Genomic DNA, 115,343 nt, shown 5'->3' with positions numbered 1-115,343 from the left:
TCTCAAGGTTTTCATGTTTGTGAATGCGATGTCCCAGTTCAATCACTGCTTGTAATTCAATGGCCTTAATCCGTCCAATACCAGACAGACTCTGCAATTCCTGCAGGGTCATTTTTTTCAAATCAGTTAGACTAGTCAAACTATTCAAGACTTTTTGGGCAATTTCAAAGACATTAGCCTGACGCGTTCCCGTTCTGAGCAAAATAGCTAACAACTCTTGATTGCTCAGAGCCTCTACTCCTTCTTTAACTAGTCTTTCTCTAGGCAAGAGTGAATCTTCTTGGAATGAAATACTGTACATAAAAATCCTCCTCACTTTATTATTCGTGAGAAGGATGGAAAATTAGATTTTTTTCTCAATTGGGGCAACACTGGCTAAGAGTTTTTTCAGCCCCACTTCTGGGAAATTGATTTTCAATTCCTGAGTATCACCACTACCCGAAACTTCTAGGACCGTTCCCTCTCCCCATTTCTTGTGAAGAGCAATATCCCCAATGGACCAACTTGTATCAGTCGAATCTTTTTTATTTCCAGCTGCAAATTGTCCAAATGGGAGACCACTTGACTGGATAGAGCTTGGGGCAGCACTGCGTTTACGGTCTTGAAGTGCCTGAGCCAAACTCATTCCTTGACCGAAGGCAACGCCACCACTGCTATATGAAGCCTTGAAACTGGTATTAGCTGGTCGAGCCAAACCTTGATACTCAAGCAAGTCCGAACTGATTTCATTGATGAAACGTGTTGGGCGGTTGTAGCTAGTACGACCGAAAAGCAAGCGTGAGTTGGCATTGGTCAGATAGAGGATTTTCTCAGCGCGTGTGATACCTACATAGGCCAAACGGCGCTCTTCCTCTAGCTCATCAGGATCCTCAGCTGCACGGCTAAGCGGAAAGACATTCTCTTCCATCCCGATGATAAAGACAACTGGGAACTCCAGTCCTTTCGCTGCATGGAGTGTCATCAAGGTTACTTCCGATGTTTCCTGACTGCCAGAGTCTGTGTCTGCAATCAAGGCCAAGTCATTCAAGAAACGACTGAGTTTATCCAAGCCAGTTTCCTCTTCTTGACTATCGGGATTGTCGTCAAAATTCTTAGTAACTGATAGAAACTCTTCGATGTTTTCAACCCGAGCCTTACTTTCCAAGGTTGCTTGGGCATTTAGAATCTCGACGTAACCTGTTTTTTCTAGGACGGCCTCAACCAACTCTGTAATGCTTAATTGGTCCAGTTGCTCTCGCAAATCCAAAATCATATTGGCAAAGTCCCAAATTGACTGGGCTGCTTTTCCTTTGATGCCAGACAACATGATGTTTGCAGAAGCATCTAGCATGGACATGTCCTGCATATTCGCAAAATCACGGATTTTCTCAACCGTTCCTGGCCCAATTCCACGTTTTGGTTCGTTGATAATCCGCTCAAAACTGATATTGTCACTCAGATTAGCAATGAGGTTGAGGTAGGCGATAATGTCACGAATTTCCTTACGGCTGTAGAACTTGGTTCCACCAACCATAGTGTAAGGAATATTGGACTTGAGCAAGGTTTCCTCAATAGTACGAGATTGCGCATTAGTCCGATAGAGAACTGCAAAATCCTTGTGAAGGAAATTTTGACTGCGACTAAGTTCATCAATGGTTTTGGCTACAAATACAGCCTCATCTTGTTCGTCATTGGCACGATAGTAAATAATCTGCTCCCCATCAGCATTCTGAGTCCAGAGATTCTTAGGATGACGATTTTTATTGTTTTTAATAACATCATTGGCAGCTTGCAGAATGGTTTTGGTTGAACGATAATTTTCTTCTAACAAGACAACCTTAGCTTGAGGATAATCCTTTTCGAAATCCAAGATATTCTGCATATCCGCACCGCGCCAACCGTAGATAGACTGGTCTGCATCCCCAACTACACAGATATTTTTAAAGCGAGATGCCAATAGTTTGACTAGTTGGTACTGGGCATGGTTGGTATCTTGGTACTCATCAACGTGGATGTATTGGAACTTCTGCTGGTAGTAGGTCAAGACATCAGGATTTTGATCAAAGAGACGCAGGGTCAACATGATTAAATCATCAAAGTCAACGGACTCAGACTGACGAAGCTCTTTCTGATAGGCTGTGTAACATTGAGCCACGATTTGCGTGTACATATCTCCAGCTTGATCTGCATAAGCCACATCATCAATCAAGTCATTCTTAGCATTGGAAATGGAACCCAAGATTGTCCGTTCATTCCATTTTTTCGGATCCAAGTTTAACTGCTTGAGAATGCGTTTCATAAGGGTTCGTTGTTCACCAGGATCTACAATGGTGAAATTACGATTGTAGCCGATATGATCCGCATCGCGACGCAGAATACGAACACACATGGAGTGAAAAGTCGCAATCAGACAGTCCTGAGTAGCTGGATTAAGACCATAAGCACGCTCTTTCATCTCACGCGCAGCCTTGTTGGTAAAGGTAATGGCCAAGATATTCCAAGGATTGACCATCTTTTCATCAATCAGATAGGCAATGCGGTGGGTCAAAACACGGGTCTTTCCTGACCCGGCACCCGCCATAATTAACAAGGGGCCTTCTGTCGCTTGCACCGCCTCAGCCTGACGGTCATTCATTCCATTCAATAATGCGTTCATTTTCTCTTCCTTACTCTTGAAGTCAATATTTCTATTATATCAGAATTCAAGGAAAATATCTTTACCTAGACTGGTTGCGTGTGGAATTCTACTCTTTCATATCATCAGGAGGAGTCAATGACTTTTGCATCCAAACAATATCATGCCATTTTCCAAACTTATAGCCTATCTTAGGGAAATGAGCTACTTGTTCATAGCCTCTCTTTTGGTGAAGAGAAATGCTTCTATCATTCGGTAAAGCAATACAAGCTAAGAAGCGTAAGTAACCTCTAGACTCTAGTTCTTCCTCCAGACAGTCATAGAGTAGACTCCCTAACCCTTGACCTTTGGCTTCTTGATTCAAGTAAATTGAGACTTCGACTGACCAATCATAGGCTCTCCTATCATAATAGGTGGAAGCATAGGCATATCCCAAAATTTTGCCTTCTTCCACTAGCACTAGATAAGGATATTTAAGCAAGGTCTTTTGAACTCTTCTTTGAAATTCCTCAACACTTGGCACCTCGTATTCAAATGTAATGGCTGTATTAAGGACATAGGGAGCATAAATAGCAAGTAGGTCTGGAATATCAGACTCCCTTACTGTTCGAATCGTTGACATATATTTCTCTTTCTAAAATCGAAAATGAGCTTGGATAGCTTTTCCAAACTCATTTGAAATCAATTGCAATATACTAGAACAAGCCTAGAACTGTTCCATCGCTTTCAACATCCATGTTCAGAGCGGCTGGACGTTTTGGAAGTCCTGGCATGGTCATAACATCACCAGTTAAGGCTACGATGAAGCCTGCACCTAATTTTGGTACCAATTCACGAATGGTAATTTCAAAGTTTTCTGGTGCTCCAAGTGCATTCGGATTGTCAGAAAAACTGTACTGAGTTTTAGCCATACAGATTGGCAATTTGTCCCATCCATTCTGAACGATTTGGGCAATTTGAGTTTGAGCTTTCTTCTCAAAGTTCACTTTGCTACCACGGTAGATTTCAGTAACAATCTTTTCAATCTTTTCTTGGACAGAAAGGTCATTGTCATAAAGACGAGTGTAGTTGGCCGGATTTTCAGAGATAGTCTTGACAAGTGTTTCGGCAAGTGCTACACCACCTTCTGCGCCATCAGCCCAGACACTAGCCAACTCAACTGGCACATCAATAGAAGCACAAAGTTCCTTCAAGGCTGCGATTTCAGCTTCTGTATCAGAGACAAATTCGTTAATCGCGACAACTGCAGGCACTCCAAATTTACGGATATTTTCAACGTGGCGTTTTAAGTTAGCAAAACCTGCTCGAACTGCTTCTACGTTTTCTTCTGTCAAAGCATCTTTAGCAACGCCACCATTCATCTTGAGGGCACGAAGGGTTGCGACGATGACTACCGCATCTGGAGAAGTTGGCAAGTTTGGGGTCTTGATATCAAGGAATTTCTCAGCACCGAGGTCTGCACCAAAACCAGCTTCAGTAACCGTATAATCAGCCAAGCGTAGGGCTGTGCTTGTCGCCAAAACAGAGTTACAACCGTGAGCGATATTGGCAAATGGACCACCATGTACAAAGGCAGGTGTACCGTAAATTGTCTGAACAAGGTTTGGTTTAATGGCATCCTTCAAGATCAGAGCCAAAGCACCTTCAACCTGCAAATCACCTACAGAAACAGGAGTACGGTCATAGCGGTATCCAATAACGATATTGGCCAAACGACGTTTCAAGTCCTCGATATCCGTTGCCAAGCAAAGAATAGCCATGATTTCAGAAGCAACTGTGATATCAAATCCATCCTCACGTGGAATACCATTTAGAGGACCACCAAGACCAACGGTTACATGGCGCAGCGCACGGTCGTTCAAGTCCACGACACGCTTCCAGAGAATACGACGTTGGTCAATTCCCAGCTCATTTCCTTGGTGCAAGTGGTTGTCAATCAAGGCAGAAAGGGCATTATTAGCAGTTGTAATGGCATGCATGTCTCCAGTAAAGTGGAGATTGATGTCCTCCATTGGCAACACTTGGGCATAACCACCACCGGCTGCACCACCCTTAATCCCCATTACTGGACCAAGTGACGGTTCGCGAATGGCAATCATGGTTTTCTTACCAATCTTGTTTAAGGAATCCGCAAGACCAATGGTAATAGTTGATTTTCCTTCACCTGCTGGTGTTGGGTTGATAGCTGTCACCAAAATCAACTTACCAACTGGATTGCTCTCAACTGCACGAATTTTATCAAAGGTGAGCTTAGCCTTGTACTTTCCATACAACTCCAAATCATCGTAAGAAATACCAAGTTTCTCCACAACATCAACGATTGGCTTCAACTCAATACTCTGTGCGATCTCAATATCTGTTTTCATTCAAAACTCCTCTAACCTCTTATATGATAATTCATTATAACACAAAAAAAGGTTTTTCACATACAAAAAGCTTAGTAAAGTTTATAAACATCAAGTTTTAAGGCCGATTTTAGTCATCTTTTTTACTTTTTATAAGTTTTTATAGCCAAAAACTATAATCTTTCTGGAAAATTAGATGAAAAAAACAAACGCTTTCTTTTGATTCTATTTTATTTTTTGGTACAATAGTCCTATGAAAATTTTAGTTACGTCAGGCGGTACCAGTGAAGCTATCGATAGCGTCCGCGCTATCACTAACCATTCTACAGGTCGCCTGGGGAAAATCATCACTGAAACTTTGCTTGCTGCAGGACATGAAGTTTGTTTGATAACGACAAAACGATCTCTGAAGCCAGAATCCCATCCCAACCTAAGTATTCGAGAAATTACCAATACCCACGAGCTTCTACTAGAAATGCAAGAACGGGTCAAGGATTATCAGGTCTTGATCCACTCAATGGCTGTGTCCGACTACACTCCTGTTTATATGACAGGGCTTGAGGAAGTTCAGGCTAGCTCCAATCTAGAAGAATTTTTAAGCAAGCAAAATCATCAAACTAAGATTTCTTCAACTGATGAGGTTCAGGTTTTATTCCTGAAAAAAACACCCAAAATCATCTCTCTAGTCAAGGAATGGAATCCTGCTATTCATCTGATTGGTTTCAAACTGCTAGTTGATGTTAACGAATATCATCTGGTTGACATTGCTAGAAAAAGTCTTATCAAGAACCAAGCAGACTTAATCATTGCAAATGATCTGACTCAAATTTCAGCAAACCAACATCGTGCAATCTTTGTTGAGAAAGATCATCTTCAAACGGTTCATACTAAAGAAGAAATTGCAGAACTCCTCCTTGAAAAGATTCAATCCTATCATTCATAGAAAGGAAAGCTATGGCAAACATTCTCTTGGCTGTAACTGGGTCAATCGCCTCTTACAAGTCGGCAGATTTAGTCAGTTCTCTAAAAAAACAAGGCCATCAAGTCACTGTCTTAATGACTCAGGCTGCTACAGAGTTTATCCCACCTTTGACACTACAGGTCTTATCACAGAATCCTGTCCACTTGGATGTCATGAAGGAACCCTATCCTGATCAGGTCAATCATATCCAACTTGGTAAAGAAACGGATTTATTTATCGTGGCCCCTGCCACAGCTAACACCATTGCAAAACTAGCACATGGCTTTGCGGACAACATGGTGACTAGTACAGCGTTATCTTTACCCCAAAACATTCCTAAACTACTTGCTCCTGCTATGAATACAAAAATGTATGACCATCCGGCAACTCAAACAAACCTTAAAACTTTAGAAACATATGGTTACAAGCTTATCTCTCCAAAAGAATCCTTACTTGCTTGTGGAGACTACGGAAGGGGAGCTTTGGCAGACCTTGATATTATTTTAGAAAGAATAAAGGAAACTCTCAATGAAAAAACGATCTAATATTGCCCCAATTGCTATCTTTTTTGCGACCATGTTGGTCATTCACTTTCTAAGCTCTCTCTTATTTAATCTATTCCCATTCCCAATTAAACCAACTATCGTGCATGTTCCTGTTATTATTGCAAGTATTATTTACGGTCCACGCGTTGGGGTTACACTTGGATTTTTAATGGGACTACTTAGCTTGACGGTTAACACGATTACGATTCTACCGACAAGTTACCTCTTCTCCCCATTTGTACCAAACGGAAACATCTACTCAGCTATCATAGCTATCGTCCCACGTATTTTGATTGGTTTAACTCCTTATCTAGTTTATAAACTGATGAAAAATAAAACTGGTCTGATTCTAGCTGGTGCCCTTGGTTCCCTTACCAACACCGTCTTTGTCCTTGGTGGAATCTTCTTCCTTTTTGGAAATGTCTTCGATGGCAATATCCAAAAACTCCTAGCAACTGTTATCTCTACAAACTCAATCGCCGAATTGGTTATCTCAGCCATCTTGACTGTAATGATTGTCCCACGTCTCGAAACCTTGAAGAAATAAAAAAAACAACTCCACTTTCGTCCTGAAGGTGGAGTTTAGTAGTTAAAACATAAGAATTAAGTTCCCAGTATTCTTTCTTTACCACATTTAATCAAATATCCATTAAAAATCACTAATGCTTCTTGACTTAACTGATTATTTATTGTACCATACTTGTGTATATACAGATAAATGGAGGTTCTTATGGATATACGGAAAAAAACGCAGTTTATGACCATGACTGCACTGCTCACAGCAATCGCGATTTTGATTCCAATCATTATGCCTTTTAAAATCGTCATCCCACCAGCTTCTTACACTTTAGGAAGCCATATCGCCATCTTTATCGCCATGTTCCTATCACCTTTGATGGCTGCTTTTGTGATTATTGCTTCGAGTCTCGGTTTCCTGATGGCAGGCTACCCTATGGTTATCGTTCTGCGCGCCTTTTCTCACATCGTTTTTGGTATTTTGGGAGCATTTTACTTAAAAAAATTCCCTGAAACCTTGGATAAACCAAAGGCATCTTGGATTTTTAACTTTGTTTTGGGTGTTGTTCACGCTATCGCTGAAGTACTAGCTTGTATCATCTTTTATGCTACTTCAGGGACAAACGTTGAAAATATGTTTTATGTTCTCTTTGTCCTAGTTGGTTTTGGCACAATCGTTCATAGTATGGTAGACTATACATTAGCACTAGCTGTCTATAAAGTGCTTCGAAAACGTCGCTAAAAGGAAAAACTATGACAAAGGATCGCAAACAAGCTCTTCTCAAACTGTTAAAAGAGGCACCAAAAGCTCTCAATGGTCAAACCTTGGCTGAGCACTTTCATGTTACGCGCCAAGTCATTGTACAGGATATCGCTATTCTCCGAGCAGATGGGGCTCCTATCCTATCCACCAATCGTGGCTATATCTATAAAGAAAACAATGTCAGCCCCTACGTTCACAAACTCTTTAAAGTGAAACATGAACTGGAAGAAATCGGGCAGGAACTTCTAGCTATTGTAGATAATGGCGGACGCGTTCAAAATATCTTAATCGATCATCCCGTTTATGGCGAAATTGAAACCCTACTCAAACTCACTTGCCGCCGAGATGTCCAGCACTTTCTGGAACAAGTCGAGAATTCAGACTTTAGACCCCTTTCTGAATTGACAGATGGCATTCATTACCACCTTGTTGAAGCCGAAACGCAACAAGACCTCCACTATATCGATGAGGCCTTGGATCAGTTAGGTTATTTAGTAAAAGACTAGAAAATTTCTTTCTCCCAGCCGTCCTCTGTACGGTGGCGATAGAAGAACTCAGACTTGTCAGGTGCTTCCATCATTTCCATCAAAGGCAACATATCATAGGCCAGTTCCAAGTTTGGAATCTGGTCTTTTTGCACCCAAGATACTTCTCCTTCTTCTGAGGATTGGAGATTTCCACTAAACTCTGTCGCCTTATAGCAAACGACAATGTAGCGTCCACCTGTATCTAAGGGCCAATTTTTAATGCCGACCAGTTGGGGATTCTGAATGGTCAGGCCAGTTTCTTCGTATATTTCACGAATGACAGACTCGGCAAAGGCCTCGCCATTCTCAACATGACCTCCTGGAAAGGCATAGCCAGACCAGCGATTGTTTTCAGGAGATCGATATTGCATGACTACTCGCTTATTTTCTAAATCTTCGATTAGACAGATGTTGGTTAAAATGGTTGCTTGGGAACGGGACATAGGTTTGCTCGCTTTCTAAATTATTAAATTTTCAGACTTGGTACCAGAGCCATTAGCTTTTACTTTTTAAAATTATTTAGAATAGAATACCATCCGTTTTTCCTTTATAGGTTTTCCAAGGTCAAGCATCTTTTCTTGTCCATCAAAAGTAAAACCCATTTTTTGATAGAAAGCAATGGCACGCTTATTATCTTTCAATACCCATAAGAAAATTTCAGAAAAATGATCAAGAGCATTCAAAGCTGCTTTCACTAACTTTTGTGCGATACCTTTTCCATAATAGTCTTTTAAAATATATAAAGCCATAATTTCACCAGCTTGAATAGTCTCATCACGAAAGTTCCCATAACTGATAAAACCAACTACCTTCATGCCATCTATCGCAATCAATGTATTTTCTGGATACTTTTGACTAAAGAATCGACATCTTTCTAATGTTATTGTCTCCTGAAATTCTGCAGGCAAAAGGTCGTCATAAGCCTCTCTCCACGTTTGCCAGTGAACGAGGGATTTACCTTCTATCTCTTCAGGAGTTTTCATCTTTTTGATAGTAAGATTCATTTATTTTTCTCCTTTCTCTACCCCAACGCCTTCACTTCCTCAGCAACTTTTTGCAGATATTTTTGTCTTGTAGAATTTGTATTCACCTCACGCCCTAACTCACCCAAAATTGAAACTTTCTTTGTTTTAATACCGCAGTGATTTAGGACAGCATTCTTTAATACTGATATTCCATAACTGTCTGGGATATTGATAGGACCTGAAAATACTTTGTACCACCATGTTGGTGCCATTGATGTTGCGTAAATACTGGCCGTTTTTCCTTTTAGTAACTTTTTAAACTGCTGACTTCTTAAGTAGTTCCAAATAAAACTTCCTTTATTATTGGTAGAGTAAGCAATTCCTGGCGTGAAAACACGATCGATCCAACCCTTCAATAAACTAGGCATACTACTCCACCAAATTGGATAGACAAAAATGAAATGATCTGCCCACTGGATTAATTCCTGAGAGCGAAGTATGAAGGAGTCCTCTTCCATACGTTTTCGATAACCATAACGTAATACGGGATCAAAATCTATCTCATTTAGATTAATAGATTCAAGCTCATGATGATTTGAGTCAATATTTTCTACAATCGTTCGAAAAATTTCTTGACAGAAACTTCCCTTGTCAGGATGTCCATTGATGACTAAAATTTTCATTCGTTTTCTCCTATCTACCCCAACGCCTTCACTTCCAACATCATATCACGTATCTGAGCTGCCAGTTCAAAGTCAAGCACTTCGACGGCTTCTTGCATTTGTTTTTCTAGTTTCTTGACGAGTTCTTTACGCTCTTGTTTGTTGAGGCTGTTGATATCGACTTCCTTGTCCTCTTCTTTAGCAACTGCCTTGGTCACGGCAATCAAGTCACGAATTTCTTTCTTGATTGTCTGAGGTACAATACCATGTTCTTCATTATAGGCCATCTGGATTTTCCGACGACGAGCCGTCTCATCAATGGCACGTTTCATAGACTGAGTCATGGTATCAGCGTACATGATAACATGTCCTTCGCTATTACGGGCAGCACGTCCAATGGTCTGGATGAGGCCACGTTCGTTACGAAGAAAACCTTCCTTGTCAGCATCTAGAATAGCTACAAGACTCACTTCCGGAACATCAATCCCTTCACGGAGGAGGTTGATTCCGACCAAAACATCAAAGACACCCAAGCGCAGGTCACGGATAATCTCCGTCCGTTCCAAGGTCTTGATATCCGAGTGCATGTACTTGACCTTGATACCCATTTCCTTGAAGTAGTCGGTTAAGTCCTCGGCCATTTTCTTGGTCAAGGTGGTGATAAAGGTTCGTTCATTTTTTTCAACACGGGCATTGATTTCACCTAGGAGGTCATCAATCTGTCCCATAGTCGGACGGACTTCCACCTCTGGGTCTAGAAGTCCTGTCGGACGAATGATTTGCTCAATCACTGTCTCGGTCTGTTCATTTTCATAGTCACCTGGTGTCGCTGAAACATATACAATCTGATGAACATGACTCTCAAACTCCTCACGGCGTAAAGGACGATTGTCCAGGGCTGACGGTAAACGAAAACCATAATTAACCAGCATTTCCTTACGAGAACGGTCACCATTGTACATGCCCTTTATTTGCCCCATGGTCATGTGACTTTCATCAATCATAATCAAGAAATCATCTGGGAAGAAGTCAAGAAGCGTATAAGGAGGCTCTCCTTCGCTACGACCATCCATGTGGCGTGAGTAGTTTTCAACACCATTGGTATAGCCCATCTCACGTAACATCTCAATATCATACTCTGTTCGCTGTTTCAAACGCTGGGCTTCTAGCAGTTTGCCTTCCTTCTCAAAGACAGCTAACTGCTCTTCTAATTCTGCTTGAATTTTCGCAATCGCAACTTCCATGTGGTCATCATTGGTCACAAAGTGAGTGGCAGGGAAAATCGCCAAATGATCCACTTCTCCCAATACCTGACCTGTCAAAGCCTCAACTTCACGGATACGATCAATTTCATCCCCGAAAAACTCTACTCGAAAAGCGTGTTCATCTCGGGAAGCTGGGAAAATCTCCACCACATCCCCACGAACACGAAATCTTCCCCGTTGGAAATCAATATCGTTACGTTCAAACTGAATATCGACCAAGTCATTCAAAAGTTTATCACGAGAAATCTCAAGACCTGGACGCAGACTAACCACGCTATCAGCGTATTCCTTGGGCGAACCCAAACCATAGATACAAGAGACTGAAGCCACAACGATGACATCATTGCGCTCCAGAAGGGCTGAAGTCGCTGAGTGACGGAGCTTATCAATCTCGTCATTGACCGAGCTATCCTTCTCAATGTAGGTATCACTAGAAGGCACATAGGCCTCGGGTTGATAATAATCATAGTAGGATACGAAGTACTCAACAGCATTCTCAGGGAAAAATTCCTTAAACTCTCCGTAGAGCTGACCAGCTAGGGTTTTGTTATGGGCAATGACCAAAGTAGGTTTATTGACTTTGGAAATGACCTGACTCATGGTGTAGGTCTTCCCTGTACCCGTCGCCCCCATCAAAATCTGAGCCTTTTCTCCACCCTCGATATTGTCAACCAACTGCTCAATCGCTTGTGGTTGATCTCCTGAAGGTTGGTATTTTGATACTAGTTTAAATTTATTATCTGTAATTCGATTTATCATGATTGCCTCATCTGCTTTTTTCTATCCTTCTATTTTACCATAAATTTGCTTTTCAGACTCTTCTCCAAACTGATAAGAATGTGCAGTTCATGTTATATTTCCTTACATAAAATTCATAAAATTTGCCTTTTCACTTTTTTTCTGGTATAATGGAAAAATATTCGGAAAAGGAGACTAAAAATGAAGAAAAAAATACTAGCATGTTTGCTCATTTTATTTCCCATTTTCTCACTAGGTATGGCAAAAGCTGATACTGTTAAGATTGTGTCTGATACAGCTTACGCACCTTTTGAGTTTAAAGATTCAGATCAAACCTACAAAGGGATTGATGTTGATATTATCAATAAAGTCGCAGAAATCAAAGGATGGAACATCCAAATGTCTTATCCCGGCTTTGACGCAGCCGTAAATGCAGTACAGTCAGGTCAAGCAGATGCTATTATGGCAGGTATGACAAAAACAAAAGAACGTGAAAATGTCTTTACCATGTCTGATACCTATTATGATACAAAAGTTGTCATTGCTACGACAAAGGCAAATAAAATCACCAAATATGAGGAACTTAGCGGAAAAACAGTTGGAGTTAAGAACGGAACTGCCGCTCAACGTTTCCTAGAAAGTATCAAAGATAAATACGGTTTCTCTATTAAAACCTTTGATACAGGTGATTTGATGAATAACAGTCTAAGTGCTGGTGCTGTAAATGCCATCATGGATGACAAACCTGTTATTGAGTATGCGATTAACCAAGGACAAGATCTCAGCATCAATATGGATGGCGAGGCTGTTGGAAGCTTTGCTTTTGGTGTCAAGAAAGGGAGCAAGTGTGAACACTTGGTTACCGAGTTTAACGAAGCCCTAGCCCAAATGAAGAAGGATGGTAGCTTGGAGCAAATCATCCAAAAATGGACAGCTTCTACAACTACGGCAAGCCCAACGACAACTACTGCTGCTGGACAAAAAGCTACTCCAGTGAAAAGCAAGTACATTATTGCTAGTGACTCATCTTTTGCCCCATTCGTCTTTCAAAATTCAAGCAATCAATACACCGGTATTGATATGGACCTCATCAAGGCCATTGCCAAAGACCAAGGTTTTGAAATTGAAATTACTAACCCAGGATTTGATGCAGCCATCAGTGCTGTTCAAGCAGGACAAGCAGATGGTATCATCGCTGGTATGTCTGTAACAGATGCCCGTAAGGAAACCTTTGACTTCTCAGAATCATACTACACAGCAAATACGATTCTCGGTGTGAAAGAATCAAGCACCATTACTTCTTATGAAGACCTCAAAGATAAAACTGTCGGTGTTAAAAACGGAACTGCTTCTCAGACGTTCCTTACTGAGAACCAAAGCAAATACGGCTATAAGATTAAAACCTTCGCAGATGGCGCATCAATGTATGACAGTCTGAATACTGGCTCTATTGATGCTGTGATGGATGATGAGCCAGTTCTCAAATATTCTATCAGCCAAGGACAAAAATTGAAAACTCCAATCCCTGGAACACCAATCGGTGAAACAGCCTTTGCCGTTAAAAAAGGTACAAATCCAGAATTGATCCAGATGTTTAATAATGGACTTGCGAACCTCAAAGCTAACGGAGAATTCCAAAAGATTCTTGACAAGTACCTAGCTAGCGAAACTTCAACTGACTCTACAAGTACGGTTGACGAAACAACTATTTGGGGCTTGCTTCAAAACAACTACAAACAACTTCTTAGTGGACTTGGAATCACTCTTGCCTTAGCACTTATTTCATTTGCAATCGCCATTGTCATTGGTATTATCTTTGGTATGTTTAGCGTTAGCCCATACAAATCTCTTCGTCTGATCTCTGAGATTTTCGTTGACGTTATCCGTGGTATTCCCTTGATGATTCTTGCAGCCTTCATTTTCTGGGGTATTCCAAACTTCATCGAGTCCATCACAGGCCATCAAAGTCCAATTAACGACTTTGTAGCTGGTACCATAGCCCTCTCACTCAATGCTGCTGCTTATATCGCTGAAATTGTTCGTGGTGGGATCCAAGCTGTTCCAGTTGGGCAAATGGAAGCCAGCCGCAGTCTTGGTATCTCTTATGGAAAGACCATGCGAAAGATTATCTTGCCACAAGCGACTAAATTGATGTTGCCAAACTTCGTCAACCAATTCGTTATCGCTCTTAAAGATACAACCATCGTATCTGCTATTGGTTTGGTGGAACTCTTCCAAACTGGTAAGATCATCATCGCCCGTAACTACCAAAGTTTCAAGATGTATGCAATCCTTGCTATCTTCTATCTTGTAATTATCACACTTTTGACTAGACTAGCGAAACGCTTAGAAAAGAGGATTCGTTAATGGCAAAACTAAAAATTGATGTAAATGATTTGCATAAGTATTATGGAAAAAACGAAGTTTTAAAAGGCATTACGACTAAGTTCTATGAAGGAGATGTTGTTTGTATCATCGGTCCTTCGGGTTCTGGTAAATCCACTTTCCTCCGTAGCCTTAACCTTCTCGAGGAGGTAACGAGTGGTCACATCACTGTGAATGGTTATGATTTGACTGACAAATCAACCAATGTCGACCATGTTCGCGAGAACGTCGGAATGGTCTTCCAACATTTCAACCTCTTTCCTCACATGTCCGTCCTAGAAAATATCACTTTTGCTCCTATCGAACACAAACGGATGACCAAAGAAGAAGCTGAAAAATTGGGGATGGAGTTGCTTGAAAAAGTTGGACTAGCAGATAAAGCTAATGCCAATCCAGATAGCCTTTCAGGTGGTCAGAAACAGCGTGTAGCCATCGCTCGTGGACTTGCCATGAATCCTGATATCATGCTCTTTGACGAGCCAACTTCCGCTCTTGACCCTGAGATGGTCGGAGATGTACTGAATGTTATGAAGGAATTGGCGGAACAAGGCATGACCATGATTATCGTAACCCATGAGATGGGATTTGCTCGTCAGGTGGCCAACCGTGTTATCTTTACGGCTGATGGCGAATTCCTGGAAGATGGAACTCCAGATCAAATCTTCGATAACCCGCAACACCCTCGTCTAAAAGAGTTCTTGGATAAGGTCTTAAATGTATAAAACAAAACTGTAAGGTTCTCCTTACAGTTTTTTAATTGCGTATTGGATTTTTGATTTTTTTGAAAATTATGATAAAATATAGACTATGAAAATGAGAAAATCTCATCCCTAGTCCAACTAGGAAAAAATATAGAAATTAGGTAGCTAGATGTCATCAAAGGTTATTGTTACAATTTTCGGTGCGAGTGGAGATTTAGCTAAACGCAAACTCTACCCTTCCCTTTTCAGACTCTATAAATCAGGTAATTTGTCTGATCATTTTGCTGTTATCGGAACGGCTCGTAGACCTTGGAGTAAGGAATATTTTGAGTCTGTTGTAGTCGAATCCATTCTTGATTTGGCAGATAGCGTAGAAGAAGCTCAATCTTTTGCTAGTCATTTTTACTATCAAAGTCATGATGTCAATGATACCGAACACTACATCGAATTACGCAAACTTCAGGCTGAGTTAAACGAAAAATACCAAACCGAGCACAACAAGCTCTTCTTCCTCTCTATGGCTCCACAATTCTTTGGGACTATCGCCAAACACCTCAAGTCAGAGCAAATCGTAGACGGAAAAGGCTTTGAACGTTTGATTGTCGAGAAACCTTTCGGTACAGACTATGCTACTGCTAAACAACTCAATGAAGAACTTCTTGCTACCTTCGACGAGGAGCAAATTTACCGTATTGACCACTACCTAGGTAAAGAGATGATTCAGAGTATTTTTGCAGTCCGCTTTGCCAATATGATTTTTGAAAATGTTTGGAATCGCGATCATATTGATAATGTTCAGATTACATTTGCTGAGCGTCTAGGTGTTGAAGAACGTGGTGGCTACTATGATGAATCAGGTGCCCTTCGTGATATGGTGCAAAACCATACCCTCCAACTTTTGTCACTCCTAGCTATGGATAAACCTGCAAGCTTTACAAAAGATGATATTCGAGCTGAAAAAATCAAGGTTTTTAAAAATCTCTATCAGCCTTCAGATGAAGAACTAAAAGAACACTTTATTCGAGGTCAATACCGTTCAGGTAAAATTGATGGAATGAAGTACATTTCTTATCGTAGCGAACCCAATGTCAACCCTGAATCTATGACAGAAACCTTTGCTTCAGGTGCCTTCTTTGTCAACACTGACCGTTTCCGCGATGTACCTTTCTTCTTCCGTACAGGTAAACGCCTAACTGAAAAAGGAACTCACGTTAACATTGTCTTCAAACAAATGGATTCTATTTTTGGAGAACCTCTAGCACCCAATATTTTGACAATCTACATCCAACCAACAGAAGGATTCTCTCTTAGCTTAAATGGGAAACAAGTCGGTGAAGAATTCAATCTGGCACCAAGCTCTCTAGATTACCGTACTGACGCTACTGCTACTGGAGCTTCACCAGATCCATACGAGAAATTAATCTACGATGTCTTGAACAACAACTCAACCAATTTTAGCCACTGGGATGAGGTAAGTGCTTCTTGGAAATTGATTGACCGTATCGAAGAGCTCTGGGCTGAAAATGGGGCTCCACTCTACGATTATAAATCTGGGAGCATGGGACCACAAGCTAGCTTTGACTTACTTGAGAAGTATGGAGCCAAATGGACCTGGCAACCAGATATCGCCTATCGTGAAGATGGACGTTTAGAATAGCAAAAATATCCTGCAAGATTAACTTGCAGGATATTTATTTTGTATTAAATCAAGCCCTCTAAAAGACCCTTCATAAAGTTTTCTGAGTTAAATTCCCCGATATCATCGATTTTTTCACCGAAACCAATCAATTTTACAGGGATATTGAGTTCTTCGCGGATAGCCAGTACAACACCACCTCGGGCAGTTCCATCAATTTTTGTCAAAACAATTCCTGTCAATGGTGTTATCTTAGAAAATTCCTTAGCTTGTACCAAGGCATTCTGTCCAGTTGACGCATCAAGGGCCAGAAAGGTTTCATGGGGTGCCTCTGGCACGACACGTTTGATAATGCGGCCAATCTTTTCCAACTCGGCCATAAGGTTGTCCTTATTTTGCAAACGACCAGCAGTATCAATCATGAGAATATCAATCCCTTCAGCTACAGCACGTTCCATCCCATCAAATACCACACTTGCTGGATCAGCCTTTTCAGGTCCCGTCACAACAGGAACATCCACACGTCGACCCCATTCTGCTAGCTGAGCAACGGCTCCAGCGCGGAAGGTATCTGCCGCAACCAACATGACTTTCTTGCCAGCTTGTTTGTAGCGATGAGCCAATTTCCCGATAGAAGTTGTTTTCCCAACACCATTAACACCAACAAAGAGCATGACTGTCAAACCATCTTGGAAGTGGATACTTTCATCGTAGTTGCCATCCTTCTCATAGAGTTCAACCAATTTCTCGATAATGACACGACGGAGTGCGTCTGGCTTCTTAGCGTTTTCTAATTTGGCTTCATAACGTAGTTCTTCTGTTAAGTTTGAAGCGACTTGCACACCGACATCGCTCATGATGAGCAGTTCTTCCAATTCCTCGAAGAATTCTTCATCGACAGAACGGAAGTTGGCAAAGAAGGCATTCAAACGAGCACCGAATCCCGTACGGGTTTTCTTGAGACTGCGGTCATATTTTTCCTGAACGGTTTCTTCAACCTGAGGAAGTTCATCTTCTACTACTTCAGATGCAGGCTCTTCTACAGTTTCTTGGTTCTCTTCTTCTAGAATTTTTTCTGACTCTTGGAATCGTTCCAGTTCATCAGATTCTAGCTCAAGCTCTTCCTGAGCAGTTTCCTCGACTGCTTCTGGTTCAATAACTTCTTCTGTCGAGACCTGAGGAAGTTCTTCTTGAGCAGGTGTTTCTTCCACTTTGTCCGTCGCTGTTTCTTCGACTACCGTTTGGTTTTCTTCAACCTCTTCTGACAAATCAAGATTTTCCAGTGCTTCTTTTACAACATCTTCGATTTTTGGCTCTTCTTTTTTTCCGAATAAACGGTCAAATAATCCCATTTTTTAACTCTCCTTTAGCACATATTCTTCGATAGCCCAGGCAACAGCTTCCTCGTCGTTGGTCATCGGGGTAATCACATTGGCAACTGCTTTAACTGCTGGAACTGCATTTTGCATGGCAACTCCTAGACCCGCCCACTCAATCATGGAAAGGTCATTGGCCTCGTCCCCACAAGCCATGACTTGACTTTGGTCGATTCCCAAGTGTTTAATTAATTTCGCTAAACCTGTTGCCTTGTGGACGTTTTTCGGTGACCATTCCAATAAGAGTTCACGCGATTTGAAGATTTCATATTGGTCAAACAATTCTGGAGAAATCTGTTGAATCGCTGCATCCAAAGGTTCTTGGGCAAAGGCAGTCACACATTTATTATACGTCATCTGACTAGATAGATCTTCAAAAGCGACAGGCACAAAAGTCAGGGCTGGGTTGAACTTGGCATAGAGACTTTCTTGGTCCGACTGGATTTGATAGACTGTTCCTTCTGAGATGGCATCTAACGGTAATCCGAGTTTTTCAGTTTCCTCGTACAAGCGTGCCACATCGTCGATTGAAAAAACCGTTTTATCGAGAATCTCTCCTGTATTTTTCTGTACCAGACCACCATTAAAGGTGATGGTGTACTCATCCTCCTGACCGTCAGTCCCTAGCTCATGGAGAAAGAAATCCATAGCCTTCAGAGGACGACCTGTTGTCAGAACGACCTTGATGCCACGATCACGCGCAGCTTTTAGCACCGCCTTAGTACGATCTGTTAGCTTTTTATCCGTTGTCAGCAAAGTACCGTCCAAATCAAGTGCAATCAATTTAATATCTGCCATTATAAGCCCTCCATATAAGCCATCACTGACTGGTCCTTATGGTGGCCAATCACTGCTTCTGCTAATTCTAAAATCTCTGGTCGCGCATTTTCAGGAGCGATTGGGTGTCCCACAACCTGCATCATGTGAAGGTCATTGAGATTATCTCCAAACGCCATAACCTGATCCATGGTTAGACCCAGTTTTTTTGCTAGCTCAACAATAGCCACACCCTTATCAACATAGTCTAAGACAATATCGATGGATTCAAAACCTGTGGTCATGGCTTTCACACCAGGAACATTTTCGTTGACCCATGCCTCTCCAGCTTCTATCGTTTCTTCAGTAAAGTTCGTGGTAAATTTAAAAATCTCATCCGTGATATCTTCCAAACTCGCTACTTTTTGAATGTTTTCATTGTAGTGACGGCTAAACATGAGATAGGTCTCATCCACTGTATCCAATACATAACAAGCTTTTTTCCCAGTCAGGAGCATTTTTCTTTCATCAAAATAGGGCGATTTCTTTAAAGCTTCAAAAGTGCTCAAGTAAAAGTCCCGAGACATAGTAGCCTCGTACATATCCTCACCATGAAACTCAACATAGCTCCCATTTTCAGCTATAAAAATCACTTCATCACGCACATCCGCAAACAACTTTTTCAGGGACAGAATACCACGACCTGAAGCCACTGCAAAATAAATCCCCTTTTCCTTGTAGGAAACAAGTACGTTTTTGAGGCGTTCCATATCAAACCGACCCTCTCCATCTAGAAAGGTTCCATCCATATCGGTTGCTACAAGTTTAATCATAAAATTCTTCATTCTCCAATTGATAAATCTATCTTCTATTATACCATAGATAAGTTTAAAAAGGTCCAGTACGGTAGGATAGCAGTACTTTTTCGGAGAAACTTCAAAAGGCCTAAAAATTAGAATCGTAGAACTTTTTTCAGATAGTTTAAAAAGTTTGTATTCCCCTTCTCTTTTCTCTATAATGGAGAGAAAGGAGATGACTATGACAGAAATAAAACATGAAATTGATGCAAACTTTGCAGGCCGACTCAATATCCTGCGCGCGGGTGTTCTCGGTGCCAATGATGGGATTATTTCCATCGCTGGAGTCGTTATTGGGGTTGCCAGTGCGACAAGCAATATCTGGATTATCTTTTTATCAGGATTGGCTGCTATCCTCGCTGGCGCTTTTTCAATGGCCGGTGGCGAATATGTCTCTGTATCCACTCAGAAAGACACGGAAGAAGCCGCTGTTGCCAGAGAACAGTTGCTCTTGGATAAGGACATCGAATCTGCAAAACAATCCCTCTATGCTGCCTACCTTCAAAATGGTGAGTGTGAAACGTCCGCCCAACTCTTGACCAACAAAGCCTTTTTAAAAAATCCCCTTAAAGCCTTGGTCGAAGAAAAGTATGGAATCGAGTACGAAGAGTTTACCAACCCTTGGCATGCTGCCATTTCTAGCTTTATCGCCTTTGTACTGGGAAGTCTTCCTCCTATGCTTTCGATCACTGTCTTTCCAAGTGACTATCGCATTCCTGCTACTGTTTTTATCGTGGCCCTTTCCCTTCTCGTCACTGGCTATACCAGTGCTAAATTAGGAAAAGCTCCTACGAAAACTGCTATGATCCGCAACCTCTGTATCGGACTTCTCACCATGGGAGTAACCTTTCTCTTAGGACAACTCTTTAGTATCTAAGATAAAAGAAATACCTCGATAAATATCGAGGTATCTTTTTTTACATTTGCACAATCTTGCGATAGCTTCTTGAGGTAATCATAAAGATTAAAACATAGACGATGAGGAAGATGGCACAAATGGACAATGTAACGGTCAACATCATGGTCGCATCTAGTACCCCAATGACTTTTAGGATGAGGCTAAGCATATGATAGGCAAAGGCAAGGTGTAGGAAAGCAAAGAGCAATGGGAGGAAGAAAACAGTTAGGACCTGTTTGTTGATGGTTTGCTTGATTTGCTTTTGATCGAGACCGACTTTTTGCAAAATGATGAAGCGTTCACGATCTTCATAGCCTTCAGAGATTTGTTTGTAGTAGATGACAAGAACCGTTCCCACCATAAAGATGATAGAGAGGAAAATACCGATAAAGAAAACTCCACCAAAGAGAGCACTCACCTGCGCACTGCTATCAGCCAGATTACTTCCGTAAACATAGCTTCCTTCTTTGTTTAATTCTCTATTAAAGTTGTTGACGAATTTTGAATAGTCATCTGCAATTTTAAGCTGCTCTTCCTCGCTATCCGTTACGTTCATACCACCGTAGTATTGATTAAAGATGGAAGAATTAGGATACTGGTCAAGAAAGGCTTTCAAGTCAGGAACAACCAGATAGTTATAGTCCGAAGTTAGAATATTGTACTGATTTGGGACATGTTCAAGAATAAAATCTTTTTTGATTTCTTCTTTGATCGTGTAGGTCTGGTCATTTAGAGTCAGTTCTTTCTGTCCTTGAAGTTCTTTGTTTTTAGTAAACAATCCAACTTCCTTTCCTGAAAGTGCGAGTTTCTGACCCGTCATATTCTCGTAGTCTTTTTGGTCAAAGACCATAAAAACAGTTTTTGGTTGAACACGATTTTGACCTTTATCAAAAATGGTCAATTTCGTACCTTCTTGGTTTGCTACACCAAAGCTACTGTATGTAAGAACTTCTTTCTTTGTAACAGTCAATCCCTCATCACTAGCATACTGGTCTAGGAGTTTATTTATGTCTTCTTTTTCAACATTCTGTCCTGTAATTCCAAAATCATGTGGATTCATGACTTTCTTGAAAGTTTCAGAGCCCTTAAAGATACTCGTTGCAGCAGACATAGTCACCAAGACCATGGTTGAGAGAATAGCAATCGTTGCCAGACCAACCGCATTTTTCTTCATACGGAAAATGAGATTGGATACGGAAATCATGTTGTTGGGTTGGTAATAATAACGCTTGTTTTTCTTTAAGATTTGTAGGAAAACTGTGATTCCTGCATTGAAGAGAAGATAAGTTCCCAAAATTACTAACAAAACTGCTACGAAGAAAATCAGAACAGCAGAAAGTGGATTTTCAACTGTAACTGCTAGGTAATAACCAGCTCCCAAACTGATTAGACCTAGAATAGTTTGAAGGCCTAAGAAACGTCCTTTTTTCTCACCACTGGCCTTTTCACGAGAGAGTTGAAGGGCATTCATGCGTGCAATCCGAAAGGCATTGATAAAAATCAAACCTAGGAAGATAGCTCCAAAGACGATGAGAACTAGGATGAAGACAATTGGTTGGAAAGTCGAAACGAGCTCAACCTTCATTTTCATTAACTTCAGGAGAAGGGCAAAGATTAGCTTATCAAAGAGAGCTCCTAGGCCGAGACCAGCTGTCAAGGTTAAGGAACCAAAAATAAGAAGCTCCTTAAAAACCATACTGATCAAATGGCGCTTTTCAAGCCCCAGCATACCATATACACCTAGCTCCTTGGAGCGGTTCTTCATGACAAAACTATTGGCATAAAGGACAATAATTCCAGAAGCGATGGTAACAACCACCATACCGAGAGCAAGGGTCATAGAGATAGTTTCTCCCCCTCGGATCTTGCCAATGTTAGGATTAAGTGACAGTGAGTAAAAGAGATAGGTGATGGTCACTGCTAAGAGAACAGCAAGGGCAAAGGGATAGTAGAGTTTGCGGTTTTTAATCAAGTTGGATACCGCTAACTTATTGGTTAATCGGAACATACTAATTCACCTCGCTTGCCATAACAGTCAAAGTATCAGAGATTTCTTGGAACATCTGACGCTCTGTCTTGTCTCCACGGTAGATTTGGTTGTAAAGAATGCCGTCCTTGATAAAGAGAACACGCTTGGCCCTGCTGGCTGCTGCCGTTGAGTGAGTTACCATGAGAATGGTTTGGCCACGTTCATTGATTTCATCAAAAACATCGAGTAAGGCTGCAGATGATTTGGAGTCAAGGGCTCCTGTTGGCTCATCCGCAAGGAGAATTTCAGGTTCTGTGATGATGGCGCGCGCTACTGCAACCCGCTGTTTTTGACCACCAGAGATCTCGTAAGGGTACTTCTCTTGCAATTGGTTGATGCCTAAATTTTCAGCTGTTACCACCAATTTCTTCATCATCTCTGTGATAGGTTTTCGTGATAACACTAACGGAAGCAAGATATTGTCCTTAACAGACAAGGTATCTAGCAAGTTAAAGTCTTGGAAGACAAATCCCAACTTCTCACGACGGAAGCTGGAAGCCCGTGAGTTTTTAATAGTTGCTGTGTCTACTCCGTTCAAGTAAACTTGACCACGAGTTGGTTTATCCAGCATAGCTAGGATGTTGAGCAGAGTTGACTTTCCTGAACCAGACTCCCCCATGATGGCAACGTAGTCACCCTTCTCTACGGTAAAGTGAATATCTTTGAGAGCTTCTACTTGGTTGCCTTGGAAACGTGTTTTATAGATTTTTTGAACGTGTTTTACATCTAAAAGTGTCATGATTTTCTCCTTCTTAATATCCCATCAATTGAAACTGCGCTTGCATCATAGCGCATCCCAGTTGAACACGCTCGATATCTTTTTGACTTGGTTTTCTTGTTTTCTTTTGTAAAATTCTTTTCATGGTTTTGCTCCTTTGTTCTTTATGAGTCTAGTTTATCGCAAAAAAAGAGGTCTTGCCATAACCTAACCTTACAAAAGAGACTTTAATCTTACATTTTTGTAAGATTGAAGAAAATCAAGTAATTTTGCTATCAATATTTTACCATAAAAGAAAGGCAAGAAGAAAACCCTTGCGGATGCAAGGGTTAAGGTTCACTTCTTTTTCTGACCTCTTTGAGAAATAAGGAAACTATCTATAAACTATTTCAAAATCCAACTCACCAAAACCGTCCATCATTGTCATCAATGGCCTCGGCTTCCTTGCGTTTGCGTGGTCCTGTTCCGTACATTTCTGCTTCGATTTCTTCCTTAGTTGGCAGGATAGAGGCGAGGATGATGTAAATAATCACACCAACTCCAAAATTTGATATGGTAAAAATGGCGAAGAGAAAGCGGACTAAGGTGACATCAAAATTCCACTTGTCTGATAGACCAGCTAAGACTCCCGACACCATGCGATTTCGTCTCATTTTATAAAATTTTGTATTCATGATTTGTTCCTCTTTCGGTATTCTTACAAGTAGTATAGCATGAAACGGGGTCACAAACATCAGTCCTTAGGCCGATTTAAAATGACAAGTTTACCACGGCAGACGCCACAGAGATAGCGTTTCGTGTCAATCTTCCTCTTGCGTTGATAGGATTGCTGGCAGGATTGACACTGATAGACTAGGTAACTACTTTGGGCTCTCAAAGATGGTACAAAGCGCAGTCCATCCACTTCTTTCAAAAGTTCCTTAAAATCTCGATCCTTATGTCGATAACCCTTTTTCTGAAAATAAAGGTGGTAGTGACAGAGTTCATGGCGCACGATTTTCCGAAAAACCTCCAAACCAAGTTCATTATAGACCTTGGGATTAAAATCCAAATGCCCATCCTTGGGGAAAAATCGCCCACCTGTCGTTCGCAGACGAGAATTCCACTGGGCTTGGTGTTTAAAAGGTCTACCAAAGTCTTCGAGAGAAACAGATTGAACGTACTCAGTTAGATTCATTTGGAGCTAGAAGCGACAGATTGACTTTTTCACGTTCAGTATCGATTTTCTTAACCCAAACCGTTACCAAATCTCCAACAGACACCACTTGGCTGGGATGTTTGATAAATTTGCGACTCATATGAGAAATATGAATGAGGCCGTCCTCGTGAATCCCGATATCAACGAAGGCACCGAAGTCAACGACGTTACGCACCACTCCTTCCAGCTTCTGGCCGACTTTTAAGTCTTTGATATCCAAGACATCTTGACGGAGAACTGGAGCATCAAAAGAGTCTCGGAAATCACGACCTGGTTTGAGAAGGTCAGCAATAATATCTTTAAGGGTTTCTGGGCCAAGTTCTAGCTCTTGCGCCATTTCCTTGACAGAAAGGGACTTAAGCTTACTTTGTGCTTCTTCGTTTAGGTCTATAATATCTAAACATTTGAAGAGCTCCTTAACCGCAGCATAGTTCTCTGGGTGAACTCCTGTATTATCGAGGATATTGCTACTTTCAGGGATACGAAGGAAACCAGCTGCCTGCTCAAATGCCTTGGCACCCAGACGAGGAACCTTCTTAATTTGAGCGCGTGAAGTGATTTTGCCCTCTTCCTCACGATATTTGACGATATTTTCAGAAATGGTTTTATTGAGTCCAGCTACATGAGATAATAGAGCTGGGCTGGCTGTATTGACATTGACGCCAACCTGGTTAACCACCGTATCGACGACAAAGTCCAGACTCTCAGATAGTTTCTTCTGACTGACATCGTGCTGGTACTGGCCGACACCGATTGACTTAGGATCGATTTTGACCAATTCCGCAAGGGGATCTTGCAAACGACGGGCGATAGAAATAGCAGAGCGTTTTTCAACGGTCAAGTCTGGAAACTCCTGACGAGCAAGTTCACTGGCAGAATAGACCGAAGCACCACTTTCATTTACGATAACATAGCTGACTTCAGGGAAATCTTTCAGAACTTCCGCCACAAAGGCTTCACTTTCACGACTAGCAGTACCATTTCCGATGGCTACAATCTCTACACCGTATTGACCAATCAAATCTGCCAAATCTTTCTTGGCTTCTTCGATTTGACGAGCAGAGGCTGGTTTGACAGGATAAATGACCTGAGTTGTCAGCATTTTTCCTGTTGAATCCACGACAGCTAGCTTGGCACCTGTACGAAAGGCTGGGTCAAACCCAAGAACCACGCGCCCTTTCAGCGGAGCAACCAAGAGCAGATTGCGCAGATTGTCAGAAAAGAGTTGAATAGCTCCCTCTTCTGCCTTCTCAGTTAATTCTGTCCGAATGCGTCTCTCGATAGATGGCAAGACCTTTTTCTTAACAGATTGCTGAACTACTTCATCTATGTAGGCATTTTTCACCTTGAAACGAGCTGCAAAGAAGGTAAGAATACGGTCCGTCGCATGTTCAAAACCGACCTTCAAGACACCTATCTTCTCTCCTCGATTGAGGGCCAAGGTACGATAACCCTGCATATTTCCAACTGTCTCAGAAAAATCATAGTAAATCTGAAAAACCTGCTTTTCATCGAGACTTTCATCCTTAATTTGAGAAGTAAGTTTAGAGTGTCTCAGCACCTCCTGATAAGTCATGGCGCGCAGTGTAACATCTTCCGATAAGGCTTCGACCAAGATATCAACCGCACCAGCCAAGGCTTCTTGACCAGTCGCAAATCCTTCACAGATAAACTTCTCAGCTTCTTTCTCTAAATCAGCTACATTCTGCAAGATCAAGCGAGCAAGAGGAAAGAGTCCAGCTTCTCGGGCAATGGTTGCCTTGGTCCGACGCTTTTCCTTATAAGGAAGATAGAGTTCTTCAACGTCTGCTAATTTTTCAGCTGCCAAAATAGCTTCTTCCAATTCCTTGGTCAGTTTGCCTTGTTCTCGAATCTTAGCTAAGACAGCTTCTTTACGGTCGTTGAGATTTGTCAGACTTTTATCCAGGTCAATAATAGCCTTAATTGCCACCTCATCCAGACTACCAGTCATGTCCTTACGGTAACGCGCGATGAAGGGAATTGTCGCCCCCTCAGCCGTCAAACTTAGAACGGTATCGATTTGCTTTAAGGTTACACCCAAATCTTGGGAAATTTTTTCATATTTTTTATCCATGAATCTATTATACCATAAGGAACAGCCCTTGTTTCGTCCTACCCTTTTTTACCTCTTTGATTATCAAAATAATCCCTTTTCCACAAAATAATAGTATAATAGAGGTAGAATTTAGAAAAGAGGTAAGCCCATGGCTGTTAAATTTACAAAAACGGATGACTTGGACAAAATGTTTGAAGAATTCGCCAAACTTCCTGACTTAACACAAGTCACTTTCCCAGATGACAAAAACAAAAAAGAAAAAGTTGAGAAGAAAAATAGATGACGATTTTCCAATCTCTTCCTCCTAGCATCTTACAAGCAGGGGCTATCTTTCTTTCCATCATGATTGAAGCCCTTCCTTTTGTCTTGATTGGGAGTCTCATTTCGGGATTGATTGAGGTCTATATCACACCTGATAAAGTTTATGAGTTTCTTCCTCGCAATCGTTGGGGGAGGATCTTTTTTGGTACCTTCATTGGCTTCCTCTTTCCATCCTGCGAGTGTGGAATCGTTCCGATTATCAATCGTTTTTTGGAAAAAAAGGTGCCCAGCTATACAGCAGTTCCCTTTCTGGTGACTGCTCCCATTATCAATCCTATCGTTCTTTTCGCCACTTATTCTGCCTTTGGCAATTCAATAAAATTTGCCTTATTGCGAGCTCTGGGAGCTATTGTGATTGCTTTGGTGCTTGGAATTTTCCTAGGATTTTTCTGGAAGGAACCCATTCAAAAAGAGAATCTTATCGCTTGTCATGAACATGACTTTTCACACTTGACTCCTGCTAGAAAGGTATTTCAGGTCTTCATACAAGCTATTGATGAGTTTTTCGATATGGGGCGTTACTTGGTCTTTGGCTGTCTCTTTGCGGCTATCGTGCAGGTCTATGTCCCGACTCGGATCTTGACCTCTATCAGTGCTAGTCCAGTCCTTGCGATTCTCTTGCTCATGTTTCTAGCCTTTCTCCTCTCTCTTTGTAGCGAGGCAGACGCCTTTATCGGTGCTTCTCTCCTCTCTAGCTTCGGCCTGGCGCCAGTCCTTGCTTTTCTGGTCATTGGCCCCATGCTTGATATCAAAAATCTCCTCATGATGAAACACTATCTCAAAGCGCGCTTTATCTGGCAATTCATGGGCATCGTGACAGTGCTTGTCTTGCTTTATTCTTACATGATGGGGGTGATGCTATGATCCGATTTTTCATTTTACTGGGTTATTTTGCCCTGACTCTGTATCTGCAGCTATCTGGCAAGCTCAGTCACTACATCAACCTCCACTATTCCTATCTAGTCTATATCTCTATGGTCCTTTCTCTTCTGTTGGCTCTGGTCCAATTCTATATCTGGATCAAGAAAATCAATTCTCACAGCCATTTGGAAAGTCGTCGAGCTAGACGAATCAGCATCCTGTTACTGTCGCTACCTCTGTTGATTGGAGTTGCCTTTCCGACAGTAAGTTTGGACTCGAGAACCGTATCTGCTAAAGGATACCATTTCCCACTTGCTGAGGGAATCAACACAGCCATTCAGGCAAGCGAAGGAACATCCAGTCAATACCTCAAACCCGATACCAGCACCTATTTTTCCAAATCTACTTATGAAAAGGAAATGAGGTCTACAGCTGACAAATACCTCACCCAACCAACCATTCACATCACTGATGAAAACTATATGGAGGTCATGGAAGTTCTCTATGACTACCCTCAAGAGTTTGAAGGAAAGAAAATCGAATTTACAGGCTTTGTCTATAACGATCCTAGCCATCCAGATAGCCAATTCCTCTTTCGCTTTGGAATCATCCACTGTATCGCAGACTCTGGAGTATATGGACTCCTGACCAAGGGGAACTCACGCCAGTATTCTGACAATACTTGGATCACCGCTAGCGGAACCCTGACCCTCCACTACCATAAAGAACTCAAACAAAAACTCCCAACACTGGAGGTTGAGAGTTTCACAAAAGTAGATAAACCAGAAAATCCTTATGTATATCGCATGTTTTATTAAAAAGAGGCAATATCAGAGTTTCTGCATTACAGAATTCTAATATTGTCTTTTCATTTTTTCTTATGCTCATTTCAATCCAGCGTACTATCTTATTTTTTGATCATTTCTCTGATAGAATGTTCAGAAACCCATTTAGAGTAGCTTATCATTCTTTCATCAGTTAAAGCTTCTACCGCTATAGTCACGCACATATCAACCGCTTCTTCCACGGAAACAGTAAAGTGATAACCATTTAATTGTAAAAACTTCACCAAAACAAAGAAAGCTGTTCGTTTATTGGCGTTTGCAAAGACATGCTTCTTTATCAATTGGACAAATAATATTGTTGCTTTATCAAAAATTGTTGGATAAAGAGGCTTGCCAAAAACAAATTGTTCTGGTAAATTCACAATCATATTTAACTCTGAAGAGCTAACTGTTTGAATTTGCTCATTTGGAGAATACCGTTGAATTACTAAAGCATTGATTTTTTCAATTTGCTTTTCTGTTAGATAGACTGTCATTTTTCCACCAAAGCTTTGAAAACATCGTCGTATTCTTCAAAAATTGTATCCAATTTTAAGTTAAAGGCATCATCAGAAACATAAGAGACCTGATGATCCAATTCTTCAGGAGTAAAGATAATTTCGCCACTTGGTAACAATTTTGCTTCATATTTAACACCACTTGGAATATTGAATTCGCTTGGAATTGTAATGGTGATTGAATTTCCTTGTTTTCTTGTTTTTACGACCATCTTATTTCCTCCTTTGAAGTATTATAACAAATAATTACGGTAATTACAATGATAGTGTAAAACTACTATTTCATATCAGAGCTTAACCGGAATACTCAGCATAAGTGATTTTTTCAAGGTTTCCAATTCTTCCAGAGATTTTTGAATTGCCAATTGTGATTTTGCTCTTTCTATCATATATTCAATATTTGTTAGAGGATTTGTATTTCCTTCAGTCCACAGCATTTCCCATAGCTGATCAATTTTATTTTTTAATTCGCCTGTAATCATACTAGTCTCTTTTCTTTGGTTTTAAAGTTATGAATATCACTATTTTAACAGATTTTCAATCAACCTTCAATTATGTTTCTCGCTATAAAAATTTCTTTCAAAAATAAAAAAGCAAACACAAAATATGGTTCACTTTTTTAAACTTTTCTACTCTCCATCCTTCCAGTTCCGAGCAATCTCTTCGTCTTTCTGGAGTTGGTCTACCAATTCCTCTACGGAGTCAAATTTGACCATATCGCGAACACGGTCCAGCCAGTAGACCATGACTGTCTCACCGTAAATATCGTCTGAAAAGTCGAAAATATTGACTTCAAAACGTGGTTCTTCTCCATCGAAAGTAACATTTTTCCCAACACTTGCCATGCCACGATATCTCTGACGTTGCACTTCGATATCGACTACGTAAACACCGTCCGCTGGCATGTAAGTTCGGTCTCTTAGGACCAGATTGGCTGTTGGATAACCAATAGTCCGCCCACGAGCATTTCCATGAACGACCATTCCACGAGATGGGAGCGGAGTGCCGAGCAGATGCTTGACTTCCTTTACATCTCCATCAAGAATTGCCTGACGAATCCGTGTAGAACTAATCTTGCCCTTTTCATCCTCAACTGGAGGAACAATGATGATCTCTCCATCAAAATAGTCCATCAGGTCATCCGCAGTTTTCTTATCTGAGCCAAAGGTATAGTCAAATCCTGCTACAATAATCGCTGGTTTTAAAGCTCGAACATAGGTATCAAAGAATTCTTGACCCGTTAGACTAGCAAATTTGCTACTAAAGTCAAGTAGGAAAAGAGCCTCTACTCCGTGCCACTTCATCTTGTGCTCTCGTTCCTCATGATTGACGATGTGAAGCATGAGTTCAGGTTGGTAAGGTTGTAAGGCAAGTTTTGGCGATTCTGTAAAGGTCATCACGACAACTGGCAGATAATCCTTCATCGAAGCCTTACTGGCTACTTCAAAGAGTTTCTGATGCCCCTTGTGGATGCCATCAAAATAACCTAGTACAAGGACTGTATTACCTGGTACTGCAATATCTTTTTCGTTCTTAATAGGTACTGTTGTAATCATGAAACTATTATATCATAGAGAAAGTCTTTTCGCTAAGAGGAAATCCCAAATGTCGTTTTTTGCGCCTGAACTGACCGTAAGAGAAAATTTAGGGCTTTAGTTTTAAAAAATAGCACCTCCTAAGAGATGCTATCGTTTGTTAACTAGTCTACTGTTTCTTCCAAATCTTTTAACTTAACCGAAACAATCTTAGAAACACCTGATTCTTGCATGGTAACTCCATAGATAGAATCCGCTGCCGCCATCGTCCCCTTACGGTGGGTTACGACGATGAACTGACTATCCTTGTCAAAGCGATTGAGGTAATCCCCAAAACGTTTAACATTAGCTTCATCCAGCGCCGCCTCTACCTCGTCCAAGATAACGAAAGGAATGGTCTTGACTCGAATGATAGAGAACAACAAGGCAAGAGCAGAAAGGGCTTTCTCACCACCACTCATGAGGTTGAGAGACTGGATTTTCTTACCTGGTGGTTGAACAGAAATCTCCACACCAGCTGTTAAAAGATCGCCCTCAGTCAATATCAAATCTGCCTGACCACCGCCAAACATCTGTCTAAAGGTCACTTTAAAGGACTCACGAATAGCTTCAAAAGTGGATTTGAAGCGTTCCTTAACCTCATCATTCATCTCTGTAATGGTCTCAAGGAGTAGATTTTTCGCAGACAGAATATCATCTCGTTGGCTATTGAGGAAATCCAGACGGTTGTGAACTTCTTCGTACTGGTCAATAGCGTCTAAGTTGACAGGACCCAGCGAGCGAATAGCCATCTCAAGATCTTTAACCTCTTGCTCTGCCAGATTGAGATCTTCCAACTCATGCGCTTTTTCTAGAGCCTCAGTGTAGCTGATCTGGTACTGGTCAGTTAATTGAGCTTGTAGATGGCGCAAGCGTTCGCTGACCTTTTCTTTCTTAGCTTCAGCACGTGTTTGTTTGCGAATCCACTCTTCATTTTGCTGACGAGCTTGATCCAAATGGCTGGCAATATCATCCAGTTGGTCTTCGATATCATCCAACTCAAACTGCTTGCGAATCAAACCTTGTTGGAGGTTTGTTTTCTGAGTTTTGGCCTCTTCCGCCTGCTGACTTAGCAGATCCGTATCAACCTTCTCAAGATTATCAACCTTTTCTTGGAGAAGACGCTGGATTTCCTCTTGTTCAAAATTGAGATTATCCAATTCCTTTCCTAGGCGTTCAATATCAGTCACTTCATACCGCTTTTGTCCTTGCAGTTCTGACTTAAGCAAGCGTGCTTGCGCTACTTGTTCCTGCAAGTTTTGATAGCGTTCTTGAATAGCGTTTTTATTGGACTTAATCTCTTCAATCTCAGCTTCTAGATTTTGCTTTTCACTTGTGATAATAGCAAGGCGCTCTTGGCATTTTTCCTTGTCCGCTTGCCAATCTCCTTCAGATAGGCGATTTAATTCCTCTTCTTGAAGTTTCCAAAGCGTTTCCAGTTCTTCGACCTGCTGATTGGTTTGCTGATAAGCGAGGTACAAACCTTGCTCCTGAATACGAGCTTGCTCACCCTGAGATTTGATGGCTTCTAATCTTTCTGCCAAAACCGCCATCTCATCTTGCAAGGTCTTCAAACTTGCTTCTTCTGACCGCAAGTCAGCTTCTTCCTCAGCAATTTCTTTTTGTAATTGCTCTAGTTCTGGCTTGATGAAGATACTGTTATTTTGACGATTGGCACCACCCGCGTAAGAACCACCTGTACGCAACTCTGTCCCATCCAGTGTCACCATGCGAACTTGGTAACGAACTTGGCGAGCTGCGGCACGCGCATGTTCTACAGTATCAAATATTGCTGTCGTTGCGAGCAAATTCTTGAAAATAGCTTCTAGTCTCTTATCAAACGACACCAACTCATCAGCCATACCAAGGAAGCCTGAACTTGAGGCGATAGCATCTTGATTCTGACTAGAAATCGTACGAGCCTTGATAGTCGTCAATGGAAGAAAGGTCGCACGACCGGCTCTGTTGCGCTTAAGGAAATCAATAGCCTTAGTCGCCGCATTCTCATCTTCTACGATGATGTGCTGACTGCTTGCTCCAAGCGCAATTTCTAGGGCAGTTTGATAATGAACATCAAAAGTCAAATGTTCACTAACTGCACCAATAATCCCGCCAAGGTGGTCTTTTTCTTGGAGAACACTCTTAACACCCGCGTAAAAGTTGCTATGATTTCTAAGGATATTCTCTAAACTTTGGGCTCTAGCCTGCTTGTTTTTGAGACTATCCAGACGGTCAAAGAGTTGGCTCTGCTGGGCATGGAAAGAAACCTTCTGTTCCTCTTGCTCCTTGGCACTAGCTTGGTAGTCAGCCAATAATTTCTGAACCTGCTCCTTGGCAGTTTCAAGCTCAGCCTGTTGTTGACTGGCCTTCTCTTTAGCTGTAGCCAGTTGTTCTTTCAGTTTCTCAAGTTGATCTGCTTGTTTTTGAGATAACTGACGGCTGTTCTCTAGTTCATTCTCGATGCGGGTCAACTGGTTTGAGACATCCGCTTCTTCTTGTAAAAGAGCGACAAAGCGTTCGCGCAAGAGCTCAATCATTTGGTCAGGATCATCTGAAAATGCCAACAACTCCGCTTCTAAACGATTGAGTTCCTTGTTATTTTCAGCTAGATTTTCCTCTAACTGTGCCAAGTTTTCTTCTTTTTCAGATTTCTCTTTACTTAGAGTCTTTCTCTTATCTTCCAAAGCAGTCAAACGGGCTTGTGCTTCTTGTTGATTGAGGGCTACCTGCTCGGACTCCAGTTTGGATAGGGCTAATTTTCGTTCTAAATCGCTGATTAGATTCGTCAGATCCATCAAACTTCCTTGGTCTTTGGACATTTGAGCTTGGAGATCCTGGCGTTTCTTTTTAAGACTTTGATTTTCCTCTTCTAACTCTTGACGCTTTTGGTAATAGCTAGTCAAAAGTTCCTGAACCTGAGTTAGTTCTTCTTCTGTTAGCTCTAGTTCTGCCTTGTTTTCCTTGATCTGAGCAACCAAAACATCTAAGTAAATAGCCTTACGTTGACCATCCAAGTCTAGAAACTTCCGAGCATTCTCGGCTTGTTTTGCAAGAGGCTTGATTTGATTATCCAACTCATAGATAATATCCTCTAAGCGATCTAGATTGTCCTGAGTTTGTTGCAGTTTGCTCTCTGTTTCTTTTCGACGAGTCTTGTATTTCAAAACTCCTGCAGCTTCTTCAAAAATAGCTCGACGTTCTTCGGGCTTAGAGTTAAAAATTTCCTCAACCTTCCCTTGAGAGATGATGGAGAAGGAATCACGACCCAAACCGGTATCCAAGAAGAGGTCGTGAATATCGCGGAGACGGACTTTTTTGCCATCAATTCGATACTCGCTATCTCCACTACGGTAGATATGGCGTTCTACCTTAATGACTTGCCCTGCATCCTTGATAAAACCATCTTCATTATCCAAGGTCACTACAACAGAAGCATAATTGAGCGGTTTGCGACTTTCAGTTCCAGCAAAGATGACATCCGGCATCTTGCCCCCACGGAGACTCTTAACACTTGACTCCCCCAAGGCCCAACGCAGACTTTCTGTAATATTGGACTTTCCAGATCCATTTGGTCCAACAACCGCCGTCACACCTTGGTCAAAGACGACCTTAGTCTTGTCAGCAAAAGACTTGAATCCCTGAATTTCGATTTCCTTTAAATACATGAATCCAGCCCTTTCTCAACGGCATTTTTGGCAGCTTCCTGCTCTGCTAATTTCTTAGAACGACCTTGACCTTGACCAATGCTCTTACCTTCAACCAGAACTTCTACATCAAAAACCTTATCGTGGGCAGGACCCGTTTCAGAAATCACCTGATAACGAATAGCCACATCGCCATTGACCTGAAGTAACTCTTGGAGATGGGTTTTGTAGTCTGTAATCATCTCAAATTCGCCTGCTTCAACCTTAGGAATCATGACTTGATAGATAAATTCCTTGACCTTGGCCACATCCTTGTCCAAAAGGAGAGCACCAAGAAAGGCTTCGAAGGCATCACCAAGAATGGTGTCACGATTGCGTCCACCAGATTTTTCTTCCCCCTTACCCAGCTTGATAAACTGGTCAAACTGGCAATCACGCGCAAAACCAGCCAAACTCTCCTCACGGACAATCATGGCACGGAGTTTAGACAAGTCACCTTCAGGCTTTTTAGGATATTTTTTATACAGATATTCTGAAATCAATAACTGTAGAACAGCGTCTCCTAAAAATTCCAAGCGTTCATTGTGTGAAATTTTTAAGAGGCGGTGCTCATTGGCATAACTCGTATGAGTAAAGGCAGTCTCCAGTAAGTTTTTGTCTGCAAATTCGATTGCAAAATGGTTCTTTAGTACAGTTTGTAATTCTTTCATACCAACCTCTTTCTAACTGATAACAGTCCTTTTTATTATATCAAAAAAAGCCCCCTGAGTCACTTTAAAATGGGACTGGAAAGCATTTGGGCATTCTTTAGACAGAGATTTTCAGTTTTAGAGGCAAATTTGGTTCAGTATAAAGAAAAAAGCCCTATTAAAGGCTTTTTAGGATGTTTACATCCACCCTGAGGGAATCGAACCCCCATCTCAAGAACCGGAATCTTACGTGATATCCATTACACTAAGGGTGGAAACTTGTTTTATTATAACAGAAATTTGCTCTAATAACAAGTTTTTTTCTAGATGGATAGCCCGTCTTAGTGGGAAGCATCCCCATTCCAGATTGAGTTTTTCACGATAACATAATCAACGTGTTTAAGGTCAGCAACCTGACGTCCACCAGCGTAGGAAATAGCACTTTGAAGGTCTTGTTCCATCTCAGTTAAAGTGTCTTGCAGGTGACCTTTGGCAGGAAGCAAGATGCGTTTTCCTTCGACGTTTTTATAAGCACCCTTTTGATATTGTGAAGCTGAACCGTAGTATTCTTTGAACTGTTCGCCATCGACTTCAATCGTGTTTCCTGGACTTTCGATGTGTCCTGCAAAGAGAGAGCCAATCATGACCATGCTGGCACCGAAGCGGATAGACTTGGCAATATCGCCATGAGTACGAATTCCTCCATCAGCGATAATCGGTTTACGTGCTGCCTTAGCACACCAACGAAGAGCAGCCAACTGCCAACCACCTGTACCAAAACCAGTCTTGACCTTGGTGATACAAACCTTACCAGGACCGATTCCAACCTTAGTAGCATCCGCACCAGCATTTTCAAGTTCACGCACGGCTTCTGGTGTTCCTACATTTCCAGCAATAACAAAAGTATCTGGTAATTCTTTCTTGATGTGTTGAATCATAGAAATCACGCTATCCGCATGACCATGGGCAATATCAATCGTGATGTATTCCGGAGCATCAGCCTTGAGCTGGCTAACGAAATCATACTCGTAGTCCTTAACACCAACAGAGATAGAAGCAATGAGTCCTTGATCGTGCATGCGTTTAATAAAAGGAATGCGTCCTGCCTCATCAAAACGGTGCATAATGTAGAAGTAACCACCTTTAGCTAGTTGCTCTGCTACATTTTCATCCAAAATCGTCTGCATATTCGCTGGCACAACAGGTAGTTTAAAGGTGTGATTTCCTAGAGTGACACTTGTATCCGCTTCTGCACGGCTTTTAATCACACATTTATTTGGAATTAATTGAATATCTTCATAATCAAAAATTGGAAATTCATTTAACATATCAATGTCTCGTTTCTTTTATAATGACCTACCTATGCTTGCGCATCTCTACGTCTTTTCCGACGTTTCCTTAATTTATTATAAACTAAAGTACAGTTTTTGTCAAATAATTTTATAAATTAAAATGTATTGTTCGAGTTTTACTTATATCAAGGACAAAAAAGTGGAGAGATTATTTTCTCCCCACTGATTTAGTAATATTCCTTTTAAAAGCTTCTTCAGAGTTTTCCATCATTTCACAAAATTCACGATAGGATGAAGACTCTCTAGGAATTTGGATAGACCATTTCTTTAACAAAGCTCCATAACCTGCTAGCTTTCCTATCTCATTATCAACAACCTTGTCCTTGCTCGGAAAAACAAGACCAGCCTTCTCAGCTTTTAAAATATAAGAATACGAAATCAGCTGGAATAAGTCCTCACGGTTGATCCCTTTTTCAGTAAACTCTAGTTTTTTATATTTAGCATCTAGAACAATCTTTCGTTCCCTATCATAAAAATCTGGATATACTTTCCGTTTCCCAACAGAAAATACCGAAATACCACCTAGCTTTTCTTTATTCCGTGGATGGATGAAATCTTTTGGCAACAAGGTATGAACATACTCTTCCCAAAGCCAGGCAACATCAAAAAGAATACCATGAATTTTTTGATCTTGATACCCTAAGCCGTGCTTTTCTTGGTTTAGGATCATCAGACAAAGTTCTTGTAACTTTCTGTACTCGTGAAAGTATGCATGACGTATAGGTTTAGATTGATTTCCCCGAATAATCTTAACACGATCAGCTAGTTTATAAGAAGGCGTTACACGCACGATTTCAGCTACGTTTTCACGACTAGTTGAGAGATTATCTAGCACCCCTTGACCAATGCTTTTCTGGTTCTTAATGTATTCAATAGTGTGACGGACCAACTGCATGAGGGGATTATCATAGGTGAACTCTCTCGTTGTGTAGGCAATATTTCCCGTGAAAGGAAGGTTTTTCTTGAGATGGTTTCTTACATCAATCACTCCCTTAACATTACTGTCATTATGAGAAAATCGATGGTATTCCTTATAAAGACCTTTTCGAATAGCAGCTTGTAGATACTTAGGGAAGAGATACATCAAAAGTTGATAGAGCTTATCTTCACGCGACAAAGCAACATCTAAACTAGTGAGATTGATATGAAGAACCTTGTGTAAGAGATAATGCAAAAAATGGTCATTACTCTCATCAGAAAAACGAGAGGAAATCGTTAATCTTTCCTGACCACAACCCAGAAAACCAATCACATTTCCTGTCTTGATTTCCTGATTAACTGTTTCAAAGATTTTTTGGTCCTTTTCTAAGTCAGGGGAATTCTTCAAATCATTTGGAAAAATGAAAACACGTTCATCTTGGGATAGACTTTCCAAGGTTCTGTCTAAAAGAAGATTGCTTAGTTTAGGATATTCTTCAACAAATTCTTCTTTAACAATCTTGTGTTGATTATCAGTGATCCGCATCATCGTTTTCATCGCCTTCATTGTCATCAGCTACTGTCTGATCTTTTTGCTCATTCTTTGTCAGATCGAATGCTTTTTTCAATGTTTCTAGAGTTTCAGCTTCATCATAAGAACCACGTACATAATCTTCCAAAAGCGGTTTGAGATAATCAGACCAGAGTAATTCATAGTCAAAATTTATATACTGCAACTCACAGAAATAACTTGGTCCAATATGGTAATGACTGTTTAATTCTTGAACGTTTTCAATAGCAGCATTCAAGTTCCTTAGTCGAATTTTAGCTTCTTTTGCATCTTCACCTAGTTCTTCATCTAGAATGTGAAGTCGACTTTCAGCCGTAACTTCAACAAAGCGGAAACGACGACGCATAGCAAAATCGAAAGTATCAACAGATCTGTCTATATCATTCATGGTTCCGATAATATAGACATTGTCAGGGATATAAAATTTCTCATCAGTTTCATGTAAATTAGCATATTGGGTAGATACACTTCCCTTTTCACCACGATAGCCTTTATCAACTGAGAAAAAGAGTTCCCCAAAAATCTTAGAAATCTCACCACGATTGATCTCATCGATGATGAAGACGAATTTCTTATCAGTATCAATTTCTGTTGGGGAAACATAGTCTTTCAAACCAAATCTCTTTCTCAATGTTTCTAGGACAGTTTTTCCACCACTTTTGTAGTATTCTTGCTTATTATAATTTTTATCTTTATACAACTCGTAAACATATTTGCGAGGTAGTGACCATCCTGGAACACCACTATCATAATTTACTGACAAATTTTGTCTACTATTAACAGATAAGTAAGATGTTTTTGTTATATATTCTTTTTCTTCAGCAACATTTATATATTCTAAGTAAGAATCCCAAGCCTCATCAAAATTATCTTGTCCTCCAATCAATTGGGCTTCTTTTGCTTTCTGACAAAAATCTTTAAAAATACCATCCTGTAGCTTAAACTCAATAGCTCCATTCCCATTTGATACCGGTCTCAATCCCTCTACAAAATCCGTATAATCATAGGATGGGTGAAATTGTACAAATCCAATTTGGTCTTCGTTGCCACCCGTTAATTCTTTGGCAATTTCTTTAGCAAGATAAGTTTTTCCTGTACCAGGTGCACCACGGAGGATGAGGTTTTTGGATTGTAACAAGATATTACTCAAGGGATGATGAATATTATTTTGTTCAGACATTTCTTTCTCTTCTTGCTTATTATCAGTGTCTATAAAATCTTTTGAATACTCAAATAAAATACTACCCAACATTGAAGATTCTAATTCAGGATATGTTTTAGAAAACAGTTTACAAATCTCATGATTCTGACGATAGGGCCCTCCTTGATTGCTTTGGGGAATCAACCTATTCCAAAATTCATTTTGACTATTCATATTTACTCCTAAAAAAGAAGGATTCTCAGAATAAATACAAAGTAGTTTTGTGACCACCGCAGAACGCCCAATAAATTCATTCTTTGACTTTTTTATGTCAAAAATAGGGTTATTGAAATCCAACATTCTACCAGCTTGGATGATCTCATACAAATCCGATTTTAATTTGTTAAATCTGTCTTCTAGTTCTGATTCTGGAATGATTTTATTTGCTTGATTTTTATAGCTTTTGGTATTCTCATTCCAATAAATACCAAATTTTGAAGAACCTCCTCCGCCAATTCCCATAAATAATGATTGGTACTTTCCTATCTCAAGAGCATAGCAAAAAGAATTACTTTTAGCACCTTTCCCAATGACGTATTCATCGATAGACATGGTTAAAATTCTATCAAGTGGCCATTCTTTAAGAAATTCTTCACGTAATTTTTCATTGTGAATACTATATTTAAATGCATCTTCTCTTAATCTTATTTTATTTTCTTGGTACCAAGCATAAAAATCATCCAAACTCACTTTTCTTTTCAGCATCAATCGTACTCCTTTTATAATAATGTTCGAATAAAAACTATATATTTCATATATAGAATATCATATTCTATATAAAATGAAAAGAATTTCTAAAGAAAAAGCCTAGTGTAGAGACTTTATTCCCTCTTAACACTAGACTTCTTTTCTATTTTTAATAATACTCGCCCTGACGATAGTCCCATGAGTTAAAGGTGTCTGACAGGTGCATCATGATTTTATCAATGTCAAGCCCTTTGCGGATTACAACTGGAGCTGGTGAAGTTGAGCGAGCTCCTCCTTGTTCTGGAATGAGTTTGCCGTCTTTATCGACCATAGAGACCATCACACCTTGCTCGTAGCGAGTTTCAATCGTTTTGTCAGGTTGGATAGATGCCACGTAGTCGTCTGCCTCGATAACAAGGTCCACTGCTCCTTCGATGCGTTCTCCAATTCCTTCTACCTTGCCACGATTTCCTTTTCCAGATGGGTTAGCTGATGAGGCATAAACCATCTTGCCTTCTTCCCAAAGTTTGGCAGCCAATTGTTCACCAGCTTTCCCGAATTTGATAACAAAACAGCTAGTACCACGCACGTCCGTCATCAGTTCTTCACGGCCATCACCGTATGCTTTGAGTTTTTCAAATGCTTCTGGTTTCCAAGGAAGGATACAACCAAGAAGAATATCTTCATCCCAATGTTTTTGGTAGAAGGCTTCAATTTCTGGGTTAAGTTGTGCTAAAGCACGAAGCTCATCCATGCTACCGCAGAGAACAACACCTGGTTTGTTACGGTTACGTTCTTTAGCTTCAAACTTACGTTCAAGTCCTGCCTTATCGCTAGTCATGATAATGTAACCAACTTTTGTAGGGCAAACGATACATCCGCCCTCACCTTTTAAAATGTCGTAGCCTTCTTGTGAAAGTGTTCCGTTCCATTGGATGTGTTTTGTCATAGTTCTATATGTCCTTTTCTATTTTTCTAATCCTGCCAGTAGGCTGGACGTTGTTTTTCATAAGCAGCAATCAAGTCTTCATACTGCAAAGTAATACCGATATCATCCAAACCATTTAAAAGCTTGTGTTTCCACTCACTATCAATTTCAAAAGTGAATTCTCCAACTGGTGAGATGATTTTTTGTTGTTTCAAGTCCACAGTTACCTGGTCACTTGGTTTTAGCTGAGCTAGTTTCTCTCGAACCTCTCTGGGCTGAACAATTGGCAACATTCCATTATTTAGTTCATTATTGTAATGAATATCCCCAAAAGACCCTGCAATCACGACCTTAAAACCATAGTCTGCTAAGGCCCAAGCTGCATGTTCCCTCGAAGACCCTGCGCCGAAGTTATCCCCTGAAATGAGAATACTGGCTTTGCGATATTCAGGTCGGTTAAAGACAAAGTCTGGGTCCTCAGTATACTTGTCATCCAGATAACGCCAAGCATACATGAGGTACTTACCAAAGCCTTTTTTATCAATTAACTTGAGAAACTGCTTGGGAAGGATTTGGTCAGTGTCAATGTTATCATTCATAAGAGGAACGGTCGTTCCTGTATAAACTGTAAATTTCTCCATATCCTCTCCTTACTGGGCTTCTGGCATTTGCCGAACATCTACGAAGCGCCCTGCAATAGCTGCCGCAGCTGCCATGGCTGGACTGCAGAGATGGGTCTTAGCACCAAAGCCTTGTCTGTCTTCAAAGTTTCGATTGCTGGTTGAGGCACAGTGAACACCATCAGGAACCTTGTCAGGATTCATTCCTAGGCACATAGAGCAACCTGGGTCTCTCCACTCAAAACCAGCATCCAGAAAGACCTTGTCCAAGCCCAACTTCTCAGCAGCTCGTTTCACAGGACGAGAGCCTGGAACTACAATTGCTGTTAGATTGGGAGCAATTTTCTTTCCTTTGACAAATCGCGCAGCCAGTTGCAAGTCGCTGAGACGAGCATTGGTACAAGAGCCGATAAAGATATAACCTAGTTCAATATCTGCTGGCTTTTGACCTGGTTCCAAATCCATATAATTGTAGGCTCGTTCATCATTCATATCCTTAATTTCTGGAAAGCTACTGTCAAAGTCAACACCCATAGCAGGATTAGTTCCCCAGGTCACCATGGGAGCCAATCCTGAGACATCCATCTGGATAACCTTATCATAAACAGCATCATCATCACTGACAAGGGGTTTCCAATCCACCACAGCCTCTTCGAAGTCCTCTGGAACACATTCTCGTCCCTTGAGATAGTCATAGGTGGTTTGATCCGGATTCATGATTCCCATCTTAGATCCAAACTCGATGGACATATTGCAGATGGTCATGCGCTCTTCCATGCTCAGTGCATCAATAGCCTGTCCTCTATATTCCACCACGTAGCCTACACCGCAAGCAACGCCGTACTTGGCAATCAAGGCTAAAATGAAATCCTTGGAATAAACTCCTTTTTGAGGAACTCCAGTGAATTCTACCAGCATTTTCTTGGGTTTGACCTGCCAGAGGGTCTGGGTAGCAAAAACATGCTCAACTTCACTGGTCCCAATTCCAAAGGCGATAGCTCCGAAAGCCCCGTGGGTTGCCGTATGACTGTCTCCACAAACGATGAATTTTCCTGGTTGGGTCCGTCCTGTTTCTGGACCAACCATATGAACGATTCCCTGCTTTTCAGAACCGTGGGCCGCATGCTCAATTCCAAACTCTTCAACATTCTCAGCTAGCTTATCAATTTGCGCTTTAGAAATCACATCTCGAATATCATAGATATTGACCGTTGGTACATTGTGGTCAAAGGTACCAAATGTCAAGTCTGGCCGTCTCAATCTGCGACCTGCATCTCGCAATCCTTGAAAAGCCTGAGGGCTGGTCACTTCGTGGATATAATGCTGATCCACATACATGAGTTGGGGCTGCCCCTCTTCTCCTGTGATGACATGGCGGTCCCATAATTTATCAAAAATCGATTTTCCTGCCATCCATTACCTCCAAATAAAATATAAGGCTACTAGTGTGGTCATCATCCCAAGAAACCAAACTGTTTTAAAATACCATTTTCGAGTCTTGTGGTGAAAGATGATTCCTGCCAACCAGGCACCAAAACCACCACAAGCAAGGCCTAAAATGAGTAAGATTTTCTCTGGGACGCGCCAAGCACCTCTTCTTGCCTTGGATTTGTCAATGCCATAAATCAAGAAAATCAGCAAATTCCAAATCAAGAGGGCAAGCGTGATTCCTTCATTTATCTTCATAATCTTTCAATGATAGCTTCTGTCATTTCCTTAGTCGAAGCCTGTCCTCCAATATCTTTCGTTAAAATGCTAGCCGCTAAACTAGCTTCAACAGCACGCTCGATACGTTCCGCATCCTCATAACGTCCAAAACTATCTCTCAACATCATGGCAACTGACAAAATCATAGAGATAGGATTGGCAATTCCTTGGCCAGCAATATCAGGCGCTGAACCATGAATAGGCTCATAAAGACTTGGCCCCTTTTCAGAATGACTAGCTGATGGCATGACACCAAGTGTGCCTGATAGAACGCTTGATTCATCAGATAAGATATCTCCGAAAAGATTCTCCGTCACGATGACATCAAACTTGGCAGGATTGGTAATCATAAGCATAGCAGCTGAGTCGACTAGCTGGTGCTCCAAGGTTACATCTGGGAAATCCTGCGCGACTTCCTCAGCTACTCTGCGCCAGAGTTTTGATGTTGCTAAAACATTTTGCTTATCGATACTAGTAACGAGTTTTCTCCGATTTCTTGCAATTTCAAATGCCTTGCGAATGATCCGCTCTACTTCCTCATAGCTGTAGTCGTTGATATCACGCGCTTTTCGCTCTTCAAGGATATGATCCCCAAAGTAAATTCCACCTGTCAACTCACGCACCACGACAAAGTCTACACCAGCAATTCGTTCCGGTTTGAGAGGTGACAAATGCTTGAGACTATCAAAAATCTTAACAGGGCGAATATTGGCATAGAGATTGAGTTCCTTACGAAGAGCCAGCAAGCCTTGTTCAGGCCGAACCGATGCTCCATCATACTGAGGACTACCGATAGCCGCAAGGAGAATAGCATCTGCTTCTCTACATGCCTTGAGGGTTTCATCAGGTAAGGGATGCCCCGCAGCATCAATACCCGCACCTCCAAAGGGGCTTCTGTCTATCTCATAGTTAAATCCTGTTTTTGAAGCTAGAGCTTCCAGAACCGCTAAACCAGCTTCCATGATTTCTGGACCGATTCCATCCCCTGCTAGAGCTACTATTTTCTTTGTCATAGCCTTCTCCTTTACACACTAGGCATGTCTCGGTAGGAAACGCTACGCCCCATCTCACCTGCATTCTCTTTTTGAACAAAAGTATTGGCATTGATATAAGCAATAGCCGAAGCCTTTAATACATCGAAATCAAGACCTGCTGCATTAAAGATGGTTTCTGTATCTCTGTTTTCAACAGTGACCAAAACCCGAGCTTGAGCATCAATTCCATCCGTTACCGCGTCAATAGTGTAGGACACCAAGCGGACAGATTGGTTAAAGAACTTATCGATAGCGTTAAAGATCGCTTCAACAGAGCCTTGCCCTGTTGCATTAAATTCGACTTTCTCACCATCCATATTGGCTAGGCTAACGAGGGCTTCAATGTCATTATCTGCATGAGTTTGAAGTTGTAAATCATCAAAGTGGAAGCCTTCTGGGTTTTCAACCATGGTTCCAGCTACCAGAGCTCGAATATCTGCATCTGTGATTTCTTGCTTCTTATCGGCCAGTGCCTTGAACTTAGTAAAGAGTGGTTTGATATCCTCTTCTGTAAAATCTAGGGCTAATTCTCTTAGTTTTTCAACAAAGGCATGGCGACCTGACAATTTTCCAAGCGGAAGACTATTACTCTTAACACCGACCAATTCAGGTGTGATGATCTCATAAGTGAGAGGATTTTTAAGGACTCCATCTTGGTGAATACCAGACTCGTGAGAAAAGGCATTACCACCAACCACAGCCTTGTTTTTAGGAACTGGAATACCAGAGAAGCGAGAAACCATTTCAGACGTATTGATGGTCTCATTTAGGACAATACTGGTTTCTGCCTGATAGTAATCTTGGCGAATATTGAGCGCCACTGCAATTTCTTCAAGCGCAGCATTCCCAGCTCGCTCCCCAATACCGTTGATGGTTCCTTCGACACGTCCTGCACCGTTCTTGACAGCAGAAAGGCTGTTAGCCACTGCCATTCCGAGGTCATCATGACAGTGAGGTGAATAGATAATCTGACGATCGGTCTTGACATTCTCAATCAAGTGTTTGAAGATGGCACCATATTCCTCTGGCGTCGTAAATCCAACCGTGTCAGGGATATTGATGTAGGTCGCACCTGCATCCACAGCCGTCTGAACAACTTGCAAGAGGAAATCCAACTCTGTTCTGGTCGCATCCTCTGGAGAAAATTCGACAATTTCAAACTTAGAACGGGCATAAGAAACATGCTCACTGATTGCTTCCAAAATCTCTTCCTTGCTCTTATTGAGCTTATACTTGCGGTGAATCGGACTGGTTGCGATAAAGACGTGGATCTGTGGATACTTGGCATCTTTGAGCGCCTCGTAACAAGCATCTATATCAGACTTGACCGAACGAGCCAAACCTGTCACCGCAGTTTTCTTCAAGACCTTGGCAATCTCTTGAACTGCTCTGAATGAATCTGGACTCGCCGCCGGAAAACCAGCTTCGATGGCCGAAATCCCCCATTTCTCCAGCTGTCTTGCGATGGCGACCTTTTCCTTGATTGAAAAATTAACACCTGGTGTCTGCTCACCATCACGGAGACTGGTATCTAGAAACTCAACTCTACGCATGAGAATTCCCCCTTCAAAATTTCAGTATAGAAAAAACATCTCGCTCAGAGACCCAAGCGAGATGTTGATTTACTCCCGCTTGGTAAGCCAAACAGGACTAATGCTTTTTGCACTAGCCCGAGTATCTCAACAACAAAGCAAATTGATTAAACTTAGCTGTTTTCATGTTTGACTTTCTCCTTCGTTTGATGTCTTGTTAAGTATTTTAGCATAGGAAAAATCTCTTGTCAAGAAAAAATCCAATATTTTCTGAAAATTTCTTTAGTAAAGAATATTTTGCTAATTGAAAGTATTTGAAAATAAAAGGGAATTTCTTTACTTTTTCAATGTCAAATTCCAACTTCTCTCTATCAATTCCAGTACCATTTCATCTGACAAAGTATCCTCAAGCACCAGACTAAGCCAGTAGCGTTTGTTCATATGAAAGGCTGGATAAATGCCTTTTTTTGAAAGCAAGTCAGCTACTTGATCATGTTTGAGGTTGACTGCTTCTACTAACCCTTCTCTTCCCTTTTCCAGCTTATCCCATGGGATTCTCATCAAAACAGCATACCACTTTTGATTGTCTTCATGGCGCAATACAGCTGTATCAGGCGATTTTTCCCACAAATACTCCAATTGATTACCATACTTTTCCTGAACCTGAGCCATGATACGCTTAGTCTGAGGGCAGATAAAATCCTGCACATCAAAGCAAGCCTTCCGAATCTGGTAAAGAATCTCCAAACAAGCCTCACGGACACTTCCGACAAAACGTCCCCGCATACTTTCCATGTGTACTTGAGGATAGAGGTCACCCGTTTCCTGATCAAAGACCTGAAAGCTCACATTATCAGGTGTGATAGAGACTGTCATGAAAAATTCACCCTGCAAAATCTGGCAACTATAGTTCCAGACCTCTCCATTTTCTACAAAACCATAGGCACTGGCTTTTTCTTGATTAAACTGATAGGATTTAAAAATTTCAAACATAAGTGAAAACTGCTACCCAAAGCTAGCAGTTCCTTTCTATTTTTTAAAAGACAACCTTGGTACCGTGAAGTTGCGTCACGCCTAGTTGGTCGATAAAGGTCTGCCGATTGTCCAAGTCAATTCCCCCACCTGGTAAGATTTCAATTTTACCAGCTGCATGTTCCAAAATTCTGTGATAGTGAGCAAAACGTTCTTCTAGCGAGTCCCCAGAAATTCCAGCACGAGTTAAGATACGAGTGACACCAGCTTGGCTGAGCCAGTCAATAGCTTCCAACTGGTCTTCATCACTCAATTCATCAAAGGCCATGTGAAAGACAATTTCCATTCCTTTAGATGCGACAATCAGCTTCTCAAGATTAGCCTTATCCAACTTCTTATCAGCAGTTAATGCACCAAAGACGACCCCTTGGCTACCTGCTTGAGCAGTTAAACGAATGTCTTCTAGCATAATAGCAATTTCTAGGTCATTATAGACAAAGTTGCCACCGCGGGGACGAATCATAGTCATGATGGTGGTGTCGTAGTTAGCTGCCAGTTCAACCGCTGCCTTGGTCACTCCATAGCTAGGTGTTGTTCCTCCTACTGCTAGATTGTCACAAAGTTCGATTCGACGAGCTCCAGCCTGCATCGCTTTTTCAAGCAAGGTCACATTTTCAGCACAAAATTCGTAAATCATTTGATTCTCCTTGATGTTTTCTTTAAATTTATTATATCATATTATTTGAATATACTTTCATTTTTATCAAGGCAAATAACTACTATTTTTATCTATTCTTTGTCAGGAATGACTTTAAAGAGATAGTAGGTGATAAAGATAGTCAAGGCTCCCAGACCGATTTTGACTGGCAAAAGAGGGGCAAAATAAATAGAAATCCCCATCAAGATATAGATAGATACGATGATTTTTTTCTTTCGTTCTCGCGCTATTGACTTGGTTTCCCGAAAGTCAGCTACATAGGTCTGATAAAGCTTTGTATGATAAAGCCAGTCTTCAAAACGCTTAGAAGATTTTGAAAAGCAAGCGATCGCTAACAAAAGAAAGGGAGTTGTTGGCAAAAGTGGTAGGACAACTCCAATGACAGCTAAAGCCAGTGAAATAAAGCCAATACTGAGGTAAATGAGACGCATGACTTCTCCTAGATAAATTACTCTTCCTCTAGTTTCGCATACAAGGGGGAAATTTGTCAAGCATCAACAAAAAAAAGAGCCTGAAATTCATTTTCAGGACTCTTCATTTTATTTAATTTTTTCCTCTTCGTAGTCGCCATTACTACATACAACCTGCTTACCACCACCACGGACCTTTTTCTCCACAAGGAAGTGTCCGCATTTTGGACAATCACGTCCAATTGGTTTTTCCCAGGAAGTAAATTCACATTCTGGGTAACGATTGCAACCATAGAAGATACGATTGCGCTTGGTTTTGCGTTCGATGATTTGTCCTTGATGACAGCTTGGACACTCGACTCCAATCTCTTTGACAATCGCTTGTGTGTGACGGCAGTCTGGGAAATTACTACAAGCATAGAATTTACCAAAACGACCGAGCTCAATCACCATTGGACTGCCACAAACTTCACAGTCAAATCCAGCTGGCTCATCCTTAATCTGGATTTTTTCCATTTCGGATTCAGCCTTGGCTACTTCTTTAGAGAATGGTTTGTAAAAGGCGTCAATGACCCTTTGCCACTGCTCTTTACCAACTTCAACATCATCCAGTTTTCCTTCCATCTCAGCTGTGAAGGTCACATTTACGATATCTGGGAAGTATTCAACGATGAGTTTATTGACAATTTCTCCCAACTCTGTTGGTTCAAAGCGTTTAGCTGCCAGACGAACATAGTAGCGTTTTTGGATGGTTTCAATGGTCGGAGCGTAGGTTGACGGACGTCCAACTCCATTTTCCTCCAAGGTCTTGATCAGTGTCGCTTCCGAATAGCGAGCAGGTGGTTGAGTGAAATGTTGCTCTGGCTTGCTATTGACCTGCTTGACCACACCTCCTACTGCCATATCTGGCAACATCTTGTTCTTGTCAGAGTCATTGTAAATAGCAAGATACCCATCAAACTTAACTTGGCTACCATTTGCCGCAAACTGTACCCCATTTTGAGAGATCTTAACAGCCATGGTATCAAAGATAGCGCCTGTCATCTGGCTGGCCACAAAACGGTTCCAGATAAGGGTATAGAGCTTGAACTGGTCTTTGTCCAAGTACTTAGCGATGCTTTCAGGTGTGTTAAAGACACTAGATGGACGAATGGCTTCGTGGGCATCTTGAGCACCTGAGGCATTCTTGACCCTGCTACCATGCTTGGTATACTTGCTACCAAAACGGTCGTTAATGTAGCTTGCCGCTTCGTTCTGAGCCACAGGACTGATACGAGTCGAGTCTGTACGCATATAGGTAATCAAACCTTGCACGCCTGATCCGATATTGATCCCTTCATAGAGCTGTTGGGCCACCATCATAGTCTTTCGAGTACGGAAATTAATTTTGTTAGCAGCATCCATCTGCATGGTTGAAGTTGTATAAGGTAGGGGCGCATTGCGTTTGCGTTCTTTCTTATCTACCTGGTCTACTGTGAAATCTTTACTAGTCAAATGGGACAAGACTTCTTTGACTTCTTCATTGGTGGTCAATTTCATCTTTTTGCCATTCATACCATAGAAAGAAGCCTGAAATTGCTTGGTACCCTTCTTAAAGACACCATCAATTGTCCAGTATTCTTCCGGTTGGAAGGCATTGATTTCATTTTCACGGTCAATGATGAGCTTAAGTGCAACCGACTGCACGCGTCCTGCTGATAAGCCCTTCTTGACCTTTTTCCACAAAATAGGCGAAATCGAATACCCTACCAAGCGGTCTAAGACTCGACGAGCTTGTTGGGCGTCGACCAAGTCCATATCAATCTTGCGAGGTTCTTTAAAGGCATTTTTTACCGCGTCCTTGGTGATTTCATTAAAGACTACACGGTTGGCATCATTCTCGTCCAAGTTGAGAATGTGAGCCAAATGCCAGGAAATTGCTTCTCCTTCACGGTCCGGGTCACTCGCCAGAAAGACTTTATTGGCCTTTTTGGCTTCTTTTTTCAGATCATTGATGAGAGGACCTTTTCCTCGGATATTGATATACTGCGGTTCATAGTTATTTTCAATGTCGACTGACATACTGGATTTTTTCAAATCACGGATATGCCCGACACTGGCTAGAACCTTGTAGTTTCTACCTAAATATTTCTCAATCGTTTTCGCCTTAGCAGGCGACTCTACGATGACTAGATTTTTTTTAACTGTTGATTTTTTCTTCTTTGTTGCCGTAGCCACACTATCACACCTTTTCAAAGTAATAAACTTTATAAAGTGTAAACCATTTTTCTATAGCTGTCAAGACTTAAATCCTATATATAGAAGAAAAGTTTATCTGAATAATCCATTTCTCCTTAAAATTCAAACTCAGCCAACACATCTTGACCACTTGTGATCAGTTTTGCTCCCTCTTGGATTAAGTGGTGACAACCATCTGAATGGCCATCAAGAATGTCCCCTGGAATGGCAAAGACATCGCGTCCTTCCTCCATAGCACGTTCACAGGTAATGAGACTTCCTGAACGCATCCTTGCCTCTGCTACAATCACTCCACGACACAATCCTGCAATGATACGATTACGGGCTGGAAAGTGAAATTTCAAGGGTTCTTCACCTGGACCGTACTCGCTTAATACCAGATGATGATTTCCAATGTACTCCTGCAAGCGTTTATTGGCACGTGGATAAAAAACATCCAATCCTGTTCCAATCACTGCAATTGTTCTTCCTCCATTCTGGAGTGCAGCCATATGGGCAGCCGTATCAATCCCTTTAGCTAAACCACTGACCACGATTAACTCGTTTTCTAAACCTTGAATAATTTTCTGGACCGACTTAGCTCCTTGACTGGAACAAGAACGACTCCCTACAAGAGCAACCTTTGGAAATTTCAACAAGTCCAGATTCCCTTTATAAAACAAAAGAGCTGGAGGGTCATAAATCTCACTCAGATCCCAAGGATAACAGTCATCAAGAATCGAGAAGGATGGGAATTTTTGAAACTCCTTCTCCAACTGCGCATCATCTATCTGGAAATAGCGTTCCATAAAAACTGCAGGATTGCGGCACCCAGAGATTTCAGCAATGTCACCTAGCAAGAGCTCCTGATCTACAGTCTCATCATATTCAAGAACAGTTAAAATCTGTTGATTGGTCAGTCCAGCTTTGCGCAGTTTATAGATTTCATAGTTATCAATTTTCATAAGAAACTCCATTTCTTTTTCTACTCTCTTATCTATTCGTAAAAATAACAAAAAGAAGACCGGTTGATCTTCTTTTTTTCATTTATTCAGATTTAGTAGTTGACCAGCTACTTTCAACCATCGGTAAGATTGTTTTTAAAGTTTCCCCATCCCCTTCAAGTGAAACATAGCGGATTTTACCATCATTTGATCGGAAAACCCAGGTAACGAGGTATTTCCCTGACTTAGCAATTGCATTGACAACATAGGCTTCATAACCTCCAATGGTCGATTTGGAGCCCCAAACCTTACTGAAATCAGAGCTTTGTTCTTTGGAAGTTAAAATACTAGCAGAGACAGTCACAACATCCAATTTAGCATATTCTTCTTCGCTGATATTAAATTGCTCAGCCTTGAAGGTATTCAGCGTAACAATGTTGATATCTGTTCCATCACAATACTGTATATCATTTCCACCTTCTACTTCATGGAATCGAACCCATGATTTGGGTACCTTGACAAATCCATATTCATTCGAACCGATGATTTGTGTCTCTTCCTTTTTCGCTTCAGAAACAGCAGAACTAGAGCTACTCGTTTCCTGACTGCTAGAAGAACTAACAACCACAGTCGAACTTTCTTCGGTTGCTGTTTGCGACTTATTGGAGCATGAAGCTAAAAAAGCACTAACAGTAACTACAGTACCTAAAATCAATAATTTTTTCATCATACCACCTCTCCATCTGCATTATAAGAAAAATAAGAACTTCTGTCAAATTCTGACCTAATTGATTCTGTTAGTTTCCGATTTTATTGCTCACATTTAAAGCAAAAACTCTTGAAAAATCTTCAAGAGTTTTGTTTTTTATTTCTATTCTTCATCCATACTCAAGACGCTGAGGAAGGCTTCTTGTGGGACTTCTACTGATCCGATAGCTTTCATGCGTTTCTTACCAGCTTTTTGTTTTTCAAGGAGTTTGCGTTTACGAGAAACGTCACCACCGTAACACTTGGCAAGTACGTTTTTACGAAGGGCCTTAATATCCGTACGAGCCACGATTTTGTGCCCAATAGCTGCTTGAATCGGTACCTCAAACTGTTGACGAGGGATGATTTTCTTGAGCTTATCCACGATGAGTTTCCCACGCTCGTAGGCAAAATCCTTGTGAACGATAAAGCTGAGGGCATCCACCTTATCCCCATTGAGAAGAATGTCCATTTTGACCAGCTTAGATGGGCGATACTCTGACAATTCGTAGTCAAAGCTTGCATAACCACGCGTCGAAGACTTGAGCTTATCAAAAAAGTCAAAGACAATTTCAGCAAGTGGGATTTGATAGATGACATTAACACGATTATCATCAATATAATCCATGGTTACAAAGTCCCCACGCTTGCGCTGAGCCAATTCCATAACAGCACCGACAAACTCCTGCGGTACCATAATTTGCGCCTTGACATAAGGTTCTTCAATGGTCGCAATCTTAGTTGGATCTGGGAATTCTGATGGATTTGACACATCCATAGACTCACCATCAGTTTGGTTAACTTTGTAGATAACAGACGGAGCTGTCATGATGAGGTCAATGTTGAACTCACGCTCTAAACGCTCTTGAATAACATCCATATGGAGAAGTCCAAGGAAACCACAACGGAAACCAAATCCAAGTGCCTGAGATGTTTCTGGTTCAAATTGCAGACTGGCATCGTTAAGTTGCAATTTTTCAAGAGCTTCACGAAGGTCATTGTACTTGTTTGACTCGATTGGATAAAGACCTGCAAAGACCATCGGGTTCATTTGCTTGTAGCCATGTAATGGTTCTGCGGCAGGATTGGTTGCCAAGGTAACTGTATCACCCACACGAGTATCTTGAACCGTCTTGATAGAAGCCGCAATATAACCAACGTCACCTGTGGCTAGGAAATCACGCCCTACTGCTTTCGGTGTGAAAATTCCGACCTCCGTCACATCAAAGGTCTTGCCATTGCTCATGAGCTGAATCTTATCGCCAGGTTTGACTACCCCATCCATGACACGAACTTGGAGGATAACCCCACGGTAAGCATCGTAGACAGAGTCGAAAATCAAGGCTTTGAGTGGCGCCGTTACATCACCAGTTGGGGCTGGTACTTTTTCCACGATTTGCTCAAGAATCTCTTCGATACCAATACCAGCCTTGGCAGATGCTAAAACTGCTTCGCTAGCATCCAGTCCAATGACATCCTCAATCTCTGTACGAACGCGCTCAGGATCGGCTGCTGGTAGGTCAATCTTGTTAATAACTGGAAGAATTTCCAAATCATTGTCCAAGGCTAGATAAACGTTGGCAAGTGTTTGAGCTTCAATCCCTTGGGCCGCATCAACCACCAAAATCGCTCCTTCACAGGCAGCTAAGGAACGCGACACTTCATAGGTAAAGTCCACATGCCCAGGCGTGTCAATCAAATGGAAAATATAGGTCTCCCCATCTTTTGCAGTGTAATTGAGCTCGATAGCATTGAGTTTGATGGTAATCCCGCGCTCTCGTTCTAGGTCCATACTATCCAGAAGCTGGGCTTGCATTTCACGACTAGAAACCGTCTCAGTCGCCTCCAAAATGCGGTCTGCCAAGGTTGACTTCCCGTGGTCAATATGGGCGATAATAGAGAAGTTTCGAATCTTCTCCTGTCGTTTCTTTAATTCTTCTAAATTCATGATGCTCTTCCTTTCAGGGTATCTATTTATTATAAATTGTTTTTAACATTTTGACAAGACCATACCCTGCTAGGAGTACTAATCTTCGGCGATAAAGCCGTCATTTTCGATAAAGTAGTGTTCGGCCATTCCTTGGTCTGTAAAGACGATTCCATGAAGGACACCACCATAGACAGCTCCTCCATCCATGCCAATCTTGCCATCTTCTGTTATCCAAAGTTCAGCAGTACCTCGGTCTTGCTTCAGCAAACCATAAACCGGTGTATGCCCAAAGACAATGGTTTTCCCGGTATGATTTTCAGCTTCGTGGAATGGTTTTCTGAGCCAGACTTTCTTGTAATCTGTGGTTTCATGCCAATCATCCAAGGTCAAGTCAATACCCGCATGAACAAAGATATACTTGTCTGTCTCTACCACAAATGGCATTTGACGAATAAATTCGACCAAGTCTGCCGCTTCTGTCGCAACCCGTTTGGCATCCTCTACGCCATCAACTGGTGCATCCAAGGGACGACCTAAAATAGAGTTAATGGTTGTATCTCCACCATTGCGACGATAGTGGTCATAGCTTTCCTCAGGATTGTCCAACCAAGTCAAAAACATATACTCGTGGTTTCCTGATAGACAGATAGCCCCTTGATTGTCCACTAAGTCCTTAACCATTTCTAGAACACGGCGACTGTCTTCACCACGGTCAATCAAATCCCCTAGAAAGAGCAACTGAGTTTGACCATCCCAGGTTTTGAGCAGATCTTCTAGCATACCTGCTTTCCCGTGAACATCTCCAATTACGTAATAGTCTGTCATTTATTTCTCCCTCGTTTGCAATAATTCTCTAGCTTGGGTAAGGGCCGCCTCTGTTACATTCTCCCCAGCCAACATTTTAGCCACTTCCTCTACTCGCTCTTCTAAAGTCAAGAGACGAACTGTCGAAACAGTTGAATGTTCGTCGCTAATCTTTTCAATAAAGAATTGGTAATCTGCAATCGCAATTACTTGTGGTAGATGAGAAATAGCAAGAACCTGACCATGCTGACCAATCTTATGAATCTTTTGAGCGATGGCTTGGGCCACACGACCTGAAACACCTGTATCCACCTCATCAAAGACAATACTAGTCTTACCTTCCTTACGAGAAAAGGCGGATTTAATAGCTAGCATGAGGCGGGATAATTCCCCACCGGACGCAACTTTAACCAAGGGTTTAAAGTCTTCACCAGGGTTGGTGGAAATGTAAAACTCAACTGTTTCATTCCCCTCACGGCTGAACTTGCTCTTACTAAAGCGAACTTGAAATTGAGCCTTCTCCATATAGAGGTCTTGCAGTTCTTGTTTAATTTCTGCTTCAAGCTGCTGGGCCAAATCATGACGAGCTGTTGCAAGCTGCCCTGCCAAATCAACAAGATTAACTTCCAATTTCTTGAGCTCTGTTTCCATGTCTTCGGAAGAAAGGTTATTACCCGTCAAGAGATTGTACTCATCCGTAATCTTAGCAAAATAAAGCAGGACATCATCCACAGTTCCACCGTACTTACGGGAAATAGTATTCAGAAGATCTAGGCGATTCTCAACCTGCATGAGGCGATTGCCATCAAAATCTAGATCTTCAATAATATCTTCCAAACGCTTTGTAATATCTTCTAAAACATAGTAGGTCTCTGATAGAGAACTTGAAATTTCACGGTATTTAGGGTCAAATTCTTCGACACTTTCCATGTCATTCATGGCTGAACGGACATTAGCAAGACTGGAGAATTCCTCATTGTCCAACATACTATAGGCATTGGTTAGCGTATCCGCAATGTTCTTATGATTGAGAAGCTTATCTCGTTCTTGGTTGAGAGCCAAGTCTTCACCAGCCTGCAAGTTTGCAGCCTCAATCTCTGCCATTTGAAATTCCAACATCTCAATACGAGCCTTGTGTTCTTGCTGGTTTTTCTTAACTTCCAAAACCTGCTTGCGCATTTTACGATAGGCATCAAAGCTCGTCTGATAGGTCTCCTTCAAGTCCAAGAAAGCTGCATCACCAAACTCATCCAACATCTGGATGTGCAGTTGAGGACGCATTAACTCCTCTTGGTCATGCTGACCATGGATATCTACAAGGTGTTGCCCAATAGCACGCAAGACAGAAAGATTGACCATCTGGCCATTCACACGACTAACACTACGACCGTTTTGCAAAATTTCCCGGCGGATAATGATCTCATCTCCCAATTCTAAACCTTGCTCTTCAAAAAGTTCCTGTAAAAGGCGACTATTTTCAACCGAAAAAAGTCCCTCAATCTCTGCCTTTGGCGCACCGTGACGAATAACGTCTGTCGTTGCACGAACCCCCAACATGAGATTCATAGCGTCGATAATAATAGACTTTCCAGCACCCGTTTCCCCGGTTAAAACAGTCATACCCTTTTCAAAATTGAGAGAAATCGCCTCAATAATGGCAAAGTTTTTTATCGAAATTTCAAGTAACATACTGACCTACCATTTTTTGACTTGTTCAACAATTTCTTCAGCTGCCTCTGCTGTTCTAGCTACAATTAAGATAGAATCATCATCAGCTAGACAGCTAAAAATCTGTTCAGAAAATGCTTCAACCAGCTGACTCTTCACAAAAATAGTATTTCCAGGAATGACAGCAAGGTTGATCATATTTCCCATTAACTCAGAACTCACAATATTGTCCTCAGCCAACTGCAAACTTTTGACGATTGATTTTGGCAACTCATAGATATAGGTGTTGTTCTTCAAAGGAATTTTAACAATCCCAAGTTCCTTGATGTCTCTTGAGACAGTGGCTTGCGTAGCAGAAATACCTGCTTCCTTCAAGTACTCAACGATTTCTTCCTGAGTCCCGATCTGATAATCCGTAACAAATCTTCTAATTTTTTCAAGTCTCTCTTTTTTATTCATCTTTAAATTCTCTATGCGCTCTCTCTACAACTTTTTCTATTTCAGGGGCAACTTGGTTACTTGCTCCCTCTTCCTTTTTCAAATATGCCAGAAATTCGATGTTTCCATGTCCTCCTTGGATTGGTGAATAGTCTAATCCAAGCACTGAAAAACCTTGTTCAACCGCCATAGCAGTGACAGCTTCAAGGACAGTTTGATGAACCTTGGCATCGCGAATGATTCCATTCTTTCCAATCTGCTCACGTCCTGCTTCAAACTGAGGTTTGACAAGTGCTACCACCTGCCCTTGATCTGCCAAAACACGGTGCAAGGCAGGCAAAATCAAACTGAGGGAAATGAAACTCACATCAATACTGGCAAAGCTCGGTTCCTGCTCGAAATCAGTCTTTTCAGCATAGCGGAAATTAAACTGTTCCATGCTGACAACCCGAGGGTCTTGGCGTAATTTCCAAGCCAACTGATTGGTACCAACATCAACTGCAAAGACCAACTCAGCACCATTTTGCAACATGACGTCAGTAAAGCCCCCGGTAGAAGCACCGATATCAATCGTGGTCGCTCCATCAACTGATAAATCAAAGACCTCCAAGGCCTTCTCAAGTTTTAAACCACCTCGGCTGACATACTTAAGTTTTTCACCTTTGAGTTTTAGCTCAGTGTCATCTGGGATTTTTTCTCCCGGTTTATCAAAGCGTTCTCCATTAAGGACTGCTACAACTAGTCCAGCCATGACACCGCGCTTAGCTTGTTCACGCGTTTCAAACAAACCCTGTTTATAAGCTAGTACGTCCACTCTTTCCTTAGCCATTGATTCTCAAACTTTCTACTACTTTCACAATCGGCGCTGTTTCAAAGCTGACTTGCTGGGAAATTTCATCTAATTTCGCATTGGCTTGATCCAGGGTTTGGTTACAAAAGGCAATAGCCTCTTCCAAGCCCAACAAGGCTGGATAGGTCGACTTTTCTGCCTGTAAATCCTTTTGCGGTGTCTTGCCGATTTCCTCAAAACTAGCTGTCACATCCAGCACATCATCTCGAACTTGAAAGGCCAGCCCAATCAATTCACCAACCGTTTTCAGTTTTACTTGGATTTCTGGTGCTAATTCCGCAATAATAGCAGCCGCTTGGAAGGGATAAGATAGCAATTTTCCAGTTTTATTGGCATGAATGGTCTGGAGCTCTTCCAAGGACAAGTGCTGGTGTTCGCCCTCCATGTCCAGAACCTGACCTGCTACCATGCCTAGACTACCTGATGCAAGAGATAAGTTGGCAATCAAGTCCACCTTGATCTGACTTGGCAAATCAGCCTGCGCTATTAAGGCATAGGGATCTAGGAACAAAGCATCTCCTGCCAATATTGCCATCGCTTCGCCAAATTTCTTATGATTGGTTAAACGCCCTCGACGGTAATCGTCATCATCCATAGCAGGAAGGTCATCGTGAATCAAGCTCCCTGTATGAATCATTTCCAAGGCCGCGGCCACCTGCGCGTGAGCAGGTTTAATAGCGACCTGCAAGGCTTCCAGAACTTCTAACAAGAGAAAAGGCCGAATACGCTTGCCACCAGCATGAATGGAATAGAGAACGGACTCTCGCAAACTAGAGGCAAACTGCTGGTCTCCATAAAAGTCTTCCAAAGCCGACTCCACAAGAGCTAATTTTGCTTGCTTCTTCATTCAAAATCACTTTCTGTTCCGTCTTCTTGCATGACCTTAACCAAGGTCTTTTCAGCCTTGTCCAGCGTCGCTTGGAGCTCTTTTGACAAAACCATGCCCTTTTGAAAGGCCGCAATCGCATCTTCTAGAGCGATTTCGCCATTTTCTAAACTTTGGACAATGGACTCAAGTTCTGCTAGATTATCCTCAAATTTCTTTTGTTTTGACATCTTTAACCTCTAATTCTACTTGACCATCTCGCATCAAAAGCGTCACTTGGTCTTTTTTATTCAACATCTCAACAGAATCGACTACGGACTCTTCTTTTTTGACAATTGCATAACCACGCGCCACGATTCGACTGGTATCCAACATCATCAAAGCTTCTGAAAGTCGCTTGACTTCAGCAACCTTGGCATCATAAACCAGCGCCATTTGGCTACATAGGAGCTTGTCCAACTGACCTAGGCGGTCTTGATAGCGTTGAATTTTGGTAACAGGTGATAACTGGACTAGTCGATGCGTCCTTGCTTGGACTAGCTGTTTGTTATCGGAAATCCGTGTTCTCAAACTTTGTTTTAAGCGCAGTTGTAGTTGATCTAACCGTTGCAAATAACTATCATACAAGCGCTCTGGCTGTCTAAAGATGACCGACTGACTGCATTTTTTCAAAGCTTCTTTTTTCTTTGACAAGACATTTTGTACAGCTGTAGCCATCCGTTTTTCTTGATTTTGCAAATGGGTCAATACATCCAACTTGGTCACAGGCGTTGCCAGTTCAGCTGCAGCTGTTGGCGTCGCAGCCCGTCTATCTGCCACAAAATCCGCCAAGGTCACATCCGTCTCATGACCAACACTGGAGATAACTGGCAAACGGGATTCAAAAATAGCCCGTACCACGATCTCTTCGTTAAAGGCCCAGAGATCCTCGATGGAACCCCCACCACGACCAATAATGAGAACATCTAGGTCCTCACGTTGATTGGCACGCGCAATATTTCGAGCAATTTCCTCCGCAGCTCCATCACCTTGTACCTTTGTCGGATAGAGAAGGATATCAACACCAGGAAAACGTCTGCTGACGGTCGTGATGATATCTCGAATAACAGCTCCACTGCGACTGGTTACCACACCGATTCGCTTAGCAAACTGGGGAAGAGGTTGCTTGAATCTCTCTTGAAATAAACCTTCTTCCGTCAATTTTTTCTTAAGTTGTTCAAACTGAATCGCTAGCGCCCCAACCCCATCAGGCTCAGCTTTTTCAATGATGATAGAGTAGCTACCGCTTGGTTCATAGACCTGCACACGCCCAATTACATTGATCTTCATTCCTTCTTCGAGGTCGAAACCTAATTTCTGATAGATCCCTGACCAGATGGTCGCTTGAATGACTGCATGGTCGTCTTTTAGGGAGAAATATTGGTGAGTAGGTCGTTTACGAAAGTTGGAAACTTGACCAGTTAAATAGATCCGTTCCAAGTAAGGGTCTTTATCGAATTTCATTTTCAGATACTTGGTCAAAGTTGTTACCGATAAATACTTTTCCATCTCCACCTACTATTCATTTTCTTGCTTTTCCATGGGTATTATTATACCAAAAACATGCTTAAAAATCACCTTTTTCCTACTGAAACTAAAGGAAAAATAGAAAAAGGAGGCATGGCCTCCTCATCTGATTATTTACTGTTTCGCGCTTCTTCCAAAATCTTTGCAATTTTTGTCGTCAAAAGATCGATAGCAACTGTATTGCTGACTCCCTCAGGAATGACGATATCGGCATAACGCTTAGTCGGCTCTATAAACTGGTGGTACATAGGTTTGACCACACCTAGATATTGGTCAATCACGCTATCCAGACTACGGCCACGCTCTTCCATATCACGCTTGATCCGACGAATAATACGCACATCATCATCTGTATCCACAAAAATCTTGATATCCATCAAATCGCGCAGACGCTTGTCCTCCAAGACCAAAATCCCCTCAACGATAAAGACATCCTGAGGCTCCTGACGATAGGTCTTGCTACTCCGTGTATGTTCTGTATAGTCATAAGTCGGGATGTCCACTGGGCGCCCTGCCAACAATTCCTTAATCTGCTCGATCATCAGGTCTGTATCAAAGGCAAATGGATGGTCGTAATTGGTTTTGACACGCTCTTCAAAGGTCAAGTGAGACTGATCCTTGTAGTATGAATCATGCTCAATCATGGAAATCTTTTCATCAGGAAAGTGCGATAAAATGGCTCTTGAAACACTTGTTTTTCCTCCACCAGAACCACCTGTCACTCCGATAATGATTGGTCTATTTTGCATGCTATCCTCCGTTTTTTTATCCGTCGTCTATTCTATCACATTTTTAGCAAAAATTATAGTCTGATTTGGATAGATTATGGGAAACAAATCCATCCCCACACTCTAGTTAGACTAGCTAAAAACTTTCCTTGGTTTGTAGAGATTGCCCCTTTTTTCTAGAATAGCTAGCAATGTATCTCCCTCAAAGGCAGCCAATTTTTGGTCTGTTTGGTCTAGCTCGATAAAACGACCAAAGCGCACTTCTATAGCCTCTTCTGGAGTTAGGATAACTTTGACAAGGTCCCCCGTACCAATCTCTAGAGGATGGAGAAAGTCCAGTTGACCAGCCTCCACTTTTTCAGCAATTTCGTCCAAGGTAAGAGCATCCTCCAGTTGTAACCCTGCAGCACTAGTCCGTGTCAGATGGGACATATGGGCCGCATAACCAAGCTTCTCTCCCAAGTCAACTGACAAGGTACGGATATAAGTCCCCTTACTGCATTTCACACGAAATGTAAAACGTGCGAGGTGATCGTCATAAGAAATCGAACTAGTCCGCTCAAATTGATAAATAGTCACCTGACGTTCTGGACGCTCCACTTCCTGACCAGCACGCGCATACTCATAGAGCTTGCGACCATTAACCTTGACAGCCGAATACATAGGCGGAATCTGGGTAATAGGTCCGGTCAGACTCGCAATCGCTTCATCGACAATGGTTTCATCCAAGGGAGACAAAACGGGTGTCTCTGCGACCACTTCTCCGCTGGCATCCTCAGTCGTCGTTGAATAACCAAGAGTGATTTCCCCCTCATAGACCTTACCCTCATCCTGCATAAATTCGACCATGCGGGTTGCCTTGCCAACTGCAATGGGCAAAACACCCACAACATCAGGATCTAAGGTACCTCCATGACCGATTTTCTTGGTTCCCAAAATCTTACGCAGCTTAAAAACTGCATCATGCGAGGTCATGCCCGCTTCTTTTTTTAAGTTGATAATACCGTTCATGTGTTGCTTTCTAGTTTCCCTTTCACTTCTATTCCTCATTGTTTAAATCAATTTTTTTAATATCATATAAATCCTCAGAGTAAAATGGTTTACCCGACTCAATTGGTAAAATATATTCAAAATTATCATCCTTTTCAAGCTGTTTATATTTTCCATTAACAACCGAAAAGTAGTCAGCATTTATGTTGTAATATCCATCTGGAAAGCTTGAAAAATCAATATCTCCTAGTTCCAATAGGTTGCTTTTGCTAAGTGTTAAATGCGAGCAAAGTGCTCCCTCCTTCATAAAGTCTTTAACAGAAAGAGTCGCATATCCTCTAAAAGCTTGTTTTTCTTTACTGAATGAATTTTGATTTTGAAGAGCCTTTTCTTTTATTAAAGGAGTTATCCTATATGAATTTGATATTTTAAAACCAGGGCTAGCTAATGGCTGTTCTTTATCATCAATAACTACTATATCATATCCTTTCTTTTGTATTGTACTTTCTACAGCTGATTTAAAATCATTCAGAACTGTCTGAGCTTCTTGGCTCGATGCAGAAAGCCTCAAGAATTCTTTAAAACCATAATTCTCATTAATGAAACTGACCTGTGTTAATTTTTGACGAATGTACTTAGCACCTACTTGGATAGTCATTCCATTATCCGATACATCAAAAATACTAATATCTGAAACGTTACTATCTATTTCTACTCTTTTAAGAGCAACATCATAATTCATTCCCCTAGAAGAATAAAACTCTTTTAATTGTTGAACTTTAGCATTATTTCTAAAGTGGGTTTGAATTGTATTTCCTATAAGTGGAGAAAAAATCCCAATCAAAAATAGAATAAGTAACTTACGACTTAATTTTGGATTATAGTCTTCCTTTTGATAAATCCAATCTAAATACGGAAATAAAAATAATGAAAAAATGAAACTCCAAAGGTCAATATCTTTTATAAAGTCAAAGGAAACAATCATTTTAAATCTTAGCAAAAATATCAGAAAAATTGCTAAAAAAATATTTCCAACCAATAGGAATGCAATGATGCGTTTCGATTCATTTTTTGCTTTTCGCACGTAAGATATACCCACCAGAAGATTAGCCAAAAAACTAATTCCATAACCGAATATAGTTGGAATCAATCCAAAAATAGCAAATAATAAATTATATCTTGAGTCAGTATCGCCTACGCCTTCAATATTTAAAAGACCATATAGGAGATTAAGAAAAAATACAACTAATGGTAAATAAGCAATATAAATTTCCGAGAATTTCAAAGATTTTTTCATAGGAACTCCTGTTTTTAAGGTAATCTCACTCGCCCTTCAGCGCTTCAAATTTCGCTTTCATAGTTGGATTTTTTCGGGTCAATTTTTTAACTGAAACATCTTCCAATTTGTTATTAGCGAGACGGAGTTGGTTTTCGGATGTGGTTAGGAATTTCTTAACCTCTTCCATGCGTTTGATAGCCTTGTCGATTTCATCGATAGCTTTACCAAAGTTGGTCGAAGCAGAGTTGTAGTTTTTGGCAAAAGCTACTTTGAAGGCATCCAAGTCTTCTTCAAAATGTGTAATATCGATATTTTGCTCTCGAACCAAGGCCAATTCTTGTTTGTATTTTAGGGAATTAAGCGCTGCATTACGCAAGAGACCAATCAACTGGATAAAGAACTGAGGACGAACCACATACATCTTTTCATACTCGTGGCTGACATCAACAATCCCTGTATTAAAGTAGTCGTTATCTGCTTCTAGCATGGTCACCAGAACCGCATATTCGCAGTTTTTCTCCCGACGGTCCTTGTCCAATTCCTTGTAGAAGTCCGCATTCTTGTGCTTCTTCTCTGTTCCGTCCGCTTCATTTTTCATCTCAAACATGATGGAAATGAATTCTAGACCATTTTCATCAAAATCACGGAAGATAAAGTCCCCCTTAGACCCACGTGCAGAGAGCTTGTTATCCTTCTCAAAATAGGCATTTGGAAAGGCGAAACTACGTACCTTGTTAAACTCACTCTCTGCATACTGTTCAAGACTTTCTCCAATGGCTTTTGTAGATTGTTGAGCCTTGAAATTCTTGTAGAATTCGACCTGTTCACTGGCAGCCTTAAGCTGGGCTTCGTAATTTTGCTTAACAGAAGCCAAAGACAGCTCATTTTCCTTTTCTTGCAAGAGGAGCTGGTTTTTGACCTGATCACGCTCTCTTTCTAAATCAGAAAGGGTCTTTTGCAGTTGATTTTCATGCTCCAAACGCAAGGTGGCCAATTGGTTTTCCAAGGCCTGTAGTTCCTTGTCCTTTGCCAATAAAGCCTGATGACTTGTCTGTTCAACTTCTTTCTTGGCCAACTCTTTCTCTGTATCAAAGTTTTGGATTTGACTCTGCAGTTGCGCAATTTCTTGGTCTTTTTGAGCCAGTTTAGTCTGTTGCTCATTCATAGCCTTTTGCTCAGCCAAGGCCAGCTCCTGCTTCATTCGATCGTGTAATTCCTTATCAAACTCAGCTGTTCTCACTTGGGATAAAAGTTCAGCATACTGGCTCTCATTTACTGTAAAGACTTCCCCACAGTTGGGACATTTGATTTCGTTCATAACTTTCCTCTTTCTAGACTTCTGTAACCATTATATCATGCCTGAGGGAAAATCAAAAACAGTGAGTCGAAACCCACTGTTTATATCTTTTACTTTAAATTTTTTCCAAGGCCAAACGCAAATCTTCAATCAAATCCTCTACATTTTCAAGACCAATAGACAAGCGGATTTGGTTTGGTGTAACACCTGCTGCTTCTAGGTCTTTTTCTGACAACTGACCGTGAGTGGTTGTCGCAGGATGGACAACAAGAGATTTGGCATCTGCTACGTTTGCAAGGTCAGAGAAGATTTCCAGATTATCAATCACCTTGCGGGCTTCTGCCTCTCCGCCTTTAACATGGAAGGTAAAGATTGAACCAACACCTTTTGGCAAATATTTCTCAGCCAAAGCATGATAAGGACTGTCAGCTAGTTTTGGATAATTTACCTTCTCTACCTTAGGATGGTTGACAAGGAAATCAACAATTTTCTCTGCATTTTGCACATGGCGTTCGACACGAAGAGAGAGAGTTTCAAGCCCTTGGAGCAAGAGAAAGGCATTAAATGGTGACAAGGCAGCACCTGTATCACGAAGCAATTGAACACGAACAGCGATGATAAAGGCTGCTGCACCCACATCCCGAGTATAGCTCAAGTTATGGTAGCTCGGATCTTCCTCAACAAATTGAGGGAATTTCCCTGACGCTTCCCAATCAAAACGACCACTGTCCACGATGACACCGCCAATAGTCGTACCATGCCCACCAATAAACTTAGTTGCTGAGTGAATGGCAATATCTACACCGTGAGAGAAAACGTTAATCAAATATGGTGTGGCAAAAGTGTTGTCTGAAACGAGAGGAATCTGGTGTTTATGCGCAATCTCAGCCAATTTTTCCAAGTCAGGAATGTTAATCAAGGGATTCCCCAAGGTTTCAATCAAGACAAGTTTGGTATTGTCACTGATAGCTGCTTCAACTTCCTCCAAATTATCCACATCTACAAAGGTAGTTGTGATTCCATAACGAGGAAGGGTTTCTTTCAAGAGGTTGAAGGTCCCACCGTAAATAGTTGACGCAGCCACCACATGGTCACCTGCGTGAGCAAGCGCCAAAATAGTGTAGGTTACAGCAGCCATACCTGATGCTGTCGCTAGTGCTCCAACACCACCTTCAAGAGCAGCGATTCTTTCTTCAAATGCCGCTGTTGTAGGGTTGGTAATACGAGTATAGATATTGCCTGGTTTTCTCAAGGCAAACAGATCTGCACCTTCCTGCGTGTCATCAAAAACGAAGGATGTTGTTTGATAAATCGGTACTGCACGAGATTTGGTCGCTGGATCCACTACTTGCCCAGCATGTAATTGTAGGGTTTCAAATTTAAAATTACGAGTCATAAGACGACCTCCAAATAGCTTCATTACGGATATTGTACCATCTTGGGCTAGTCTTTTCCAATACCGTTTTTCTATATTTTGCTATAAGGAACAACTATGACTAGTCTTACATTTCAAACAAAAAAGCACGATTAACTCGTGCCCGTTTTTTAATCTACATAAGTATCTTCATTTTTATTGAGGAAGGCGTAAGGCAAGCCCATCAAGAGACCTCCTCCGATAAAGTTCCCGACAAAGGTTACACCCCAGTGACGAAGAATATTAGGTATGTCAAAGTTAGCAATTGAATCAGCTGCAACACTGAACTTAACAATCGCAAAAGAAGCAAAGTTCGCAGCAATGTGTTCGTTTGTTAAGAATACAAACATGTAAATTGCTGACAAAACAAGACAAAGTTTGGCCCCACCATCTTTCACCAAAACAAATGAAAGAATGGCAATGTTTACAAAGATATTGGCTAAAATACCTTCAAGTAAGACTAGCTCATTGGAACGACCTAACTTCATCTCTACAACCCCTGAAATGAAACTATCGTGAGTCAGATGTGCATAGGCTGCCGAATGAGCAAAGCCCCAACCTGCTATCAAAGCACCGATAAGGTTGAACAAGGTACAGTAAAGTAAAATCTCAGTTGTTTTTCTCCAAGAGATTTTTTTCAAGAAACTACCAGCTGTCAAGAACATCATGTTGGAAGTGACCAACTCAGCATTCAAGAAAACAATGTAGGCCAATCCCCAAGCAAAAACAAATGGGAAGAGAAAACGTCCACTACCTGGAGCGATCTTATTAATCAAGTCAGCCCCAACTGCACCCGCAGCTGTACTAAATGTTAGAAAAGCACCTGCAAACATAGAACGAATCGCATATTTGAATTTGCTTTGACTATAAAGACTTTCTTTCTTCTTACAAGCAAATTCAATCTTTGAGATAAATTCTGAAGAGACCATAGAAAACTCCTAAAACTTTTTATTTGTGATAATTATAACATATTTTTAGTTTTCTAGAAAGCGTTTTCTGCAAAAATCTAAAAATTTTGTTTCAACTATTTCACATATAATACTCCTCATTCTTTCTCTTAGAGATTTTCCAACATCTACTTTTCTTTATATAAAAACCAGTAAAACAAATGGTTTCACTGGTTTTTTTCAAACTTAATATCGTTGTCTATACGGTTGATTAAAGGCCTTCAAAATATCTTCAGATGTATCCGAATAGGCTTTTGATTCTTTAAAAATCCCTTTTACAATAATTCGTTCGGTTGCATCATAGTCTACACAGGTTACCAAGGTGATTTCTTTCACGCCATCACGATCTTCGATTTCATCTACACGGTCTGGTGTAACACGTTTTACTTCTGTAATCTCATAAGTATAAACTTTATCCTTATCCGTCAGATAAATTTTCATACCTGCTTTGGCATTGACCAAAGGTGAGAAGAGCATTTGACTGGCATTTTCAGCAGTAAAGATATGGTGACTGGCTAGAGAATAGTTCCCTTCTCCCATTTTTTGATCTGGTTTCATGGTCCCTGCTCCATAGAACAGGTTTACATTATCCAAACCTTTAAAAATCGGTAAGTTTATCTCCACTTCAGGAATAGCAATCCCACCGATAACTGGAAGCTTTTGGGCATCCCATTGTGAAGCAAGAACAGCTTCAGATGAAATGGACTTTACAGAGTCAAAATCAAAATTCCCTTCGGATTTCAGGTTTTCATCAATATTTTCCTTGGTCACTTGATTGACTTGGTATTTATTGGTATTCCATACCAAAAAGAGATCACGAATCTTTGAATTAAAAATCAAAGCTAGCGATAAAAGAATTAAGAAACCCGCTAAAATATTGATAAATAGATTTCTGCGCTTATTTTTCTTACTCTTTTTATTTTTCGTTCTTCTATGAGACATTATGCTTCACCTTCTGTTTCAATTTCAGTCCCAACTTCTTCTTTTTCTGCCGCAGCAACCGTTGTAAAGGTCACAATATTAGCATCCTGATCTAGACGCATCACCTTAACTCCCATAGTTGAGCGTCCAGTTTGTGAAATATTGGCAACGTTTGTACGGATCATGACACCTGTATCTGTGATAATCATCAGGTCTTCATCCCCCTTAACAGTGAGGAGACCTGCCAGAGGACCATTCTTCTCAGCAACATTGGCTGTCTTCATCCCTTTACCACCACGGCCTTTGGTAGGATATTCCGTAGCAAGTGTACGTTTACCATATCCTTTTTCAGTGATGATAAGAACCTCATCTTGGTTTGTAATCACACTAGCACCAACTACTGTGTCTCCCTCACGAAGATTGACTCCTCGAACACCTGTCGCGATACGACTCATGCCACGAACAGCTGATTGATTAAAGCGAACAGCATAACCAAACTTGGTACCAATGATAATATCTGTATCTTCTTCTGTCAGCAAGACATTAATCAATTCGTCTTCATCCTTGAGATTCAAGGCTTTAAGTCCATTTTGACGAATATTAGCGAACTCTTTAACACTGGTTCGTTTCACGATACCGTGACGAGTTGTAAAGAAGAGATAGGCGTCATCACTACGTTCAGACTCAACGTTGATGATGGTCTGAATACTCTCACCTTCGTCCAACTTCAAAAGATTAACAACTGGCAAGCCCTTAGCGGTACGACCGTATTCAGGGATTTCATAACCTTTAAGTCGGTATACGCGCCCTTTATTGGTAAAGAAGAGCAAATGATCATGGGTGCTGGTTGAAACCAACTCACGCACAAAGTCATCATCCTTAACTCCCGTACCTTGAACTCCACGGCCACCACGTTTTTGTGCGGTAAACTCACCTTGGTCCAAACGTTTGATATAGCCCTTGTTAGATAGGGTAATCAAGACATCAGTTTCTTCAATCAAATCTTCATCTTCAAGAGTTAAGACTTCTCCAATCATCAACTCCGTACGACGCTTGTCTCCAAACTTGCGTTTAACTTCGTCCAATTCCTCTTTGATAATTTGAGCCACGCGCTCAGGTTTGGCAAGAATATCAGCCAAATCTGCAATCAAGGCAATCAACTCATCATATTCAGACTGAATCTTATCACGTTCCAATCCTGTCAAACGACGAAGACGCATATCAAGGATAGCTTGACTTTGGCGTTCAGAAAGCTTGAACTTGCTCATCAACTCAGCTTGCGCTTCCGCATCCGTTTCACTAGCACGGATAATACGAATCACTTCATCAATGTGATCCAGAGCGATTAAAAGACCTTCTAAGATGTGCGCACGCGCTTCTGCTTTTTCCTTGTCAAAACGAGTACGGCGAACAACCACTTCTTTTTGGTGCTCGATATAAGCATCCAAAATTTGACGAAGGGACAAGATTTTTGGCACGCCATTTTGAATCGCCAACATGTTGAAACCAAAATTGGTTTGCATCTGGGTCATCTTGAAGAGGTTGTTAAGGATAACGTTGGCAGAGGCGTCGCGTTTAACCTCGATTACAAAGCGAACGCCTTCACGATTGGACTCATCACGTACAGCTGTAATGCCCTCAATTCGTTTTTCTTGCACCAAACGAACGATATGCTCATGGACCTTGGTTTTATTGACCATATAAGGAAATTCTGTTACCACGATGCGCTCACGTCCTGTCTTAGTCGTCTCAATCTCCGTTCGAGAACGGAGGACAATCGAACCCTTACCAGTCTCATAAGCCTTATGGATACCTGATTTCCCCATGACAAGGGCACCAGTTGGAAAATCTGGACCAGGCAAAACTTCCATCAAGTCCTTAGTAGTCACATCTGGATTGTCCATGACTAGCTTCACTGCATCAATGGTTTCACCCAGGTTGTGAGGAGGAATGTTGGTAGCCATCCCAACAGCAATCCCAGTTGCCCCATTGACCAAAAGATTTGGGAAACGAGCTGGCAAAACCAAGGGTTCACGTTCGTTAGCATCGTAGTTGTCTACGAAATCAACTGTGTTTTTATTGATGTCACGAAGCATTTCAAGAGCAATCTTGCTCATACGTGCCTCAGTGTAACGCTGCGCAGCGGCACCGTCTCCATCCATAGAACCAAAGTTTCCATGTCCATCGACAAGCATATAACGGTAGCTCCACCACTGAGCCATACGAACCATAGCTTCGTAAATAGAGGAATCTCCATGTGGGTGGTATTTACCCATAACATCCCCTGTAATACGGGCTGATTTTTTATGAGGTTTGTCTGGTGTAACACCTAGTTCATTCATTCCGTAAAGAATACGACGATGAACAGGCTTTAAACCGTCTCGAACATCAGGAAGAGCCCGCGCAACGATAACACTCATGGCGTAATCGATAAAGCTGGTCTTCATCTCCTTTGTCAGATTGACATTCACTAAATTTCTATCCTGCATTAATAAATGCCTCATTTCACTATTAGTAATTAGATATATTATACCATAATTTGTCCTTCATTTCAGTCTTTGAAAACCACTAAAACGTTTACATCTATAACCGAATAGAATATTCGTGACAAAGCTTTTTAAAAGTGATAGAATGAAAGTGTCTGGGGATTCCCCTAAAAAAAAAATGAAGGAGATGTTTAGATAATGACTTCAACTAAACAACACAAAAAAGTGATCCTTGTTGGTGACGGTGCCGTAGGTTCATCTTACGCTTTCGCACTTGTTAACCAAGGAATTGCACAAGAGCTTGGAATTATCGAAATTCCACAATTGCACGAAAAAGCTGTTGGTGATGCGCTTGACCTTAGCCACGCCCTTGCCTTCACTTCACCTAAAAAAATCTATGCTGCTCAATACTCTGACTGTGCAGACGCTGACCTTGTTGTTATCACTGCAGGTGCTCCTCAAAAACCAGGTGAAACTCGTCTTGACCTTGTAGGTAAAAACTTGGCTATCAACAAATCAATCGTAACACAAGTTGTTGAATCAGGTTTCGATGGTATCTTCCTTGTTGCAGCTAACCCAGTTGACGTTTTGACTTACTCAACTTGGAAATTCTCTGGATTCCCTAAAGAACGTGTTATCGGTTCAGGTACTTCACTTGACTCAGCACGTTTCCGTCAAGCACTTGCTGAAAAATTGGATGTTGATGCTCGTTCCGTTCACGCCTACATCATGGGTGAACACGGAGATTCTGAATTTGCGGTTTGGTCACACGCTAACATCGCTGGTGTAAACCTTGAAGAATTCCTTAAAGATACTCAAAACGTTCAAGAAGCTGAATTGATTGAATTGTTCGAAGGTGTTCGTGACGCTGCTTACACAATCATTAACAAAAAAGGAGCTACCTACTACGGTATCGCAGTAGCACTTGCTCGTATCACAAAAGCAATCCTTGATGACGAAAATGCAGTACTTCCACTTTCAGTCTTCCAAGAAGGTCAATACGGTGTTAAAAACGTCTTTATCGGTCAACCAGCTGTTGTTGGTGCACACGGTATCGTTCGTCCAGTAAACATCCCATTGAACGATGCTGAAACTCAAAAAATGCAAGCATCTGCCAAAGAATTGCAAGCTATCATTGATGAAGCATGGAAAAACCCTGAATTCCAAGCAGCTTCTAAAAACTAATGAAAAGAAGGTTCTCAAATATGGGAACCTTTTTTCTTTTACTGTAAAGGCTTAAACCCTATTTTTCAAAAGACTACTTATCTCAGAAGTTATATATCATATCAAAGACTCAGTTGAAAAACACCTAAATTTATACATATATAACTAAAGAAATGAAATCAACAGTGGTAGATATCATGAAGAAATATTCGTCTTTGGCCCCTTTTTGCCCCCTATACACAAAAAAAGCCTATTGACCAAGCTAGAAAGCTTGATACAATAGGCTTTTTGAAAATTCATTATTTAACAGCGTCTTTAAGAGCTTTACCAGCTTTGAATGCTGGAACTTTAGAAGCTGCGATTTCGATTTCTTTACCAGTTTGTGGGTTGCGACCTTTACGTGCAGCACGTTCACGAACTTCAAAGTTACCAAAACCAATCAATTGAACTTTTTCACCAGCTGCAAGGTATTCAGTTACTGCTGCAAATACAGCATCAACTGCTGCTGCTGAATCTTTCTTAGTTAAGTCTGTAGCTTCTGCCACTTTAGCGATCAAATCTTGTTTGTTTGCCATGTTAACAAATCCTCCAAATAATTTCTGATTAACAAATATAATCATATCCTAAAATTGCCCATAGGTCAAGTCAAAAACACCATTTCAAACATTTTTCTCTATTTTTTTAGGAATTATAGCGGATTAGAATTGCCCAAGCATTCTCTCCAGTATGAGTTTGAATAATAGAGCCAGTTTCCAGTACAGAGATTGGTTTCTCAACATAGGCTTGCAATAAACTCTTCATCTCATTTGCCCATTCATTCGTTCCAGCATAGGAAATTCCAATTTCTGCAACTGATTTATGAGTAAGGGCCACCGTTAACTCTTCAAGCCATTTTTTGAAAGTTTTTGCACCACGTCCTTTGACGATTGGTTGGAGTTCGTGGTTTTTCATCTGCATCACTACACGAATATTTAATAGTGAGCTTAATAGTCCCGTCACACGTCCAATACGCCCACCTTTCACTAGGTTTTCTAGAGTCGAAACACCGATATAAAGCTCTGTGTGATTCTTCACTTCTTCTATACGTGCTAGAATAGTTTCTAAATCTTTACCCTCTTTAGCAAGTTTTGCAGCTTCAACAACTTGAAACTTCATAGCCTGATCTGTAAAGGAACTATCAATAACCGTCACATCAGAACTTGAGAGACTTGCGCCTTGGCGAGCAGCTTCAACAGTCCCGGACAAGGCACGAGACATATGAATAGCAACAACCTGACTGCCATCTTTTCCTAGCTCTTCAAAGACTTCAGCAAACACTCCTACTGGAGGTTGACTCGTTTTAGGGAGATTCTTGCTTTGTTGCATAAGATGAAGGAATTCCCCCTCTTTTAGATCAGCATCTGAGTAGAGTACGCCATCAATCATAACTGATAAGGGGACAATAGTGATATTTAATTCTTTAACTACTTCTGGTTCGATAGTAACAGAAGAGTCCGTTACAATTTTTACTTGTGTCATAAGTTCAATCTTTCTATTCTTCTCAATAGGATTGGGATTTTTCACTCTTATTATATCAAAAAAATGATAAAAAATCATAAGTAATCCAATTAAAAAAACTGAATTTTTGGTATAATCTATCTATAGAAAAGCGAGGAACAGCTATGATTCGAAAAGTTCAACCGATTATTACGATTATATTTGGAGCAGCTATCTATGCCTTTGGTCTCACCTACTTTGTTGTTCCTTATCATCTATTTGAGGGAGGGGCGACAGGTATCACCTTGATTACCTACTATCTTTTTAAAATCCCTGTCTCATTGATGAATCTCTTAATCAATATTCCTTTATTTATTTTGGCTTGGAAGATATTTGGTTCCAAGACCCTCTACTCCAGCCTTCTGGGTTCTATTTCTCTCTCTATTTGGCTCGCAATCTTTGAGCGTATCCCCTTGCAGTTTGATTTACAAGGTGACCTCATCATCGTTGCTTTAGTCTCAGGGGTTTTACTGGGAGTTGGTTTAGGAATTATCTTTAATGCTGGTGGAACAACTGGTGGTTCTGATATCGTTGCCCGTATCCTCAACAAGTACACCAATCTTTCGATTGGGAAATTGCTTTTTGGAATTGACTTTTTCATTTTAATGTTAATTCTGCTTATTTTCCAAGATCTCCGTCTTGTGACCTATACTCTCTTGTTTGACTTCATCATCGCTCGCGTTATTGACCTGATTGGCGAAGGGGGATACGCTGGTAAAGGATTTATGATTATTACTCAATATCCTGACCAACTGGCTGATAAGATTAATGAGGAGCTTGGACGTGGTGTGACCTTTATATCTGGTCAAGGTTATTACAGTAAGAAAGATTTAAAAATTATTTACTGTATCGTCGGTCGGAACGAAATCGTCAAAATGAAGGATATGATTCACCAAGTCGATCCTCAAGCCTTTATCACCATCACAGAGGCCCATGAAATTCTGGGTGAAGGCTTTACTTATGTGAAAGATTAAAAAGCTGGGATTTCCCAGCTTTTATTTTTCTTCTGCGAGAGTTGAATGGCGGAACCCATAAGTAAAGTAAATGACTAGACCAACTACAAGAGCAATGCCAAAGGCAATCCAGGTATCTAGACTATATTGAAGCATAAAGGAAACACAGATAAGGATGGAAAGGATTGGCAAAAGTGGTACCAAAGGAGTTTTAAACTCTCCTTTTTTGGGCATACCCTTATCTTTTCTGAGTTTTATTATTCCGTAGGCTAGTAAAATGAGATAAGCTAAGGTACAGATATTTAAGAAGGCTGCAATACTGGCTAGAGGAAACACTCCGGCAGCAAGGGCTGAAGCAACTCCTGTTAAGAGAGTCGCATTTTTAGGAACGCGACTAGTCTTGCTTAATCGTTTAAAACTTTGAGGTAAAAGTCCATCACGTGCTAAGCTATAAATCATTCGAGACAAAGCATAAGTCATGGAAATACATACCGTTATCAGGGTGAGAATGGCTACAAGCGAAACATAGTTGGCTGCCCAACCGATACCAATACTCCGTAATGAAAATGCTACTGCATCGTCCACATTGAGCTTACTATAGTGAACAATCCCTGTCAATACTAAGGTCACCAAAGCATAGAGAATAGTGACGATTGTCAGAGAAAGGACAATTCCGCGAGGAATATTTTTTTGCGGGCTTTGGATTTCATCAACTGCCATGGAAATAGACTCAAATCCGAGAAATCCAAAGAACATCAAAGATGCACCTGCCATAATCCCAGTGCTTCCTCCATAAATCTGGCCAAAGCCAAAAGGAGCAAAATTCGACCAATTTTCAGGCTTGATGTACCAAATACCAACTAGGATAAATAAGGCTAGAGCAGAAAATTTCAAGATTACTAGAAGCGAATTAAAGCGTAAGGCTGCCTTGGAATTTAATAAAACCAATCCCGTTACCAAGGTAAGTACTAGAATAGGTAGAAGATCGATATAGGTTCCCTGTTCAGGATTAAAGGTTCCATTCAAGGCTTGGGGCATGGAAATACCATAATCACTGAGTAAGCCCTTAAAGTAAGCTGCCCAGCCAGACGCCACACCTGAAACAGCCGTCATGAATTCCATGATGGTCAACCAGCCAGCAATCCAGGCTGGCAATTCTCCCAAAATCGCATAGAGATAACTATAAGCACCCCCAGTTGCAGGTACACGAGAGGCAAATTCTGCAAAAAAGAGAGCTGATAAAGAAACACATAAGGCAGAAATCACAATGGAAATCACTAGTGAGGGACCAGCTAGAGTAGCCGCTGCTGTTCCTGTAATGGTGAAAATCCCCGTCCCTACCATGGCACCGATTCCCAATAAAATCAAATCCCACAATTTCAAATGGCGACGCATCTCTGTCTGTCTCAGACTAACATCCTTGGTTCTAAAAATATTCATACTTCATCTCCACTAAATGTAATTGTTTTATTTTACCATATAAAAGCATTTTTGTGAATATTTATTAGATTCTTTTTTGAAAAAAATCTGAACAGGAACTCTTCCTGTTCAGATTCTGCATATTCTTACCCAACAGAACCTTCCATTTCATAGCTAATCAAGCGGTTCAGCTCAACCGCGTATTCCATTGGAAGTTCTTTAGTGAAGGGTTCGACAAATCCCATGACAATCATCTCGGTTGCCTCAGATTCTGACAAACCACGACTCATGAGGTAGTAGAGTTGTTCTTCTGAAATCTTAGATACCTTGGCTTCGTGCTCCAAAGCAACTTGCGAGTTATGAATTTCATTAAATGGAATGGTATCAGATGCTGACAAGTCATCCATGATAATGGTATCACACTCGATGTGAGAAACAGATTTCTTAGAGTTCTTGTTGAAGGTTACTTGTCCACGGTAGTCCACCTTTCCTCCGCCTTTAGCGATGGATTTTGAAACAATAGATGAGCTTGTATGTGGAGCGTTGTGGATCATCTTGGCACCCGTATCTTGGTGTTGCCCTGCATTAGCAAAGGCGATGGAGAGCATGGTTCCACGCGCACCTTCTCCATCTAGGTAAACAGATGGGTATTTCATGGTTGTTTTGGCACCTAAGTTTCCATCAATCCATTCAACAGTCGCATCTTTCAAGGCTTTGGCACGTTTTGTTACCAAGTTATAGACATTATCAGACCAGTTTTGGATAGTTGTATAGCGCATGTAAGCTCCGTCCAAAGCAAAAATTTCTACAATGGCAGCGTGCAAGCTATTGCTTGAATATGTTGGTGCTGTACATCCTTCTACGTAATGGACGCTTGCTCCCTCGTCAACGATAATCAAGGTACGTTCAAACTGACCTGTATTTTCGTTATTGATACGGAAATAAGTTTGAAGTGGAATATCTACCTTGACACCTTTTGGCACGTAGATAAAGGTTCCACCAGACCATACTGCTGAGTTGAGGGCTGCCAACTTGTTATCTGTCGGCGGTACCAACTTCGCAAAGTATTGTTTAAACAAGTCTGGGTATTCCTTGAGTGCGGAATCTGTATCTGTAAAGATAATACCTAATTTCTGGAACTCTTCCTTCATGTTGTGGTAAACCACTTCTGACTCGTACTGGGCAGAGGCACCTGCTAGATAAGCACGTTCAGCTTCTGGAATCCCGATACGTTCAAAGGTTTCTTTGATTTTTTCAGGAACTTCATCCCATGAACGGGCAGGTTTATCAGAAGGTTTTTGGTAGTAGATCAAGTCATCAAAGTCAATCTCTGACAAGTCTGCTCCCCAAGTTTGCATAGGCATTTTTTTGAAGGTTTCATAAGACTTCAAACGGAATTCTAACATCCACTCAGGTTCTCCCTTAGCAGCTGATAATTCGCGAATGACTTCTTCGTTCAATCCTTTTCCTGTCGATAGGACAGGCTCTACATCGTCATGGAAACCAAATTTATATTCACCAAGGTCAATTGGTTTTGGTTCTACTCTTTCTTCAGCCATAATATCCTTTCTTTCATTCTTCATTTCTACTGATTCGTAAGACAAAAGAAACTTGTCTTATCAGTTATCTTGATTTTCAATTGTCTTCTTAAGGGCGTTCCAAGCTAGAGTTGCACACTTTATTCTTTGAGGGAATTTGGCAACACCTGATAAGAAGGCCGCGTCTCCAAGTTGGTCTTGACGCTTATCTTTTTGCCCTTGAACCATTTCAGAAAAAATAGTCGCAAGTTCTAAAATTTCTTGTTTGGTCTTGCCCACAACAGCATCTGTCATCATGCTTGCAGAGGCAGTTGAGATAGTACAGCCTGAGTTTAGAAAAGCGATATCCTCCAAGCGGTCCTCTGCATCAAACTTGACAGAGAGATTAATAACATCCCCACAGGTTGGATTGTTGAGACTGATTTGTTCAGCGTCTTCTAACTTCCCTTGGTGATGTGGATTTTTCGAATGGTCTGCTACCACTGCCATATAAAGGCTATCTAGTTTAGAAAGTGCCATTGAAAAACTCCTTTGTCTTTTGTAAGGCATCGACTAGTTTGTCGCAATCTGCCTTGGTATTGTAGATATAAAAACTTGCGCGAGCTGTTGCTGGGACATCCAAATACTGGAGCAAGGGTTGGGCACAGTGGTGACCCGCACGAACGGCTACTCCTTCATAATCCAAAGCAGTCGCAAGATCGTGAGGATGGAGTTCGCCTAGATTAAAGGCAATAACACCCGATCGTTGCGCCAAGTCTTGTGAACCATAAATAGTCAGTCCTTCAATTGCCTGCAGTTTTGGATAGACATATGCAATCAGTTCTTGTTCATGAGCTTCAATAGCATCCATACCAATCTTTTCTAGGTAATCCACTGCAGCAGCAAGTCCGATAGCACCTGCCATATTTGGAGTTCCAGCCTCGAATTTCCAAGGCAATTCCTTCCAACTAGCAGATTGCTCATAAACGAAATCAATCATTTCGCCACCAAATTCTACTGGTGACATTTGATTGAGATATTTTTCTTTACCGTAAAGAACACCAATACCAGTTGGACCAGCCATCTTATGACCTGAAAAGGCAAAGAAGTCCACATCCAAGTCCTGTACATCAATCTTCATATGAGGCGTAGACTGAGCACCATCCACCACCATGATGGCTCCAACTTGGTGAGCCATTTGCGTGATTTCTTTAATAGGATTGACCACACCCAGAACATTTGAAGCGTGAGCTAGTGAAACAAATTTGACCTTGTCAGTTAATTTCACCTGCAAGTCAGCCATATCCAGAGATCCGTCCTTGAGATAAACATAGACGAGCTCCGCTCCAGTCTTGCGGCAGGCCTCCTGCCAAGGAATGATATTGGAATGGTGTTCCATGACGGAAATCAAGACCTGATCTCCCTCAGTCAACACTTCTTCAGCATAACGTGCTACCCAGTTAAGACTGGTTGTCGTTCCTCTGGTAAAGAGAACTTCTTTTGTAGAGCCTGCATTGATAAACTTACGAATGGTTTCACGAGCCCCCTCATAAGAAGCAGTTGCTCTCTCTGCCAAGGTATGAACACCACGGTGAACGTTGGCATTTTCCTGCTCATAGTAGCGGTTGATTGTTTCAAGAACTGCTAGTGGTTTTTGTGTCGTCGCAGCATTGTCCAGATAGACCAGAGGTTCATCGTTGACAATCTGGTCTAAAATTGGAAAATCCTTGCGAATCGCTTCTACATCTAACATAGGCTTCCCCTTAGCGTTTTGACAATTTTTCTTCGATAGTCGCAATCATTTCATCACGAACTTCCTTAACTGGAATCTCAACGATAACAGAGCCAAGGAAACCACGAACAACCAAGCGTTCTGCAGTTGCCTTATCCAATCCACGGCTCATGAGGTAATACATATCTTCTGGATCAACTTGTCCGATAGACGCCGCGTGACCTGCAGTAACATCATTTTCATCAATCAAAAGAATTGGGTTGGCATCTGAACGCGCCTGGTCTGAAAGCATGAGAACTCGACTCTCTTGTTGGGCATCCGCTCCCTTAGCACCCTTGATGATGTGACCGATACCATTGAATGTCAAAGTTGCTTTCTCAAGAATAACTCCATGTTGCAGGATATTTCCAATAGAGTTGCAACCATAGTTAGTTACGCGAGTGTCAATCCCTTGCACCTGACGACCACTTGAAAGAGCTACGGCTTTAAGGTCAGCATGGCTACCATTCCCAATCAAGTCGCTATCAAAATCAGCAACAACATTTCCTTCGTTCATGACACCGATTGCCCAGTCAATGCTTGCATCGTTGCCTAGTTTACCACGACGGCTAATGTAGGCAGTGACATTTTCACCTAGACGGTCAATAGCAGCAAATTTCACTTGCGCACCAGAACGAGCAATCACTTCAACTGTGATATTGGCAGTTGCTTTTGCACTGCCACCCCCTCGTGACTCTAGACGTTCAAGATAGCTTATTTTAGAGTTTTTACCAGCAATGATAAGGATATGCTTGTTAAATGGCACATCGCTATCGCTGTCTTGGTAGAAAATCCCTTCGATTGGTTCTGTAATCTCAACATTATCAGGGATGTAGAGAACAGCGCCACTATTAAAGTAAGCTGTGTGGTAGGCTGCCAACTTGTCATCGTCATACTTAACAGATGACATGAAGAATTCTTCGATCAGCTCTGGAATTTCTTCTAAAGCTGAATGGAAGTCTGTGAAGATAACACCCTGTTCAGCCAATTCAACTGGTGTTTGTTCAAAAACAGTTTGAGTTCCTACTTGCACCAACTTCAAGTGATTATCTAGAGCCGTGAAGTCAGGAACATTTGCTGATGGTTCACTTTCTGTAATAGTTCCATCACCCAGATTCCAACGGTGAAATTTCACACGCTCAATAACTGGTAATTCTAAACTCTCAATCTTATCAAAGGCTTTTTGACGGAGGTCAGCCAACCAGCTTGGTTCAGCATGCATTTCTGAAAAAAGTTTAATAGTTTCTTTAGTCATTTACTTCTCCTAAAAGATACGAGCGAATTATAATTCTTCCTTGTAGTCGTAGCCAAGTTCTTCAGCTAGTTTTGCGTATCCTTCACGTTCCAAACGAGCTGCCAATTCTGGACCACCAGAAAGGACAACACAACCTTCCATCATCACGTGTACCACGTCTGGTGTGATATAGTTCAAAAGACGTTGGTAGTGAGTGATGATCATGGCACCAAACCCTTCTCCACGCATGGCATTCACACCTTTAGATACAACTTTAAGGGCGTCAATATCGAGACCTGAGTCAATCTCATCCAAAAGGGCAAAAGTTGGTTCCAACATCAAGAGTTGAAGAATTTCATTACGTTTTTTCTCACCACCAGAGAATCCTTCGTTAAGGTAGCGCTCTGCCATTTCTTCTTTCATGTTAAGCAATTCCATTTTCTCGTCTAGTTTAGTGATGAACTCACGAATTGAAATCTTTTCATCGTCTTCTTTACCAGCATTCATAGCTGCACGAAGAAACTCAGCGTTGGTAATTCCAGGAATTTCTGATGGGTATTGCATAGCCAGGAAAAGTCCCATACGCGCGCGTTCGTCCACTTCCAATTCAAGGATATTTACACCGTCAAACAAGACCTCCCCTTTGGTAACTTCATAGTTTGGATTTCCCATGATAGCGGCAGAAAGAGTCGATTTACCAGTACCATTTGGTCCCATGATAGCGGCGATTTCTCCTGTTTTCAGAGTCAGATTGACTCCTTTCAAAATTTCTTTTCCTTCAATCTCAACGTGAAGATCTTTGATCTCTAATACTGACATGATAGTTCCTTTCTTTTTCAGGCCTACTTCCTTTATCCTTAGCGAAATCACTTACATTTCTCTAAAAAATACAAGAAAAGGTCCATAAATATACTCTACTAGTATAACAAAAAAAAGCCTAAAAGGCTTTGATTTTGTCTAGAAGCTTGGAGCTAGTCCTTGCGATTTAGGTGCTGATCAATGGTGTCTACAATTTTCCCCATCACGTAACTTAACCTAAAATTTCGAAAGAGTAGAATGGCCCAAAAGGCTGCCATAATATAACGACCAGTCATCCAGGCTTCATTGAAAAAATAAGTTTCAGCAGCCGTGAATAATGCTATTATGATAAATTGTTGTCTATTCATAAACTTATTGTATCATGAAATCTTTCTTTAGTCTTCCTCTACCTTCACTTTATCAGCCAAAAATTCAAATCCTTCTGGAATCAAACTCTCTTCTTTCACCTCTTGATTGGTTTGAGAAGACTTGTTTTTAGCTGAAAATGCTGCTCGAACCTCTTTCCATTCCTCTAGGGAAATAGCCAGAATCTCAGGTGAAAATCCAGCTGCTTGGCTGAGAATATTGCCAAACATAGTATTGAGGTTATCCCGTTTCATGGTTTGACCAGCATTGAAATTAGACTTAAAGGCTAAAATAGCATGGTGTTCATTGGCCGCAACTGGTTGAGAACCTACGAGAAGGGCCTTATCAGGTCCAGCTAAACTTTCTATCACTTCTCCCCATGCATTCTGGAGGCGAATCAAGTTTTGTCGTGCCAAATCAGGATTTTCGACAGCTTCTTGCAGGATAGACTGAACTTTGTTGCGATCCACTCGATAGACTGTCTTGGAAGTGGCTGGACGACTAGGAACTGGCGCAACTTGTTTAGGAGCCGTGCCCACATTGGCAAGTTCTTGTTTGAGACGGGCGACTTCCTGTCTTAGTGCAGAAATTTCACTTTCAACAGCTCCCGAAACCGCAGATTCAGGCTTGATTTCCGCTAAACGAATGGTCATCATCTCAGCGTAAATCTTAGGCTGCAAACTGGCCTTCATATCTGCTAAACTGACTGTAGCTAGACGAATCATTTCAAAGAGACTTTCTTGGGAAAGAGCTAGATTGTCCATAAAAACTGGACTATGATGAGTATTTTCGCCACCTGTCTGAACAACCAGCAGATCACGCAAATACTGCAAGAGATCCGTCACAAACCGAGTCATGCTTTTCCCATTTTCAAACAAAAGATTCAAAGAATCAAGAGCTTTTGGGACATCCTGTTGGACCAAGGCGGCCACATAGTCATCTAGAGCTGATAGACTAATAGTGCCTGTAATCTCCTCGGAAATAGCTGTCGTTAAAGCATTCCCTTGCGTCAAACTCAAGGCTTGATCCAGAATAGACAAGGCATCCCGCATCCCACCTTCAGCCCGTCTAGCAATGATCTCCACAGCTTCTGGTTCAGAACTGATATTCTCTTTTGACAAAATAGTTTGGATATGTTCCTTAATATCTTGCGTTCGAATCGATTTAAACTCAAAACGTTGAACACGCGATAAAATAGTTGCTGGAATCTTATGCAATTCAGTGGTTGCCAAAATAAAGACAACATTCTGAGTTGGTTCTTCAAGGGTCTTCAAAAGCGCATTAAAGGCTCCTGTAGATAACATATGAACCTCGTCGATAATGTAGACCTTATAACGAGCCAAGCTAGGAGCATAGGTAGATTTATCTCGAATTTCACGAATTTCATCGACTCCATTATTCGAAGCCGCATCCATTTCGATAACATCTTCTAAGCTACCTTCTGTCACTGCCTGACAGATATAACAGTTATTACATGGTTCTCCGTCTACCTGGTTTGGACAGTTCATAGCCTTGGCAAAAATCTTGGCTACACTGGTTTTCCCAGTTCCACGAGGACCTGAGAAAAGATAAGCGTGACTAATCTTTTCCTGCTCAACCGCTTGTCTTAGAGTTTTAGCCACAACCTCTTGGCCTACTAGCTGTGAAAAGGTCTGGCTTCTATATTTTCGATAAAGTGCTTGATACATTAGGCTTTCTCCTCAAACATTGTAAAGTCCCATTCTGTCTTCTCAAGCAAAATAGCGACAAATTGTTCCAAGTAATCACGATCAATAGCATTGTAATCATCAATCAGAGAAGAATCTAGGTCTAATACACCGACTAATCTTCCATTCTTAAGCATAGGAACTACGATTTCACTCCTGGCATGACCATCACAAGCAATGTAGTTTGGATAGGTACTTACATCGCCAACTAAAACAGTCTCCTGAAACTCAGCAGCTTCTCCACACACGCCTTTTCCAAGTGGGATGCGAATGCAAGAAACTCCACCTTGAAAAGGACCTAAAACCAACTCACTTCCATCAAACAGATAAAAACCTGAAAATACAGTATTGGGGAAGCGAGATTTTAGGAGGGCACTAGCATTCGAAAGATTGGCAAGAACATTGCTCTCACCTTCAAGTAAATAAGAGAGTTCCTCATTTAACAATTGATATTGTGATTGTTTTTCTGAATCTAACATAGAACTATTATATCAAAAATGAGAATGAGACAAAAGAAAAATCCCTTGTTTTAAACAAAGGATTTTGTGATTATCAATTTGATTAAAGTTCGATATCACCGAACAAGTCAGCCATTGAGAATCCTGTTTGTGTTTCTGGAAGTTCGAAATCACGTTTTTCTTGACGTTTTGGACGACGTGGACGAGCAGCACGTTTTTCTTCTTTTTGTCCTTCTTCTTGAGCTGGACGTTCTTCAAGAGCTTTGATAGAAAGTGATACACGTTCTGCGTCAGCGTTAACATCAAGTACTTTAACAGTAACTTCTTGACCAACAGTAAGAGCTTCTTTTGGATTTTCGATACGTTTGTGTGAAATTTGTGATACGTGAACAAGTCCATCGATACCTGGCAACACTTCAACAAATGCACCGAAGTCAGTCAAACGTTTAACTGTTCCTTCTACTACATCACCTTTAGCCAATTTTTGCTCAACGCCATCCCATGGTCCAGGTGTTGTTGCTTTAAGTGAAAGTGATACGCGTCCTTCTTCTTCGTTAAGATCAAGGACTTTAACCTCGATTTCTTCACCAACAGTTACAACTGATTTAGGTGAGACGTTACGTTCGTGTGACAATTCAGTCAAGTGAACCAATCCGTCAACCCCACCAAGGTCGATGAAAGCACCAAAGCTAGTGATACGAGCAACTTTACCAGTTACGACATCACCAACAGCCAATTTACCGAATACTTCAGCACGAGCTGCCGCAGTAGCTGCTTCAACAACTTCACGACGTGAAAGGATGAAGCGGTTTTCTTTAGGATCAACTTCTTTGATTTTAGCATCAAATTCTTGACCTACGAAACGCTCAGTGTTACGTACGAAACGAGTATCCAACATTGAAGCTGGGATAAATCCACGAACACCTTCAAATTCTACTGAAAGTCCACCTTTAACGGCACGAGTTCCTTTAACAGTAACAACTTCTTCTTCGCGTCCTACAAGTTTGTCCCATGCTTTGCGAGCTTCAAGGCGTTTTTTAGATACAAGGTATGTAACTGTATCAGTATCTTTACCAACTACTTGACGAAGTACAAGAACATCCAATACTTCTCCTACTTTCACAAAGTCATTGATATCTGCATCGCGATCGTTTGTCAATTCGCGAAGAGTCAAGACACCTTCAACACCAGTCCCAGAGATTGCAACGTTAGCTTGAGTCGCATCAACTGTCAATACTTCAGCACTAACAACATCACCAGGCTCAACTTGGCTAACGCTATTTAGCAAATCTTCAAATTCGTTCATCTAAAAAATCCTCCAACAATCAAGTCTTTCCAAACTTGACATACTTATAATTTTTTTCCTAAGCACCCGCAAAGACATGTTCACATCGTTCACGCCTTTCAATTATAAAAATAAAATACCCTAAGATATTTTTCTTTTTATCTTGAACTTATTACCTAAGAACTGGGGTAGCTGGATTCGAACCAACGCATGAGGGAGTCAAAGTCCCTTGCCTTACCGCTTGGCTATACCCCAATGATGAATGGAGAGAGAGGGATTCGAACCCCCGAACCCGAAGGAGCGGATTTACAGTCCGCCGCGTTTAGCCTCTTCGCTATCTCTCCAATGTTCAACGAAGACTATTATATCATGAAATTTTCAATAAAACAAGTATTATTTTGTCAAATTATAGTTTTCAATCAAAATTTCCACAGCTTTTTCAAGTTTTTTATAAAAACTATCGACATTTCCATTCTTTATGATGGCAAATTGGCTATCTAATTCGGCAATTTCCCCAATAACCTTTTTCCCGATCGTCAAAACGTATCCTTCATAGCTGTCTTTTCCAACAGCCACTTTTGCATCGGTTAATTGGATTTCAATTTTCTTATCTTTTTTACTCATACTGTACCTCTTTTCACTTTTTCTATTGTACAAGAAAATGCTCAAACTAGCAAGAAAAAACTCCATTTCAGTCCTTACAACTGCTACGGAGTTCTTCTTTACTTCATGTCTTTTAGTCCACTTTGACAATCCATCCTTCAGGCGCTTCTACATCACCAAATTGGATACCAGTCAATTCATCATAGAGTTTACGTGTAACAGGACCTACTTCTGTTTCACTGTAGAAAACATGGAAATCATCGCCATGTTGGATACCTCCAATTGGAGAAATAACTGCTGCTGTACCGCAGGCACCTGCCTCTACAAAACGATCCAAATTATCAATTGGGACATCACCTTCAATCGGAGTTAAGCCCAAGCGGTGTTCTGCCAAGTAAAGCAAAGAGTACTTGGTAATGGATGGCAAGATGGATGGGCTCAATGGCGTAACAAATTCATTGTCGGCCGTGATTCCAAAGAAGTTGGCTGATCCGACTTCTTCAATCTTTGTATGTGTAGATGGATCTAGGTAGATAACATCTGAAAATTGGCGTGACTTGGCCATTTTACCTGGGAGGAGACTAGCAGCATAGTTTCCACCCACCTTGGCCGCACCTGTACCATTCGGAGCTGCACGGTCGTATTCATCCTGAATCAAGAAGTTTGTTGGAACTAAACCACCTTTAAAGTAATTTCCAACTGGCATAGCAAAGATGGTGAAAATATACTCTTCTGCTGGTTTAACCCCAATAATATCCCCAACACCAATCAAAAGTGGACGAAGATAAAGGGTTCCACCTGTTCCATATGGTGGGACGTATTCTTCATTTGCACTCACAACTGCTTTACAAGCTTCTACAAACATTTCTGTTGGAACTTGTGGCATCAAAAGACGGTCACAAGTACGTTGCAAACGCTTAGCATTTTCGTCAGGACGGAACAATTGAACACTGCCGTCCTTGGTACGATAGGCTTTCAATCCCTCAAATGCTTGCTGTCCATAGTGGAGACTTGGAGAAGACTCTGAAATATGCAAGGTTGCATCCTCTGTCAATTCTCCTTGATCCCATTGACCATTTTTGTAGTGAGCGATATAACGGTAAGGTAATTTCATATAAGCAAATCCAAGGTTTTCCCAATCAATTGCAACTGTCATGTGTTTCTCCTTTATACTATTCAAACTATGTGTTCTATTCTACACTTTTCTAGTAAAATTTCAAGTATTATTTGTAATTTTCTGAAAATTTTTCAATACAAAAAATCAGCCCTCTGGACTGATTTTTTTATGAATTCGCTTTATCCTCTTTAAAGACTTCTTTGAGGTAAGCATCGAAAACTTCTTCATCTGAAATGGTGTCTGAAATAAAGCTTCCATTGCTAGTACGTTCTGACAAGTTGAGGTCTTGCAATCGACTCTCATAGATTGTTCCCTTGTTAGATTGGACAAGTAACGTTTGGTCGTTTTCTTCTACTTCTGTACTAAAAAGATCACCAACGAAACCTTGCTCTGCAACTGCTCCTGCTAAAAAGACACGATGTGGTTTGTTTTTCAACTCACGCAAGACTTGTAGACCTCGTTTAGCACGGCCGGTCTCTGGAATTTCCTCAATGGAAACACGTTTTAAGCTACCGCGTTGGGTCAAGAGGTAGAAGGATGAGGTGTTACAGATAAAGGCGGCCTGAAGCAAATCATCTGCTTTCAGGTTCATAGCCTTGACACCTGCAGCCTTTGCTCCGACAATCGGAACCTCTTCGATATTGAAACGAAGGGCGTAACCGTTTTGGCTAATCAAGAGAACATCATCTAGTTTAATTGGAGCTACTGCTACAATCTGGTCTGTCTCGTCTTTGAGCTTAGCATACTTGACAGATTTAGACTTATAAGTTCTCCATGGAGAAAATTCTTTACGTTCTACGCGTTTGATTTGACCAAGACGAGTTGCAGCAAAGTAGGTTGTCGCATCTTCAAACTGGTCCACGACTTCTACATAAAGGATTTCTTCGTTAGTTTCAAAGTTTGTAATGGTCTGGCTCAAGTGCTCTCCGATATCCTTCCAGCGAATATCTGCTAACTCATGGATTGGTCGATAAATGACATTTCCAAGAGTTGTGAACATCAAGAGATGCTGGGTTGTCTTGGCAGATTGAACAAAGATCAAACGATCATCATCACGCTTGCCAATTTCTTCCAGCGTAGATGCTGCAAAGGAACGTGGGCTGGTACGTTTGATATAGCCAGCCTTGGTCACACTGACATAGGTATCTTCCTCAGCGATCAGACTAGCTGTATCAATCTCGATGACTTTTGCTGTATCTTCTAATGCACTCAAACGTGGAGTCGCAAATTTCTTCTTAACCTCACGAAGCTCCTTCTTCATGAGATTGTACATGGTCCGCTCATCACCGATAATCGCCGCAAGCATGGCAATCTTTTCACGAAGTTCTGCTTCTTCTTCTTGCAAGACAACCACGTCGGTGTTGGTCAAACGATACAGTTGCAAGGTAACGATGGCCTCAGCCTGCTCTTCTGTAAACTCATAGCTGACCTTGAGGTTTTCCTTGGCATCAGCCTTATTCTCAGAAGCACGAATTAAAGTAATGACTTCGTCCAAAATCGAAATCACGCGAATCAAACCTTCGACGATATGGAGACGTTTCTCAGCCTTTTCCTTGTCAAAGCGAGAACGCGCCAAAATCACTTCACGACGGTGGGCGATATAGCTAGACAAGATTGGGACAATCCCGACCTGACGAGGTGTGAAATTGTCAATCGCCACCATATTAAAGTTGTAGTTGATTTGCAGGTCAGTGTATTTGAAGAGATAGTTAAGAACCAGCTCCGTATTGGCATCTTTCTTGAGTTCGATAGCGATACGAAGACCATCACGGTCAGACTCGTCACGAACTTCAGCAATCCCTGCCACCTTGTTATTGACACGAACATCATCGATTTTTTTGACCAGATTGGCCTTATTGATTTCATAAGGAATCTCAGTGATAACGATTTGCTCCTTGCCACCTTTTAACTTTTCAATCTCAGTTTTAGAACGAACGACCACGCGCCCTTTCCCAGTTTCATAGGCTTTCTTGATTTCATCACGACCCTGAATAATCCCTCCTGTCGGGAAATCTGGTCCAGGCAAGAATTCCATGAGTTTGTCGACCTTGGCAGTTGGATGGTCAATCATGTAGACTGTCGCATCGATAACCTCGGCCAAATTATGAGGTGGAATGTCAGTAGCATAACCAGCCGAAATACCAGTCGAACCATTGACCAAGAGGTTTGGAAAGGCAGCTGGCAGGACTGTCGGTTCTTTCTCGGTATCGTCAAAGTTCCAAGCAAAAGGAACTGTCTTTTTCTCGATATCCTGAAGAAGATAACCAGCAATCTCAGACAAACGTGCCTCGGTATAACGCATAGCCGCAGGCGGATCCCCATCCATAGAACCGTTATTACCGTGCATTTCAACTAGAATCTCACGATTTTTCCAGTCCTGAGACATACGGACCATAGCATCATAGATGGAACTATCACCGTGTGGGTGGAAATTCCCCATGATGTTCCCAACTGACTTGGCCGACTTACGGTAGCTCTTGTCAAAAGTATTGCCATCCTTATTCATCGAATAAAGAATACGACGCTGAACCGGCTTCAATCCATCACGAATGTCTGGCAAAGCCCGGTCTTGAATAATGTACTTGGAGTAGCGACCAAAGCGCTCTCCCATGATGTCCTCAAGGGACATGTTTTGGATATTACTCATATAGGATACAGAGCCCGTAAAATACAAAGGAAATTTATCTTTTTCACACAGTATTTAGGGCATGTTCAACTCCTTTCAAAGAATGTAGAGTAGGTTTTTATAGAATAAGGGATAATTTACAGAAATTAGTCTCGTGTTCAGTTACTATATATAACCAAACGATCCTTTCTGTAGTTTAATCTTTTAAATTATATATTTTTTTAGTTAGTGATTTGAAAGTCTCTCCTCAGCATACTCAATCATCCTCTCTGCCACTTCCTTATCATAGTCAAGGCCCATCTTGTTAGCAAGGTATTGAGCTTCTTGGTGGAAATGTTTCATTGTTGCAAATAAAGACTGAGTGACTTTGTCACTACATGAGAAATCAAGCAGATTCGAGAATTCCTTCTCTTTCTCAGCAGACAAATAGTTAAAGAGATACTTGTAGTTCTTGCCGATGTCGACAGTCCCCCTATCACTTGCTACCTGCCAGGCTAAGACCTTCAAGAGTTCTTGTTGACAAATACCGTAGAGATGGTCGATCGCATAGATGAGCTGATTACGACAAATCCCTTTAACCACGTAGGCTGATACCCACCAAAATTCATTGCAGGCTTTTTCAAAATCAATCGGGCTAGCTGGATCCGTCCAGTAACGTTGAGGACTTGGTGAATAAGGGGCAAACAAACCCTTAGTGTCCTCCAGCACCGTGAAATCCGCTTCGCTTTCTACCCACTCCTTGATATACTCTTTAGGACATAGAGTCAAATCAATCCGATTGCCATCTTCAAAGAGCATAAGATAAAGTCGACGGTGTCCCAGTACATTATACTGTTCAATCAGACGGTTGCCCAACCGGTCCAACCAAGCAAGGTCACTCGTCAGATTATCTAAATCGTCCACTACATAAACAACATCATAGTCCTGAAACTCATCTTTTGGTGCTTTTGTATCAGTCCGTGAACCGGACATGGCGACAGCCTCGACTTGTATATTTTGGGCTACCTGTAAAATCAATCTCAGCATTTGTACTTCACTTCTATGTTGTCTGCACATATCTTTTATAGAGTTATTTTTCATAGCTGTCTTGCTCCTCTTGTTTTTGGATGTCTCGTATTCTTTTCTTCTCAAGTTCGCCTACTATCAATTGGATAGTCGAACCAATTCCCATAACGATTAAAACAAAATAAAACAATTTAATATCGTTTCTATGATATATTTTAAAACTTCTCCATAATACAAAAGTATTTACTAATGAAAGAAGGAAAAGCAAAATAGCATTGAATAGGAGTGTTATAGCAAACTTACTCTTAAAATACCTATAATGTTTTCCAATTCTATAGAGGGTATATAGTGAGAACACAATCATCAAAGGGGTGAAAGCAAGTGCATAAAATAAGATAAACCCTATTCCTGAGTATGGTTTACTTTCCATTGGTAGATCTAATAGACAGATAGCAATAGTGAGGATGTTCAATATAAACAAGGATACTGTGCGAGCACACTCTTTTCTACCTTTATTGGTCGTTAAATCATATATAATTCCAAAAATGGCTAGGAGAACAAGGAAAAAAGGCAACATTAATAACGTAATCAATACCGCACCTCCAGGATGATTGAAAGTAGTCAACTTGGAAATAGATTAGCAAGCTTTACCTGTATAATTTTTGATACCTGCAATGTAATGTATAATCCAACAATCCTGTCACAGTTTCTATAAAACTAAATCTTGCCTCGCTTATTAGTTGAAATAACCTAATATTTAGTTAAAACTAAAGATTAACCATTTGTCATTCTACTAATCTTTTTTAAATTCGAAGATTTGCCCATTAGTAGCAGAAAGTCCATCTGAATTAAATATTTCAAGATTAATTGTATCTTTATCTTTCTTTTCAACCTGATATCGAATTCCATTATCATCAACTAAGTTTACGACCGAATCTTTACGATCCTTTACTTCTAGATTCTCAGCTATTTTTCTTTCACCACTTAAAATAGTCCATTTCCCACTTTCTTCTTTAAATTCATACTTAGAATTTGTTTGATCACTAGTCCATGTACCTTTTAGCCATGCTTCCTTAGAGGAACAAGCAGATAAAATAACAGCCATAAAAGCAACTAATACAACTACATATATTTTTTTCATCATAACTCCTTTGTAATTTCAAAATTTATTAAAACACTGTCGCTTCTTCCAGCGTAAACTTGACATTATCTTCAATCCATTTACGGCGTGGTTCAACCTTATCTCCCATGAGGACATTGACGCGGCGTTCAGCGCGTGCCAAGTCTTCAATCGTGACACGAATGAGAGTTCGGGTTTCTGGATTCATAGTTGTTTCCCAGAGCTGATCCGCATTCATCTCACCAAGACCTTTATAGCGTTGGAGGGTAGCACCTTTGCCGAATTGCTTACGAAGTTCTTCTAACTCTCCGTCCGTCCAAGCATAGGCCACTTCTTCTTTCTTGCCTTTCCCTTTGGACATCTTGTAAAGAGGCGGAAGGGCGATATAGACATGTCCTGCCTCGACTAGCGGACGCATGTAACGGTAGAAGAATGTTAAGAGAAGTGTTTGAATGTGGGCACCGTCGGTATCGGCATCGGTCATGATAATGATCTTGTCGTAGTTGGCATCTTCAAGGGAGAAGTCTGCCCCGACACCTGCACCTATGGTGTAAATCATAGTGTTGATTTCCTCATTTTTGAGGATATCCGCCATCTTGGCCTTGGCTGTATTGATAACCTTACCTCGAAGAGGTAAGATAGCCTGAAACTTACGATCACGACCTTGTTTAGCAGAACCGCCGGCAGAATCCCCCTCGACTAGATAGAGTTCGTTCTTTGCAGGATTTTTAGACTGGGCTGGGGTCAATTTTCCAGACAGCAAGCCTTTGTCTTTCTTGTTTTTCTTACCATTTCGGCTCTCATCACGCGCCTTACGTGCCGCTTCACGAGCGTCACGAGCCTTGATAGCCTTACGGATGAGGTTAGAAGCCAATTCCCCATTTTCCATAAGGAAGAAGGTCAACTTATCAGCCACAATCCCATCCACAACTGGACGAGCCAGAGGACTTCCTAGTTTGTCCTTGGTCTGTCCTTCAAACTGAAGATGCTCTTCAGGAACCAGAATAGAAAGAACGGCTGCTAGTCCCTCGCGATAATCTGAACCTTCTAGGTTTTTATCTTTTTCCTTGAGAAGACCTGTCTTACGCGCATAGTCATTCATGACCTTTGTAATGGCAGACTTGAGTCCCGTCTCATGGGTTCCACCGTCTTTGGTACGGACATTATTGACAAAGGACAAGATGTTATCTGAAAATCCATCATTGTACTGGAGGGCGACTTCCACTTGGAAACCATTGTCTTCCCCTTCGAAGTAAAGAACAGGCGTCAAGGTTTCCTTGTCTTCATTCAGATAGGAAACAAAGTCTTGTACCCCGTTCTCATAATGGAATTCGATTGCTTCATCTGTTCGCTTATCTGTCAAAGACAAGGTAACATTTTTTAAGAGAAAGGCTGACTCATTGAGTCGTTCTGAAATGGTATTGTACTTAAAGTCAGTCGTAGAGAAGATTGTCGCGTCAGGCATGAAGGTGACTTTGGTACCTGTCTTAGTCTTGGGTGCTGTACCAATTTTCTTCAAAGTCGTGGCAGGTTTTCCACCATTTTCAAAGCGTTGCTTATAAACAGCACCATCACGAGTGATTTCTACTTCTAGCCAACTAGATAAGGCATTCACGACGGAAGAACCAACCCCGTGGAGACCACCAGAAGTCTTATAACCACCCTGACCGAATTTTCCTCCAGCGTGAAGAATGGTGAAGATAACTTCAACGGTTGGGATACCCATGGCATGCATACCAGTCGGCATCCCACGACCATGGTCCTCTACTGTTAGACTTCCGTCTTTATTGATAGTCACATCAATGCGATCACCGAAGCCAGACAAGGCCTCATCGACTGCATTGTCCACAATTTCCCAGACTAGGTGATGGAGACCTGCACCGTCGGTCGAACCGATATACATCCCCGGACGTTTACGGACCGCATCCAACCCTTCTAGCACCTGAATGGCGTCATCATTGTAGTTATTAATATTGATTTCCTTTTTTGACACAAGGAACCTCCTATTTGTTCATCTTTTCTATTTTACAGGTTTTCTAGGGATTTTGCAAAGTTTTTCCCGTTCAGCTGTCACAATTTTAATGGATATTCTCATCATTTCTACACTATTTCATGGTATAATAGTTCTATGATGACATTTGTATTATTAATTTTAGCTTATCTGCTAGGTTCGATTCCATCCGGTCTTTGGATTGGACAAATCTTCTTTCAAACAAATCTGCGTGAACATGGTTCTGGAAACACCGGAACAACCAATACTTTCCGAATTTTAGGTAAGAAAGCGGGTATGGCAACCTTTGTGATTGACTTCTTTAAAGGAACCTTGGCCACTCTGCTTCCAATTCTTTTCCACCTACAAGGTGTATCACCTCTTGTCTTTGGACTTTTGGCTGTCATTGGACATACCTTTCCTATCTTTGCAGGCTTTAAGGGGGGCAAGGCTGTCGCAACTAGCGCTGGAGTTGTTTTCGGATTTGCGCCTATCTTCTGTCTCTACCTAGCAGTCGTATTCTTTGGAACTCTCTATCTTGGTAGTATGATTTCCTTATCTAGCGTTGCCGCTTCTATCGCAGCCGTTATCGGAGTTCTCCTATTTCCACTATTTGGATTTATCCTAGACAGCTATGACCCTCTCTTCATTCTGATTATCCTAGCACTTGCTAGCTTGATTATCATTCGTCACAAGGATAATATCACACGTATCAAAAATAAAACTGAAAATCTTGTCCCTTGGGGATTGAACCTAACCCATCAAAATCCTAACAAATAAAACGCCAGTTTGAAACTGACGTTTTTTGTATGCTTATTTTGACTTGATGTAGTTGATACCGTCTGCCTTAGGTGCAACTGCTTTTCCAAAGAAGGCTGCTAAGACAAGAATGGTCAAGACATAAGGCGCGATTTGAAGGTAAACCGCTGGCACTCCTTGTAGGAAAGGCAATTGAGAACCGATAACTGCCAAACTTTGTGAAAGTCCAAAGAAGAGACTAGAAAGCATAGCACCGATTGGGTTCCATTTACCAAAGATCATTGCAGCAAGAGCGATAAATCCAGGACCGACAATAGTTGTCACTGAGAAGTTGACAGAAATGGATTGAGCATAAATCGCTCCCCCAATTCCACCAAGGAAACCTGAAATAATAACCCCAAGATATCGCATCTTGTAGACATTGATCCCCAAGGTATCCGCTGCTTGAGGGTGTTCACCAACAGAGCGAAGGCGAAGGCCAAAGCGTGTCTTGAAGAGGATAAACCAAGCAAAGAATGAGAAGGCAATCGCGATATAACCTAGCAAACTTGTTGACTTGAAGAAGATATCTCCAATCACTGGGATATTAGCCAAAACTGGAAAATCAAAACGTCCAAAGGTCTGGCTTAAATTATCCGTTTGTCCTTTGTTATAAAGAACCTTAACCAAGAAAACTGCTAGGGCAGGAGCCATCAAGTTCAATACTGTACCACTGACAACATGATCCGCACGGAAATGAACTGTAGCGACTGCATGAATGAGGGAGAAAATAGCTCCCACGGCACCGGCAACTAACAAGGAAATCCAAGGAGTCGCTGTTCCAAGTTGTTCTGCAAACTCAAGGTTAAAGACAACCCCAGAAAAGGCTCCCATAACCATGATTCCTTCAAGACCGACGTTAACGACACCACCACGTTCAGAGAAGACTCCTCCAATACTCGTAAAAATAAGTGGCGCTGAGTAAATCAGCATAGAAGAGACCAAGAGGGTGAGCAATGTTGTAATAGACATCCTTACTTACCTCCTTTAACTTGTTTTTTAGGTTTGACAAAGCGTTCGATTAGGTAGTGAACGCTGACAAAGAAGATAATAGACGCTGTTACAATGCTGACAAGCTCAGACGGAACTTGTGCTGCGTTCATACCCGGTGCTCCTACTTGCAAAACTCCAAATAAGAAGGCTGCAAAGAGAATTCCAATTGGTGAATTTCCAGCAAGCAAACTAACTGCCATCCCGTTAAATCCGACAGCCAATGATGATCCCTGAACGTAAACGTTTTGGAAGGTTCCAAGACCTTCGACAGCTCCACCAAGACCAGCCAAAGCACCAGAGATAATCATTGATAGGATGATTGTACGTTTTGCTGAAATACCAGCGTACTCTGAGGCATGGGGATTGAGACCAACTGCACGAATTTCAAAACCGAGAGTCGTTTTCTTGAGCAAGAACCAAATCACACCAACAGCAATGATGGCAAAAAAGATTCCGATATTCATACGAGAATTGCCAGTTAACTCAGATAACCATGGTGTTTGATAAGTGGCATTGGCACTCACACGAATCGTTGAGTCTGTACTTTGCATAAAGTCTTTCGGGAAAGAATGAATAAAGGCATTCCCTACGTACAAAACAATATAGTTCATCATAATGGTTACGATAACCTCTGATGTACCTAAATAAGCTCTGAGAATACCTGGAATAGCACCTACAATCCCACCTGCAATCAAAGCAATTACTACGGTCGCTAAAATCAACATTGGGCGTGGCATGTCCGGATGCGACAAAGCAAACCAACCACTAAGAATCCAACCCGCTAGTGCCTGACCAGGAAGTCCAACGTTAAAGAAACCTGCACGGCTGGCAACTGCAAAACCCAGACCAATCAAGACAAGAGGACCCATGGCACGGAAAATCTCACCAATCCCACGAAGACTACCAAAAGCTGTATAGAACAACTCCTCATAACCCCAGATAGCATCATATCCGAAAATCCACATGACGATGGCTCCGAGCAAGATTCCTAAGAATACGGAAATCAAGGGAACCGAAATTTGTTGTAACTTTTTAGACATCATCCTTCTCCTTTCCCAAGTTTCCACCTGCCATCAAGATACCAAGTTCTTGTTTGTTAGTCGTTTCTGGCGACACAATACCTTGAATCTTCCCATCATGAATAACAGCAATTCGGTCTGAAACATTTAAAATCTCATCCAATTCAAAGCTGACAACAAGCACAGCTTTCCCGTTATCACGTTCTTCAATCAAGCGTTTGTGGATATATTCAATGGCACCGACATCCAAACCACGAGTTGGTTGGCTGACGATAAGGAGATCAGGATCACGATCAATCTCACGAGCGATAATCGCTTTTTGTTGATTCCCCCCTGAAAGAGCCGCTGCTGGGACAAATTCGCTCGCCGCACGGACGTCAAATTCTTCCATCAATTTCTTGGCATGTGAAGTGATATTCGCATAGTTTAAGATACCATTCTTGCTGAGTGGTTCTTTGTAGTAGGTTTGAAGAGCGATATTTTCTGAAATCATCATCTCCAAAATCAAACCATCACGGTGGCGGTCTTCAGGAACGTGTCCCACGCTTAGTTCTGTAATTTGTCGAGGATGCATCCCCACGATTGACTTGCCTTTTAATTCAATACTACCAGACTCAACCTTACGAAGACCCGTAATGGCTTGAATGAGTTCAGATTGACCATTGCCATCAATACCTGCAATACCGACAATTTCACCAGCACGAACATCCAAAGAAAGATTCTTCACAGCTGGTACACCTCGGTTTTCATTAACAACCAAGTCTTTGATAGACAAGACTACTTCTTTTGGCTGTGGTGCCTGTTTCTCCGTTTTGAAAGAGACAGAACGTCCTACCATCATCTCTGCCAAGTCTGCATTGGTTGCCCCTGCAATCTCAACCGTCTGGATTGATTTCCCACGACGAATAACCGTCACTCGATTGGATACCGCACGAATTTCATCCAGTTTATGGGTAATCAAAATAATGGATTTTCCTTCTTTGACAAGGTTTTTCATGATAGCCATCAACTCATCAATCTCTGAAGGAGTCAATACGGCTGTCGGTTCGTCAAAGATGAGGATATCAGCACCACGATAAAGTGTCTTCAAGATTTCTACACGTTGTTGAGCACCAACGGAAATATCTGCCACCTTGGCAGCAGGATCCACTGCCAAACCATAACGTTCAGAAAGAGCCTTGATTTCTTTAGTAGCTTCAGCTATATCTAGCACACCATTTTTAGTAATTTCACTCCCCAAAATGATATTTTCAGCTACTGTAAAAGCTTCAACCAACATAAAATGTTGATGAACCATCCCAATTCCTAGACTAGCAGCTTTAGAAGGTGAATCTAGTTTGACAACTTGACCATTCACCGCAATTTCACCACTAGTTGGCTCGAGAAGTCCTGCCAGCATATTCATCAGAGTGGATTTACCCGCTCCATTTTCTCCTAAAAGTGCATGGATTTCACCTTTTCGCAGTTGCAAGTTGATCTTGTCGTTCGCTACAAATTCACCAAACACCTTGGTAATATCCCGCATCTCAATGACATTTTCGTGTGCCATATGCTTTTCCTTTCCGAGGTCTATTTTGTTTCAATAAAACCTGCTAATCGTGTTAACAAGTTCTATTGAGACAAAAATTGCCTCAATTCTTAAAGAAGCGACCGATGGTCGCTTCCTAAGAAATGACTTTTATCCATTATTTTTCAGGAACTTTTACGCTTCCGTCAAGGATTTTAGCTTTTGCGTCTTCAACAGCTTTTTTACCTTCTTCTGAAAGGTTTGTTACTGCCAAGTCAACCCCTTTATCTTTCAATGAGTAGACAATAACTTGTCCGCCAGGGAATTCACCTTTTTCTGCCTTGTTAGCAATATCTTTTACAGTTGTACCAACTTGTTTCAATGTAGATACAAGAACGAAGTTTGATTCTTTACCATCTTTAGAAGTGTATTTACCTTCTGCTGCTTGGTCACGGTCTACACCAATAACCCAAACTTTTTCGTCTTCATTTTTACTTTCGTTCAAAGATTTTGCTTCAGCAAAGACACCAGCACCTGTACCACCAGCTGCTTGGTAGACAACGTCTGCACCTGCAGCGTATTGAGCTGCTGCAATTGTTTTACCTTTGGCAGCATCACCAAATGAACCAGCGTAGTCAACTTGTACTTTGATAGATGGGTCTACTGACTCAACACCAGCTTTAAATCCGGCAGCGAAACGTGAAATAACTTCAGATTCGATACCACCTACAAAACCAACTTGTTTTGTTTTAGTTGTTTTAGCTGCTGCAACACCAGCAAGGTAAGCTGCTTCGTTATCAGCAAATGTTACGCTCGCAACATTCTTTTGATCTTTGATCACATCATCAATCAAGACATAGTTTAAGTCAGAGTGGTCTTTTGCTGCCTCTTCAACTGCATTGTGAAGTGCAAAACCAACACCGAAGATCAGGTTGTAACTTCCAGCCGCTTGTTGCAAGTTGTTAGCATAGTCAGCTTCACTTGTTGATTGGAAATAAGTAAAGCCTTTATCTTTAGAAAGTTTGTGTTCTTTACCCCAGTCTTGCAAACCTTCCCAAGCTGATTGGTTAAATGATTTATCATCAACACCACCAGTATCTGTTACGATCGCTGCTTTGGTCTTCATTTCAGATGAAGATGAAGCTGCGTTACGAGAAGAGCGGTTACCACATGCAGCAAGTCCAACTGCTGCTACTGCAACTAGACCAAGGCCTAGCCATTGTTTCTTGTTCATTACTGAACCTCCTAAATAAGATGTGCAACGATGTTGCAAGTATGGATTGGTTGGCCACAAGGACCGCGTCACTCAGAGAGTGACCCAGACTAGTTTAAGTCTGTAAAAGAGTATGGAAGTAACTCCCCGACCGTCATCTCGACCGTCGATTTATCTTTTGCGACAAGTGTCACTTTTAGATCTTTTTCAAAAAATTCAGCCATCACTTGGCGACAAGCGCCACATGGTGAGATAGGTTTTTCAGTCTGTCCATAGACAATCAACTCCGAAAACTCTCTTTGGCCTTCGGAAACTGCTTTGAAAATCGCTGTACGCTCTCCACAGTTTGTCAAAGAATAGCTAGCATTCTCAATATTAACACCTGTATAAACGTTACCATCTTTCGCCACTAGAACAGCACTAACAGGAAAGTGAGAATAGGGTACATAGGCTTGCTTGCTGGTTTCAATTGCTAAGTCAATCAACTCAGTAGTCGCCATCTGCTAATTCTCCTTTTAAAATTGCCACACCAGCTGATGTTCCAATACGAGTAGCGCCTGCTTCCACAAAGGCAAGAGCGTCTGCATATGAGCGAGCTCCACCAGCAGCCTTAACTCCCATATCTGATCCGACCGTTTTACGCATCAACTTAACATCCTCTATAGTGGCACCACCAGTTGAAAATCCAGTTGATGTTTTGACAAAGTCAGCACCTGCTTTCTGGGATAATTGGCAAGCCACAACCTTTTCATCGTCTGTCAACAAGCAAGCTTCAATAATGACCTTAACCAACTTGTCACCACTTGCTTCTACGACAGCACGGATGTCCGATTCAACCAAATCAAGATTACCTGATTTGAGAGCACCGACATTGATAACCATATCAATCTCATCTGCACCATTTTGGATAGCTTCCTTGGTTTCAAAAGCTTTCACGGCCGAAGTTGTTGCTCCCAAAGGGAAACCTACTACTGTACAAACCTTTACATCTGAGCCTTCAAGTCCTTTTTTCGCATGTTTAACCCATGTGGGATTAACACAAACGCTGGCAAAGTCATACTCACGTGCTTCAGATAGCAAACGATCAATTTGTTCTTGCCTTGCATCTTGTTTTAAAAGCGTATGATCAATGTATTTGTTTAATTTCATATTCGGATTCCTCTCTTTTTCATGAGATGATTTCAATTATTTCCTGCAAACGTTTCACTCTATCATTTATTTTAACATATTTTTGGAATTCTGTAACTAGTTGAGGGGAAATTTTTCCATTTGTATAAACTTTTGCGACAATTTCTCCCTTTTGAACAGAGTCCCCAACCTTCTTCTCAAAAACGATTCCAGTTTCATAGTCTAAATCATCAGACTTGACTGCGCGACCAGCTCCCAATCTCATGGCATAGAGACCAAATTCCATCGCTGGAAGGGCTGAAATGACGCCTGACTCTTGGGCCGGGATATCCACTACATGTTCAACATTTACCGGGCGATAGAGATCTTCTAAATCACCGCCTTGAGCCGCCACCATTTCTTCAAACTTAGCCAGCGCTTGGCCGTTTTCAAGGTGTTGACGTACTTCTTCAACTGTCTTCTCGACATTTGCCAAACCAAGCATAATCTGAGCTAGCTCACAAATAAAGTGACTAATATCTTCTCGGCCTTTTCCTTGAAGGATTTCAATTGCCTCTAGGATTTCGAGACGATTGCCAATGGCTCGCCCCAAGGGTTGACTCATATCTGTAATAACCGCTACCGTCTTTCGACCAACGGCCTTACCCAAATCGACCATGGTTTGAGCCAATTCACGCGCCTCATCAACCGTCTTCATGAAGGCACCCTCACCAACAGTCACATCTAGCAAAATGGCATCCGCTCCTGCAGCAATTTTCTTGCTCATGACAGAACTAGCAATCAAAGGAATCGTGTCGACAGTCGCCGTCACATCACGGAGGGCATAGAGGAGTTTGTCTGCTTTAACCAGCTGATCTGACTGCCCAATAACAGATACACCAATGTCCTGTACCTGACGAATGAAATCTTCTTGACTGCGCTCCACTTGGTAGCCCTTGATTGCTTCCAACTTATCTAAGGTCCCACCAGTATGCCCTAGTCCCCGACCACTCATTTTTGCCACAGGCACACCAAAGCTAGCAACAAGGGGAGCTAAAATCAAGGTCACCTTATCACCTACACCACCAGTAGAATGTTTGTCAACTTTAACCCCATCAATAGCTGACAAGTCAAACTCCTGACCTGTCTTGACCATATTCATCGTCAGGTCAGAAATCTCTCGTGTCGTCATTCCTTTGAAATAAACTGCCATAGCAAAGGCTGACATCTGATAGTCTGGAACAGTTCCTGCCACATAGCCCTCTACTAGCCACTTGATTTCACTCGAAGACAGTTCTTGACCATCTCGTTTCTTTTGGATTAAATCAACTGCTCTCATGATTTCACACTCCTAAGGATATAATAACCCTTGTCCTTCTTTATGATTTCACAATTTCCAAAAACGTCTTCCATCTTGCTTTTGGCACTAGGAGCACCCTGTTTTTTCTGAATAACGATCGTTAAATCGCCACCATCTTTCAAGAACTCTCTGCTCTTTTCGATAATCTCATGAACAACTTGTTTGCCCGCTCGAATCGGCGGATTGGAAATAACATGGTCAAATTTCCCTTCAACTTGCTCATAGATGTTGGATTGGAAAATAGTTGCTGAAACTTGGTTTCTCTCAGCATTTTTTCGCGCCAAGTCCAAAGCACGATTATTGATATCGATCATGGTTGCTTGAACTCCGTAAGCCTTGACCAAAGAAATCCCTAGGGGACCGTACCCACAGCCGACATCTAGCACCCGCTCGCCTTTTTCAACCTCGAGACACTTCAGTAAAAGCTGACTACCAAAATCAACCATCTTTTTACTAAAGACACCTGCGTCCGTTAAAAAGGTCATTTTATGTCCCAACAATTCTACTCGCAACTCATGAATGTCGTGAGCAGCATCTGGATTTTCTGCATAATACATTTTACTCATAAAACTATTTTAGCATATTTTAAGGTTTTTTAACACCGTTTACAAAGCTAAAATTCAACAAACAAACTAAATCTGTTATGACAATAATTAAAAGATTTTTGTATTACTTCCTCTATTTTTGATCTTTTAGAGCAACTTATAGCAACTTTCAAGAATCAGAATGAGAAATATCGAATTTCATTCTCTCTTTAGATGAGAAATATGATATACTAAAATATCGAACGAGGAAAAAATATGACCAACGAATTTTTACATTTTGAAAAAATCAGCCGTGAAACCTGGCAGTCCTTGCATCGCAAGACAACCCCTCCCTTGACAGAGGAAGAGTTAGAATCCATCAAGAGCTTCAATGACCAAATCAGCCTGCAAGATGTGACAGATATTTATTTACCATTAGCTCATCTCATCCAAATTTACAAACGCACCAAAGAGGATTTAGCCTTTTCTAAGGGAATTTTTCTCCAAAGAGAGAGTAAATCTCAGCCCTTCATCATCGGTGTTTCAGGAAGTGTTGCTGTAGGAAAATCAACAACTAGCCGACTTCTGCAAATCCTTCTGTCTCGTACAGTGACTGACGCTACTGTGGAGTTAGTGACGACCGATGGTTTTCTCTATCCCAATCAAACGTTAATAGACCAAGGAATCTTAAATCGCAAAGGCTTTCCAGAGAGTTATGACATGGAAGCCTTACTGAATTTTCTTGATCGCTTAAAAAATGGACAGGATGTTGATATCCCCGTCTATTCTCACGAGGTTTATGATATTGTTCCTGGGGAGAAACAACGTGTTAAGGCTGCAGATTTTGTGATTGTTGAAGGCATCAATGTCTTTCAAAATCCTCAAAATGAGCGCCTTTACATCACCGACTTTTTTGATTTTTCCATCTATGTAGACGCTGCTGTTGAGGACATTGAGAGTTGGTATTTAGACCGATTTTTAAAACTCCTTAGCTTTGCACAAAACGATCCAGACAGCTACTACCACCACTTTACGCAAATGCCAATAGAGGAAGTAGAGTCTTTTGCCCACCAAGTATGGAGTGATATCAACCTTACAAATCTACAAAACTATATTGAACCAACAAGGAATCGGGCCGAGGTTATTCTCCACAAGGCTAAAAACCATGAAATCGATGAAATTTACCTAAAAAAATAATTTCCCCTTGTCAAAACATAAGTTTTCAGATATAATAGTATAGTTAGTAAATATGGAGGTAAGAACATTGGCAAACATTAAATCAGCTATCAAACGCGCTGAATTGAACGTTAAACAAAACGAAAAAAACTCAGCTCAAAAATCAGCTATGCGTACTGCTATCAAAGCTTTCGAAGCAAACCCTTCTGAAGAACTTTTCCGTGCTGCTAGTTCAGCTATCGACAAAGCAGAAACTAAAGGTTTGATTCATAAAAACAAAGCAAGTCGCGATAAAGCTCGTCTTTCAGCTAAACTTGCTAAATAAGAAACAGTCCATAGAGGCTGTTTTTTTGACCTCTAATCAGAAAAGGTAGAAAATGAAAATCGCAATCATCGGTTATTCTGGTGCTGGTAAGTCAACTCTAGCAGAAAAGTTATCTAACTACTACTCCATTCCCAAACTGCATATGGACACCCTCCAATTTCAACCAGATTGGCAAGACAGTGACCGTGATTGGATGAAATCCGAGATGAAAAGCTTTCTAAACAATCACTCAGACTGGGTCATCGACGGCAACTACTCTTGGTGTTGCTATGAAGAAAGAATGCTGGAAGCTGACCAAATCATCTTTCTCAACTTTTCCCCATGGACTTGTCTCTTTCGAGCCTTTAAACGGTATCTCACATACCGAGGCAAGGTCAGAGAAAGTATGGCAGCAGGCTGTCCTGAACGCTTTGACTGGGATTTTATCAGATGGATTCTCTGGGATGGGCGGACAAAGAATGCTAAAGAACGCTATCAACGGGTTCAAGAAACCTACCCTGAGAAAGTAATTGTCCTCAAGTCGCAAAAGGAGATGGACCACTTCTTAGAAAATCTCGTACATAACAAGAAAAACCAACGTGTATAACGTTGGTTTTTTGCTTTTACCCAATCACACTTCCATTTGGTACAGCTGGATCAACTGTGAGAAGGGTTAATTTGCCATCATGTTCAGCTGAGAGGATCATTCCTTGGCTGACATATTTTTTCATCATCTTACGTGGTTTGAGGTTGGCAACGATTTGGACCTTCTTGCCGACCAATTCTTGTTCGTTTGGATAGTATTTGGCAATTCCTGATAGGATTTGACGGTCTTCGCCATCACCTGCATCGAGGCGGAATTGGAGCAACTTGTCAGAACCTTCCACTTTAGAAACTTCTTTGACTTCTGCGACACGGATCTCGACCTTATCAAAGTCTTCAAACTTGATTTCTTCTTTGTTTAGTTTGAGTTCGACTTCATCTGGATTCCATTCTTTTTCGACTGCTGGTTTATTACCTTCCATTTGTTCCTTGATATAGGCGATTTCTTCTTCCATATCCAGACGTGGGAAGATTGGTGTTCCTTTAGCTACTACAGTTACACCTGATGGCAAATCAGCCAAGCTCAAGTTTTCTAGGCTAGAAACTTCTGCTAGACCAAGTTGTGCCAATACAGCGCGACTAGTTTCCATCATAAAGGGCTCAATCATGTGAGCTACAACACGAAGGCTGGCTGCCAAGTGGCTCATGACACTTGCCAATTGGTCACGGTGCTCTTCATCCTTAGCCAAGACCCATGGGGCTGTCTCATCGATGTATTTGTTGGTACGTGAGATAAGTGTCCAGACTGCTTCAAGGGCACGTGGGTAGTCAACTGCTTCCATGTGAGTATGGTAGTCAGTGATAGATTGCTCTGCTACTTGTGCAAGAGCATGGTCAAACTCTGTTACACCCTCTACATAGGCAGGGATTTGCCCATCAAAGTACTTATTAATCATTGAAACCGTACGGTTGAGGAGGTTTCCGAGGTCATTTGCCAATTCATAGTTGATACGACCTACATAATCCTCTGGAGTGAAGGTTCCGTCTGAACCGACTGGAAGGCTACGCATGAGGTAGTAACGAAGTGGATCGAGACCAAAACGCTCTATCAACATTTCAGGATAGACAACGTTCCCTTTAGACTTAGACATCTTGCCGTCTTTCATGACAAACCAGCCATGCCCAATCAAACGTTCTGGCAATTTGATATCCAACATCATGAGAAGGATTGGCCAGTAGATTGAGTGGAAACGAAGGATGTCTTTCCCTACCATGTGGAAGACTGTTCCATTCCAGAACTTGTCAAAGTTAGCGTGTTCTTCTTGATCGTAGCCAAGAGCTGTCACATAATTTAGAAGGGCATCAAACCAAACGTAGACAACGTGTTTTGGATTGGAAGGGACTGGCACACCCCAGGTAAAGGTTGTACGAGAAACCGCTAAGTCTTCCAAACCTGGCTCGATAAAGTTTTTCAACATTTCATTAAGGCGACCATCTGGAGTGATGAAGTCAGGGTGAGATTTGAAAAATTCTACCAAGCGGTCTTGGTATTTACTGAGGCGAAGGAAGTAAGACTCTTCTGAAACCCACTCCACTTCATGTCCTGATGGAGCGATACCGCCCGTTACATTTCCAGCTTCATCACGGAAAACTTCCGCAAGCTGACTTTCTGTAAAGAATTCTTCATCTGAAACTGAATACCAGCCAGAGTATTCACCCAAGTAAATATCATCTTGAGCAAGCAAGCGTTCAAAGACCTGGGCTACAACTTTTTCATGGTAGTCATCAGTGGTACGGATAAATTTATCATATGAGATATCAAGTAATTTCCAGAGTTCTTTGACGCCAATCGCCATCCCATCAACATAGGCTTGAGGTGTGATGCCAGCTTCTTCAGCTTTTTGCTGGATCTTCTGACCATGCTCGTCAAGACCTGTCAAATAAAAGACATCGTAGCCCATGAGACGTTTATAACGCGCTAGGACATCACAAGCGATGGTTGTGTAGGCAGAACCGATATGAAGTTTACCAGATGGATAGTATATCGGTGTTGTAATATAAAAATTCTTTTCAGACATAATTTTTCCTTTCCAGGCAAATGAAACCTGTTTTTCTAACACTTCATTATATCATATTTTTAGTGATTTTCGATAGGAAAATCCATACAAAAACAAGATAGACAAATGTCCATCTTGTTTTTTCTGTTCTATATCTTATTCATAACGAAGGGCTTCGATTGGATCGAGCTTAGACGCTTTATTGGCTGGCAAGACTCCAAAAATCATCCCAACACTGGCTGACACAGCCAAGCTAAAGAAAGCGATTGGGAGGGAAACCCCAACTTCAATACCTGCAATCATGTTTTGAAGCAGTACTCCAGCTAACATGGTCATTCCAGCAGCAATCCCAAGACCGATGACACCACCTAGCAAGGTTAAGATCATGGATTCAATCAAAAACTGTACCAAGATATTAGCCCGAGTAGCTCCGAGAGCTTTCCGCAGACCAATCTCACGCGTGCGTTCCGTCACCGAAACCAGCATGATATTCATAACACCAGTTCCTCCGACAAAGAGAGAAATTCCTGCGATGGCACTGATAATGGTGGTCATAAAACCAAATAGTTGTTGTACCTCTTGGAAGGCGGCAGTTGCATCCGCAACTTGGTACTCCCCTTGCTGAAGACCAGCAATCTCAGTCAATTTTCGAGCCAACTCTGGTCCCAAGGTCTGCGTTAGACTAGTATCATTGACACGAAAGACGATGTTCGAGATTTCATCAGTATTAAAATTGGCTGCGAGGGAGATATTAGTCGTAATTGGAAGACCACCAATCCCAAAGGCTTTAGCAGTTTTAGCTTCATTGCTAGTATAAACGCCAATCACACGGTAACTAAATTCATTGACAGAGATGACTTGATTAACCGCAGCTTCTGGACTATCAAACAAACTCTTGGCTAGTTCTTCGTCCAGCAAAATCACACTGGCAAATTCCTTGTAGTCTTGCGGTCTTAGACTTCTACCCGCAACGATTTCATTTTCAACTGCGTTCATGTAGGTGCTATTTCCGCCTGTCAGAGTGGCTCGTTCAACCTTCTTATCCTTATAAGATAGGGTGACGTTGGTCGAGTTGGTGACATAGTAACTGTCTACTCCTTTGAGTTTGGCAGCTTCCTTGACCCAGGATTCTAGTGGTTTTGGTGGTTCAACATGAACATCCTCTTCTTTCCCACTGACTGTCAAAGCGGATTGTTTCTGCGTAAAGGAACCGTCCTTGCTCTTGATAGGAGAGAAAAAGACATGAATATCCTTCTGCGATTTGGTCATGTTTTTATTGACCTGACGAGACATGGAGTCTCCCAGAGCCATGATGACGACGACAGACGAAACTCCGATGATAATCCCAATCATGGTCAGAAAGGAACGCATCTTATGAGCCATGATGGATGAAAAGGCAAATTTCAGATTCTGCATCTTAGTTTTCCTCCTTTTCTACTGGGGCGCTGTCTGATGAGATAACACCATCGCGAATGACAATTTGGCGTTTGGCATAGGCAGCAATCTCAGGCTCATGCGTGACCATGATAATGGTTTTCCCTTCCTTGTTTAACTCCACCAACAGTTGCATAATTTGATTTCCCGTCTTGGTATCCAAGGCTCCTGTGGGTTCGTCTGCTAGGATGATAGAAGGATTATTTACCAAGGCACGCGCAATAGCTACACGTTGCTTTTGACCACCTGATAACTCGGAAGGCAAATGATGACTGCGCTCCGTCAGTTCAACCTTTTCCAGAAATTCCTCCGCCAATTTCCGACGTTTTGAAGCCGAAACACCCGCGTAAATCAAGGGCAATTCGACGTTTTGAAGAGCATTGAGCTTGGACAAGAGAAAGAACTGCTGAAAGACAAAGCCGATTTGCTGGTTGCGGACCTTGGCCAGTTGTTTCTCTCCAAGACCTGCCACTTCTTGACCTTCAAGGTAGTACTCTCCACTGGTTGGTGTATCCAGCATTCCGATGATATTCATCAAGGTAGACTTACCAGAACCAGATGGTCCCATAATAGCAACAAAGTCACCTTCATGAACTTCTAGATTGATATTTTTAAGGACCTGCAGTTCTTGGTCACCATTTCGATAACTCCTGCAGATATTTTTGAGACTAATTAGTTTCTTCATCATCCTTCACCTCTTTTCCTTCTTCCAAGGAAGATGTTGGATTACTGATGACCTTGGCTCCGTCTGTCAAACCTGAAGTAATTTCTTGGTTGTCTGCGTCCGCATTCCCCAAAGTAACTTCTACCTTCTTCGCTTTTTTCTGCTCGTCAACGATCCAGACATAGTTTTTGTCATTTTCGGTAACGACACTTGTTAAAGGAACAAGGATGGCCTTACTCTTATTTTTGACTTCCACACTGACAGAGAAGCCTTGTTTCAACTCACCGATATCGCTAGTCACATCAACAGTATAAGGGTACTTAGATCCAGTATTTCCTCCAAGGGCTGCATTTGCTGCTTCCCCGTTGTTTTTAGGATAATCAGAAATATAGCTGATTTTACCTGTCCAGCTCTTATCTTGATAAACCTTCGAAGTAAAGGTAACTTCTTGCCCAACAGAAAGATTAGCAAGGTTGTATTCAGACAACTCCCCTTTGACCTGCAAGTTTTCATTACTTACGACATGTACTACCACTTGACTATTACCTGTTGGCGATTTGGAAACATTACGATTAACTTCAACTACAGTCCCTTCTAGTGTACTGAGGACAGTTGCAGCATCTAGCTGAGCCTGAGCCTTGTTGAGTTGGGCAACAGCATCTGCACGATTATCCTTGGCATCACTGATTTGAGAATCAATAGAAGATACGGAAGAAGTCGCTGCTTGCGCTTGTTCTGGGAGTCCAGCTTCTGTTGGAACCTGTGAAGAAGCTGGTGTAGCTGATGCATTTTCACGAGCTTTGTTTAACTCCTCAATATGACGGTCTGCCTTTGCAACTGCACGATCGGCTGCATCATAGGCAGCTTGAGCATCTGCACTGCTGTATTTGACCAAAGCTTGCCCTTCTTCGACCTTGTCCCCGACTGAAACGAGAATTTCATCTAAATCTCCCTTACTAGCATCAAAATAAACGTATTGTTCATTTTTTGCTGTAACCGTACCTGACAAGAGAACCGATGAAGCAACAGAACCTTCCTTAGCAGTAACGATATGAGATGTTTCCTCCTTGACTGCTGACTGGGAAGGTTGTCTAAAAATCAAAATCCCCGCAGCACCGATAACAATAACACTGGCAATACCAATCGCTGTGTATAATTGCCATTTTTTTGCCTTCTTATTTCTTTTCATTTTTAAGCTCCTTTATTCTTTTGCCTTACAAAAACCATTATATCAGAAATACCAAGCCCAAACAATGACAGTTCAGATGGAAACAATGACAATTCAGGATCATTATTTCGTTCGGTATTCGTTTATTGGATTATTGTGCTAGATATATAATACAATATCTTTTTGAATTTGGCAAGCGTTTTTATAATTTTTTTATCGTAGCAGATTTTTGCATTCAAAAAATAAAAACGATAGAATATGACTATCAAAGCTATAAGGAGTTTTCTATGAGAGAATATGATATCATCGCCATCGGTGGAGGAAGCGGCGGTATCGCCACTATGAACCGAGCTGGTGAACACGGGGCTAAAGCAGCTGTTATCGAGGAGAAAAAATTAGGAGGAACCTGCGTCAATGTCGGCTGTGTTCCTAAGAAAATCATGTGGTATGGAGCTCAAATCGCTGAAAGCTTCCACCACTACGGCCCTGACTATGGTTTTACGAGCTCAGATGTTCAATTTGATTTCGCAAAACTTCGTCAAAATCGTGAAGCCTATATCGACCGTGCTCGCTCATCTTATGATGGAAGTTTCAAGCGCAACGGTGTTGATTTGATTGAAGGTCGTGCTCATTTCATTGATGCTCATACGGTCAGCGTTAATGGTGAATTGATTCGTGCCAAACATATCGTGATTGCGACTGGCGCTCGTCCAAGCATTCCAACTATCCCTGGAGCTGAACTTGGTGGTAGCTCAGACGATGTCTTTGCTTGGGAGCAACTTCCTGAATCTGTTGCGATTCTTGGAGCTGGCTATATCGCCGTTGAATTAGCAGGTGTTCTCCACGCTCTAGGAGTAAAAACGGATTTGTTTGTCCGTCGTGATCGTCCCTTGCGTGGTTTTGACAACTATATCGTTGAGGGACTTGTCAATGAAATGGAAAAAACAGGTCTACCTTTGCACACACATAAGGTGCCCGTCAAGCTCGAAGAAACGGAGCAAGGTATTACCATTCATTTCGAAGACGGTTCTAGTCACACTGCCAGCCAAGTTATCTGGGCTACCGGTCGCCGTCCAAATGTAGACGGTCTGGAGTTAGAAAAGGCTGGCGTCACACTCAACCAACGTGGATTTATCCAAGTGGATGAATATCAAAATACAGTTGTAGATGGCATCTATGCTCTTGGAGATGTTACTGGTGAGAAGGAACTGACCCCGGTAGCCATCAAGGCAGGACGTACCTTATCTGAACGCCTCTTCAACGGGAAAACAAATGCCAAGATGGACTACACGACTATCCCTACTGTTGTCTTCTCCCACCCAGCAATCGGAACAGTCGGTTTAACTGAGGATCAAGCTATCAAAGAATACGGCCAAGATAACATCAAAGTCTACAAGTCAAGCTTTGCATCTATGTACTCTGCCGTTACAAGCCATCGTCAAGAATCTCGCTTCAAACTCATCACCGCCGGTGATGACGAAAAAGTTGTTGGCCTACACGGACTTGGTTATGGAGTGGATGAGATGATTCAAGGATTCGCTGTTGCCATCAAGATGGGGGCTACCAAGGCGGACTTTGATGCTACAGTAGCTATCCACCCAACCGCCTCAGAAGAATTTGTAACCATGCGCTAATTATCACAAGAGACCTCTTGAGGTCTCTTTTTACTTGCAAAATCGGCCGTTACAAAATTGTTACCTTGATTTCAAAAATTGGTTGACTTTTGTTTCTGAATTAGTATAATAGTTACTATAATTTTGAAAAGAGGTTAACAGTTTTGAAAAAAGCTCATATCTATGCCATTCCTGCTATTGGCGCTGCTCTCATCGCCGTATTGGCACAAATCAGTCTCCCTATCGGTCCTGTACCTTTCACTTTGCAAAACTTTGCGATCGGTCTGATTGCTACTGTTTTTAGACCCAGAGAAGCTGTTCTATCTGTAGCTCTCTATCTCCTGCTGGGTGCCATTGGTTTACCTGTTTTTGCAGGGGGAGGAGCTGGATTTCATGTTTTAGTCGGTCCAAGTGCAGGCTATCTTTGGTTCGACCTTGTCTATGCTGGACTTACATCTTATCTCATCCATCAAAATAGTGGCTACATTCGCATTTTCCTAGCCAACCTCTTGGGAGACTCCCTCGTCTTTGTCGGAGGTATTCTCAGCCTCCACTTCCTTGCTGGGATGCCATTTGATAAGGCGCTTGCAGTAGGTGTCCTTCCCTTTATCCTTCCTGATCTTGGTAAAATCATTGCCATTAGTTTCATTAGCCGTCCCCTCCTAGAACGATTGAAAAGCCTTACTTATTTTTCAAGATAAAAAATAGTCCAGAACAAGTGTTCTGGACTTTTTCCTTTCTAAGAATCAACTGTACACTATTTAGCTACTTGACTATTCTTATACCGGTATGAATATTAATCGTTTTATCCTTCAAATTACAGCTTATCACGATATGAAAAGTAGAAAAGTATTCTAATTGATTCAAACCAAATAAGCTTCCATTGATTTTGAAAGGTTAATAACTGTATACTTTTCAGAAAACGCATTTTCACTGATAGAACTATATTTTATAAATTATTTGTGATACAATAGAGCTACCTAAAAGATTCAGAAAATTTAATGTTCATTGATTATTTATATTAACTTGAACATTTTGATTTTTCTTTATTCAAAAATAACTGTAAATAATTATAAACAGAAAGGTAATTCTATGGCAAAGAATACTCGTGAGCTAATCATTAGAGCTCTCATTACACTAGCTAAGAAAAATCCTCAGCGTAGTTCCTTTACAATGACTGAAATTGCTGCTGAAGCTGGTATTTCACGACAAGCGATTTATCAAAAGCATTTTAACAACTTTGAAGATATTATTGAATACATTCATGAAGAGACCAATCAGCATATTTTTAACGTCTTTAATAAGTACACCCCTAACAACGATGGAGATCCTATTTCTTTTTTAGCAGACTATATACTTCCGCTCATATACGAAAAAAAAGAAATTATTAACACCTTGTATACCACACAAGCCGACCCATGTTGGAAGGAGTTTCTGCGTGGAACGTACTCTGAGTGGGTACTAAAGAATGTCAATTACCAACTGAAATATAATTTTAGTAAAGAGGACATCGCTTATATCATTACGACCATGGCAATCTCTTTCATTGAAGTCTGGATTCGTAAAGATAATCCAATTCCACCTGAAGAGTATAGAGAGACTTTCATTCAATTGTCTAAGACTTCTCTCTGTGACTATATTGTGTCCTAAAAAAAGAATCTTGAGTTGCACTCAAGATTCTTTTTATTGTTGCCCTTTAAAGGCATCGACCATTACCTGAAATTCTTCATTGGAAAGCGTGATTCCTTTGCCCATTTTGGTATGGTCAGGACTCCAAGAACGAATATCAAACTTTGCAGGGGCACCATTAAAACTAACTCTATTTAGTTCTTTGGTCCATCCTTTGTCATTTTCAGACAAGGTGAGCAAGTGTTCTTCGATTTCAAATGTAAATTCTGCCATTTTTAACTCCTTTATGTGATATGCTTTCTATAGTCTATTCGTAAAAATCTTGTGGTTTTTAGGAAAATTTTATATAATGTGGATATATAAGAAGGGAGGATTCTATGAGACAGACATTCAAACTAGTTCTAGATAAACTACATGGTTTTCTCAATGGGAATGATGATCATCCTCAAATCAAGGACAACTCCCTCACTGCTATGATTGAACAAGCCATCCAGAAAAAGACGGCTGTTCATGTCATACTTGCTGAGACAAGTTTTACGGGTGATATTGTCAAACACGATGCTAACCGCCAACAAATCATCGTCAAAAATTTTTCAAAAAACGTGACCCGAATCATTCGTATCAGTGACATTAAGCGACTTCGCTTCGTTCCCTCAACTGTACAAAAAGCTCAGAAAAGCCTATTTAAGAAAGAGTGAGATGTTCTTTGCATCCCACTCTTTTTCTTAACGGATTTGTTCAAAATGAAGATGAACGGCGATATGGTCGCCATAACCACTTCTCTCCAAATCGCGTTGCAAGCGATAAGAGATATAGTGTTCTGCAATAGTAATGTAGCCAGCTCCAAGTAAGCGGTGCTCGACCATTGATTGGATCATGCTGATAGTAGCACGTTCTACTTTTGCTTCTTCCAAGTCCAAAACGACTTTCTTAGTAACTTGCGCTAGGTTTTGACGCAGGTCATCGGTCAAAACATAAACTGTTTGAGCTGCTTTTAGGACAGCTTGGTAAATTTTATCTGGATCAAATTCAGCAATTTCTCCATTACGTTTGATTACTTGCATAAGGTTCTCCTTTATTCTTTGTTTTCTTTGATTTCAGCCAGCATCTTTTCTTCTTCAGCTGTTAGTTGATAGTTTTTTAGCAGGTCAGGTCTGCGCTCGTAGGTTTTCTTTAGACTCTCATAGAGGCGCCACTGGCGAATCTTTTCATGGTGCCCACTCATGAGCACATCTGGAACCACCATGCCACGATAGTCATAAGGGCGTGTATACTGAGGATATTCGAGAAGTCCCGAAGAGAAGCTATCATCCTGGTGACTAGACTCCTTACCAATCACTTCTGGAATCAAGCGCACGGTCGCATCAATCATAGTCATGGCTGCCAATTCTCCTCCAGTCAAAACATAGTCTCCTAGGGAAATTTCATCGGTTACCAAGGTCTTGATACGCTCGTCATACCCTTCATAGTGACCACAGATAAAAATCAGTTCCTCTTCCTGAGCCAAATCCTCAGCGTAAGCTTGATCGAACTGTTTTCCAGCAGGATCAAGAAGAATGACACGGGGATTTTTCTTTTCAATAGCATCAAAGGCATCGAAAATGGGTTGAGCTCGGAGCAACATCCCCTGACCGCCTCCGTAAGGTTCATCGTCAACATGACGGGCCTTTTCAGCATATTCTCTGAAATTATGATACTGGATATCCAAGAGCCCTTTTTCTCGAGCCTTCCCAACAATCGAGTGTTCCAGCGGAGAAAACATCTCAGGAAAGAGGGTTAAAATATCAATCTTCATCGTCTAACCCTTCTAAGATTTCCACTTCGACCCGCTTGTTTGGAATATCAACATTGAGAACTACTGGCGGAATGTAAGGTAAAAGCAAATCACGCTTACCTTTTCGTTTGACCACCCAGACATCGTTGGCACCTGGTTGTAGGATTTCCTTGATAGTTCCTATCAAGTTATCTCCCTCGTAAACATCCAAACCGATAATCTCGTGATAGTAGAATTCACCATCATCTAAATCGTTCAAATCTTCCTCAGCGACCTTGAGACTATAACCCTTGTACTTTTCAACCGCATTGATATGGTACATGTCTTTGAATTTGATAATGTCAAAGTTCTTATGCTTACGATGACTTGCGATGGTCACTGTTTGGACAAACTGATCTTTTTCATCAAATAAAGCCAACTCTGCTCCCTTTTTAAATCGTTCCTCGGCAAAATCCGTCACAGACAAGACTCGAATCTCACCCTGTAGACCCTGCGTATTAACGATTTTCCCAACATTAAAGTAGTTCATCTTGTCTCCTGTACTCTCCTTCTTTCCATCTTATTCTGACAATTCTCGAATGATGGCTGCAATTTTTTCTGATTCTGACCATTGTAAATAATGGTGATTCCCTCCTAAAATGAGCTTAGTATTGGAAGTCCAATACTCTGATTCTCTATACTCTTTTTCTCTATAAGCCTGACAAAAAATAAAAACGGGAATATGAGCTTCTATAGATACATTCTCAAAATCTTTCTCAGTAATCTCACAATATATATGAAATTCTGGAACTTGTCTTTCCAACTCTGAATCTTTTTCTTGCACTAAATCCCAGATTTCTTCATTAGTTTCAGAGCTAAATGCTGCTTGAGTTATGTTCTTAAAATAAACTTCGGGGCCACACTCTTCAATCAGTCTCATCTGCTCTTCCATTTCTGGATAAGGATTTTCTGAAAAATCAGAAAACATTACTTTTTTAGTTGTTGGTTCAATTGCTACTAAAGCCTGACACTTAATTGATTTGCTCATCAATTTGCAAGCCAAAATTCCACTCAAACTATGTACACAAAGTATATATTCAGAAATTGCCAATTCTTCAAGTACTTCATAAACCGCGTCTACAAGATTGTCCAGATTTTTTCCAGATTGGTCATGAATCGGACTCCTACCTGTGTTTGGAAAATCAATTGTCAAATAACCAATTGTTGAAGGAAGTTTTTCAAGTATAAGTGAAAAATTTTCATAACTTGGTAGCAAACCTGCGCCATTTAAACAAACAAGCACTTTCTTTTTCTTTTTATAAGTAACAAAGAGACTGCCAATTTTTGTAGTTACTTCAAACCGTTTCATAAAGAAATCCACTCATTCTATAACAATGATTTATTAAAAACCCTTATCCTTTATTTTATCACGTTCCAGGGATTTTCACAAGTTGGGGAAAAAAGACACTATAGATATTTTCCCTCCAAAAATCCTTCTAAATCTCTTTCATGCTGATATTTGATAGCAGCTTTTTTATCTTTCTCAAAGATAGTTTTAGTTAGATCAATGTCGTTTATTGTCGCGATTGCGACGGTGTAGTGAATGACATCAGCCAGTTCTTTGGCTAGTTCCTCATTTGAGTCTTGGACAGCCTCTTTTCGACCAGAACGTCCATTCAAAACCTCCGCAACTTCTCCGACCTCCTCCACTAGCTTGATAAATAGTCCCTCTTCTATCCGAGACTGCTGGTAATGTTCGAGTAAGTAGGCTTGTAATTGTCTAAATGTTAAATCTTTCATATTCTCCTCCTCACAAAAAAGCGAGACTTTGAACTGCACCCCAAAAGTTAGACAGAAAAAATCTAACTTTTGGGGTGTTTTTACTATGAAATTAACTTATGATGATAAAGTTCAGATCTATGAACTTAGAAAACAAGGATATAGCTTAGAGCAGCTTTCAAATAAATTTGGGATAAACAATTCTAATCTTAGGTACATGATTAAATTGATTGATCGTTACGGAATAGAGTTCGTTAAAAAGGGGAAGAATCGATACTATTCCCCAGAATTAAAACAAGAAATGATTGATAAAGTTTTACATGAAAACTGGTCTCAAGATAGAGTTTCTCTCAAATATGCTCTCCCAAA

112 protein-coding genes, 3 tRNA genes and 1 pseudogene (1 of these 116 running past the window's edge) are annotated in these 115,343 nt (G+C 41.2%); 23 read left to right on the top strand and 93 right to left on the bottom strand.

Annotation, left to right across the window (positions count from 1 at the left end; translation table 11 throughout):
* The 4 genes from radC to AC4ME5_RS00565 all read right to left on the bottom strand — a co-directional run.
* A protein-coding gene (gene radC / locus AC4ME5_RS00580) for a RadC family protein (protein ID WP_195594226.1) crosses the window boundary here: on the bottom strand, window positions 1-301 show its start. Its footprint begins 380 nt before the window's first position; the window shows 301 of its 681 coding nt (coding positions 1-301); the start codon lies at window positions 299-301; its stop codon lies beyond the left edge, outside the window.
* A gap of 42 nt (window positions 302-343) precedes the next feature.
* The gene (pcrA, locus tag AC4ME5_RS00575; protein WP_491799354.1) at window positions 344-2,635 is read right to left on the bottom strand and encodes a DNA helicase PcrA; all 2,292 of its coding nucleotides are present in this window, start codon (window positions 2,633-2,635) and stop codon (window positions 344-346) included.
* A gap of 88 nt (window positions 2,636-2,723) precedes the next feature.
* Window positions 2,724-3,236 (bottom strand): GNAT family N-acetyltransferase, encoded by a 513-nt coding sequence (locus AC4ME5_RS00570; RefSeq protein ID WP_007522035.1) that lies wholly within the window; start codon window positions 3,234-3,236, stop codon window positions 2,724-2,726.
* 73 nt (window positions 3,237-3,309) lie between these two features.
* Entirely contained in the window at window positions 3,310-4,980 is a 1,671-nt protein-coding gene (locus AC4ME5_RS00565) for a formate--tetrahydrofolate ligase (protein WP_007522037.1), read from the bottom strand.
* Between the two features lie 232 nt (window positions 4,981-5,212).
* On the opposite strand from AC4ME5_RS00565, the gene coaB reads away from it, so the two are divergent.
* The 5 genes from coaB (at window position 5,213) to AC4ME5_RS00540 (ending at window position 8,250) form a co-directional block, all read left to right on the top strand.
* A complete protein-coding gene (gene coaB / locus AC4ME5_RS00560; RefSeq protein WP_491799353.1) occupies window positions 5,213-5,902 on the top strand; it encodes a phosphopantothenate--cysteine ligase in 690 nt (229 codons plus the stop codon).
* An 11-nt stretch (window positions 5,903-5,913) separates the two neighbouring features.
* Window positions 5,914-6,465 (top strand): phosphopantothenoylcysteine decarboxylase, encoded by a 552-nt coding sequence (gene coaC / locus AC4ME5_RS00555; RefSeq protein ID WP_491799352.1) that lies wholly within the window; start codon window positions 5,914-5,916, stop codon window positions 6,463-6,465.
* Complete coding sequence (locus AC4ME5_RS00550) at window positions 6,449-7,012, top strand: ECF transporter S component (RefSeq protein ID WP_109290063.1); 564 nt, start codon at window positions 6,449-6,451, stop codon at window positions 7,010-7,012. The genes coaC and AC4ME5_RS00550 overlap by 17 nt, the downstream gene beginning before the upstream one ends.
* A gap of 183 nt (window positions 7,013-7,195) precedes the next feature.
* On the top strand, window positions 7,196-7,723 hold the full coding sequence (locus tag AC4ME5_RS00545; protein ID WP_000354636.1) for an ECF transporter S component: 528 nt from the start codon (window positions 7,196-7,198) through the stop codon (window positions 7,721-7,723).
* Between the two features lie 11 nt (window positions 7,724-7,734).
* A complete protein-coding gene (locus tag AC4ME5_RS00540; RefSeq protein WP_491799351.1) occupies window positions 7,735-8,250 on the top strand; it encodes a transcription repressor NadR in 516 nt (171 codons plus the stop codon).
* Here the strand turns inward: AC4ME5_RS00540 and AC4ME5_RS00535 are convergent.
* The 4 genes from AC4ME5_RS00535 to uvrB form a co-directional block, all read right to left on the bottom strand.
* Window positions 8,247-8,714, bottom strand: a complete 468-nt coding sequence (locus AC4ME5_RS00535) for an 8-oxo-dGTP diphosphatase (RefSeq protein WP_491799350.1) — start codon at window positions 8,712-8,714, stop codon at window positions 8,247-8,249. The two genes, AC4ME5_RS00540 and AC4ME5_RS00535, sit on opposite strands and share 4 nt — an antisense overlap.
* Window positions 8,715-8,786: 72 nt before the next feature.
* Window positions 8,787-9,275: a GNAT family N-acetyltransferase gene (locus AC4ME5_RS00530; RefSeq protein WP_084873163.1), complete on the bottom strand. Its 489-nt coding sequence runs from the start codon at window positions 9,273-9,275 to the stop codon at window positions 8,787-8,789.
* Window positions 9,276-9,292: 17 nt separating this feature from the next.
* Window positions 9,293-9,919 carry an NAD(P)H-dependent oxidoreductase gene (locus tag AC4ME5_RS00525; RefSeq protein ID WP_247941569.1) on the bottom strand — a complete coding sequence of 209 codons (627 nt, stop codon included), beginning with the start codon at window positions 9,917-9,919 and terminating at the stop codon, window positions 9,293-9,295.
* Window positions 9,920-9,933: 14 nt separating this feature from the next.
* Window positions 9,934-11,922 carry an excinuclease ABC subunit UvrB gene (gene uvrB, locus AC4ME5_RS00520; RefSeq protein WP_491799349.1) on the bottom strand — a complete coding sequence of 663 codons (1,989 nt, stop codon included), beginning with the start codon at window positions 11,920-11,922 and terminating at the stop codon, window positions 9,934-9,936.
* Window positions 11,923-12,102: 180 nt separating this feature from the next.
* Between uvrB and AC4ME5_RS00515 the strand changes: the two genes are divergently transcribed.
* From AC4ME5_RS00515 to zwf, 3 genes are all read left to right on the top strand, one after another.
* Window positions 12,103-14,268, top strand: a complete 2,166-nt coding sequence (locus AC4ME5_RS00515) for an ABC transporter substrate-binding protein/permease (protein ID WP_491799348.1) — start codon at window positions 12,103-12,105, stop codon at window positions 14,266-14,268.
* On the top strand, window positions 14,268-15,008 hold the full coding sequence (locus tag AC4ME5_RS00510; protein ID WP_007516801.1) for an amino acid ABC transporter ATP-binding protein: 741 nt from the start codon (window positions 14,268-14,270) through the stop codon (window positions 15,006-15,008). The genes AC4ME5_RS00515 and AC4ME5_RS00510 overlap by 1 nt, the downstream gene beginning before the upstream one ends.
* 148 nt (window positions 15,009-15,156) lie before the next feature.
* Entirely contained in the window at window positions 15,157-16,644 is a 1,488-nt protein-coding gene (gene zwf / locus AC4ME5_RS00505) for a glucose-6-phosphate dehydrogenase (protein WP_491799347.1), read from the top strand.
* Window positions 16,645-16,688: 44 nt separating this feature from the next.
* On the opposite strand, the gene ftsY is transcribed toward zwf, so the two are convergent.
* From ftsY to AC4ME5_RS00490, 3 genes are read right to left on the bottom strand one after another with little or no spacing between them, the layout of a single operon-like run.
* Complete coding sequence (gene ftsY, locus AC4ME5_RS00500) at window positions 16,689-17,975, bottom strand: signal recognition particle-docking protein FtsY (protein ID WP_491799346.1); 1,287 nt, start codon at window positions 17,973-17,975, stop codon at window positions 16,689-16,691.
* Window positions 17,976-17,978: 3 nt separating this feature from the next.
* Window positions 17,979-18,797 (bottom strand): Cof-type HAD-IIB family hydrolase, encoded by an 819-nt coding sequence (locus tag AC4ME5_RS00495; RefSeq protein WP_491799345.1) that lies wholly within the window; start codon window positions 18,795-18,797, stop codon window positions 17,979-17,981.
* On the bottom strand, window positions 18,797-19,588 hold the full coding sequence (locus AC4ME5_RS00490; protein ID WP_491799344.1) for a Cof-type HAD-IIB family hydrolase: 792 nt from the start codon (window positions 19,586-19,588) through the stop codon (window positions 18,797-18,799). The genes AC4ME5_RS00495 and AC4ME5_RS00490 overlap by 1 nt, the downstream gene beginning before the upstream one ends.
* Before the next feature lie 205 nt (window positions 19,589-19,793).
* Between AC4ME5_RS00490 and AC4ME5_RS00485 the strand changes: the two genes are divergently transcribed.
* Complete coding sequence (locus tag AC4ME5_RS00485; RefSeq protein WP_000136037.1) at window positions 19,794-20,489, top strand: VIT1/CCC1 transporter family protein; 696 nt, start codon at window positions 19,794-19,796, stop codon at window positions 20,487-20,489.
* 40 nt (window positions 20,490-20,529) lie between these two features.
* Here the strand turns inward: AC4ME5_RS00485 and AC4ME5_RS00480 are convergent, their stop codons facing one another.
* The 5 genes from AC4ME5_RS00480 to AC4ME5_RS00460 form a co-directional block, all read right to left on the bottom strand.
* A complete protein-coding gene (locus AC4ME5_RS00480; RefSeq protein ID WP_491799343.1) occupies window positions 20,530-22,518 on the bottom strand; it encodes an FtsX-like permease family protein in 1,989 nt (662 codons plus the stop codon).
* A gap of 1 nt (window position 22,519) precedes the next feature.
* Window positions 22,520-23,278, bottom strand: coding sequence for an ABC transporter ATP-binding protein (locus AC4ME5_RS00475; RefSeq protein ID WP_000173376.1), 759 nt, complete (start codon window positions 23,276-23,278; stop codon window positions 22,520-22,522).
* A gap of 380 nt (window positions 23,279-23,658) precedes the next feature.
* Entirely contained in the window at window positions 23,659-23,931 is a 273-nt protein-coding gene (locus AC4ME5_RS00470) for a PspC domain-containing protein (RefSeq protein ID WP_007516821.1), read from the bottom strand.
* 59 nt (window positions 23,932-23,990) lie between these two features.
* The gene (locus AC4ME5_RS00465) at window positions 23,991-24,434 is read right to left on the bottom strand and encodes a SprT family protein (protein ID WP_096422128.1); all 444 of its coding nucleotides are present in this window, start codon (window positions 24,432-24,434) and stop codon (window positions 23,991-23,993) included.
* Window positions 24,421-26,550, bottom strand: a complete 2,130-nt coding sequence (locus AC4ME5_RS00460; RefSeq protein WP_491799342.1) for a Tex family protein — start codon at window positions 26,548-26,550, stop codon at window positions 24,421-24,423. Before AC4ME5_RS00460 ends, AC4ME5_RS00465 begins: the two co-directional genes overlap by 14 nt.
* A 130-nt stretch (window positions 26,551-26,680) precedes the next feature.
* On the opposite strand from AC4ME5_RS00460, the gene AC4ME5_RS00455 reads away from it, so the two are divergent.
* The 3 genes from AC4ME5_RS00455 to AC4ME5_RS00445 are packed head-to-tail and all read left to right on the top strand — an operon-like array spanning window position 26,681 to window position 28,532.
* Complete coding sequence (locus AC4ME5_RS00455; RefSeq protein ID WP_096422123.1) at window positions 26,681-26,815, top strand: SPJ_0845 family protein; 135 nt, start codon at window positions 26,681-26,683, stop codon at window positions 26,813-26,815.
* A complete protein-coding gene (locus tag AC4ME5_RS00450; RefSeq protein ID WP_491799341.1) occupies window positions 26,812-27,717 on the top strand; it encodes a permease in 906 nt (301 codons plus the stop codon). Before AC4ME5_RS00455 ends, AC4ME5_RS00450 begins: the two co-directional genes overlap by 4 nt.
* The gene (locus tag AC4ME5_RS00445) at window positions 27,714-28,532 is read left to right on the top strand and encodes a TIGR03943 family putative permease subunit (protein ID WP_491799340.1); all 819 of its coding nucleotides are present in this window, start codon (window positions 27,714-27,716) and stop codon (window positions 28,530-28,532) included. Before AC4ME5_RS00450 ends, AC4ME5_RS00445 begins: the two co-directional genes overlap by 4 nt.
* Before the next feature lie 89 nt (window positions 28,533-28,621).
* On the opposite strand, the gene AC4ME5_RS00440 is transcribed toward AC4ME5_RS00445, so the two are convergent.
* From AC4ME5_RS00440 to gyrA, 38 genes are all read right to left on the bottom strand, one after another.
* Window positions 28,622-29,035: a type II toxin-antitoxin system death-on-curing family toxin gene (locus tag AC4ME5_RS00440; RefSeq protein WP_491799339.1), complete on the bottom strand. Its 414-nt coding sequence runs from the start codon at window positions 29,033-29,035 to the stop codon at window positions 28,622-28,624.
* Complete coding sequence (locus AC4ME5_RS00435) at window positions 29,032-29,268, bottom strand: AbrB family transcriptional regulator (RefSeq protein WP_033585340.1); 237 nt, start codon at window positions 29,266-29,268, stop codon at window positions 29,032-29,034. Before AC4ME5_RS00435 ends, AC4ME5_RS00440 begins: the two co-directional genes overlap by 4 nt.
* A gap of 75 nt (window positions 29,269-29,343) precedes the next feature.
* The gene (locus AC4ME5_RS00430) at window positions 29,344-29,538 is read right to left on the bottom strand and encodes a hypothetical protein (RefSeq protein ID WP_084938678.1); all 195 of its coding nucleotides are present in this window, start codon (window positions 29,536-29,538) and stop codon (window positions 29,344-29,346) included.
* A gap of 147 nt (window positions 29,539-29,685) precedes the next feature.
* Window positions 29,686-30,612, bottom strand: coding sequence for a bifunctional riboflavin kinase/FAD synthetase (locus AC4ME5_RS00425; protein ID WP_033585347.1), 927 nt, complete (start codon window positions 30,610-30,612; stop codon window positions 29,686-29,688).
* A 143-nt stretch (window positions 30,613-30,755) separates the two neighbouring features.
* Complete coding sequence (gene smc, locus AC4ME5_RS00420; RefSeq protein WP_491799338.1) at window positions 30,756-34,295, bottom strand: chromosome segregation protein SMC; 3,540 nt, start codon at window positions 34,293-34,295, stop codon at window positions 30,756-30,758.
* Complete coding sequence (gene rnc / locus AC4ME5_RS00415) at window positions 34,286-34,984, bottom strand: ribonuclease III (protein WP_000661487.1); 699 nt, start codon at window positions 34,982-34,984, stop codon at window positions 34,286-34,288. Before rnc ends, smc begins: the two co-directional genes overlap by 10 nt.
* Window positions 34,985-35,166: 182 nt before the next feature.
* Window positions 35,167-35,238 (bottom strand) — tRNA-Arg (locus tag AC4ME5_RS00410).
* Between the two features lie 66 nt (window positions 35,239-35,304).
* On the bottom strand, window positions 35,305-36,291 hold the full coding sequence (locus AC4ME5_RS00405; protein ID WP_491799337.1) for a GMP reductase: 987 nt from the start codon (window positions 36,289-36,291) through the stop codon (window positions 35,305-35,307).
* A gap of 172 nt (window positions 36,292-36,463) precedes the next feature.
* Window positions 36,464-37,780 carry an McrC family protein gene (locus tag AC4ME5_RS00400; RefSeq protein ID WP_491800051.1) on the bottom strand — a complete coding sequence of 439 codons (1,317 nt, stop codon included), beginning with the start codon at window positions 37,778-37,780 and terminating at the stop codon, window positions 36,464-36,466.
* Window positions 37,767-39,710 carry an McrB family protein gene (locus AC4ME5_RS00395; protein ID WP_491799336.1) on the bottom strand — a complete coding sequence of 648 codons (1,944 nt, stop codon included), beginning with the start codon at window positions 39,708-39,710 and terminating at the stop codon, window positions 37,767-37,769. Before AC4ME5_RS00395 ends, AC4ME5_RS00400 begins: the two co-directional genes overlap by 14 nt.
* Window positions 39,711-39,861: 151 nt before the next feature.
* On the bottom strand, window positions 39,862-40,641 hold the full coding sequence (locus AC4ME5_RS00390) for an L-threonylcarbamoyladenylate synthase (protein ID WP_000160505.1): 780 nt from the start codon (window positions 40,639-40,641) through the stop codon (window positions 39,862-39,864).
* A gap of 26 nt (window positions 40,642-40,667) precedes the next feature.
* Window positions 40,668-41,261 (bottom strand): 3-isopropylmalate dehydratase small subunit, encoded by a 594-nt coding sequence (leuD, locus tag AC4ME5_RS00385; RefSeq protein WP_491799335.1) that lies wholly within the window; start codon window positions 41,259-41,261, stop codon window positions 40,668-40,670.
* Between the two features lie 9 nt (window positions 41,262-41,270).
* Window positions 41,271-42,653 carry a 3-isopropylmalate dehydratase large subunit gene (leuC, locus tag AC4ME5_RS00380; protein WP_491799334.1) on the bottom strand — a complete coding sequence of 461 codons (1,383 nt, stop codon included), beginning with the start codon at window positions 42,651-42,653 and terminating at the stop codon, window positions 41,271-41,273.
* Between the two features lie 3 nt (window positions 42,654-42,656).
* Window positions 42,657-42,926, bottom strand: coding sequence for a DUF1294 domain-containing protein (locus tag AC4ME5_RS00375; protein ID WP_491799333.1), 270 nt, complete (start codon window positions 42,924-42,926; stop codon window positions 42,657-42,659).
* The gene (leuB, locus tag AC4ME5_RS00370; protein WP_491799332.1) at window positions 42,923-43,960 is read right to left on the bottom strand and encodes a 3-isopropylmalate dehydrogenase; all 1,038 of its coding nucleotides are present in this window, start codon (window positions 43,958-43,960) and stop codon (window positions 42,923-42,925) included. The genes AC4ME5_RS00375 and leuB overlap by 4 nt, the downstream gene beginning before the upstream one ends.
* A gap of 11 nt (window positions 43,961-43,971) precedes the next feature.
* Window positions 43,972-45,534 carry a 2-isopropylmalate synthase gene (locus tag AC4ME5_RS00365; RefSeq protein ID WP_491799331.1) on the bottom strand — a complete coding sequence of 521 codons (1,563 nt, stop codon included), beginning with the start codon at window positions 45,532-45,534 and terminating at the stop codon, window positions 43,972-43,974.
* A gap of 315 nt (window positions 45,535-45,849) precedes the next feature.
* Window positions 45,850-46,506 carry an MmcQ/YjbR family DNA-binding protein gene (locus AC4ME5_RS00360; protein WP_061588235.1) on the bottom strand — a complete coding sequence of 219 codons (657 nt, stop codon included), beginning with the start codon at window positions 46,504-46,506 and terminating at the stop codon, window positions 45,850-45,852.
* Between the two features lie 43 nt (window positions 46,507-46,549).
* Window positions 46,550-47,182: a copper homeostasis protein CutC gene (locus AC4ME5_RS00355; RefSeq protein WP_084938690.1), complete on the bottom strand. Its 633-nt coding sequence runs from the start codon at window positions 47,180-47,182 to the stop codon at window positions 46,550-46,552.
* A gap of 92 nt (window positions 47,183-47,274) precedes the next feature.
* Window positions 47,275-47,634 carry a YbaN family protein gene (locus tag AC4ME5_RS00350; protein ID WP_001237224.1) on the bottom strand — a complete coding sequence of 120 codons (360 nt, stop codon included), beginning with the start codon at window positions 47,632-47,634 and terminating at the stop codon, window positions 47,275-47,277.
* 108 nt (window positions 47,635-47,742) lie between these two features.
* A complete protein-coding gene (topA, locus tag AC4ME5_RS00345; RefSeq protein WP_491799330.1) occupies window positions 47,743-49,830 on the bottom strand; it encodes a type I DNA topoisomerase in 2,088 nt (695 codons plus the stop codon).
* A gap of 116 nt (window positions 49,831-49,946) precedes the next feature.
* Window positions 49,947-50,795 carry a DNA-processing protein DprA gene (gene dprA, locus AC4ME5_RS00340; RefSeq protein WP_491799329.1) on the bottom strand — a complete coding sequence of 283 codons (849 nt, stop codon included), beginning with the start codon at window positions 50,793-50,795 and terminating at the stop codon, window positions 49,947-49,949.
* An 82-nt stretch (window positions 50,796-50,877) separates the two neighbouring features.
* Window positions 50,878-51,501: a hypothetical protein gene (locus AC4ME5_RS00335; RefSeq protein ID WP_491800050.1), complete on the bottom strand. Its 624-nt coding sequence runs from the start codon at window positions 51,499-51,501 to the stop codon at window positions 50,878-50,880.
* A 144-nt stretch (window positions 51,502-51,645) separates the two neighbouring features.
* Window positions 51,646-53,469, bottom strand: a complete 1,824-nt coding sequence (gene lepA, locus AC4ME5_RS00330; protein ID WP_045617276.1) for a translation elongation factor 4 — start codon at window positions 53,467-53,469, stop codon at window positions 51,646-51,648.
* A 78-nt stretch (window positions 53,470-53,547) separates the two neighbouring features.
* Window positions 53,548-54,276, bottom strand: coding sequence for a metallophosphoesterase family protein (locus AC4ME5_RS00325; protein WP_458623728.1), 729 nt, complete (start codon window positions 54,274-54,276; stop codon window positions 53,548-53,550).
* Window positions 54,277-55,944 carry a DNA repair protein RecN gene (gene recN / locus AC4ME5_RS00320; protein ID WP_491799328.1) on the bottom strand — a complete coding sequence of 556 codons (1,668 nt, stop codon included), beginning with the start codon at window positions 55,942-55,944 and terminating at the stop codon, window positions 54,277-54,279.
* A 6-nt stretch (window positions 55,945-55,950) separates the two neighbouring features.
* The gene (locus tag AC4ME5_RS00315; protein WP_084854402.1) at window positions 55,951-56,382 is read right to left on the bottom strand and encodes an arginine repressor; all 432 of its coding nucleotides are present in this window, start codon (window positions 56,380-56,382) and stop codon (window positions 55,951-55,953) included.
* On the bottom strand, window positions 56,375-57,190 hold the full coding sequence (locus AC4ME5_RS00310; RefSeq protein ID WP_491799327.1) for a TlyA family RNA methyltransferase: 816 nt from the start codon (window positions 57,188-57,190) through the stop codon (window positions 56,375-56,377). Before AC4ME5_RS00310 ends, AC4ME5_RS00315 begins: the two co-directional genes overlap by 8 nt.
* Window positions 57,183-58,058 (bottom strand): polyprenyl synthetase family protein, encoded by an 876-nt coding sequence (locus AC4ME5_RS00305; RefSeq protein ID WP_491799326.1) that lies wholly within the window; start codon window positions 58,056-58,058, stop codon window positions 57,183-57,185. Before AC4ME5_RS00305 ends, AC4ME5_RS00310 begins: the two co-directional genes overlap by 8 nt.
* Window positions 58,055-58,267: an exodeoxyribonuclease VII small subunit gene (locus AC4ME5_RS00300; protein ID WP_084944567.1), complete on the bottom strand. Its 213-nt coding sequence runs from the start codon at window positions 58,265-58,267 to the stop codon at window positions 58,055-58,057. The genes AC4ME5_RS00305 and AC4ME5_RS00300 overlap by 4 nt, the downstream gene beginning before the upstream one ends.
* Complete coding sequence (gene xseA / locus AC4ME5_RS00295; protein ID WP_491799325.1) at window positions 58,245-59,585, bottom strand: exodeoxyribonuclease VII large subunit; 1,341 nt, start codon at window positions 59,583-59,585, stop codon at window positions 58,245-58,247. Before xseA ends, AC4ME5_RS00300 begins: the two co-directional genes overlap by 23 nt.
* 128 nt (window positions 59,586-59,713) lie before the next feature.
* Window positions 59,714-60,352, bottom strand: coding sequence for a uridine kinase (udk, locus tag AC4ME5_RS00290; protein WP_001181376.1), 639 nt, complete (start codon window positions 60,350-60,352; stop codon window positions 59,714-59,716).
* Between the two features lie 111 nt (window positions 60,353-60,463).
* Window positions 60,464-61,342, bottom strand: a complete 879-nt coding sequence (truB, locus tag AC4ME5_RS00285) for a tRNA pseudouridine(55) synthase TruB (protein ID WP_491799324.1) — start codon at window positions 61,340-61,342, stop codon at window positions 60,464-60,466.
* Window positions 61,343-61,370: 28 nt separating this feature from the next.
* Window positions 61,371-62,618, bottom strand: coding sequence for a glutamyl-tRNA amidotransferase (locus AC4ME5_RS00280; protein WP_268704162.1), 1,248 nt, complete (start codon window positions 62,616-62,618; stop codon window positions 61,371-61,373).
* A 25-nt stretch (window positions 62,619-62,643) separates the two neighbouring features.
* Window positions 62,644-63,918, bottom strand: coding sequence for a DUF2130 domain-containing protein (locus tag AC4ME5_RS00275; RefSeq protein WP_491799323.1), 1,275 nt, complete (start codon window positions 63,916-63,918; stop codon window positions 62,644-62,646).
* 94 nt (window positions 63,919-64,012) lie between these two features.
* Window positions 64,013-65,293, bottom strand: coding sequence for an O-acetylhomoserine aminocarboxypropyltransferase/cysteine synthase family protein (locus AC4ME5_RS00270; RefSeq protein WP_491799322.1), 1,281 nt, complete (start codon window positions 65,291-65,293; stop codon window positions 64,013-64,015).
* A gap of 149 nt (window positions 65,294-65,442) precedes the next feature.
* Entirely contained in the window at window positions 65,443-66,240 is a 798-nt protein-coding gene (locus tag AC4ME5_RS00265) for a formate/nitrite transporter family protein (RefSeq protein ID WP_491799321.1), read from the bottom strand.
* 204 nt (window positions 66,241-66,444) lie between these two features.
* Window positions 66,445-67,200 (bottom strand): class A sortase, encoded by a 756-nt coding sequence (locus tag AC4ME5_RS00260; RefSeq protein WP_045617298.1) that lies wholly within the window; start codon window positions 67,198-67,200, stop codon window positions 66,445-66,447.
* Window positions 67,200-69,668 (bottom strand): DNA gyrase subunit A, encoded by a 2,469-nt coding sequence (gyrA, locus tag AC4ME5_RS00255; RefSeq protein WP_491799320.1) that lies wholly within the window; start codon window positions 69,666-69,668, stop codon window positions 67,200-67,202. Before gyrA ends, AC4ME5_RS00260 begins: the two co-directional genes overlap by 1 nt.
* Before the next feature lie 195 nt (window positions 69,669-69,863).
* Between gyrA and AC4ME5_RS00250 the strand changes: the two genes are divergently transcribed.
* Entirely contained in the window at window positions 69,864-70,850 is a 987-nt protein-coding gene (locus AC4ME5_RS00250; RefSeq protein WP_000204722.1) for an L-lactate dehydrogenase, read from the top strand.
* A gap of 278 nt (window positions 70,851-71,128) precedes the next feature.
* Here AC4ME5_RS00250 and AC4ME5_RS00245 read toward each other — a convergent pair whose 3' ends face one another.
* Window positions 71,129-71,404: an HU family DNA-binding protein gene (locus tag AC4ME5_RS00245; protein ID WP_001284630.1), complete on the bottom strand. Its 276-nt coding sequence runs from the start codon at window positions 71,402-71,404 to the stop codon at window positions 71,129-71,131.
* A 106-nt stretch (window positions 71,405-71,510) separates the two neighbouring features.
* A complete protein-coding gene (locus tag AC4ME5_RS00240; protein WP_084873241.1) occupies window positions 71,511-72,347 on the bottom strand; it encodes a DegV family protein in 837 nt (278 codons plus the stop codon).
* A gap of 143 nt (window positions 72,348-72,490) precedes the next feature.
* Between AC4ME5_RS00240 and AC4ME5_RS00235 the strand changes: the two genes are divergently transcribed.
* Window positions 72,491-73,339: a YitT family protein gene (locus AC4ME5_RS00235; RefSeq protein ID WP_000619963.1), complete on the top strand. Its 849-nt coding sequence runs from the start codon at window positions 72,491-72,493 to the stop codon at window positions 73,337-73,339.
* A 21-nt stretch (window positions 73,340-73,360) separates the two neighbouring features.
* On the opposite strand, the gene AC4ME5_RS00230 is transcribed toward AC4ME5_RS00235, so the two are convergent.
* From AC4ME5_RS00230 to parE, 19 genes are all read right to left on the bottom strand, one after another.
* Window positions 73,361-74,758 carry an APC family permease gene (locus AC4ME5_RS00230; protein WP_491799319.1) on the bottom strand — a complete coding sequence of 466 codons (1,398 nt, stop codon included), beginning with the start codon at window positions 74,756-74,758 and terminating at the stop codon, window positions 73,361-73,363.
* Window positions 74,759-74,883: 125 nt separating this feature from the next.
* Complete coding sequence (sufB, locus tag AC4ME5_RS00225) at window positions 74,884-76,296, bottom strand: Fe-S cluster assembly protein SufB (RefSeq protein WP_000797057.1); 1,413 nt, start codon at window positions 76,294-76,296, stop codon at window positions 74,884-74,886.
* Between the two features lie 60 nt (window positions 76,297-76,356).
* Entirely contained in the window at window positions 76,357-76,794 is a 438-nt protein-coding gene (sufU, locus tag AC4ME5_RS00220) for a Fe-S cluster assembly sulfur transfer protein SufU (protein ID WP_045617306.1), read from the bottom strand.
* Window positions 76,781-78,007, bottom strand: a complete 1,227-nt coding sequence (locus AC4ME5_RS00215) for a cysteine desulfurase (protein WP_220106843.1) — start codon at window positions 78,005-78,007, stop codon at window positions 76,781-76,783. The genes sufU and AC4ME5_RS00215 overlap by 14 nt, the downstream gene beginning before the upstream one ends.
* 10 nt (window positions 78,008-78,017) lie before the next feature.
* A complete protein-coding gene (sufD, locus tag AC4ME5_RS00210; protein WP_220106842.1) occupies window positions 78,018-79,280 on the bottom strand; it encodes a Fe-S cluster assembly protein SufD in 1,263 nt (420 codons plus the stop codon).
* 27 nt (window positions 79,281-79,307) lie between these two features.
* Window positions 79,308-80,078, bottom strand: coding sequence for a Fe-S cluster assembly ATPase SufC (gene sufC / locus AC4ME5_RS00205; protein WP_220106841.1), 771 nt, complete (start codon window positions 80,076-80,078; stop codon window positions 79,308-79,310).
* Between the two features lie 152 nt (window positions 80,079-80,230).
* Window positions 80,231-80,425: a DUF3272 domain-containing protein gene (locus AC4ME5_RS00200; RefSeq protein WP_061588248.1), complete on the bottom strand. Its 195-nt coding sequence runs from the start codon at window positions 80,423-80,425 to the stop codon at window positions 80,231-80,233.
* Between the two features lie 27 nt (window positions 80,426-80,452).
* Complete coding sequence (gene dnaX / locus AC4ME5_RS00195) at window positions 80,453-82,111, bottom strand: DNA polymerase III subunit gamma/tau (RefSeq protein ID WP_491799318.1); 1,659 nt, start codon at window positions 82,109-82,111, stop codon at window positions 80,453-80,455.
* Window positions 82,111-82,608 (bottom strand): GAF domain-containing protein, encoded by a 498-nt coding sequence (locus AC4ME5_RS00190; RefSeq protein WP_491799317.1) that lies wholly within the window; start codon window positions 82,606-82,608, stop codon window positions 82,111-82,113. Before AC4ME5_RS00190 ends, dnaX begins: the two co-directional genes overlap by 1 nt.
* 82 nt (window positions 82,609-82,690) lie before the next feature.
* Entirely contained in the window at window positions 82,691-83,893 is a 1,203-nt protein-coding gene (rpsA, locus tag AC4ME5_RS00185) for a 30S ribosomal protein S1 (protein WP_235081161.1), read from the bottom strand.
* Window positions 83,894-84,055: 162 nt separating this feature from the next.
* Window positions 84,056-84,127: transfer RNA gene (locus tag AC4ME5_RS00180), tRNA-Gln, on the bottom strand.
* Window positions 84,128-84,135: 8 nt separating this feature from the next.
* Window positions 84,136-84,216 (bottom strand) — tRNA-Tyr (locus tag AC4ME5_RS00175).
* A 49-nt stretch (window positions 84,217-84,265) separates the two neighbouring features.
* Window positions 84,266-84,496, bottom strand: a complete 231-nt coding sequence (locus AC4ME5_RS00170; protein WP_049490136.1) for a DUF2969 domain-containing protein — start codon at window positions 84,494-84,496, stop codon at window positions 84,266-84,268.
* 112 nt (window positions 84,497-84,608) lie between these two features.
* Window positions 84,609-85,646 (bottom strand): branched-chain amino acid aminotransferase, encoded by a 1,038-nt coding sequence (locus AC4ME5_RS00165; protein WP_491800048.1) that lies wholly within the window; start codon window positions 85,644-85,646, stop codon window positions 84,609-84,611.
* Between the two features lie 112 nt (window positions 85,647-85,758).
* Window positions 85,759-88,239 carry a DNA topoisomerase IV subunit A gene (parC, locus tag AC4ME5_RS00160; protein ID WP_491799316.1) on the bottom strand — a complete coding sequence of 827 codons (2,481 nt, stop codon included), beginning with the start codon at window positions 88,237-88,239 and terminating at the stop codon, window positions 85,759-85,761.
* Window positions 88,240-88,443: 204 nt separating this feature from the next.
* The gene (locus tag AC4ME5_RS00155) at window positions 88,444-89,298 is read right to left on the bottom strand and encodes an aminoglycoside 6-adenylyltransferase (RefSeq protein ID WP_491799315.1); all 855 of its coding nucleotides are present in this window, start codon (window positions 89,296-89,298) and stop codon (window positions 88,444-88,446) included.
* On the bottom strand, window positions 89,288-89,800 hold the full coding sequence (locus tag AC4ME5_RS00150; protein ID WP_021164707.1) for a hypothetical protein: 513 nt from the start codon (window positions 89,798-89,800) through the stop codon (window positions 89,288-89,290). Before AC4ME5_RS00150 ends, AC4ME5_RS00155 begins: the two co-directional genes overlap by 11 nt.
* A gap of 216 nt (window positions 89,801-90,016) precedes the next feature.
* Window positions 90,017-90,364, bottom strand: coding sequence for a hypothetical protein (locus AC4ME5_RS00145; protein WP_007522158.1), 348 nt, complete (start codon window positions 90,362-90,364; stop codon window positions 90,017-90,019).
* 28 nt (window positions 90,365-90,392) lie between these two features.
* The gene (parE, locus tag AC4ME5_RS00140) at window positions 90,393-92,336 is read right to left on the bottom strand and encodes a DNA topoisomerase IV subunit B (protein ID WP_084938473.1); all 1,944 of its coding nucleotides are present in this window, start codon (window positions 92,334-92,336) and stop codon (window positions 90,393-90,395) included.
* Window positions 92,337-92,471: 135 nt separating this feature from the next.
* On the opposite strand from parE, the gene plsY reads away from it, so the two are divergent.
* Window positions 92,472-93,113 carry a glycerol-3-phosphate 1-O-acyltransferase PlsY gene (gene plsY / locus AC4ME5_RS00135; RefSeq protein WP_096422060.1) on the top strand — a complete coding sequence of 214 codons (642 nt, stop codon included), beginning with the start codon at window positions 92,472-92,474 and terminating at the stop codon, window positions 93,111-93,113.
* 33 nt (window positions 93,114-93,146) lie between these two features.
* On the opposite strand, the gene AC4ME5_RS00130 is transcribed toward plsY, so the two are convergent.
* The 8 genes from AC4ME5_RS00130 to AC4ME5_RS00095 form a co-directional block, all read right to left on the bottom strand.
* On the bottom strand, window positions 93,147-94,103 hold the full coding sequence (locus tag AC4ME5_RS00130) for an ABC transporter permease (RefSeq protein WP_096422058.1): 957 nt from the start codon (window positions 94,101-94,103) through the stop codon (window positions 93,147-93,149).
* Between the two features lie 2 nt (window positions 94,104-94,105).
* Window positions 94,106-95,164, bottom strand: coding sequence for an ABC transporter permease (locus AC4ME5_RS00125; protein ID WP_096422056.1), 1,059 nt, complete (start codon window positions 95,162-95,164; stop codon window positions 94,106-94,108).
* Window positions 95,157-96,692: an ABC transporter ATP-binding protein gene (locus AC4ME5_RS00120; RefSeq protein ID WP_491799314.1), complete on the bottom strand. Its 1,536-nt coding sequence runs from the start codon at window positions 96,690-96,692 to the stop codon at window positions 95,157-95,159. Before AC4ME5_RS00120 ends, AC4ME5_RS00125 begins: the two co-directional genes overlap by 8 nt.
* A gap of 136 nt (window positions 96,693-96,828) precedes the next feature.
* Window positions 96,829-97,884 (bottom strand): BMP family lipoprotein, encoded by a 1,056-nt coding sequence (locus AC4ME5_RS00115; RefSeq protein WP_491799313.1) that lies wholly within the window; start codon window positions 97,882-97,884, stop codon window positions 96,829-96,831.
* A gap of 89 nt (window positions 97,885-97,973) precedes the next feature.
* The gene (locus AC4ME5_RS00110; protein WP_000246081.1) at window positions 97,974-98,363 is read right to left on the bottom strand and encodes a cytidine deaminase; all 390 of its coding nucleotides are present in this window, start codon (window positions 98,361-98,363) and stop codon (window positions 97,974-97,976) included.
* On the bottom strand, window positions 98,350-99,012 hold the full coding sequence (deoC, locus tag AC4ME5_RS00105; RefSeq protein ID WP_491799312.1) for a deoxyribose-phosphate aldolase: 663 nt from the start codon (window positions 99,010-99,012) through the stop codon (window positions 98,350-98,352). The genes AC4ME5_RS00110 and deoC overlap by 14 nt, the downstream gene beginning before the upstream one ends.
* A 19-nt stretch (window positions 99,013-99,031) precedes the next feature.
* Entirely contained in the window at window positions 99,032-100,309 is a 1,278-nt protein-coding gene (locus tag AC4ME5_RS00100) for a pyrimidine-nucleoside phosphorylase (RefSeq protein ID WP_491799311.1), read from the bottom strand.
* Window positions 100,306-100,896 carry a class I SAM-dependent methyltransferase gene (locus AC4ME5_RS00095; RefSeq protein WP_109290110.1) on the bottom strand — a complete coding sequence of 197 codons (591 nt, stop codon included), beginning with the start codon at window positions 100,894-100,896 and terminating at the stop codon, window positions 100,306-100,308. The genes AC4ME5_RS00100 and AC4ME5_RS00095 overlap by 4 nt, the downstream gene beginning before the upstream one ends.
* A 234-nt stretch (window positions 100,897-101,130) precedes the next feature.
* Between AC4ME5_RS00095 and coaA the strand changes: the two genes are divergently transcribed.
* The 3 genes from coaA (at window position 101,131) to AC4ME5_RS00080 (ending at window position 102,941) form a co-directional block, all read left to right on the top strand.
* Entirely contained in the window at window positions 101,131-102,051 is a 921-nt protein-coding gene (gene coaA / locus AC4ME5_RS00090) for a type I pantothenate kinase (protein WP_045617327.1), read from the top strand.
* A gap of 67 nt (window positions 102,052-102,118) precedes the next feature.
* Window positions 102,119-102,355: a 30S ribosomal protein S20 gene (rpsT, locus tag AC4ME5_RS00085; RefSeq protein ID WP_001274000.1), complete on the top strand. Its 237-nt coding sequence runs from the start codon at window positions 102,119-102,121 to the stop codon at window positions 102,353-102,355.
* A gap of 52 nt (window positions 102,356-102,407) precedes the next feature.
* The gene (locus tag AC4ME5_RS00080) at window positions 102,408-102,941 is read left to right on the top strand and encodes a DNA topology modulation protein (RefSeq protein ID WP_491799310.1); all 534 of its coding nucleotides are present in this window, start codon (window positions 102,408-102,410) and stop codon (window positions 102,939-102,941) included.
* A 16-nt stretch (window positions 102,942-102,957) separates the two neighbouring features.
* Here AC4ME5_RS00080 and metG read toward each other — a convergent pair whose 3' ends face one another.
* From metG to AC4ME5_RS00060, 4 genes are all read right to left on the bottom strand, one after another.
* Window positions 102,958-104,955: a methionine--tRNA ligase gene (metG, locus tag AC4ME5_RS00075; protein ID WP_491799309.1), complete on the bottom strand. Its 1,998-nt coding sequence runs from the start codon at window positions 104,953-104,955 to the stop codon at window positions 102,958-102,960.
* Between the two features lie 135 nt (window positions 104,956-105,090).
* Entirely contained in the window at window positions 105,091-106,350 is a 1,260-nt protein-coding gene (locus AC4ME5_RS00070; protein WP_491799308.1) for an ABC transporter permease, read from the bottom strand.
* Between the two features lies 1 nt (window position 106,351).
* Window positions 106,352-107,053 (bottom strand): ABC transporter ATP-binding protein, encoded by a 702-nt coding sequence (locus AC4ME5_RS00065; protein WP_491799307.1) that lies wholly within the window; start codon window positions 107,051-107,053, stop codon window positions 106,352-106,354.
* Window positions 107,037-108,221, bottom strand: coding sequence for an efflux RND transporter periplasmic adaptor subunit (locus tag AC4ME5_RS00060; RefSeq protein WP_491799306.1), 1,185 nt, complete (start codon window positions 108,219-108,221; stop codon window positions 107,037-107,039). The genes AC4ME5_RS00065 and AC4ME5_RS00060 overlap by 17 nt, the downstream gene beginning before the upstream one ends.
* Before the next feature lie 266 nt (window positions 108,222-108,487).
* Here AC4ME5_RS00060 and gor point away from each other — a divergent pair, with 266 nt between their 5' ends.
* The 3 genes from gor to AC4ME5_RS00045 all read left to right on the top strand — a co-directional run bounded on the left by gor (window position 108,488) and on the right by AC4ME5_RS00045 (window position 111,463).
* Window positions 108,488-109,834: a glutathione-disulfide reductase gene (gene gor / locus AC4ME5_RS00055; RefSeq protein ID WP_491799305.1), complete on the top strand. Its 1,347-nt coding sequence runs from the start codon at window positions 108,488-108,490 to the stop codon at window positions 109,832-109,834.
* A gap of 143 nt (window positions 109,835-109,977) precedes the next feature.
* On the top strand, window positions 109,978-110,514 hold the full coding sequence (locus tag AC4ME5_RS00050) for a biotin transporter BioY (protein ID WP_125422539.1): 537 nt from the start codon (window positions 109,978-109,980) through the stop codon (window positions 110,512-110,514).
* 391 nt (window positions 110,515-110,905) lie between these two features.
* Window positions 110,906-111,463, top strand: coding sequence for a TetR/AcrR family transcriptional regulator (locus tag AC4ME5_RS00045; protein WP_251463773.1), 558 nt, complete (start codon window positions 110,906-110,908; stop codon window positions 111,461-111,463).
* 33 nt (window positions 111,464-111,496) lie between these two features.
* Here AC4ME5_RS00045 and AC4ME5_RS00040 read toward each other — a convergent pair whose 3' ends face one another.
* On the bottom strand, window positions 111,497-111,715 hold the full coding sequence (locus AC4ME5_RS00040) for a YdbC family protein (protein ID WP_049479683.1): 219 nt from the start codon (window positions 111,713-111,715) through the stop codon (window positions 111,497-111,499).
* A gap of 104 nt (window positions 111,716-111,819) precedes the next feature.
* Here AC4ME5_RS00040 and AC4ME5_RS00035 point away from each other — a divergent pair, with 104 nt between their 5' ends.
* Window positions 111,820-112,140: a eukaryotic translation initiation factor 4 gamma gene (locus tag AC4ME5_RS00035; RefSeq protein ID WP_007522201.1), complete on the top strand. Its 321-nt coding sequence runs from the start codon at window positions 111,820-111,822 to the stop codon at window positions 112,138-112,140.
* Window positions 112,141-112,167: 27 nt separating this feature from the next.
* Here AC4ME5_RS00035 and AC4ME5_RS00030 read toward each other — a convergent pair whose 3' ends face one another.
* The 5 genes from AC4ME5_RS00030 to AC4ME5_RS00010 all read right to left on the bottom strand — a co-directional run bounded on the left by AC4ME5_RS00030 (window position 112,168) and on the right by AC4ME5_RS00010 (window position 114,995).
* Complete coding sequence (locus AC4ME5_RS00030; protein WP_001196045.1) at window positions 112,168-112,506, bottom strand: ATP cone domain-containing protein; 339 nt, start codon at window positions 112,504-112,506, stop codon at window positions 112,168-112,170.
* A gap of 11 nt (window positions 112,507-112,517) precedes the next feature.
* Entirely contained in the window at window positions 112,518-113,237 is a 720-nt protein-coding gene (gene trmD, locus AC4ME5_RS00025) for a tRNA (guanosine(37)-N1)-methyltransferase TrmD (RefSeq protein WP_084878471.1), read from the bottom strand.
* Window positions 113,227-113,745, bottom strand: coding sequence for a ribosome maturation factor RimM (gene rimM / locus AC4ME5_RS00020; protein ID WP_195594333.1), 519 nt, complete (start codon window positions 113,743-113,745; stop codon window positions 113,227-113,229). Before rimM ends, trmD begins: the two co-directional genes overlap by 11 nt.
* A 30-nt stretch (window positions 113,746-113,775) precedes the next feature.
* Window positions 113,776-114,564: an alpha/beta hydrolase family protein gene (locus tag AC4ME5_RS00015; protein WP_061427599.1), complete on the bottom strand. Its 789-nt coding sequence runs from the start codon at window positions 114,562-114,564 to the stop codon at window positions 113,776-113,778.
* Window positions 114,565-114,662: 98 nt separating this feature from the next.
* Window positions 114,663-114,995 (bottom strand): MazG nucleotide pyrophosphohydrolase domain-containing protein, encoded by a 333-nt coding sequence (locus AC4ME5_RS00010; protein ID WP_491799304.1) that lies wholly within the window; start codon window positions 114,993-114,995, stop codon window positions 114,663-114,665.
* 85 nt (window positions 114,996-115,080) lie between these two features.
* Here AC4ME5_RS00010 and AC4ME5_RS00005 point away from each other — a divergent pair.
* A pseudogene (locus tag AC4ME5_RS00005) lies at window positions 115,081-115,343 on the top strand (IS3 family transposase); the annotation flags it as partial.

It is taken from the genome of Streptococcus sp. A69 (assembly GCF_058556195.1).
The sequence above is the reverse complement of the archived record's forward strand: the minus strand, read 5'-3'. Positions and strand labels throughout refer to the sequence as shown.

Excerpts from the sequence above, each read along its gene's own strand:
- AC4ME5_RS00030 (WP_001196045.1), bottom strand. The coding sequence starts at position 112,506 with ATGCAAGTAATCAAACGTAATGGAGAAATTGCTGAATTTGATCCAGAT.
- AC4ME5_RS00485 (WP_000136037.1), top strand. The coding sequence starts at position 19,794 with ATGACAGAAATAAAACATGAAATTGATGCAAACTTTGCAGGCCGACTC.
- AC4ME5_RS00395 (WP_491799336.1), bottom strand. The coding sequence starts at position 39,710 with ATGCTGAAAAGAAAAGTGAGTTTGGATGATTTTTATGCTTGGTACCAA.
- AC4ME5_RS00260 (WP_045617298.1), bottom strand. The coding sequence starts at position 67,200 with ATGTCTCATAGAAGAACGAAAAATAAAAAGAGTAAGAAAAATAAGCGC.
- AC4ME5_RS00360 (WP_061588235.1), bottom strand. The coding sequence starts at position 46,506 with ATGTTTGAAATTTTTAAATCCTATCAGTTTAATCAAGAAAAAGCCAGT.
- AC4ME5_RS00535 (WP_491799350.1), bottom strand. The coding sequence starts at position 8,714 with ATGTCCCGTTCCCAAGCAACCATTTTAACCAACATCTGTCTAATCGAA.
- AC4ME5_RS00435 (WP_033585340.1), bottom strand. The coding sequence starts at position 29,268 with ATGGTCGTAAAAACAAGAAAACAAGGAAATTCAATCACCATTACAATT.
- AC4ME5_RS00270 (WP_491799322.1), bottom strand. The coding sequence starts at position 65,293 with ATGACTCGTAATTTTAAATTTGAAACCCTACAATTACATGCTGGGCAA.
- dprA (WP_491799329.1), bottom strand. The coding sequence starts at position 50,795 with ATGAAAATTGATAACTATGAAATCTATAAACTGCGCAAAGCTGGACTG.
- AC4ME5_RS00120 (WP_491799314.1), bottom strand. The coding sequence starts at position 96,692 with ATGGCACACGAAAATGTCATTGAGATGCGGGATATTACCAAGGTGTTT.
- AC4ME5_RS00070 (WP_491799308.1), bottom strand. The coding sequence starts at position 106,350 with ATGCAGAATCTGAAATTTGCCTTTTCATCCATCATGGCTCATAAGATG.
- AC4ME5_RS00490 (WP_491799344.1), bottom strand. The coding sequence starts at position 19,588 with ATGATTAAACTTGTAGCAACCGATATGGATGGAACCTTTCTAGATGGA.
- AC4ME5_RS00245 (WP_001284630.1), bottom strand. The coding sequence starts at position 71,404 with ATGGCAAACAAACAAGATTTGATCGCTAAAGTGGCAGAAGCTACAGAC.
- AC4ME5_RS00570 (WP_007522035.1), bottom strand. The coding sequence starts at position 3,236 with ATGTCAACGATTCGAACAGTAAGGGAGTCTGATATTCCAGACCTACTT.
- AC4ME5_RS00040 (WP_049479683.1), bottom strand. The coding sequence starts at position 111,715 with ATGGCAGAATTTACATTTGAAATCGAAGAACACTTGCTCACCTTGTCT.
- coaA (WP_045617327.1), top strand. The coding sequence starts at position 101,131 with ATGACCAACGAATTTTTACATTTTGAAAAAATCAGCCGTGAAACCTGG.
- sufB (WP_000797057.1), bottom strand. The coding sequence starts at position 76,296 with ATGGCTGAAGAAAGAGTAGAACCAAAACCAATTGACCTTGGTGAATAT.
- AC4ME5_RS00465 (WP_096422128.1), bottom strand. The coding sequence starts at position 24,434 with ATGAATCTAACTGAGTACGTTCAATCTGTTTCTCTCGAAGACTTTGGT.
- AC4ME5_RS00215 (WP_220106843.1), bottom strand. The coding sequence starts at position 78,007 with ATGTTAGATGTAGAAGCGATTCGCAAGGATTTTCCAATTTTAGACCAG.
- gyrA (WP_491799320.1), bottom strand. The coding sequence starts at position 69,668 with ATGCAGGATAGAAATTTAGTGAATGTCAATCTGACAAAGGAGATGAAG.
- AC4ME5_RS00300 (WP_084944567.1), bottom strand. The coding sequence starts at position 58,267 with ATGTCAAAACAAAAGAAATTTGAGGATAATCTAGCAGAACTTGAGTCC.
- parC (WP_491799316.1), bottom strand. The coding sequence starts at position 88,239 with ATGAGTAATATCCAAAACATGTCCCTTGAGGACATCATGGGAGAGCGC.
- sufU (WP_045617306.1), bottom strand. The coding sequence starts at position 76,794 with ATGGCACTTTCTAAACTAGATAGCCTTTATATGGCAGTGGTAGCAGAC.
- AC4ME5_RS00080 (WP_491799310.1), top strand. The coding sequence starts at position 102,408 with ATGAAAATCGCAATCATCGGTTATTCTGGTGCTGGTAAGTCAACTCTA.
- sufC (WP_220106841.1), bottom strand. The coding sequence starts at position 80,078 with ATGTCAGTATTAGAGATCAAAGATCTTCACGTTGAGATTGAAGGAAAA.
- AC4ME5_RS00455 (WP_096422123.1), top strand. The coding sequence starts at position 26,681 with ATGGCTGTTAAATTTACAAAAACGGATGACTTGGACAAAATGTTTGAA.
- xseA (WP_491799325.1), bottom strand. The coding sequence starts at position 59,585 with ATGGAAAAGTATTTATCGGTAACAACTTTGACCAAGTATCTGAAAATG.
- AC4ME5_RS00425 (WP_033585347.1), bottom strand. The coding sequence starts at position 30,612 with ATGATTACAACAGTACCTATTAAGAACGAAAAAGATATTGCAGTACCA.
- AC4ME5_RS00250 (WP_000204722.1), top strand. The coding sequence starts at position 69,864 with ATGACTTCAACTAAACAACACAAAAAAGTGATCCTTGTTGGTGACGGT.
- smc (WP_491799338.1), bottom strand. The coding sequence starts at position 34,295 with ATGTATTTAAAGGAAATCGAAATTCAGGGATTCAAGTCTTTTGCTGAC.
- recN (WP_491799328.1), bottom strand. The coding sequence starts at position 55,944 with ATGTTACTTGAAATTTCGATAAAAAACTTTGCCATTATTGAGGCGATT.
- AC4ME5_RS00130 (WP_096422058.1), bottom strand. The coding sequence starts at position 94,103 with ATGTCTATTACAACATTGCTCACCCTCTTGGTCTCTTCTATGCTGATT.
- AC4ME5_RS00275 (WP_491799323.1), bottom strand. The coding sequence starts at position 63,918 with ATGAACGAAATCAAATGTCCCAACTGTGGGGAAGTCTTTACAGTAAAT.
- rpsA (WP_235081161.1), bottom strand. The coding sequence starts at position 83,893 with ATGAACGAATTTGAAGATTTGCTAAATAGCGTTAGCCAAGTTGAGCCT.
- leuC (WP_491799334.1), bottom strand. The coding sequence starts at position 42,653 with ATGGCAGGAAAATCGATTTTTGATAAATTATGGGACCGCCATGTCATC.
- AC4ME5_RS00525 (WP_247941569.1), bottom strand. The coding sequence starts at position 9,919 with ATGAAAATTTTAGTCATCAATGGACATCCTGACAAGGGAAGTTTCTGT.
- AC4ME5_RS00110 (WP_000246081.1), bottom strand. The coding sequence starts at position 98,363 with ATGGCGACTACTGAGTTGATTGACTTAGCAATTGAAACCAGCAAGCAA.
- AC4ME5_RS00540 (WP_491799351.1), top strand. The coding sequence starts at position 7,735 with ATGACAAAGGATCGCAAACAAGCTCTTCTCAAACTGTTAAAAGAGGCA.
- AC4ME5_RS00335 (WP_491800050.1), bottom strand. The coding sequence starts at position 51,501 with ATGAAAAAATTATTGATTTTAGGTACTGTAGTTACTGTTAGTGCTTTT.
- deoC (WP_491799312.1), bottom strand. The coding sequence starts at position 99,012 with ATGAAATTAAACAAATACATTGATCATACGCTTTTAAAACAAGATGCA.
- AC4ME5_RS00305 (WP_491799326.1), bottom strand. The coding sequence starts at position 58,058 with ATGAAGAAGCAAGCAAAATTAGCTCTTGTGGAGTCGGCTTTGGAAGAC.
- zwf (WP_491799347.1), top strand. The coding sequence starts at position 15,157 with ATGTCATCAAAGGTTATTGTTACAATTTTCGGTGCGAGTGGAGATTTA.
- AC4ME5_RS00145 (WP_007522158.1), bottom strand. The coding sequence starts at position 90,364 with ATGAAAAAAATATATGTAGTTGTATTAGTTGCTTTTATGGCTGTTATT.
- coaB (WP_491799353.1), top strand. The coding sequence starts at position 5,213 with ATGAAAATTTTAGTTACGTCAGGCGGTACCAGTGAAGCTATCGATAGC.
- AC4ME5_RS00045 (WP_251463773.1), top strand. The coding sequence starts at position 110,906 with ATGGCAAAGAATACTCGTGAGCTAATCATTAGAGCTCTCATTACACTA.
- AC4ME5_RS00315 (WP_084854402.1), bottom strand. The coding sequence starts at position 56,382 with ATGAATAAAAAAGAGAGACTTGAAAAAATTAGAAGATTTGTTACGGAT.
- AC4ME5_RS00550 (WP_109290063.1), top strand. The coding sequence starts at position 6,449 with ATGAAAAAACGATCTAATATTGCCCCAATTGCTATCTTTTTTGCGACC.
- AC4ME5_RS00445 (WP_491799340.1), top strand. The coding sequence starts at position 27,714 with ATGATCCGATTTTTCATTTTACTGGGTTATTTTGCCCTGACTCTGTAT.
- AC4ME5_RS00150 (WP_021164707.1), bottom strand. The coding sequence starts at position 89,800 with ATGTTGCCTTTTTTCCTTGTTCTCCTAGCCATTTTTGGAATTATATAT.
- AC4ME5_RS00350 (WP_001237224.1), bottom strand. The coding sequence starts at position 47,634 with ATGCGTCTCATTTACCTCAGTATTGGCTTTATTTCACTGGCTTTAGCT.
- AC4ME5_RS00530 (WP_084873163.1), bottom strand. The coding sequence starts at position 9,275 with ATGAATCTTACTATCAAAAAGATGAAAACTCCTGAAGAGATAGAAGGT.
- AC4ME5_RS00015 (WP_061427599.1), bottom strand. The coding sequence starts at position 114,564 with ATGAAACGGTTTGAAGTAACTACAAAAATTGGCAGTCTCTTTGTTACT.
- AC4ME5_RS00545 (WP_000354636.1), top strand. The coding sequence starts at position 7,196 with ATGGATATACGGAAAAAAACGCAGTTTATGACCATGACTGCACTGCTC.
- leuB (WP_491799332.1), bottom strand. The coding sequence starts at position 43,960 with ATGACAAAGAAAATAGTAGCTCTAGCAGGGGATGGAATCGGTCCAGAA.
- AC4ME5_RS00125 (WP_096422056.1), bottom strand. The coding sequence starts at position 95,164 with ATGTCTAAAAAGTTACAACAAATTTCGGTTCCCTTGATTTCCGTATTC.
- AC4ME5_RS00060 (WP_491799306.1), bottom strand. The coding sequence starts at position 108,221 with ATGAAAAGAAATAAGAAGGCAAAAAAATGGCAATTATACACAGCGATT.
- AC4ME5_RS00440 (WP_491799339.1), bottom strand. The coding sequence starts at position 29,035 with ATGACAGTCTATCTAACAGAAAAGCAAATTGAAAAAATCAATGCTTTA.
- trmD (WP_084878471.1), bottom strand. The coding sequence starts at position 113,237 with ATGAAGATTGATATTTTAACCCTCTTTCCTGAGATGTTTTCTCCGCTG.
- sufD (WP_220106842.1), bottom strand. The coding sequence starts at position 79,280 with ATGACTAAAGAAACTATTAAACTTTTTTCAGAAATGCATGCTGAACCA.
- uvrB (WP_491799349.1), bottom strand. The coding sequence starts at position 11,922 with ATGATAAATCGAATTACAGATAATAAATTTAAACTAGTATCAAAATAC.
- AC4ME5_RS00265 (WP_491799321.1), bottom strand. The coding sequence starts at position 66,240 with ATGGTCTCTTCAGAATTTATCTCAAAGATTGAATTTGCTTGTAAGAAG.
- AC4ME5_RS00310 (WP_491799327.1), bottom strand. The coding sequence starts at position 57,190 with ATGGCTAAGGAAAGAGTGGACGTACTAGCTTATAAACAGGGTTTGTTT.
- AC4ME5_RS00010 (WP_491799304.1), bottom strand. The coding sequence starts at position 114,995 with ATGAAAGATTTAACATTTAGACAATTACAAGCCTACTTACTCGAACAT.
- AC4ME5_RS00565 (WP_007522037.1), bottom strand. The coding sequence starts at position 4,980 with ATGAAAACAGATATTGAGATCGCACAGAGTATTGAGTTGAAGCCAATC.
- AC4ME5_RS00230 (WP_491799319.1), bottom strand. The coding sequence starts at position 74,758 with ATGAATATTTTTAGAACCAAGGATGTTAGTCTGAGACAGACAGAGATG.
- AC4ME5_RS00155 (WP_491799315.1), bottom strand. The coding sequence starts at position 89,298 with ATGAAAAATAACTCTATAAAAGATATGTGCAGACAACATAGAAGTGAA.
- pcrA (WP_491799354.1), bottom strand. The coding sequence starts at position 2,635 with ATGAACGCATTATTGAATGGAATGAATGACCGTCAGGCTGAGGCGGTG.
- ftsY (WP_491799346.1), bottom strand. The coding sequence starts at position 17,975 with ATGGGATTATTTGACCGTTTATTCGGAAAAAAAGAAGAGCCAAAAATC.
- AC4ME5_RS00390 (WP_000160505.1), bottom strand. The coding sequence starts at position 40,641 with ATGACAAAACACATCCAATGGAACGGAACACTTTCACAAGAAGGCTAC.
- AC4ME5_RS00115 (WP_491799313.1), bottom strand. The coding sequence starts at position 97,884 with ATGAACAAGAAACAATGGCTAGGCCTTGGTCTAGTTGCAGTAGCAGCA.
- AC4ME5_RS00450 (WP_491799341.1), top strand. The coding sequence starts at position 26,812 with ATGACGATTTTCCAATCTCTTCCTCCTAGCATCTTACAAGCAGGGGCT.
- AC4ME5_RS00325 (WP_458623728.1), bottom strand. The coding sequence starts at position 54,276 with ATGACAGACTATTACGTAATTGGAGATGTTCACGGGAAAGCAGGTATG.
- AC4ME5_RS00515 (WP_491799348.1), top strand. The coding sequence starts at position 12,103 with ATGAAGAAAAAAATACTAGCATGTTTGCTCATTTTATTTCCCATTTTC.
- metG (WP_491799309.1), bottom strand. The coding sequence starts at position 104,955 with ATGTCTGAAAAGAATTTTTATATTACAACACCGATATACTATCCATCT.
- udk (WP_001181376.1), bottom strand. The coding sequence starts at position 60,352 with ATGCAAAATAGACCAATCATTATCGGAGTGACAGGTGGTTCTGGTGGA.
- AC4ME5_RS00475 (WP_000173376.1), bottom strand. The coding sequence starts at position 23,278 with ATGACACTTTTAGATGTAAAACACGTTCAAAAAATCTATAAAACACGT.
- AC4ME5_RS00280 (WP_268704162.1), bottom strand. The coding sequence starts at position 62,618 with ATGAAAAAATCTTTGAAATTCTCGGAAATTTATATTGCTTATTTACCA.
- AC4ME5_RS00235 (WP_000619963.1), top strand. The coding sequence starts at position 72,491 with ATGATTCGAAAAGTTCAACCGATTATTACGATTATATTTGGAGCAGCT.
- AC4ME5_RS00200 (WP_061588248.1), bottom strand. The coding sequence starts at position 80,425 with ATGAATAGACAACAATTTATCATAATAGCATTATTCACGGCTGCTGAA.
- AC4ME5_RS00405 (WP_491799337.1), bottom strand. The coding sequence starts at position 36,291 with ATGTTAAATGAATTTCCAATTTTTGATTATGAAGATATTCAATTAATT.
- plsY (WP_096422060.1), top strand. The coding sequence starts at position 92,472 with ATGATGACATTTGTATTATTAATTTTAGCTTATCTGCTAGGTTCGATT.
- AC4ME5_RS00510 (WP_007516801.1), top strand. The coding sequence starts at position 14,268 with ATGGCAAAACTAAAAATTGATGTAAATGATTTGCATAAGTATTATGGA.
- rnc (WP_000661487.1), bottom strand. The coding sequence starts at position 34,984 with ATGAAAGAATTACAAACTGTACTAAAGAACCATTTTGCAATCGAATTT.
- AC4ME5_RS00430 (WP_084938678.1), bottom strand. The coding sequence starts at position 29,538 with ATGATTACAGGCGAATTAAAAAATAAAATTGATCAGCTATGGGAAATG.
- AC4ME5_RS00470 (WP_007516821.1), bottom strand. The coding sequence starts at position 23,931 with ATGAATACAAAATTTTATAAAATGAGACGAAATCGCATGGTGTCGGGA.
- AC4ME5_RS00065 (WP_491799307.1), bottom strand. The coding sequence starts at position 107,053 with ATGAAGAAACTAATTAGTCTCAAAAATATCTGCAGGAGTTATCGAAAT.
- AC4ME5_RS00035 (WP_007522201.1), top strand. The coding sequence starts at position 111,820 with ATGAGACAGACATTCAAACTAGTTCTAGATAAACTACATGGTTTTCTC.
- AC4ME5_RS00100 (WP_491799311.1), bottom strand. The coding sequence starts at position 100,309 with ATGAGAGCAGTTGATTTAATCCAAAAGAAACGAGATGGTCAAGAACTG.
- dnaX (WP_491799318.1), bottom strand. The coding sequence starts at position 82,111 with ATGTATCAAGCACTTTATCGAAAATATAGAAGCCAGACCTTTTCACAG.
- gor (WP_491799305.1), top strand. The coding sequence starts at position 108,488 with ATGAGAGAATATGATATCATCGCCATCGGTGGAGGAAGCGGCGGTATC.
- AC4ME5_RS00495 (WP_491799345.1), bottom strand. The coding sequence starts at position 18,797 with ATGGCAGATATTAAATTGATTGCACTTGATTTGGACGGTACTTTGCTG.
- AC4ME5_RS00400 (WP_491800051.1), bottom strand. The coding sequence starts at position 37,780 with ATGCGGATCACTGATAATCAACACAAGATTGTTAAAGAAGAATTTGTT.
- AC4ME5_RS00375 (WP_491799333.1), bottom strand. The coding sequence starts at position 42,926 with ATGAAGATAAATGAAGGAATCACGCTTGCCCTCTTGATTTGGAATTTG.
- coaC (WP_491799352.1), top strand. The coding sequence starts at position 5,914 with ATGGCAAACATTCTCTTGGCTGTAACTGGGTCAATCGCCTCTTACAAG.
- leuD (WP_491799335.1), bottom strand. The coding sequence starts at position 41,261 with ATGGAGAAATTTACAGTTTATACAGGAACGACCGTTCCTCTTATGAAT.
- AC4ME5_RS00240 (WP_084873241.1), bottom strand. The coding sequence starts at position 72,347 with ATGACACAAGTAAAAATTGTAACGGACTCTTCTGTTACTATCGAACCA.
- AC4ME5_RS00095 (WP_109290110.1), bottom strand. The coding sequence starts at position 100,896 with ATGAGTAAAATGTATTATGCAGAAAATCCAGATGCTGCTCACGACATT.
- AC4ME5_RS00355 (WP_084938690.1), bottom strand. The coding sequence starts at position 47,182 with ATGATTTACGAATTTTGTGCTGAAAATGTGACCTTGCTTGAAAAAGCG.
- AC4ME5_RS00190 (WP_491799317.1), bottom strand. The coding sequence starts at position 82,608 with ATGTTAGATTCAGAAAAACAATCACAATATCAATTGTTAAATGAGGAA.
- truB (WP_491799324.1), bottom strand. The coding sequence starts at position 61,342 with ATGAACGGTATTATCAACTTAAAAAAAGAAGCGGGCATGACCTCGCAT.
- AC4ME5_RS00460 (WP_491799342.1), bottom strand. The coding sequence starts at position 26,550 with ATGGATAAAAAATATGAAAAAATTTCCCAAGATTTGGGTGTAACCTTA.
- AC4ME5_RS00480 (WP_491799343.1), bottom strand. The coding sequence starts at position 22,518 with ATGTTCCGATTAACCAATAAGTTAGCGGTATCCAACTTGATTAAAAAC.
- AC4ME5_RS00365 (WP_491799331.1), bottom strand. The coding sequence starts at position 45,534 with ATGCGTAGAGTTGAGTTTCTAGATACCAGTCTCCGTGATGGTGAGCAG.
- AC4ME5_RS00170 (WP_049490136.1), bottom strand. The coding sequence starts at position 84,496 with ATGAGTAAAAAAGATAAGAAAATTGAAATCCAATTAACCGATGCAAAA.
- rimM (WP_195594333.1), bottom strand. The coding sequence starts at position 113,745 with ATGAACTACTTTAATGTTGGGAAAATCGTTAATACGCAGGGTCTACAG.
- lepA (WP_045617276.1), bottom strand. The coding sequence starts at position 53,469 with ATGAATTTAGAAGAATTAAAGAAACGACAGGAGAAGATTCGAAACTTC.